Source organism: Microcoleus sp. LAD1_D5 (genome assembly GCF_036702115.1).
Classification (GTDB): domain Bacteria; phylum Cyanobacteriota; class Cyanobacteriia; order Cyanobacteriales; family Microcoleaceae; genus Microcoleus.
Window position 1 is genome coordinate 1 of record NZ_JAUBSA010000007.1, and the last position, 115,343, is coordinate 115,343.

Consider the following 115,343-nt stretch of genomic DNA (forward strand, 5'->3'; position numbering starts at 1 on the left):
TAATTATGGATTGCCTCAATACTCATCAGTCTGAATCTTTGGTTCGCCTTGTAGTTGAATTGGAAGGATTAGAAATTGATTTGGGTGTTAAGGGTAAAAGTGGCATCCTTCAATCAATGCAAACACGAGCAGCCTTTTTAAGTGACCCAACGCATCGAATTGTTTTCCATTACACGCCCAAACACTCATCTTGGCTTAATCAAATTGAAATATGGTTTAGTATCCTTGTCCGTAAGCTGCTCAGACGGGGAACTTTCACGAGTACCAATGAACTAAAAAACCGGATATTAGATTTCATCGACTACTTTAATCGAACTATGGCAAAGCCCTTCAAGTGGACTTATAAGGGTAAAGTATTAGCGGTTTAGTGGGTATTCTATTTTCGCCGAGCTGTACTAGATTGTTGGTACTCGTCAGATATTATTCGTAAAACCCGGCCTTACGAAATAATTACTGATGTCGTTTAACCGCTTCCACGAAAGCAATAACATCCGCTTCCAAAGTATTAAAAGCCGTTACCAGTCTAACAGTACATTTATCCCACCGATAAAATAGAAAACCCTCAGCTAAAACCGATGTAATTACTGATTCTGGAAGTTGCATAAAAATCTCATTTGCTTCAACTGTATGGCAAAACTTTACTCCCTCAACACCTGCCAACCCTTCCGCCAACTTAGCCGCCATATTATTTGCATGAGCCGCATTTTTTAGCCACAAATCATCCGTTAGATACGCTTCCAACTGCGCCGACAAAAACCGCATTTTCGAGAAAAGATGCCCGCTGCGCTTGCGGTAAAAAGGGAAAGTCTGGGCTAATTCTTGATTAAAAAAAACCACAGCTTCCGCACCCATCGCGCCGTTTTTTGTTGCTCCAAACGAGAGAATATCTACACCAGCCCGCCAAGTGACATCCGCCGGAGAACAGCCCAAACTGACAACAGCATTGGCAAAGCGCGCTCCATCCATGTGCAGGTGCAAATTATGAGCGCGAACCACTTCCGAAATGTGGGAAATTTCCGCTGGATTGTAGACTGTGCCGGCTTCGGTTGCTTGAGTGATGCTGACGGCTGCGGGCTGTACGTGATGGACGACACCTGCACCAGCGCGATCGAGTATTTTTCCTAAAGTCTCTGCCTCTATTTTACCATGATTTCCTGTTACTGTAACTAACTTGGCACCGCCTGTAAAAAACTCCGGCGCGCCGCATTCATCTAGATTAATATGAGATTCGCCATGACAGTAAACAGCGCCGTAAGGAGGAGTCACAACCGCAAGGGCTAGCGCATTAGCAGCAGAACCAGTTGCTACCGGAAAAACAGTCACCGATGTCTCGAACAAATCCGAAAATTTCACTTGCAAACGCTGTGTATATTCATCATCTCCGTAAGACATCACAGCACCGCAATTAGCCGCTGCAATCGCCGCCATAATCTCCGGCGAAACCCCGGTTGCATTGTCGCTACAAAAATTCATTAGAATAATTGGTAAATAGAATCTATAATATAACTCAACACTCAACAGTCAAGACTCAAGCATTAAACCAAGAGGAAGAATTATGGCAGAATACCGCCAAATAGAATACCGCATCGGCAAAGACGGCAAAATTACCGAAACCGTCCTCAACGCCACCGGTTCGAGTTGCACCGAAACCACCGCCGGAATTGAAAAAGCCCTCGGAAAAGTAGAATCTCAAGACTTGCTGCCCGAATATTACCAAGGCGAAGAAAATTTGATCGTTGAACAAACGCAGACTTTAAAACAAGTTTAGAAGAGTTAAAGATGTTTGAGATCCTCGGTGCAACAGTTGATGTAACAACACTGCCTGCCTTCAGCTTCGCCCTAGCTATCGGGGGCATTTTTCTAATTGTAATCTACCTTTATGCTGCCTCTGAGGCGGGAGATGCGATCGAGTTTAAGTACGATACAATTCTGCGGGAACGCATGAATCAGCTAGACATTCTCGATTGGCAAGACTTAGGCGAAAAAGCAGGCTTAAGTCGCTTTGCGGTGCGCTTAGTGCGGCAGGGAGACGTGGGAAAACTCACCCTAGACCAACTGAGGCGGCTGGCAACAGTGCTGAATTTGAATTTTCAAGAGTTCGATCGCACTTTGAGCGCGCTGCCAATGTCGGCTACAATCACAACTAATCCCAGCGAAATTGAAGAATTGAGGCAGCAGTGTTTCCGGCTGCGATCAGAATTGCAGCAGCAAAAAGCTCAACTAACTGCCGATTTTCGCCGCGCTACCTTTGAACAGTTGCAAACTTTGTTAACCAACTATCCCGCCGCCCGCAAAATGGCAGAAGCCAAGCCGGATATGCCAGCAAAAAATCTTTCTGCTCTTTTTACTCCCTTAGAAAATCTCTTGTCAAGTTGGGATTTTCAAACAATCGGTTCGGCATGGGAACAAACTGCTTACAATCCGCAGTTGCACCAGCCGGATGTTGAGGATATAACAGAAGGAGAATTAGTTTATATTCGGTTTGTCGGCTATCGCGAGGGAGAGCGAATTCTTGCTCCTGCTAAAGTTAGTCGCACCCTGCCAGCGGGAATGAAAAATTAAATTTTAAATTTTAAATCAACATGACTACAGTTGCCATTGACTTCGGCACCAGCAACACGGTTGTCTGCATTCTCAACCCGGATACGCAAACACCAGAAACTTTGAGATTGGGCGAGATGTCCCGCATTTTTAAAACTAAGAATTTGAGCGGAGATGTTCGAGAAATATCTGTAGTGCCGACTTTAGTGTTTGTGAAAAATGCCGGAGAGTTGGTGTTGGGAGAAAAAGTGCGATCGCAGCGTTTGGGGCAATCCCAGCCAGACCGTTTTTTCAAAGCTTTTAAACGCAATTTAGCTGCGGACTTTCAGCCACCGCCCCGTAATATCGACGGCGAAACCTACACAGCCGAATCAGTAGCAGAACAGTTTATCACAACTATTTGGAAACAATTATATTTACAAAATATACAGCCAGACAAAGTAATTTTTACAGTCCCTGTAGGAGCATTTGAGCGATATCTAGATTGGTTTCGCGACTTAGGAGAAAGTTTGGGAGTGGCGGAAGTTCAGGTAATAGATGAATCCACAGCCGCCGCCCTGGGATATGCAGTAAAACGCCCCGCTTCTCTAGTTTTAGTAGTTGATTTTGGCGGCGGGACTTTAGATTTAAGTTTGGTTCGCACAGCCCCTCCTTCCTCAGTCAAAAATAGCCAATTTAAAAGTCTAAATTTAATGCGTGCCGAAGTGTTGGCAAAATCCGATGCTTATGTAGGTGGCGAAGATATTGACATCTGGATTGTCGAAGATTATTTGCGGCAAATTGGTTCGTCGCGGGCAGAAGTCGGCCCAGTTGGCTGGCAAAATTTATTAGAAATAGCGGAAAAATTAAAAATTCAACTTTCTCAAGTTAATGAGGCTAAGGAAAGCTGGTTTGACGATGAAAATTTTATGTCTTACGACTTGCAGCTAAACCGAGACAAGCTTGAGGAAATTCTGGAATCTAGGCAGTTGTTAGAACAGTTGCGGGAAAGTTTAGATGAAGTGCTGAGTATTGCGCTGGGAAAAGGTATCGGCAAAGCAGATATCGAACAGGTTTTGCTGGTAGGAGGAACTTCTTTAATCCCGGCTGTATCTAATTTAGTGGTTTCGTATTTTGGGCGGCAAAAAGTCCAAAGAGACAAGCCTTTTGAAGCAGTGGCACACGGTGCTTTAGCGTTGACACAATTGGTAAGTGTTGACGATTATTTGCGCCACAGCTATGCAATTCGCCTCTGGGAACCTTACGCTAAAGCTTATGCTTATTCGCCGATATTTAGCAAGGAAATGAAGTATCCCTGTCAAAGTTCCGAAGAGTTGACGCTGCAAGTGGCAATTGAAGGGCAAAGGGAAATTCGGTTAGATATTGGGGAAGTTGCGGAGGTATCACAAGCGGAGGTTATTTTTAACGAAAAAGGGCAAATGACGAGCAGTTGGCTCAACAAACAGACGGATTTTCGCTCTTTGGACAGCCACCACCAGCAGGTTTGTGTGGCGCATTTGAACCCGCCTGGGGTATTGGGAATTGACAGGGTTTCGGTGAGTTTTGAGGTGGATGAGAAGCGGGTTTTGTTGGCGACGGTGCGGGATTTGGTGACTGGTAAGGTGTTGGTGGAAAAAGGGGCGATCGCCAAACTGCAATAATGGTAAAATTTTTAGATAACATTCGGATCTTGAAATCGCTACTACACAAACTCTCGTCCGGATGGTGCGCGGACTGAAAAATATCGATTAAAATCAAATTTATGCCGCCATGAAAAAGCAACAAAATAAATTCAGCCACCTGACGGCAATTGAAAGAATTTCCCTGTCATTTCCAGCAAGATTTTTATTGGATAAAAACTTGCTGCAAGGCAAAGTCTTAGATTTTGGGTGCGGCTTGGGCAGCGATGTTAGATTGTTGCAGCAAAAAGGCTTCGATATTACGGGTTATGACCCTTATTATTTCCCGGAATTCCCCGAAGATAAATTCGACACAATCATTTGTTTTTATGTTTTGAATGTTTTGTTTCCTGAAGAACAAGCTAATGTCCTGATGGAAGTTTCGCACCTTTTGAAACCGGGAGGGAATGCGTATTTTGCGGTGAGAAGGGATATCAAAAAAGAAGGCTTTCGAGAACATTATGTCCACAAAAAACCTACATATCAGTGCATTGTCAAACTTCCATTTAAGTCAAGTCACTTAGATGAGTCTTGCGAAATTTACAAATACGTGCATTACAACCATCAAAGAAATTCAACTAATAACTGCATATTCTGCAATCCGTATAAAAACCTAATTTTGCTAACTGAATCAGCAACAGCTTATGCGATGTTTGACGGTTATCCCGCCAGCAAAGGTCATGTTTTAATCATCCCCAAGCGTCACGTTGCTAATTATTTTGAACTGCCTTTTCGAGAGCAATCGGCTTGCTGGTTTATGGCTAATAAGGTGCAAAAAATGTTAAGTAAAGAGTTTCAGCCTGACGGGTTTAATGTTGGAATAAATATTAATAAACAGGCTGGTCAAAGTCGCACTCACGCGGCTATTCATGTTATCCCCCGTTACAAGGGCGATGCGGCTGGGAATAAAGGCGGAATTAGGTATGTGATTCCGAAGAGTGAAAAATAAAAGTTAGCCAATTGTGAAAGGAATTCTTTTTTACCGCAGAGGCGCAGAGAACACAGAGGAATAGAGAAGAGAGGAATTCATAATTTTTGTAAGGATTGTTATATTTGAGCAAACGGCGAGCAAAATAGAGTTAAAATGTGTTTGCAAGGTCTAAAACTACACATTAGCAGGAATTTGGTGTTCTGTTTATGTCTAAGCGCAAAAAGCAAGAATGGCTCAAGGAAACTCTAGAACTCAAAGAAGACCACAATTGGAAGTCAAAGCCTGGAACTCGAATTTTTGTAGCAGGAAGAGGTGCAGTCCGCTTTGATGTCCCGGAAGATTGGCATTTTGAACCGGATACTAATTCGTTCCGGTTTACGGATAAAAAGCCGCCGGATGATGATTGTCGTTTGGAGGTTTCGTTTAATTTGCTACCACCGGGTAACTGGGCAGATTTTCCGCTGGTGCCGCTATTACAGAAGGTGGTTGAAGATGAGACGCGAAATCCGATCGCTTTTGGGGAAATTATCCAATTGAAGCGGCAAACTGCCCGCGTTGTTTGGACTGAATTTAAGTTTATCGACCCTCCAGAACAGCGGGAAGCTTATTCGCGAATCTGTATTGGATTGGGTTCTAATGTTCAGTGTTTGATTACTTTTGATTACTGGGTTGACGATGCAGAGCGTTTGACTCCTGTCTGGGATACGGTGATGGATTCGTTAGTTCTGGGTTTGTTTATTAGCGACCCTCGAACGGGGTTCGCACGTCCAGACTAGACCGATTTTCTGGGAAACTTTCAACAACTAATTTTGCTAAGTGTTGGATTGGCAAGCCACCGGCCAGTAAATTTAGAACCTACATTAAACTTTACAACCGCTTTGCCATGAAAATATCTGGCTTGCCAATTCCGTTCGCGTCGGGCATCACTCCCACGATCGCAAAACCCATTTTTTGATAAAATTCGTAGGGATGACCGCGCAAATTTCTAATTTTGGCGACGTGTTCCCAAACGTTAGGATAAAGATTGATGCCTGAAAGAGTTGTTTGATTGTCTTCGTCGTCGGTGCCCACCCACAGCACGAGCCCTCCCCGGTTTTTAGCTTCGGCTGCTAAATCAGCTACGAGCGATCGACCAATTCCTTGTCTGCGAAATTCTGTTCCCACTACCAGCGGGTGCAGTTCCCAAACATTCCCGTCATACTGTTTAATCCCACCAATCCATCCCAAAACTTGATGGCTGTCGCCGACAGCAATTCGACTGATGCGATCGGCTTCCAATGATTCTTGCACTTCTTGCAAAGCAGATTTTAGATCGGGCCAAGCATCGGGCCAATTCTCTTTAAAACCTTCCACTATTAATCTAGCTACCTGTTGAATTTTTGGCTCGTCAACCGCACGCAAATCTGTAATTTGTACGTTCATGAATTTACAGACTAAATCAAGGATTACGGACTAATATGCTCACAAACCGGCTTTTATAACCTGGTAAACGGCAAAAACTAAATATTATTCATAGTCTTCAGGCTCCTTATGTTCCAAAGCGAAAAGTTATTATTGGAAAGTTGCGATCGGGCGTTAGCGTTAGCGAAGCGATCCGAAGGAAAGCCCTCGAAGAGGATCGCCAATTCCCCGCAAAATACTAACACAAGTGCCGTACAATTATCCCACCATCCGGCATCAACCAACCTGCTAACCCCATGCTTTGCGATTACCTGGTACAAATCCTCACCGCCCGCGTCTACGATGTTGCTCAAGAAACAGCCCTAGAATGCGCCCCGAATCTATCAGCACGGCTCAACAATAAACTTTTGCTGAAGCGAGAGGATATGCAGTCGGTGTTTTCCTTCAAACTGCGGGGTGCGTACAACAAAATGGCGCAACTGTCGCCGGATTTGCTAGCACAAGGTGTGATTGCAGCTTCTGCCGGCAACCACGCCCAAGGAGTCGCCCTCGCCGCCCGCCACCTGGGAACTCGCGCGATCATAGTCATGCCCGTAACGACGCCGCAGGTGAAGGTAAATGCGGTGATAGCCCGTGGTGGAGAGGTTGTTTTGCATGGGGATGCTTACGATGATGCCTACGCCTTTGCGCGCCAATTAGAGGCCGAAAAAGGTATGACTTTTATTCATCCTTTTGATGACCCGCACGTAATTGCGGGACAGGGTACGATCGGCATGGAAATTCTGCGGCAACATCAAAAACCAATTCACGCGATTTTTGTGGCAATTGGTGGCGGCGGATTGATTTCGGGAATTGGGGCCTATGTCAAGCGGTTGCGGCCGGAAATTAAGATTATTGGCGTCGAACCCATCGATTCCGATGCAATGAATCAATCGCTGAAAGCGGGTAAACGGGTGCGTTTGTCGCAGGTGGGTTTATTTGCTGATGGCGTTGCTGTGCGGGAAGTGGGGGAGGAAACTTTTCGGTTGTGTCAGGAGTATGTGGATGAGATTATTTTGGTGGATACGGATGATGTTTGCGCGGCGATTAAGGATGTTTTTGAAGATACGCGATCGATCTTAGAACCTGCTGGCGCTTTGGCGATCGCAGGTGCGAAAGCTTACGTCGAACGGGAACAAATCGCAGGACAAACATTAATTGCTGTGGCTTGCGGCGCGAACATGAATTTCGATCGGCTGCGTTTTGTAGCAGAAAGAGCCGAGTTTGGCGAACGCCGCGAAGCCATTTTTGCAGTCACAATTCCCGAACAAGCTGGCAGTCTCCGCAAGTTTTGCGAATGTCTGGGAAAGCGCAATTTAACTGAATTTAGCTATCGAATTGCGGATGAGAAAGAGGCACATATTTTTATCGGCGTGCAAATTCAAAACCGTGCCGATGCGGTGAAGATAGCGGAAAGTTTTGAAGATTGTGGCTTCAAGACTTTGGATTTAACTGATGATGAATTAACGAAATTGCACGTGCGGCATATGGTGGGCGGGCGTTCGATGCTGGCCGATCATGAATTGTTTTATCGCTTTGAATTTCCCGAACGTCCGGGTGCGTTGATGAAGTTTGTCGGTTCGATGAGCCCTAACTGGAATATCAGCGTTTTTCACTATCGAAATAACGGCGCAGATTACGGGCGAATTGTGGTGGGAATTCAAGTGCCGCCCGATGAGATGCAGGAATGGCAGGCTTTTTTGGATACGCTGGGCTATCAGTATGGGGATGAGAGTCAAAATCCGGCGTATAAGCTATTTTTAAGATAGTTTGGTTTGTGGTCTTGAAACAAATTAATATTTATGAACGTGTTCAAAAAAATATTGCCGTTTTTTTTGATGATTTTTGCTGTTGCTGTTGTGGCAGCAGTTGCACATTTTGCGATCGAACAAATTTCTAGCCCAGTCAGTTATTTTCAACCTGTGGATACCAGAGATGGTGCAGAGTTGTACAAAAAAGAACTACCCAACGGAAATCACGCTTATTTGCAAGTTATTAACGTCCAAAAAATGCAAATAGACCAGCTAATTGGAGAGGTCGATCGGATGGCTTTTAATAAAGGATTGTATTATCAGGGAGAAAACAAATATTACAGTCCTTTCTTTAAGAGCAAGTTATTCTCTGAAGTTACAGGAGAATACAAAAAACTTTACGGAAATGGTGTTTTTTCCGTGATTAACTGTTCTTTTTTTGAACAATACGAACGCAGCACGCAGCTATCTTTTCCTATCAAATTCAACGGTCAAGTTATTACTGGCGGTAACGGCATCTACGGCCCCGTCAAGAAGCCCAAAGATGGGCAGTATAAAAATGTTCGATTGAAAGCTTTGGTCTGGAATGATCGAGAAGCATATATCACAAATTACGAACCGCAAACCGGAACGCCCTTGAATCAAAAAGAAGTACAAAATGCCGTTGTTACTTACGAATACAAGCACCATCCAGCTAAACTCATATCTAAAAATCCCGCAAATAGGTATCACGTCATCGGTACGCTGGACAAAGATGGTCGCCAGGGTAATGAATTGCTGGCAATTATCACAGTTAATGAAGCGACATTAGATGCAGCAGCTAAGTTAATGCGAGAATTCGGAGTGAAAGGAGATATAGTGACGATCGACGGCGGACTCTCAACTTATCTATTCAATCCTAAAATGGGGGATATTATGTTGCCTCAATCAAATAATATTGCCACTCGGGAACTGCCGCACTATTTAGGATTTAGGAAGAGAAAATCTCAGACAGCTTCACCAAAAATATTGGTCGCTAAACCAGCAGGAAAAGTGGAGGTGGAAGCAAATAAACCTTATTTGATTTTGTGGAGAGACAATATTCAGGATGAGGTCAAGATTGAGCTGTATCAAGAGAATAAGTTGGTTGAAAGGATAGCCAACCGCGCGACTAGCGATGGGGTTTATGAATGGAAACCTAAGATTGCTGTAAAATCAGGGTCTTTGATTCGGATTTCAAGTGTTAAAAATGCCAAGGTGTCTGGGGCTTTGCAGTTGTGATTGTTGTTGGCACAGAAATATCATTGCGATCGCAAATTCCGCACATCCTCTATACTGAGTCCGGTTGTTTGACTGATAGTTGCATCATCCAGGCGATCGAGAAATTGCCGCGTGATCGCAACTAAGATGCGATCGCGCGGCGGTATGATATTCCTGACGTTGAAACGATTTGGTAGTTGCGGGCGATCGCACTTTTGTCTGGTAAGGGCGATCGCACTTCACGCACCACAATTTATTCTGGTTTTATCCAACCTTTAACGATCGCCTTCCCGACATTGACATAAGGATTGTCTAAAAACTCTTCGATCGCAGCTTCACCGCCAGCTTGCAATGCACCAACGACGCGACGCTTGAAACTGGGGGTAGTTTCATCATTAACGTGAGCAATCTTTTCCGCATCAGTAGCGGTGGGATTAGTTACCTCTAACTGTTTGAGAATTTGTTGAAGTTCTGCGGCTGCTTCTGCAAGGGTTTGCTTTTGCTCAGCTAAATGAATGTGTTGGTTGGCTTGCTGTCGTGCGTTATCTGAAACTTTATTGGCTGAGTTGGCGATGTTCGCTCCACGGTAGTCATTATTGAAAGTTTCTGACACTGGTTTACTCTCTGATACGGGTTTATACTCTACATTTCCCTTGACGTTTCCTTGAACTAAGTTGCCCTTAAAACTACTATTATTCATGTCTACAGATTTCCGCTCCATAGCTGATAGCATCCTCCATTGCTAATGTTTACTTTTAGTGTCATGTTCGCTCAATCACCAAAAAGATACGAAGTGCTTCCCCCAACATTTCCCTGTATAAAGTTACCACTCACCTCACTATTACTAATGGATATTTGGTAAGTTGCTTCCTTTTCACTTTCAATGAATTCATAAATTACTCCAATAACTTGCTTGAGACTTTCCTTTTGCTTTGTAGTAAACAGCTTCTGATCACCTGAATTTAGAGTTAGTAATAAACCGTAGTGTTTTGGCTTAGAAACATTCCAAATGGCACCTCCAATTGCGACTAAACCTAACAATCCACCTACTCCGCTGTTCCCCATACCGACTATCGATGAACCCAAAAGAAAAACTATAATAATTCCCCAAGGAATCGTTCCAATATCGACCTCTCCTTCACTAAAACCTGTAATATTGTGAGTCTGGTAAACATTGTATGAGAAACGAACTGTTCTTTTAGTTATGGTAATAACTTTATTTCTCTCTAAAGTAATGCTCTGATTACTTCCCAAGGGGTTTGGTGTTGCCATTCATTATACCTATAAAATTGATGGTTGAGACTATGTGAAGACACCCTTTTCAGCTCAGAGCGCAACTATGCACCTGTCAATAGACACTCTAGTAAGATGCTTGTGTCCGGTTGATCCATGCTAGACCGATCGCACAAAAAATGTAAAGTAAAAAAAGTGGGAAAAAGTGGGAACTTCCTAAAATTCGGATGCGAAGCTCAAAAAGTTGGAAAAAGTTGGAAAAAGTTTGGTATAGTAACCATACCTATCTCACCATCCCACCTATGGACAGTCCTCAGATATTGCAATTTGTCGATGAAGCTGTCTATACCAACACAGGTAAACGTCTAAATAACTTGCAGCGGAGGATTATCGCAGGCATACTGAATCGTCAAAGATATGCTGACGTTGCAGAAACTTATGATTATAGCTCCCAGCACGTTAAAAAGGCTAGTCACGAGCTTTTACAAATGTTATCTGAAGTCTTTGGGGAACAAGTTAAAAAAAGTAATCTTGAATCCGTGCTAGAACGGCATATAAATCAGACTATAACAACTTTGGGTAATAATAATACTTTTAAAGATAGTAACAAAATTAGCTATATTAACAATTGCCCTAATCCCTCCACTCCTACCCCAGATGAAAGTCAGCCGGAAACTCCCGACTTGCAGGAAGAAAGCAAAAATCAAACTCAGATTGAAAAAATAGATAAATTACGGCAGTTTGGCTTGAGCGACGAACAAATTGCAGAAGCGCTAGATATACCTTTAGAGGTGCTTAAGCAGGTGGACTTGGAGGAGTAAATCTCTGCTATTTGCGATCGCAATGTCATGGTTCTTGTTCCTCAAATAGAGACGGGATATCTCGGCGACCGCTGACTACACGAAGAATCTCAATCCCATCATCCAAAAGTTGGTAGAAAATGATGTAGCCATCCAAAGGCAGACCTCGCAAGTTTGGACGTATTTCTATATAACTTCTGCCTAAATTAGGAAAGTTGACTAATTGCTGGCAACGACGCGCAAAATCTTGAAAAAAGCGCTCACCGGCTTCGATGTTGTTGGTAGTGAAATAATAATCAGTAATTTCGTTGAGGTCAAGGCTTGCCAGAACGTTGATGAGATAACGTTTCATTGTTGAGTCTCGCGCGCTTGCCGGAAACGATCCAAAATCCCTGTGACGAAGGTTTCGCCATCAATCGGCGGAGTATGTTCGGACATGGCAACAGCAGCATCTATCTTAACTCGTACACAATCGATCCATTCGCCATCGGCGCGATCGTACTCATCTAACAATCGCAAAGCAACTTCCAGCACTTCTTCGGCCGAACCATATTTACCAGTTTGCAGTTTAGTTTGGATGAATATCTCTTGGGTTTTCGTCAGAGTAATGCTCATAGTATTGATTTACTCGTTTGCTTTAATTATATCGCATCAGTCCTAGAAACCAGCGATCGCCAAAATCTGGATTTCGGGCTCGATACCACTGATAAGCTCGATCGATCTGAGATTGGCCGATCGCAGCTTCATCTTTCCACTTATCCTACAACTAGCAATTCATTAAACTTATTTTTAAAATCTGACGATACCGTCAACGGCTTGTCAACCTCAGCTTCGTAGAGTTTCCAGACATATCCCAAACTGAACGATCGAAAAGCTGGAGGCGAACCAATCGCTTGCCAAATATTATCAAATTGTTCCCATGAAATAGGGGAGAAAATCTCAGACTCAGACGCACCCTACAACACAAACTAGAATCATCGCGCAAACTCATAGGCCAGATTCGTGATGCGGCCGCGCCAGTAGGGCAATAGTGAGCCATCAGGCAGTTGCCACGCCACCTCACCGGAGAGCGGAATCCGCATACCCTGTCGCAATTCGTACTCCCAGAAACGGCCTTGCCAGGGCGCCAACACCAGCCCACCGTTAACTGTACGGGGGCGGGCCTCGGCGCGGATACTGGCGATTAGCCCTGCTTCATCAAAGCGGAAATCCAGGGAAACAGAGGTGTCGCCATCCTGTAGCGTTGCTCTGGCCCAAGAATTGTCGATCGCCTCCCAGTGAACACCCTGACTCGGCAGCAGTCTCGTCGGATACCAAGCCGCCTCCGCGAAAAAGCGCATCAGTTCCCCTTTGGCAATTTCTGGAGTGCCGCGGATATCCGCCAGAGTCACCAGGCCCAACAGCGCCGCATGGAGGATGCCTTCGCCAGAAATGTAGGCATCATGAACAAACGCATTGATACCGGGCATCATGGCAATTTGCCCCTCCCAGTCAAAGCCAGGGCGCTGAGTAATTACCAATTGAGTTGAGGTGAAGGCGCTCCATTTTTCTGCGGTTTCGCTCATGTTAAACGTGCCTTCGTGGGAAACCCGCGCTGCTGCAATTAGCGGTTGTCCATCCTTCAGCACCGCGCGAAAGTAGCGCTGCACGGGCTGGGGTAAATCGGCGATTTCCCGCGCATCAAATGTGAGAAGTTTAATCGGCAAGCGTGCAGCTTCCAGATTGGCTCGCAGTTCCTTGGTACCGAGATGCCAGCGGTATGCTCCAAGGGCGATCGCGCCAACAATGCCAACTACAAGCGCCAGGATAATTAGTACGATCGCCGATCGCCACATGGTGATTCCTCTTGATACCTAAAAACGAGTTAATCAAGGGCGAGTCTTAAACCCATCGACCCACTACAACTCTCACCGTTCCATCTGCCAAAGTTTCCTCTTCTTCAACATGAAAACCCTCTGACTGCACCGCCGCCATCAAACTTTTGCGCGCGTATTTTTGACTAATTGAATTGACAAATTCCTGCTGATTAATTCGAGCGCCCCAAAAATCCGCCACCAATTCATAATCCTCTCCGCTGCGGCGAAAACCCAAATCGTAACCGTTGGATTGCCGAATCACGTACTCGGCATTAGTTTTGTCACCCCGATAACCCCGTACCTGCACATTGGATTCTACTTGATAACCCAGCTCTTCCAACACTTGATGCAGCAGTTCGCCGTTCTTGATCTGAACCTTGATAGTTGTGAAGTGTGACATATCACTTTCGGATTTTTGTGTAAAACGCTGATTTGATTATAATACTATAAACGGCAACAGTCAATAAGTTAGAAGTTGCGCTCTTAAACGAGGTTTGATCGTCACCGAAAGCAGCCAGGGTACAGGCCCCCGGATTCATCTGTGCAGAAATTAACAACATAGTATCCGATAACAATTCCCCCGATTTGTCCGTGAGTTCGCTTTCTTCAATCCTCCAATTATTCAATCTAAAATCTAAAATCTAAAATCTAAAATCGTATGATGGCCGACAATTCTAACCAACCCAGAGAATATGATGCCGTCCTCGGCGGTCAAAGTCAAATCCCGATCGCCGGCGCTGTTTTGGGAGGCATTGCCGGAGTCAAGCAGCGCATCAACAGTTCTAGTATCGAGTCGCGGATTGCCGCTGTTAAAGATGCTCCTAAATACGGAGGCGCGGGTTTAAATTTAGCAATTGAGGCGCTAGTTGACCCCGCACCAGAAGTGCAGCGAGTTGCTTATTTAATTTTGCGCCCAAGAACAGAGCCTCTAGTCCGCCAAGCTTTAAAACAATTCATCCCTTACAAGCTTTTTGACTGCATCCGCACTGTCAAAACTGGGACAAACGTTGCGATTAGTCCCGGAGGATCTCGCACGGCTAGTTTGCACGGGAAAATAATTAGAATTTGCGATGTAGAGACAGGAGAAATACTCTATACTGTTGACAAGTATCCCCGCGCTCAAGAAACTTTTGTACTTTGCCAAGAAAGCGAAGTTTTTGTAAGGAGCAGAAATACTCCGAAACATCGTGCGATCGAAATTTGGCATGAAGGAGAATTGCGGCATACTTCTCTCGGACATGAAGCGGAAATTACCGCAATTGTCATCAGTCCTGACACTCAAGTTATCGCCAGCGGTTCGGCAGATACTACTATCAAAATTTGGAATTTAGAGACGGGAAAGTTAATCTGTACTTTTGGCAGTCTTTTAACTTGGGGCGCTCATAAAGCAGGAATTGTTAGTCTTGCTTTTAGCCCGATCGCACAAACTCTCGCTAGCAGCAGTTCTGACGGTACAATTAAGCTGTGGAACCTCCGCAACAGAGAATGCTCCCAAACAATTAAAGGTTATGCGAATTGTCTGGCTTTCAGTCCAGACGGGCAGACGCTGGCTACTGGCGGCTGGGACAGAAATATTCAACTGCGACAGCTATCGAATCCAGATAGTTCAATCACATTGGCAGGGCATTTTAACTCGATAAATGCGATCGCCTTTAGTCCCGACGGATTCACTGTTGTCAGTGCTAGTGCGGATTGTAATATCAAATTTTGGAATGCCAGTAGCGGCGAACATATTCACACTCTTAGCGGACATCAAAACTCTGTTACTTGTCTTACTTTTAGCAGCGATGGTGAAACTATTATTAGTGGTAGCTTAGACAAAACTGTCAAAATTTGGGGAGTTAATTGAAGAAAGAAGGAAGTTCGGCAACGGATTTTGTAACGGATGTAACGGATGGAACAAAGAGGGAAGAGGGAAGAAGGAAGAAGGCAGAAGGAAGAAGGAAGAGGCTATCCGCATGGGGAAAGTGCAATTAAACGCGTCCTAACCGTCGGGCGGGGTGGCTATATTTCAATTTTCCCGATTGCCGATGCCTCAGTGGGTGAATCTACGCAAACAAATATAATAAATTTACAATTCGAGTTCTTGTGCAAGCCGAGGATTGCGGAACTTGTTTTTGTCCTACTACAAATACTTACAGTACAAATACCGATTTGTAGCCATTATTTAGCTTATCATCAATTTGTGAACGGTAGCCATAAAACCCGATCTATCTGCAATTTCTGAAGCCTTTAAACTAGCTTTAAACTATCGCATCTTGCGCGAATGAGTATTCTTACTAACTGTAATATTTCACTTAAAAAGTTTATGCTTAAAAGATAGGCTGGCATTAAATATACAGTCCATCCCAGAGTAACCATGTCACACTGCAACCAATCCATCTGTCGTTCCCGCCATTTCGCAGAGATGTGCGATAGTGCTGCCAGTTGGCAGCAAAAAGCCGATCGACTAACGGTAGAATTAAAGAGCACCCAGGATCTGCTTCACGCAGAAATCGATCGGCTCAAACAAGCCAACGAAACCTTGCATGTCGCCATCAGTTGTGCCCCGATTTTGCTGTGGGCAACAGATAAAAAGGGCAAGTTAACCGTTGCAGCAGGCAAAGGATTAGAAAATTTGGGACTGAAACCAGGTGGAACTACTGTCGGGCTGTCGATTTTTGAACTTTACAGCAGCCAGGCAGATATGTTAGAAAATATTGCCGAGGTACTAGCAGGAAACGATCGTACTTGGAACGTCCGAGAGAGGCATTTTATTCACGAAATTCGATCGGCAGCGCTGCGAGATGCAAACGGCGAAGTTGTCGGCGCAGTTGGTGTTTCTACTGACATTACCGAACGCGAGCGAGCGACGGCAACTCTGGAAACGGCAAATCAAGAATTAGAATACAAACTTCAGCAGGAGACGGCACTGTTGAATATAGCACTTGCCGAAAGCGAAAAAAAGTACCGCAACCTCGTAGAAACCTCCCAAGAATTGATTTGGTCGATCGATATTGAAGGCCTCTTGACTTTTGTCAATTCCGCCGCCAAACGCATCTATGGTTACGAACCGCCAGAAATGATCGGACGCCGCTTCACCGATTTTTTAGTTCCCGATCAAGAAAGTAGACCAAGAGAAATATTTGCCAAACTTTTAGCAAGAACCAGAATTCAGCCACAAACGGCTAATTCTCCTTACGAAACAGTACACATTCGTAAAGACGGTAGTCCCGTCCACCTGCGCGTCAACAGCATCGTCAACCAAGCTGAAAACGGCGCTATTTTAGGCTTGTGCGGAACGGCGACAGATATTAGCGATCGCAAGCGATCGGAAGAAGCACTCCAAGAAGCTACAGACCAACTTCGCGCCGTTTTGGATGCCGTACCGGGACTGATTTCTTGGATCAGTTCAGATTTGCGGTATATTGGAGTCAACCAGCACTTAGCAACCTCATTCAACTTGTCTCCTGAAAGCTTTGTCGGTCAAGAAATAAACTTTCTCGAAAAAGGCTCGACTTTTGGAGAACTGAGCAGAAATTTTTTTGACAGTTCATCTCAGCAAACCTGGCAAGAAATAGACATTAAAATTAACGGTTTCGTCCGCAACTATTTGATAGTAGCTCATAAATATCATCATGGAACCGCAGCAGTTTTCGTAGGAATAGACATTACCGACCGCAAGCGTGCAGAAGCTCTAAAAAATCAATTAATCTGCTCGCTGCAAGAATCAGAACACAAATTTCGTAGCCTTTATGAAGCCACCAGCGACGCAGTAATGTTGCTTGACGAAAAGGAGTTTTTTGACTGCAACCCCGCCACCTTAAAAATATTTGGCTGTAGCAACAAAAAAGAATTTTACGGCAAGCATCCGAGGGAGTTTTCCCCGCCATTTCAGCCTAACGGACAAGACTCATCCAGTCTAGCTATACAGAGAATATCGACAGCAATGCAAACAGGTAGCTGTCGATTTGACTGGGTACACAAACGACTCGACGGTTCAGAATTTTCCGCAGAAGTTCTGTTAAACGCAATGGAAATTAACGGACAAAAATTTCTCCAAGCAGTAGTACGCGATATTACAGATCGCAAACGCGATGAGGATCAAATCAAAGCCTCTCTCGCCGAAAAAGAAGTTCTTCTCCAAGAAATTCACCACCGCGTCAAAAACAACCTCCAAGTTATTTCCAGTTTGCTCAAACTTCAGTCCCGCTACATCCAAGACAGCCACGTTAGTGAAATGTTAAAAGAAAGTCAAAACCGAGTCAGATCAATGGCCCTGGTTCACGAACAATTGTATCAATCCAAAGACTTGTCAAACATTGACTTTGCTGAATACATCCAAAATCTCGCCCACAATTTATTCCAAGCTTATGAAAATCATGCAGAAGGCGTCAACTTGCAAACAAATATTGCGCCGTGTTCTCTTAATATTGATACGGCAGTTCCTTGCGGGTTAATTATCAACGAGCTTGTGACAAATGCCCTCAAATATGCCTTTAAAGGACAAGTTAAAGGTAAAATCAACATAGATTTCACTTTAGATAATAACAGAGTTTGCGTGCTAACCGTGAGCGACAGCGGAATTGGTTTTCCTCAAGACTTAGATTATCGCAAAGCCCGAACGTTGGGTTTGCGACTGGTTGGGTCTTTAGTCAAGCAAATCCGGGGGGGAATAGACCTGTTAGAAACTGCTGGCACAACTTTTAGAATAACCTTTTGTCAACCTAAATTGCAGCCGGAGGAAAAAATTAGTGTCCAACAAAAAAATTCTGATAGTTGAAGACGAAAGCATCATTGCGGAAGACATTTCCGACTGTTTGATCTCTCTAGGATATAGAATAACTGGGATGGTCTATTCGGGAGAAGAAGCGATTGAATCGGCAGCAAACTTGCGCCCGGATTTAGTTTTAATGGATGTTAACCTGCAAGGAGAAATCGACGGCATTACAGCAGCAGAAGAAATTCGCTTGCGATTTCAAATTCCGGTAGTTTATCTGACAGCTTATGCCGATGAAACTACTTTGCGACGAGTCAATAGTACAAAACCGTTCGGCTATATTGTCAAGCCATTTGAAGAAAAAAACTTGCACACAACTATTCAACTGGCACTCTACCGACATCAGTATGACAGCTTAACAAATCTGCCGAATCGTTCGTTTTTGCGAGAAAAGTTAAGTCGAGTATTAGATAGTCAAAAAGAATTGTCAGTCGTCGTTCCAGTTGTCACGCTTAGCTTAGATAAAATCAACCGCATTAACAGTACCTGGGGACACGATATCGGCGACTCAGTGCTTTGCACCATCGCCCAGCGCCTAACTAACTGCATGGAAAACATTGAGATTGTTGCTCGTTTGGAAGCAGCACAATTCGCGCTAATTCTTAAACCAGTTGCAGAAAAACAGGATGTAGCTAAGATGGCTCAAAACATTTTAGATATTGTATCCCAAAGTATAATTGTCAAAGATTGCGAAGTCTATGTCACTGCTAGTATGGGAATATGCTTGTATCCCGGAGACGGCACCGACGGAGATGAAATGCTGAAAAATGCTTATATAGCAATGTATCAATCTCAGCAGAAAGGCGGTAATAGTTTTCATTTTTATACGGCAAAAAATGCTAAAGTTTTTATTAATACACTTCTTCAAGAAACTTCACTGCGCCATGCTTTAAAAAGCTCAGAGTTTGAAATCTACTATCAGCCGCAAATAGAAATTAAAACAGGTAAAATGATTGGTGCTGAAGCTTTGGTGCGCTGGAATCATCCAGAACGGGGGCGAGTTTCTCCGGGAGAATTTATTCCAATGGCTGAAGAAATGGGCTTGATTGCACCGTTGGGCGAATGGGTATTAGAGACTGTTTGCAGGCAAAATCAAGCATGGAAAAGAGCAGGTTTGCCACCCCTGCGAGTGGCAGTTAATGTGTCAGCCCGTCAATTCGAGCGCAAAAATTTCACGGAAAGAGTGAGGGATATATTAACAGAAACTAATCTCGATCCCAAGTGCTTGGAATTAGAACTGACGGAAAGTCTTGTTTTGCAAGACGAAATTGCAGCAGCTAAAGCTTTTACGGTGTGGAAAGAGCAGGGGATTAGGATTGCAATTGATGATTTTGGAATGGGATATTCTTCTTTGAGTTATCCCAAACGCTTTCCGTTTGATGCGATCAAAATTGACAAGAGTTTTATTCGGGATATTGCAGACGATCGCCAAAATGCAGCGATAACAATAGCGATTATTCAAATGGCACACTGCATGAATATGACGGTGGTGGCTGAGGGGGTAGAAAATAAGCAAGAACTTGATTTTTTGTGCGAGTACGAATGCGACGAAATTCAAGGCTATCTTTTCAGTCAGGCTTTGCCAAGGGCTGAGTTTGAAGCGCTGCTCAAAAGTGATAAGTGCTGGAATTTAGATCAATTCCGGTTGCAATCCTCATGATTGTTGACTGTTGACTGTTTACTGTTGACAACTGACAACTGATAACTGCCCACTGACAACTGCCCACTGCCCACTGACTAATTTAAAAGATACGATCGCCCAACCAACTTCCCAGCCACAGCCCGAAACCGGAAGTAACCACCAACAGGGTAAACGTGTAAAGCCCGCTGGTAATGTGGATCAACCTTTCTGCGGTTACCATGCGCGCCACAACTCCAGCAATAATCCCGATCGCAGCCCAAGCCCCATAAACACTCTTAGACCCGGCGATAGCTAAGGCTTGGACGATCGCCTCCAAACTCGCCCCAGCCAAAGCCCCCGCCCACGCCCCAATCCCCAGCCCGATCGCACCAGAGAGCCCGACGGGGCCGCGAGAATGCACACCTACTTCCGTCGCCAACCCGCACGTCAAGCCGACAATCGCCCAACACACGGCCGCCACCAGCGCCTTAACCCAATTCCCAGAACCCGTTCCAGCCATCAATCCCACCACTGTCACCACTCCCCCTACAGCCAACACAGCAGCCACGGCCCGATACTGGGCCTCGGAACTGGCGATCGCCCCCAAACCAGCCCCAACAGCGCCCCAAGCAGCCCCTGTGACCATTCCTCCCGCCTGAAAACCGGCGATCGACCCCCCCACCGCCCCAGCCAAAACTAACGCCGCCAGCCACACTCTAGGCATTGCTGAACCCTCCGCCAGCAACATCGCGGCCCACAGCCAATCTGCACCGCAGATTAAAACCCACATCCACAGCGGGGCGGCTGATACAGTCAAAATCCAACCGGTCAAGGCGTAACTCGCCACGGCGATTGCCAGCGGCCACCAAGGGAAGCTTGAATAGTGTTGAGAGGGCCGCACTTCCCTCGGCGCGCTTCGTGGTTTTGAGTATTGAGTTGAAAATTCTTTTTTCTTTTTCGAGATAAGCTTTGGATAGTGTTGAGATCGCAGTGCTTGCCTCGCCACGCTTCGCCCAGGTTGCTTTCTGCCCCGCCACGCTTGACGATTGTGAGTGGTAAATCGTTTTTTGCTTGAAGAGTTTTTTTGAGTGAGAAATTTTTTGGAGGTGGCTTTTGGGCGGGTTTGACTGCGCTGGGAACCAGGCCTAGCGGCAGATTTTCGAGAAGGCCTTCTCAGCGGCTTTTCCGGCGCGGGGGGCGGTGGCTGCTGAAACTGTTGTTCGATCGACCTCGATTCAGGCTGACTCAGAAACGACAGCAACTGCTGGTAAGCTTGATTAATTTCTGTTAATCGTTGTTGAGCTTTTTGTTGCAGGCGGTCGTTGTTGGCAAACCGATCGGGATGCCACACAAACGCTAAATCCCTGTAAGCGCGCTTAATTTCTTCTAAGGAAGTTCCCGGCTCAATTTCGAGGATTTCGTAGCATCGATTAATGTCAGCCATAGGCTTCGGGCAGGTGTTTGTAAATTCGCGTGAAGCGAAGCTATCCCGTAGGGAATCGTACTTAACATCTTCTACTATTCTCAGCCAAGCTGCACAGTAAGCCGAGATCCGATCAAGTGTCAAGCGTCCTCAAGTCTGCGGGCCATCCTTCCGGTCGATCAATGCAGGCGGACAACTGAGTACAATGAGAAAATCCTTTCGTGCGATCGGTAACTGTGTCTGTGTCGGCAAATCAAGCTCCCATCTTCATCTTAGTTGACGGTCACTCCCTGGCCTTTCGATCCTACTTCGCCTTTGCCAAAAGTCGAGACGGAGGCTTGCGAACTACAACAGGCATTCCCACCAGCGTCTGTTTTGGCTTTCTCAAGTCGCTGCTGGAAGTAATGGCGGCCCATGACCCCCAGTACATGGCGATCGCCTTTGACCTCGCCACACCCACATTTCGCCACGAAGCAGACGACACCTACAAAGCCGGTCGTGCCGAAACACCCGAAGATTTTAAGCCGGATATCAAAAACCTGCAAGAACTCCTCACCTATTTGAATTTACCTGCAATAACTGCTCCCGGCTACGAGGCGGACGATGTTTTGGGAACTTTGGCAAACAAAGCCAGCGCGGCCGGTTATCAGGTCAAAATCCTCACGGGCGATCGAGATTTGTTTCAATTAGTAGAAACCGACAAACAAATCAGCGTATTATATTTGAGTACCGATGAACTCAGGCGATCGGGCAAAGGCAAATCCCAAGAATACGGCCCGGAAGCAGTCAAAGAAAAACTCGGCATTTTGCCAGAACAAGTAATAGATTACAAAGCTTTGTGCGGCGACAAATCCGACAACATCCCCGGAGTCAAAGGCATCGGCGACAAAACCGCCCTGCAATTGCTGGAAGCTTACAATTCCCTTGAGGGAATTTATGCTGCTATAGATGAGATTAAAGGAGCAACTAAGAAAAAGCTAGAAGAAGGCAAAGAAGCTGCTTATCATTCTCAACGCATGGCGACAATTGTCCAAGACGTGCCCTTGGAAGTAGACTTAGAAAATTGCCAGCTCAAAGGTTTTGATGAATCCGCCTTGATTCCGATGCTGGAAAAATTGGAATTTAAGACATTTTTAGGGAAAGTAAAACAAATTCAAAAACGGTTCGGCGGTGTAGAACAAACCGTAGACAAGGGCGTAGAAGAAACCAGAGAAAAGAGTGTAGGAGACACAGTAGAAAAGGGCGAACCCGATGCCCAACCCCTACTCCCCACAATAGAGAAGTCACCTGCAACTTCTGAAAGTTCAGAAGACGACGACTTGTGGTTTTTTAGTCCTGCTGAAACGAAAGCCGCCCAGCAAGCAAACAAATTACCCATTAAACCCCGAATAATTCAAACAACCGAACAGTTAAACGAATTAGTCGAACTGCTGCAAACCTTCACCGACAAAGCCTCACCCGTGGCGTGGGATACCGAAACCACAGCCATCGAAGCGCGAGACGCCGAATTAGTCGGAATTGGCTGCTGTTGGGGCATCGGTGAAGAGGATCTCGCTTACATTCCCACGGGACACAAAACGGGCAAAAACTTGGACAAAGCCACAGTTTTAAATGCTTTGCGTCCGATTTTGGAAAGCGAGAATTATCCGAAAGCGCTGCAAAATGCTAAGTTCGATCGATCGATCCTGCGCTGTCAGGGAATCAAACTAGCAGGAGTCGTCTTCGACACCATGCTAGCCAGTTACGTACTCAATCCCGAAACCAGCCACAGTCTCAGCGAATTGTCAAGGCACTACTTAAAAATTGTTGCCAAAACTTACAGCGAATTAGTACCCAAAAACAAAACAATTGCTGACATCAGTATTCCGGCGGTAGCCGACTACTGTGGCATGGATGTTCACACCACATTTCAGTTAGTAGGTAAACTGAGACGAGAATTGGATGAAGCTGATAAACATAACTTTGCCGATAAGTCTTTGCACAAGTTGCTGCTGGAAGTAGAACAGCCCCTAGAACCAGTTTTAGCAGAAATGGAATACTGCGGAATTCGCATTGATTCAGCTTACCTGCAAGAACTATCGCAACAGCTAGAAAAGAGCTTAAAAGAAATAGAAGAAAAAACTTATCAAGCAGCGGGGAGAAAGTTTAATTTAGGTTCCCCAAAACAACTGAGCGAAATCTTGTTAGAAAAAATCCCGGATCAGTTTCAGAAAAAGTCTCGCAAAACTAAGACAGGATACTCTACAGACGCCGCTGTATTGGATAAATTGCAAGGGGATCACCCGATTGTAGACGATTTATTAGAGCACCGAACATTATCCAAGTTGAAATCAACTTATGTCGATGCTTTGCCGCAGTTAGTGCGTGCGGATACCGGGCGAGTGCATACAGATTTCAACCAAACTGCAACGGGGACGGGAAGGCTTTCTTCTTCCAATCCAAATTTACAAAATATTCCCATCCGCACCGAGTTTTCGCGGCAAATTCGCAAGGCTTTTTTACCAGAAGCAGGTTGGCTGATGGTGTCGGCTGACTATTCTCAAATAGAACTGCGAATTTTGGCTCACTTGAGTCAAGAACCTGTGTTAATTGAAGCTTATCAAAATAACCGAGATGTGCATACCGTAACAGCTCAACTTTTGTTTGAAAAAGAGGAAGTAACGCCGGACGAAAGACGGTTTGGCAAAACGATTAATTTTGGGGTAATTTATGGTATGGGGGCGATTAAGTTTGGTCGTTCGATGGGCAAAACTTCAGCAGACGGCAAAGAGTTTATTGCAAAATTTAACGATCGCTACCGGAAAATTTTTGAATTTTTGGATAAAGTAAAAAAAGAGGCGATCGCCCTCGGATACGTTACCACAATACTCGGCCGCCGCCGCTATTTAAAATTCGAGAGCGAAAGCCTCCTCGACTTAAAAGGCCGCAATCCCCAAGACATTCATTCCGATAGACTTAAATCTGTCAGCAGAGATGACGCCCAATCTTTGCGGGCCGCAGCCAACGCTCCCATTCAAGGTTCCAGTGCTGATATCATTAAACTTGCCATGATTGAAGTACACAAAATTTTGCAAAACTATCAGGCGCGGCTGCTGCTGCAAGTTCACGACGAATTAATATTTGAAGTACCTCCCGATGAATGGGAAGAATTGCAGCCGAAAATTAGAATGGCGATGGAAAATGCTCTGCCACTTAGCGTACCCTTAACAGTTGACATCCACGCTGGGCAAAATTGGATGGAAACTAAATAAAACAGAGAACTATGAACCCAACTAAAATCGCCCTTTTCCCAAAAATAAAAACCTTAAGTGCAGTTGCTCTGCTATTGCTACTATTCGGGTGTCCACAAAAGTTAGCGCCCAACAACTATGCTGTCAAGCGAGTCAGCGACGGCGACACCCTTGTAGCTAGCGATAGCGCCGGGAAAGATATAAAAGTGCGTTTTGCCTGTGTAGATGCACCGGAAGTCGCGCACACAAATGCTGAGAAAAATAGCAAAGCATCAGCACAAAAAAATCAATTTAAGTGGGGAAATCTAGCGCACCAAAGAATACAGCAGCTAGTCAAACAAGGGGGCGGTCGCGTTGTTTTGACCGTCACAGATACTGACCGTTACGGTCGAAAAGTTAGCGAAGTCCGCTTGCCAAACGGCACATTTGCCCAAGAAGTTTTGACCCGCGAAGGATTAGCAATGGTTTACCGTCCTTACTTGAAAAATTGTCCGAGTGCAAGTATTCTGGAACAAGCAGAAGCCGAAGCTAAGAAAAATCGCCGCGGCGTTTGGGGAGATTCTAAGTTTGTTCCCGCGTGGAACTTTCGGAAGAGTGATAAATGATGGGAAGAAGGAAGTTAGGCAAGGGATTGTAGAACGGATTTAATGGATTTAACGGATGGATTTTGAGGAGGGACATGGCATTGCCTTGTCCTGACGGGGAGCTACGACTTTTAAGAATTGGTATAAGATTGATGATTGTCGCAAGATTTTTTTAAATTGGTATTATATTGTTGGCCTGGAATCTGGGAACCTGTATCCGACATTTACAGTCTTGGACTCATTCAGGTCTTGTTAAACCCGGTCTCTACTATAAATCTTAGGTTGAGCTGCGAGGCATCCGCCCAGAAACCGGGTTTCTAGAGCCCGATGCCGATCGCCCTAATTTAGTACAATACAATCAGGACGAGGTTCTGCTCCTACGGTCTGCAATCTGTGGAGTTTCGGCGATAGCTGACGCCAGATTCATCTAAAACCAGACATGAGTTCGATCGCACTTTTCTCCGACCTGTTTTTGAGGAAAAGTCAACAAATGTGATAGGCTCCAGATAAACCAATAGACTGCTGACAAAAGCGGTCTATTGCAATCACCCAAAATTAACTTTAAGGGACATCAATGAATTTCAAACATCTGGTTATTTCCGGCCTTGCCCTGCTCCTCGGTACTGCAATTGTAGGAAATGCGATTGCTCAAGAACTAACCGACAACCAAAAAACGGTTATTTGTCGCTTGAAAACAGAAGTTGACCAGCAGAAAGGCAACGGTCAAAAATTAGTATTTGTGCCGTTGCTGGGCCAAGTTCGCAAGCAAGTTTCATCTCCTTTTAGAGCCACGCTGCATCCTAATGTGGAGTATGTTTTTGTTGCCACTTGCGACGGAAATTGTCAGGATTTAAATTTATCTCTCAAGGATGAAAGCGGTCAGGAAATCGCTGTGAGTCAAAAAACAGGCGAACTGGCGTCAATCTCTTTTACTCCCCCATCCCAAGGTCAATATCAAATCACTGCTAAACCGGGCGAATGCACGACGGCAGAGGGTTGCAGTTACGGCCTGGGAATCTTCGTTCCTGCCTCTGCAAACGTACCTAATGCTTCAAGAATTCCTGCGGAGATAGCACAATTTCGACTTTGCCAGTAGAGGAGAACTTACAAGTTGTGAGTTGTGAGTAGAGTTAAGTTGTGAATAACAAATCTAACTCATGACTTGCAACTTATAACTCGTAAATTTTAATTAGTTATTCACAACTTCACCCAACTGTCAAGCAGAGAAAGCAGTGGAACCTTGCACAGACCCGAAAGTGCCGAAATTGGGTTGGGGATGAAAAACTCTATTTACCCTTACGCAGGCATCAATTAGAATATAGATAATGCCTCTCAGGGTAACGAGTATATTGCCCATGTCTTCAACCTTAGCCTCGAAAAATCAACCCCATCACCCTCCTCAAACAGATTGGAGAAATCTGTTCAGTCGCTTGGGTATCAGGCAGAAAATCGGCTGCGGATACGCCTTGGTCATTGGTATTGCCGTTTTGGGTGCTGTGGCGGGACGGGGAGTAGAATTTTATTACAAACAGCAGGTTCGGGAAAAACTGGCGATCGACCGAGATAAAGGGGAAATCCTGACCAACCTCAATAGTACGGTACAGGAAGTCAGAATTCACCAGCAAAAGCTGGCGAGTCTGACGGCAAAACCGCAAATTTTCGATCGCGAACGCTCGGAATTCCTGACTCGCGTTGCTCAGATGAGCGGCATCCTCGAACAACTGCAAACCTTTCCACCGACGAAGAATCCCGAGGTGGCCAAAGACTACGAACTGCTTCAACAGTTCGTTCAAGCCAACGGCAAAACAGTAGAATCATACTTTCAAGAAGTACAAAAATTGTTGGCGACTGCGAAATTATCTGGTTTAAATCCGCAGCAGCAGCAGGCTTTCCAGCGGAACTTGAACAATTTTGTCGCTGGCAAAACCGCTTTGAAACTCGAACAGTTTTCGCAGGATTCAGCCAAACTGGCCGGCAGCTTTGGCGAGAAAGCAGACGAGGCATTGAGTACCTACGACAAAGCAGAAAAACTCGGAACTCTAATTCTCATTTGCTCTCTCTTAATATCAGCCGCGAGCGCAGCAATTCTAGCAGCATACACCAGCGGGGCGATCGCCCGCTCCTTAGAAGCCACCACCCTCATCGCTCAGCGAGTCACAGAAGAATCGAACTTTGATTTGCAAGTACCTGTCACTACTTCCGACGAAGTGGGAATGCTAGCAATTTCCCTCAACGAACTAATCCAAAGAGTAGCGGAATACACAGAAGAATTGCACGAAGCAAAAGTAGCCGCCGAAGCTGCCAACCGCTCGAAAAGTGCATTTCTGGCCAACATGAGCCACGAACTACGCACCCCCCTCAACGCCATCATTAACTACAGCGAAATGCTGCAAGAAGATGCTCAAGATTCCGGTTCAGAAGACTTTCTCCCGGACTTAGAAAAAATTCAAACCGCAGGCAAACACCTGCTGGATATGATTAGCGACATCCTCGATATTTCCAAAATAGAAGCCGGTCACGTCACGCTTTATTTGGAAAACTTCGACGTGGCAACCATGATTGAAGAAGTGATGACTACAGCTCAACCGCTAGTAGAAAAAAAAGGCAATGCTTTAGCACTGAAAACAAAAGGTGAACTCGGCACAATGTACGCCGACCAACCGAAAGTGCGACAAATTCTCCTAAATTTGCTCAGCAATGCTGCCAAATTTACCGAAAAAGGCGTCATTACTATCGGCGTGGAAAGAATTAAAATTGAAAAATCTAGATCGGCGAAACAAAATAAAAATAATGATTTTCAGTCGGGTTCAAACTACACTTCTCAAGTTTTAATGTTTCGAGTCAGCGACACCGGCATCGGCATGACGGACGAGCAATTAGAGCAGATATTTAAACCTTTTACTCAAGCTGATGCTTCGACTACCCGCAAATACGGAGGGACGGGTTTGGGATTGACAATTAGCCAGCGTTTATGTCAAATTCTCGGCGGCGAAATTAGCGTCGAAAGCGAGGACGGTAAGGGTTCAACTTTTATTGTCAGTCTCCCGGAACGGGTTGTGATGCAGGCCTGAAGTCAGGCAAGATATGGATTTTGGCACGGATACACGGATTAATTATTGATCATTCGTCAATAGTCAGGAGACAGATATTCAAGGAAAAAGAAAGAGGGAGGAAGGAAGAGGGAAATTTTAAAATGTATTGATATAGCAACCGCCAAGGCTGTTAGGGCATAAAGTGTAAATAGCCCCAATTGCCGTGCGATCGCAAAACCCATCTCCAAAGTTGTACTCTTAAATATCAATACTTCGGACAGTTTTTGATTACCAGCCGTAGAATAAGGGTTTCAAGGCTCCAAGGCGATCGAGCTACCAACGGAAAATTGAGGGTTTCAGACTACGAAATAAAAACAGTTCGGACTATTGAAATATCAGGGCTTATGAATATTACTCGCGTCTCAGTTGACTCAGCAGGCAATCAGGCCAATCAAGGCCCATCGGTATTCTCCGATCCTTCCATTTCGTCCGACGGGCGGTTTGTGGCGTTTGGATCTCCAGCATCCAACCTCGTGCCGGGGGACACTAACGCTAGTAGTGATGTCTTTGTGCACGACACGCTAGCCAATACCACGACCAGTGTCTCAGTTGACTCAGCAGGCAATCAGGCGAACAATTACTCCTTCAGCCCCTCCGTCTCAGCCGACGGGCGGTTTGTGGCGTTTGAGTCTGGTGCCACAAACCTCGTACCGGGGGACACTAACAATACAAACGACATCTTCGTGCGGGACTTGTTGACGAATACTACCACCCACGTCTCAGTTGACTCAGCAGGTAATCAGGGGAACAGCCGTTCCGCCAATCCCTCCATCTCAGCCGACGGGCGGTTTGTGGCATTTTTCTCTTATGCCACAAACCTCGTGCCGGGGGACACTAACAATAGCGGCCACATCTTCATGCGAGACTTGTTGATGAATACTACCACCCGCGTCTCTATTGACTCAGCAGGCAATCAGGCGAACAAGTATTCCGGCGATCCCTCCATCTCAGCCAACGGGCGGTTTGTGGCATTTTGGTCTGAGGCGACAAACCTCGTACCGGGGGACACTAACAATAGTGGCGACATCTTCGTGCGGGATTTGTTGATGAATACCACTACCCGCGTCTCTGTTGACTCAGCAGGCAATCAAGCGAAGAAGGAGTTCTACGACCCCTCCCTTTCAACCGGCGGATCCTTTAGCCCCTCCATCTCAGCCGACGGGCGATTTGTGGCATTTTGGTCTGGTGCCACAAACCTCGTGCCGGGGGACACTAACAATAACGCCGACATCTTCGTGCGCGACACGCTAGCCAATACCACCACCCGTGTCTCAGTTGACTCAGCCGGCAATCAGGCGAACGATTACTCCTTTGACCTCTCCATCTCAGCCGACGGGCGGTTTGTGGCGTTTGGTTCTAGTGCCTCGAACCTCGTGCCGGGGGATACTAACAATAACGCCGACATCTTCGTGCGGGACTTGTTGACGAATACCACCACCCGCGTCTCTGTTGACTCAGCAGGCAATCAGGGGAACAACGGGTCCTTCGAGTCCTCCATCTCTGCAGATGGGCAGAGAGTAGCGTTTTCATCTGAGGCCAGTAACCTCGTACCGGGGGATACTAACTTTACTTTCAATAGTCGCCTCGATGTCTTTGTTTCTGACACCGGTAGCACTCCAGGCAATAACCCTCCTGATAACAGCATCAACGGCAGTCCCGACAACGACATCCTGACTGGCACCAGCGGCAACGACATCATCAACGGTGTGGAAGGGAATGACGTACTTATGGGTTTGCGAGGCAACGATATTCTAGTCGGGGGCGACGGCAGCGATATCCTGAATGGTGGCAAAGGTTTTGACACCCTCAACGGCGGTGGGGGCAACGATATTCTAGTCGGCGGTGGGGGCAACGATGTTTTTGTTTTAGGTATCGGATTGGGAGTTGATACAATCGTTAATTTCGCCAAGTCTCAAGATACCGTGCAATTAATCAATGGTTTGAGCTTCCGACAGCTATCAATTGCGCCGGGAACTGACGGCACATTAATTACAATAGCCAGCAGCGGTGAAGTTTTAGCTTCTTTGATAGGTGTTGCTCCCAATCTCATTGGTTCTGAAGATTTCATCTCGGTCTAGAGATAGTAAAATAGCACTCCTTGCAGGAGTCGTAAATTTTTACCCCACCCCAGCCCTCCCCTTACCAAGGGGAGGGAGTAAGAAATTCACAAATGATTTAGGATTGCTATATAGGGGTTCTACGTAAGTTTTGATAATTCCCAGGTTTTAACCTGGGAATATAGCAAGCCTAAAGAACGAAGCTTTGTACAAAAGTAGTTTTCAAGACTCCTTCAAAAGTCCGTTCTGTCTTGTCCACCAGCACAACGACATTGCGGCCGTTCGGAGACAAACGAACTTCTCGGATTGAATAAGAGAACACCCAATCTTGAAAATTGTTCAGCGTTCCGAGGATACGCTGCCGACCGTTATGATTAATTACAAGACGCATTGCCGCGCTTTCTCTGCCAGCCGAAGCATTTTTTTGCCGCTGTTCCAGGCGAATTTGTAAAGGCTTTGCTGTATTGACTTTGACGGCGATTGTCTCGCTTCCATTGGCTCCGGGAGTACGAGAAATAATGTTCAGTTTAGTTCCAGCTTTGGGAGGAGTTAACTTCAAAGTTTGCCTGCTATTCCAACTTTTTTTAAGCAAGTCATCTTCTGCCATTTTAGTGCTTTTATTGGAGTCGGGTTCGCCATATTTAGTTTCGATACACCCATTTTTGATGCAGGAATTTGCAGCAACTTGGACAATTTGCAATTCTGCTTTGGGAATTCCCGCTCCTGTATCTCTGGAACTTTCTAGATACAAGTAGTAATTGCTGTCGGCGGAAAAACCAGACATCCGGTGTGCGGCACGCCAGGTATTTGCCAAAGCTTCAGGGGCAAGTGCGATCGCGGCACTTGCTATAATACCTAACGAAATTAAAGGTAAAATTTTCATAGCTATATTTTGCAGGTGTGAGAGTTATAGCGGCTGTTATTGATGAGTAAAACCATAACGCTTTGGGTTTAGCTATAGGACTGTGACGCTTCTCAAGTCCTCTCTCCTATTTACAGAGTGTTTCTCCATTTTCCGCAGCAGGAAACTGTTTAAGAATGTGCCGTTTTTTCCAGTGGCACTAGAAAGCATTTTTAATGTGAGAGTTGCTCCTATCCAAGAGTCCAACTTTTAGGGGCGAGAGTTTGCTTTTCCTTGCGAGAGACTGCTACACAGGACGGAAATACCTATCTACAGATAGGGGAACACCGATCCGCCCCCCCTCCGCAACTCCCTACAATGACAATTGTACGAGCAATAAAGCAATTGCCTCTACAGCAGCCATCATTTTCAATTCAGGGAATTAAAATTTATGCAACCGAATAATCCAAACCAATTTACAGAAAAAGCCTGGGAAGCCCTCGCGCGCACCCCAGAAGTTGTCAAAGCAGCCCAGCAGCAGCAGCTAGAAAGCGAACATTTGATGAAAGCTTTACTGGAACAAGAATCGGGACTTGCTAGCAGCTTATTTAACAAAGCGGGAGTTTCTGTAGCAAAATTGCGCGATCGCACTGACGAGTTTATCAGCCGCCAGCCCCGAATCACTGGAAGCGGCGGCAACGTTTATCTCGGTCGTTCTCTCGACACTTTGCTCGATCGCGCCGACACTTATCGCAAAGACTACGGCGATGAATTTATTTCCGTCGAGCATTTGATACTAGGGTACGTTAAGGACGATCGCTTTGGCAAAAACCTACTACAAGAATTTAAACTAGATGAAGTCAAGCTCAAAGATATCATTACCCAAGTCCGGGGGAAGAACAAAGTGACCGATCAAAATCCAGAAGGCAAATACGAAGCGCTGGAAAAATACGGCCGAGATTTGACAGAAGCGGCGCGTCAAGGCAAACTCGATCCGGTAATCGGAAGGGATGACGAGATTCGCCGCACGATTCAAATTTTAAGCCGTCGCACCAAAAACAACCCCGTACTAATTGGGGAACCGGGAGTTGGCAAAACTGCGATCGCCGAAGGACTCGCACAGCGAATTATCACCGGAGATGTGCCGCAATCTCTCAAAGACAGACAATTAATTAGCTTAGATATGGGCGCATTAATTGCCGGGGCAAAATTCCGGGGAGAATTTGAAGAACGCTTGAAAGCGGTGCTCAAAGAAGTGATGGACAGCAACGGCAAAGTCATCTTATTTATCGATGAAATTCACACCGTTGTCGGGGCCGGCGCAACTCAAGGATCGATGGATGCCGGCAACTTGCTCAAACCCATGTTAGCGAGGGGAGAATTGCGCTGTATCGGCGCTACCACTCTTGACGAATACCGCAAGTATCTAGAAAAAGATGCTGCTTTAGAACGCCGTTTTCAACAAGTTTATGTTGACCAACCGACAGTTGAAGATACGGTCTCTATTTTGCGGGGTTTGAAAGAACGCTACGAAGTTCACCACGGCGTTAAAATTTCTGACAGCGCCCTAGTGGCGGCGGCTACTTTGTCTACTCGATATATTAGCGATCGCTTCCTTCCAGACAAAGCCATTGACTTAGTGGACGAAGCAGCAGCTAAACTCAAAATGGAGATTACCTCCAAGCCGGAAGAACTCGACGAAATCGACCGCAGGATTTTGCAGCTAGAAATGGAAAGATTGTCGCTGCAAAAAGAAAGTAACACAGCTTCGATCGAACGCTTGGAAAGACTGGAAAAAGACTTAGCCAACCTCAAGGAACAGCAAAACGGTTTGAATGCCCAGTGGCAATCGGAAAAAGGTGTCATCGGCAGCATTCAAAAGATTAAAGAACACATTGATAAGGTAAATATTGAAATTCAACAAGCTGAATTAAAATATGACCTGAACCGCGCTGCTGAGTTGAAATATAGCAAGTTAACTGAATTGCAAAAACAACTGCAAGAAGCAGAAGCTCAACTTTCAGCAACTCAAACCACAGGTAAAACTTTGCTGCGGGAAGAAGTTACAGAAGGTGACATTGCGGAGATTATTTCCAAGTGGACGGGAATTCCGATCAGCAAGTTGGTTGAATCGGAAATGCAGAAACTTCTGCACTTGGAAGATGAACTGCACAAGCGGGTAATTGGACAGGATGAAGCGGTGACGGCGGTTGCAGATGCAATTCAGCGATCGCGCGCAGGTTTAGCCGATCCCAATCGTCCGGTTGCGAGTTTTATCTTCCTCGGCCCCACGGGTGTAGGGAAAACTGAGTTGGCGAAAGCATTAGCGTCTTATCTGTTCGACACGGAAGAAGCGATCGTGCGAATTGATATGTCGGAATACATGGAAAAACACGCGGTTTCGCGGTTAATTGGTGCGCCTCCGGGATACGTTGGTTACGATGAAGGTGGACAATTAACTGAGGCTGTGCGGCGTCGTCCTTACTCAGTGATTCTATTTGATGAAATCGAGAAAGCGCACCCGGATGTATTCAACATCATGCTGCAAATTCTGGATGACGGCCGCGTTACCGATGCTCAAGGTCACACAGTAGACTTTAAGAATTCTGTGATTATTATGACGTCGAATGTCGGCTCTCAATACATATTAGATGTGGCGGGAGATAACGAACAAATGCGGAGTCGGGTGATGGAAGCGATGCGGGGAACTTTCCGGCCGGAATTCTTGAACCGGATTGATGAGATGATTATCTTCCACGGTTTGAGTAAGGCGGAACTGCGGCAGATTGTGCTGTTGCAAGTGAAGCGGTTGGAAAAACGGTTAGCCGATCGCAAAATGTCTCTGAAATTGTCGGAATCTGCGATCGATTTCTTAGCAGAAATTGGTTACGATCCGGTTTACGGTGCGCGGCCATTGAAGCGGGGAATTCAACGCGAGTTGGAAACGCAAATGGCGAAGGGTATTTTGCGGGGAGATTTTGCTGACGGCGATACCATTTTTGTGGATATCGAGAATGAAAGGTTGGCGTTTAAGCGGCTGCCGGCACAGTTGGTGACTGCGAAATAATTTGAGTAAGGTGGGCTGCGGCCCACCTTATTTTTTTGAGGCGATGGTTCTTTTTTTGACCGCAGATGTAGGCCGATGGACGCGGATGGACGCGGATGGGATTGCGGGCGATCGTTCTTAAGGGCGATCGCTTTCTGATTTATCTTTTTTCTGTTCTTGGCGTTCTCGAACAGATTTCGTCAGCAGGTACGTTGCCAAACTGCTAACGGATCTGCTGTCTTCTTCTGCCCATTCTTCGAGAGCTTTTTGAATCTCTTCTGGCAAGTATGCGGTAACTCGTCCCCGTGAAGCCATTCGTTGTACTGCAAAACATTTCAACAAACTCCATCTTACGCCGTGGTCATCGCTTAAGGGCGATCGGTTTCTGATTTATCTTTTTTCTGCTCTTGGCGTTCTCTGACTGCTTTAGCGGCCACATGGGAAAGCAGGTTTGCGAGCGTTCTATCTTCCTCTTCGGCCCATTCGGACAAGGCTTGATGAACGTCTTCTGGAAGTGTAACTGTGACTCGCATACGTGAAGGCATTGGACGGCATGGTTTTACTTCAATTGTCTTCAATCTTACACTCCAACACCCTTTGAGATCTTTTTGTGTCATTTGATGCCATTAACATCAAATTATGCTATTAGTGTATATAAGGCTCAGGCCTTAAAACGTCAGAAGCCAGCCCCTCACTGTCCAAGGTTCCGGGCTGGCTCTGGCTCCAAAAATATCAATGGAGACGAGTTCTATGTTGACATACAAAGACCGCTTGTGTTGTTGGGCGATCGCCCGTCTGTTACCGACTCAGCAATGGATTATTGTTGCCCGCTTCCGCAGTCGTTCTGATGCAGACGGGCATTTTCAGTTTTTGGGACAAACTATACCTCACGTCAAGTTTGAGGTTGTGTTCGATCGCAGTGTGGACAGTCACCGTTTATCGGCGTTGGGCAGCCCTTCCAATTACGTCAGCAGCGCGTTATAAATGGTAATTTTCCGGGCGATTTCAGTTAACTAAACATTGGCGATCGCACTTTTTGTTAGTAAGTGCGATCGTCCTTGATTTCTTGAGTCCGCTAGGAGTGGACTTTATTTGTGTAGACGCGATTTCCGAGTTATCTTTCTTAACTAACTTATTGCCGCACCATCACAGACTTAATTACAGCATTCGGGTGATACTTATTAGTCTGATAAAATCCTCCTTGACCAGCGCCATAAACCCCCGCAAACTGCTTTCCATCAGCCTTGGGAACAAACATAATGTTTCTAGTGGGTTGCTTGGCAAATACAACCCCTTCTCTCGATTCATTATCGACGTTATAAGATAAAGTAGCCTTACCGTAAATTGCCTCGGCTTGTTTCAGAGTCATTCCCGGCCCGACGCCCTGAACTGTTTTATAATTAGAATTCTCAGTCATCAAAAGTTCAATGACATCGGTATCTTTTAGCTTTGTACCCGCAGCGTAGATAATCCGATATTGCACTTTTCCCGACTGGCTGACAGCCACAGCATCAAAGTCTACCATAAAAGGAGACTGAACTTTAAACTGCGCCGTAGAACCCAGAGCCTTTTTCAATCCTCCGAAAGTCATCCCCACCTTCGCCGCTCCAATTGTGCGATCGGAAATTGTTAAACTTGCAGCAGGCGTTTTTTGAGCAGCATTTGCCGCTTCTCCCAGGACATTTGTAGCCCCAGGCGCAACAGTGGAACCGGGAGTCGAAATTAAAGCGAGGTAACTGCCGATCGCCAATAAAACAGCTATCATTGATCCAGACAAAACTTTAACATTCAACATGACTAATTCTCCTAGATTTCAAATGCGACTATCTACCCGCATCTTTTGGGCTATCCTGGGCATCACCCTCCTAGTTTGGATTCTCAGAGGTGTTGGTCTCTTGACATTCATTCCCGGTGGTGTCATTTGGATACTGATTTTGCTTTCTTTTGTTGCGGGCATCCTCAGCACTTTACTCCGTAGGTAAGCCAGCATCCGGCAAATAACAAATAACCAATAAAAATTAACAAATTATTTTAATTGTGATTGTTTCATTGCCTTGCCCACCGTCACATTTAACTGAGCGCCTATCAGCATCACCAAAGCAGAAAGATTGAGCCACAGCAGCAACACAATAAAAGTTCCGATCGTCCCGTAAGTCCAAGTGTAATTGCTTAAATGCAAAACATAAAACCGAAATAAAGCTGAAAATAGTGCCCACAAAATAGCAGCAAAAACAGCTCCCGAAAAAATAGGAATATCTGGTTGACGGCGGCTAGGCCCGTAGCGGTAAACAAAGGCAAAAGCCAGTGATACAATTCCCAAAGAAATCGGCCACCGCCACAGACGCCAAATAGCTAACAGTTGCGACTCCAAAGGGCAATTGCTGGCGAGGAGCAAGCAATTTTGGACATCTTTTAAATCGCAAGTGGCGACGGACTCCAGCAGGCAACTCTGGCGGGCAATAGCTTGTACAATTAAGTCGCTGACAAATACTACTCCCGATGCCAGAATCAATAGTATAATTGTGCCGATACTCAGCGCCAGAGAAATAAGTTTGGCTTTCCAAAATGGTCGAGTTCGATCGATCGGGATTTCATGGATGCGATCGAGTGCAGCCATCGCCGCGCTCATTACTCCAGAAAATACCCAAATCGCCACAAGAAAGCTCACGGAAAACAGCCCTCTATTGCGAGTTAACAGAATTTCTTTGATTAAGCCGCGAATCAAATTCCGAACGTTATCGGGTATTACCTCCCCCAAAAGGCCGGCGAGTTGATAAAGTGTTGACTGCAAAGGTTCAAAGAGAGCGATCGCAGATAAGATAGCCAACAACCCCGGAAACAGCGCCAGCATAGAATTGTAGGCCATTTGCGCAGACAGCCCCGGCAAGCGCTGCTGTCCCGCCTTAGCGCCGACTTCTTTGAGCGTGCCCCAAGTCAAACACCGACAAAACAGCCAAAAACCACCAAATTTCCTTTTGAGAGCTCGAAGCAGCCTTAAAAGCGCCTTAAACAAAGCTAAAATCAGGTAGCGCAACCAGTAAAAAATGTTCATAGCGCACAGGAAACGGGGCGAAAGATGAGGTAATACAAGTCGTTAATTAATTAAGCCATTATCAACTCGCAATTGCCAATTCCCAATTGCCAATTCCCAATTCCCCAATCTAAAATCTAAAATCTAAAATCTAAAATCAATATTATGGCTCAGGATGTCAGACAGTGGTTAGATGAAATCAAGCGGCTGCAACAGCAGTTAACAGAAGTTTCGCGCGATCGCGATGAGGCCGGTGAAAGTGCCGCTCAGTGGCGCCAACTCTACAATACTGAAGCAGAGCAGCGGCGGAATGATGCTAAATTAACTGAGCAAAGCATCGCTTCTCTGGAAGCACAAATAGAGCAATTACAAAGTTTCTCTCCCATTGCGCCCGAAGGCGATGATGCTGGGGTTGCTCGCCAGCAGGAAGTCGCAAAACTGCACACAGTTAGCGAACTTAAAGCTAAGTTAACAGAAGTTCTCGAAGAGCGCGATCGGGCGATCGAACAAGTTAAACAACTCACTCAAGCCCTCAAACAAGAAGAAGCCCGTCACGCCGAGACTAGCAAAAATTTAACTAGCGCCCTCGGAGATGCCGTTGACTTGCTCACGAAATCACAAAATCCTGCCCCTGTAAAAACAGAGACAGCATACTCCTTAGAGATAGTACCTGTTACCACCCAAAATCCGGGAGAAACTGCGATCGAAATCCGCCACAATCCCGCTCAACTTCCGCCTTCTAAAAACCAGTTACTTCAGCTACCACCTTTTAATCAGTAGTCAATCGATTTTAGATTTTAGATTAAAGAATTGAAGCATTGACCCCACGGATAAATTCGGGGGGCAAGTTTCATCGGATACAGGTTTTTTATTTCTGGACAGATGAATCCGGGGGCTTTTATCCTGGATGCTTTCGGTCAGTAGTCAGTAGTCATTAATCATACCTAATCCGCTTTTATCATCCGTCTTTTCTTCAGCCGGCGGAGGCGGACTTCCTTTTGTAGGGAGCGATTTAAATCGTCGATCAACAAAAGTGACAAACCCGGACTTAATATGACGCCTAATTTTCAAGCAAAAACCACAGTCCGATTGCCGTAAACTAAAACACGATTTTGTAAATGATATCGCACCGCCCTTGCTAAAACAACCCTTTCTAAATCTTTACCTTTGCGAACCAAATCAGACACTTCATCGCGGTGACTGACGCGCACAACATCTTGTTCGATAATCGGGCCCGCATCTAAATCGGGTGTAACATAGTGGGCTGTTGCACCGATAATTTTTACCCCTCTTTCATAAGCCCTTTCGTAGGGATTTGCACCCACAAACGCGGGTAAAAATGAATGGTGAATATTAATCACATTGGGAAATTTTATTATAAAGTCTTGACTCAAAATTTGCATATATTTAGCCAAAACTACTAAATCAATCTTATATTTCTTAATAATTTCTAACTGTTGTGCTTCTTGAATAGCTTTATTGTCTTTAGTAATGGGAATATACTCAAAGTCGATACCGTATTGTGCGGCAATGGGCTTTAAATTTTGATGGTTGCTGATAATCAGGGGGATTTCACCTCTGATTTCTTGCGCTCGCTGTCGCCAAATCAAGTCTAATAAACAATGATCTTGACGGCTGACCCAGATCGCGATACGTCGAATTTTTTGGGAAAAATGCAATTGCCAATTGGCTTGTAAGTCATTGGCTATTTCACTAAAAGCAGGTGTTATTTGTTCGGTGGTTAAATCAAAATCATCTAATTGCCATTCTAGCCGGCTCAGAAATAATCCAGCGGTAAAATCTGTATGGTGATCCGCGTGGATAATATTGCCGTTATGAGACGCTATAAAATTAGCAAGTAACGCGACGAGTCCTTTGCGATCTGGACAGGAAATTAACAGGGTTGCAGTAGGGCTAGTCATAATATAATGACAAAAGTGTGTCGCTGAGTCGATCGAGAAAAAAGCGATCTCACAGGGGTTTATTGATACGCTTAGGGGCGGGCTCTTCGGCCCACCCCAAAATGGATTTTAACTGAGAGTGGAACAGGCATCTTGCCTGTTTCTATGGGCTTAGGGGCGGGCTCTTCGGCCCACCCCACAAGAGATTTTAACTAAGAGTAGAACAGGCATCTTGCCTGTTTCGATCTTCCTTCTTCCTTCTTCCCTCTTCCTTCTTTTAAAATCCCATCGCCCCAGCTACCGCATCCAAAGTCGGAGCAATGCCACTTTTAAACAGATTGTTGCTGTGATTAATTGCGGTATCCGGGTCTTTTAAACCGTTACCAGTCAGCACGCAAACCACCGTCGCCCCAGTTGGAACTTGGTCTTTTACCTTCAGCAAACCGGCCACAGAAGCTGCACTCGCCGGTTCGCAGAAAATCCCTTCCTGCGATGCTAACAAACGGTAAGCGTCCAGAATTTCGGCGTCGGTGACAGCGGCAAAACCGCCGCGGCTGGCTTCGGAAGCTGCGATCGCCTGTTTCCAGCTAGCGGGGTTGCCGATCCGAATTGCCGTCGCCAGGGTGTCCGGGTTCGCCACTGGTTGGCCCGTTACTAAAGGTGCAGCCCCGGCGGCTTGAAATCCCATCATCCGCGGCAGGCGCGAACATTTTTTTGCTTGGTGGTATTGACAAAAACCCATCCAATATGCTGTGATGTTTCCCGCATTTCCCACGGGAATGCACAGCCAGTCGGGGGCGTCGCCCAAGGCGTCAACGACTTCAAAAGCTCCGGTTTTTTGACCTTCCAAGCGGTAAGGATTCACCGAATTTACCAATGTCACGGGGTAGTTAACAGCCATTTCGCGGACAATTTCTAAGGCGCGATCGAAATTTCCCCCAATCGAAATGACTTCCGCACCGTAAAGCAAAGCTTGCGCCAGCTTGCCCAAAGCCACGTAACCTTCGGGAATCAACACGAAAGCTCGCATCCCCCCGCGTCGGGCGTAGGCGGCGGCGGCGGCCGAAGTATTGCCGGTACTGGCGCAAATTACTGCCTCCGCACCAGCTTCCTTCGCCTTGGAAATCGCCATTGTCATCCCCCGGTCTTTGAAACTACCAGTGGGGTTGAGGCCGTCGTATTTGACCAAGACGCGCACGTCTCGACCAATGAGAGAGGCGATCGCAGGTGCTGGAATCAGGGGAGTATTGCCTTCTTGGAGCGTCACTACCGGCGTGGTTTCCGTCACCGGCAGGTAGGGGCGATAAGCTTCGATCAAGCCGGGCCAGCCGTAGCGTTTCGGCGATGCGGCGCGGGCAGCAGAGTTAGGAGCAGAGTCAGTAGCAGGTAGAATCAGGGTCACGGTGTCAAGGGTTTTAGGCAATGGCTAAGGAATTTACACTAATTTTAGCTCGATCGGTTAATTTGATGTTTAATACGATCGGTTCAGGTTAAAGTAACTTAATGGTGTGAATGTGTAGATATGTCTACTCAATTACTAATGTCAAATAATTCATCCACTCTTTCCCGGCCTCAAGTCACCGCGAGCAATCCCGAAATGGCTAGTTCTTCTACCCTATCGACCAATTTTGCCCGCAAACTAGATTTGGTGAAGTGCCCCTACCAAGCCGATCAGCAAGTTAAGTTCCTGCACTTACAAGCAGAAATCGAATCCTTGCTGCTGGAAGTGCAAAGCCTCAAACAGCAACGCTCGATCGCTGGCTTGCCGGCTCTCGACCCGATTTCTGGTAGCAACAGCAATTAGCAGACCACAGCCGCTAATGCTAATTGTGCTGCCCCTGTGTTATAAAAACAAAGGTTTTGCTACCCGCAGTATTTTTTGCCCAAAGTGCTAGAAATTCCTAACTGCGGATAGCGATCGCTAGCATTTGCTAAAACGCGCTTGCCTACTGCTCAACTCGTCTGCCACAAGCTGGCAACGAGCTGACATTTTACTGCGCTTTTTTATTAAGCCATGCTCATGGCATACGGAGAATCGAAATCAATTTATGACAGCATCGATCGAAAAACCACTAAATTTGACATCCGCAAGTGACACCTCCACCTTGCGCCTCAAAGATATTCTCAAAACCCTGCCGCGGGAAGTATTCGTCAAAAACCCCCGCAAAGCTTGGACAAAAGTAATCGTCAACGTTTTGCTAGTTGCTGTCGGTTACTGGGGCATAGCAGTATCGCCTTGGTTTCTACTACCCCTGATGTGGATTTTCACAGGTACCGGATTAACCGGTTTTTTTGTGATCGGGCACGACTGCGGCCACCGATCATTTGCTAACCGCCGCTGGGTAAACGATTTAGTCGGACATCTCGCATTTTTGCCGTTAATTTTCCCGTTTCACGCATGGCGGCATGGACACAATTACCACCACAAACACACCAACAAAATTGGCGAAGATAATGCTTGGCAGCCGATGACAGCAGAAGACTACGCTGGCGCGTCCAAGCCTTTACAAATAGCTTATAGTTTAATATTCGGTCGGATGTGGTGGATCGGCTCGATCGCCCACTGGGCAAAAGTACACTTTAAGTGGTGGCGCTTCAAAGGCAAACAGCAACAAGAACAAGTGCGGTTTTCAGTTTTTGTCGTTTTAATCGGTGCTGCGATCGGATTCCCGATTTTAATTGCCACCACAGGCATTTGGGGATTTGTCAAATTTTGGTTGATGCCCTGGCTGGTTTACCATTTCTGGATGAGCACTTTTACGATCGTCCACCACACAGCACCAGACATTTCATTTAAAGAACCGGAAGAATGGAACGAAGCCCAAGCGCAACTATCGGGAACAGTTCACTGCGATTATCCCCGCTGGGTAGAGTTTCTGTGCCACGACATTAACGTGCACGTTCCCCACCACCTTTCAACTGCTATTCCCTGGTACAATTTGCGCCTCGCCCACAGCAGCTTAAAGGAAAATTGGCAAGATCATCTCTACGAAACAGAATTTTCTTGGTCTTTAATGAAGCGGATTGCCGACAACTGTCACATATACGATCCGGCTGGGGGCTATCAAACATTGCAGGAATTTAACGCTCAAAACAAGTAATTTTGAAACGGGATAAATCCCTAAACAACCCGGTTTTTTAAACAAAACCGGGTTTTTCGATATTACAAGGCGTAGCTTTTGTAAGGTGCGGAATGCGTACCCTACTGTCAATATCACAATCCGTACCATGATTAAATCAGTCATTGCCAATCTAAAATCTAAAATCTAAAATCGAATGACTTTCAATCCCAATAACTGTCGCAACGAAAGCGAAGTAGAAAGCAAACTTATTGTCAGCTATCTGCTACCCAAACTAGGCTATACGCCCGACACTTGGCACCAAGAAATCGCATTTGGGAATATTCGTCTAGACTTCCTCTCATTTGCCACCCAAGTTATCCCCATAGTTGTAGATGCAGACTCGCCGATGAGTGTAGTCATGGAGGCTAAACATCCCAAGGAAAATTTAGACCGCCACCGGCGAAAACTCAATCGCTATTTAACAAGTTTGAGCATCCGCTACGGACTCATAACTAACGGTAAAGAAATTAGAATTTACCAAAGAGCCGCCGATGATATTGAGCTAGTCTTTAAGTGTGCTGGACAAGACATTGAAAATAGAATTGATGAAATTATCGCTTTAATTGGCAGAAATACTTTAAAACCTATAAAAAATCCCGATAATCTCGAACTGGAAGATAGTAAAATTAATTTGGTTAGTCCTGAGTTAGTTAGCGAAGTCCCAGTACAGCCCAACAATCCCGCCCCCGCAGAACCTGAGCCAAGTCAAATCTCTGAACCGGAACAAATACCTGAAAGTAATCCCGTTAAGCCTCAAGTTAAATCCGATGTAACCGTTACCCAAAAAAGCCAAAATACTATGAAAATCATTGCAGTTTACCACAATAAAGGCGGCGTTGGCAAAACTACAACAGTAGTCAATTTAGCCGCAGCGCTGAGCAAGAAAGGTAACAGAGTCTTGGTAATCGACTTAGACAGTCAGGCAAATACAACCTTTGCGACAGGTTTAGTTAAATTTGAGGATGAAGAACAAGACGATTTGAAAGATAATAATATTCTTCAAGTTTTGCAATCAGAAGACTTTTTCTCGATCGAAGAAGTAGCTCGCAAGTCTAATTTTTGCCATCCAGAAATAGATGTAATTCCTTCCCACATTGATTTAATGCAATATGAAACGGAACTCAATCAACTAGATTACAGCCGAATGATTTTAATTCAGAAACTAGCAGAAGTACAGGATAAATATGATATTGTACTGATCGATACGCCGCCCTCTTTGAATTTTTATGCTAGAGTTGCTCTCATTGCAGCGGATTATTTAATTATTCCTTCTGACTTAAAACCTTTTGCCAATCAAGGACTGATTAATGTCAAGGATTTTATTAAAAAAGTCAACGGATTCAAAAAACAAATTGGCAAGAAACCACTACAAGTTTTAGGCGTACTCTCTTGCAAAATTTCCACTAATTCTAAATTTGTACAGTACAGTTTGCCCAAGCGGAGGGAGGCAATTCCCAAACGCTACGGCTTTGAAATCATGGACAGCGTAATTTACGAGAGAGATGATTTGGCAAAGTGTGCAGAACAATTTCAAATCGTGGGAAATATGGAAATCGCCGATCCCATTTCAGTGCTAGACTTTAAGCCTGATTGCATCGCATCCCAAGAATTTGAAATGCTAGCACTCGAAGTTTTGGAAAAAATAGGTAAAAACTAATGAAAAAATTATCTCCGTCACTGGTTGCAGTTAAAAAAATTACATCCGCAGTACCCCGTTCAAATTTTGCCGAGGCTGATTTGGAGAAATTAGCGAGATTGATTTTAGAGTCAGGAGGATTGATTAACCCAATAATTGTCCGCCGAAACGGTATGGATGCTTACGAAATAGTAGACGGAGACTTTGAATACTATGCGGCGGCGAGAGCAAAGGAAATAGATGCTCCCAAAGGCGAGACAATCGGAGCCTTCATCCTGGAAGAAGAAAATGAAGAACTTCTCCTCGACCAACTTGAAATTCTTAGAAAAACCGCAATCACTGAGAATCAAAGTGTAAGTGTGGTTCCGCAACAGTCCTCCAGCTTAGAACAGCGGCTGACAAATATTGAAACTCGATTGGAAAACAGAATTAATGAATTGAAAGCCGACTATACGCGGGAAAAACAGGCGCTGCTAGAGAGGGTTAAAGATGTTGAAAGCCGGATTCCCAAGCCAGTTCCGCTGTTGGAAGCACTCAACACTCAAGATCCATCCAAATTGGCTATCAATTTAAAAAATGCTGGGATCACATCTCAAACAATGAGAGACAACATCATCACACAGCGAGATTTGGAGCCATTTACCTCATTTGAGAATGTGGTGAAACGCATTAAAGGGTTAGGAGATAAAACAATGATTAAGGTCATTGACAATTGGCAAAGATATTTATAAGCTTTCAGCCATCTCAATTGCATTTTTGGGGCGCTCAAAGTCCGCCCGACAAATGTTGAAAAACCCGATATGACTCGGCGGTTGAAACCCATCCTACACAAACTTCCGTCCCTCTCGCTTGAGACTAAAGAATAAGGGCGATATTAAAGCTGGCTTTCGTATAAATCGCAATTGCGATCGCAACTCGCAACGCCAGCCCGATCGCCCTGATGCCAAAAAAAGTAAAGATGAGTAAAGCAGTGTATCCTTGGTGTCCCGCAGGCAGTTAAACTCATCACAGTCGCTTTTTTAGGAATTGCAGTAACTTTTGCCGATCGGGCTGTCACCGCACAGCCAGTCGCCCAGGTACAGCAGCAACGCCATATCTCCCCCAGATCACCGAGTTCGATAGATCACCGAGTTCGATCGCAGTTGGGGTAAAGTGCTTGTGGCCCACACGACAATTAGAGTTGTTGGGTTAGTCCTGCATCACTTAAAACTGAGGCTGTAAAGTGGCAATATACATAAATACCTACACAGCAGATTTTAATGACAAAAGGGGACTTGTAACAAGATGGATCGATCGTCCGATCAAAACCAAATAGTTGAATATTTGCGGATTAAGCCAATTAGTCACAGTCAGATTTACACTTCCCAAATTGCCATACCAGAGCCTCATCGGGGCGAAATTCCTCGCGAACGCCGCGAAGCTCTCAGGAGAAGTCTGATCGAGCAAGGCAGCAACTTGATTCCTTTAATTGTACGTCGCACTGAAGCTTACAGCAACGAAGAAGAATATGAAGTTATCTGCGGCTCAGATTGGTGTATTGTTGCTAAAGAACTCGGCATGGAGCAAATGTGGGCGTGGGTATTTGAAATGACCGACGAGGAGGTAGCTGTTGCTCAAGCAGAAATGGAACATTTAGCTCCGCAACCGACTCATAAAACTGCACAAATTGAGACTCTACTGCAACAATTTGAGCTATCATTTCAAAAAAAGGTAGATAGTCTAACAAAACAAATAGAACAATCTGTTAAAAAAAATGAAGACCTGCTAAAAAAGCACGTAAAAGCTCTAACTGAGCAAAACTTTGAGCGTAACCAAATAGAACAGATTAAGCATTTGCTCGAACAAGTAGAAAAAGCATTTCATGAAAAGGTAGATAAAATGGCTAAAAAAATTGAACAATCGACCAGCAACCGTCCGCCAACATCGGCTGTTATTTCTGAGGTAAATCTTGAAGGTGCTTTGAGACAGTTGGATGAACTGGAAAAACTGCTGTCAATAAAATTAGAACGCACAGTCCAAACAATTAATCAGTTTGTTTCCGACGCCATCGAAGACGTAGAGAAAGACCTGAAAAATCAAATCGAAACGCTCCGCCGCCAACTTGGAGCCGCGGCGGCGCACTCAGAAATACAGTCAGAGGCACCGCCGAAAAAGCAGTCAAAAACGCAGCCGAAGAAGCAGTCGAAAGCACAGCAAAAACCTCAGTTACCGCAGTTGCAGTTGGAGTTGCCGTTTCCGTCCCCGTCCCCAGAGGATGACTACGAAAGTCTTTCGCTGAGAGGGTTGAAGGCGATCGGCAAAGACCGGAAAGTGCGGGGCTACGCGCGCATGAAACGACCGGAAATTCTGGCGGCTCTCAGACAAACTGACGGTTAATAAAACGATAATTGCTAATAGTTAAAGACTAATTATTCGGTGTTCGATCGCGTGTTTCGGCAAAAAGCGCGATCGGGCTTTCAGAATAGTCCTCGGCAGAGATATGAAAAGCTTGCTACAATAGACACACAACCTCTTACTCCTCACCCAGCAGCCATGTCCGCAACCGCAGAATTAGCTACTACCCAAGAGATACTAGAACAAGAGATACCGGAAAACTTTATCTTTCCTCCCGGCGATTTAGAGAGTGATGAACATTCCGTAGAAACAGAACTGCATCTGCGACAAATAATCCTACTCCTCCAATGCCTAGAAGGGCTGTGGCGAGATAGAAACAATTTCTATGCTGCTGGCAATCTAACCATTTATTACTGTTCCAAGCAACTCACATCGAAGGACTTCCGAGGCTCCGACTTTTTTGTGGTACTCGGAACTGAACGCAAAACTCGGAAAAGCTGGGTAGTTTGGGATGAAGACGGAAAGTACCCCAATATTATCGTTGAAATCCTGTCGCCCAAAACAGCGGATATAGACAAAAACTTTAAAAAACAACTCTATCAAGATACTTTTCGCACTCACGACTACTTTTGGTTTGACCCAGAAACTTTAGAATTAGCTGGGTTTCATTTAGTTGACGGGGAATATGAAGCAATCGCACCGAACGAATTCGGGCATCTGCGGAGTCAGCAGCTCGATTTGAGTCTCGGAATTTGTGGCGGAAAATTGCGTTTCTTTACAGCAGAAGGAGAGCTTGCCCCTACTCCAGAAGAGGTTGCAGAAACGGAGACTCAACGAGCCGGACAAGAAGCTCAACGAGCCGGACAAGAAGCTCAACGAGCCGATCGCCTCGCCGCGAAACTGCGAGAATTAAATATTGATCCCGATACTATTTAGCGATCGTCCTTTCATTCACTTTTCCTGTATTGTAAGCTAATTTAGGCGATCGCATATCCCGTATGTTGCCGAACATGATACGGATGGAACCCTAAAACTATCTTGTCTTTAGGCACTCCTAATTCTACAAGTTCTGGGGTAATTCCCGTTTCTATACCATCTTGTTGAATCCAGATTTTGCCGTCGATAATTTCCACATGAACGATACAATCGTGAATTCTTTTAGGCCCTTGCCAGCCATCGTGCATTAGTAAAAAATTGTTTTGTTCGCTGTCAACAATAACGCTGCTTTTAATTTCTCCCTGTCCGTAAGAAATCTGGGCATAACTATCTAAAACATTGCGAACAATTTGGCGATATTCATTTAGTCTATCCATCTGACAATTGTCTCCTTTAACGAATCAAAAACTATTAATTTAAATCTCTTTTTTTCTAACAAAACCTGGCCGATAGGTTCAGAAAAAATTTGTGCATAAACTTCTGCACGGATTGCCAGATATATGATCCGTTCTGGTTCCGAAAGCTCTAGGATATCTTCGTAGACAATATACTGTCCAACAGCTTCTTCTAAGTCATGAACTGGTGAAGCACTCACGAAACTTTTTACTTCTACAGCAATTTTGCGGCCTTGCTTTTCGGCAGCAAATAGTTTTTCTGCACCCAAATCGACGTTGAGAGTACGTTTGCCAATTTTCAAGGGTAGGGGATCGTTTGTTATCGTCCAGCCGTCTTTTTCTAGAGCTGTTCTGACAGTATTGTGGTAGATGTCTTTTGCTGGCATATTCTAAGCTGAACCATCAAATGTCACCCTAATTATAGAATAACACAAGACTTTTGAAAACTGATAACTCATCAATTCAAACTACTTATTGCCGCGTGTATCGGTGCTTCACCCCAATCGGAAAATACTCCGCATCGCCCATCGCAGTTAATGTCACCACAGGTAACTGATATTCTGGCGGCACGTAATTAGCAAATTCGCTGTTTAGCCGCCGCAATTGCGTGAGAATTGAAGATGCGATCGCCTGCTGCATCTCCTCGTCGCCCTCCACCCCCGCTGCTAATTCCACAACCACCGATAAAAACTGATTTTGATCCGCATCTTCCTTGACTTGCAGCACAAATTTCCCCGTCACCCATTCCCGAATGGTGGGAACTTCTAAACCTACGGTGACATTTTCCGGGTAAATGTTAGCACCGAAGTAGGAAACGGTAAAGTGCGATCGCCCAAATACATAGACAAAAGGCAGACAGCGAATTCCTCTGGGGAAATCAGAAACTTTCATACCTGCTGCTTGCTGCAAACGTGCCACAGGGTTAAATCCCCATTCAGCCAAAAAATTGAGCATTGCTTCATAACAAATTAAACCGCCGTTATCCGAGATGTGATAGCGTATTAGCGGGATGCCGTTGTCGCCCGAAAATAACAGCGTGCCGTCATTATTCACTTCAAAAAAGCGGCTTTTCGGATCGTACTGCACTAGCGTTGGCAACCGCGACTCCCCGAATAAATTGCGTGCTGCTTCGGGATTCTTTGCTAAAAAGCGACGGATGCAAATGCTCAACGGTGTCTCGTTGCCCAAAACGCCCGCATCGGCAGTACCGTAAAGGCTCGCAGAGTCGTAATATAGATTGTCAGAATTAGTGCGATCGCTCACCAAACTCCGCCATTCTTCGCTAAACACTTCCCCCGCAAATACCATCTTAATTCGATATTTTTGCCACTCCACACCCCCAGCAATTCCGCTATCAATCACATCCTTGATAAATGGCGGATATCCCAACAAAACTACTTGCTCAAAATGCTCCCCAAGTTCCTGCACAACTCGAAATATTTCAGTCTTATTATTCCCAGGCGTCACAACTGTAACTGGATAACCCTTAGTCGCTAGATAGCGGCAGCAATTTGCCGTGTACATTCCGCCTACCCAAGTTCCCAACGGAAAGCAAATCACAGCTAAAGTTGAGCGAGTGTCGGCGTAAAAACTGTCGTGAAATATTTGTTCAAAACGAGCGGCAATTTGCAACTCGTCGCTGATAAAACGCGGCCAAAATGTCGGGTTTCCTGTCGAACCCGATGAAACAGCAATAAAATCGCAAGCTTCTAATTTGCCCTGGTAGCACAACTGAGGTAGCGGGTGACAGCGTAAATAATTTTCTTTGGTAATTAGCGGCAATTTTTGGAAGCCTTCAAAGGTTTGAATTGAGGCGGGATTGATGTTAAGTGCAGCTAGGAAAGTCTGGTAAGCTGGTACTGTGGCCGCGACTTTTTGAAAAAGCGCGATCGCCCTGGATTCGGCAACTCGATTCTGCTGGTGTTGCAATCGTTCCTCAAGCGGCGCCCTCAAAAACTCTTCAAACGCCCCAATTGCTCGCTGACGCTGTTCTGGCTGCATGATTGGCTCCTTAAAATGCGTATTTTGCACCTCGATCGCTCAAGATTCAATTAGTAGCGCTAACGCCCGATCGCACATTGGGCTGGACGCTAAAAATTTGAACACATTTTGAGGTCGATCGAAAATATGGCGCAGTAAATAAACTTCCATACCACGAAACGGCTGTTTTCACAATAACCACAGGGGATAGCCAAGCTGCTGATCGACTAATAAACACTGACACACTATGGCAAGATTAATTCAGCGATCGCCCAAAACTCCTAGTCTCAGTCAAGCGTGAAAATCCGACGCAGCAAGTTCCAATGAACAATCCCATCTACCCCGGCATAACTCTCAACAACCACTACCGCATCGTCCGCGAATTGGGACACGGAGGCTTCGGGCGCACCTACCTCGCTGAAGATGCCCACCGATTTAACGAACCCTGCGTTTTAAAAGAATTTGCGCCCCAAGTACATGGAAGTTACGCTTTACAAAAATCCGAGGAACTGTTCGAGCGGGAAGCGGGAGTGCTCTACAAGCTGCAACACAATCAAATCCCGCGCTTCCGTGAACTATTCCGCGTCAGTATCAGCGATCGAGGCTACCTATTTTTCGTCCAAGACTACGTGCCCGGTCAAACTTACCGCTTTCTGCTCGACGCCCGCAAGCGTCAGGGTTTGCGGTTTATAGAAGCAGAAATCAATCAATTGCTGCAGCAGATTTTGCCCGTGCTCGAATACATTCACTCTCTAGGAGTGCTTCACCGCGACATCTCCCCGGACAACCTGATTCTGCGAAGTTCTGACGGGATGCCCGTGCTCATCGACTTCGGGGGAGTAAAACAAGTCGCTGCCACCGTAGAGTCTCTTTTCGCTGAGGCTAACGGCACTCCCGCCCCCGCGACTCGCATCGGCAAGCTCGGCTACGCTCCCGTCGAACAGATGCAGATGGGAATCGTCTCTCCCCACAGCGATTTGTACGCTCTGGCGGCCACGGTTTTAGTGTTGCTGACGGGGAAGGAACCGCATCAGTTGCTCGACAGCCAGACGCTGAATTGGAACTGGCGGGCGGAATGTTCTCTGTCTCCGAATTTGTCCCTGGTGCTGGATAAAATGCTTGCTCAACAGCCGAGCCAGCGTTACTCCTCGGCTCGTGAGGTAATGCTCGCTCTCTCCGGCAATCCGCCTTTACAGCCACCTTTGCCACCAGCCCCGGATTTTGGGATCACGCAGCCGCCGGATCTCTCGCCTATACCCGTACCCGCCCCCACGCCAAAACTGCCGGGAACTCCGGTGCGAGTTGCTGCTATTGGCAATCAGCAAAAGATGCCTGCTTGGAAAATGGTTTTGTTCGTGGTGGCGGTGCTATCAAGTATGGGAGGAGTTGGCTGGTTTGCGGGCAATTCTTTGTTAAATCTGCAATCAAAAGTGCAGAAAGTTCCCCAGCCTTCAAGCCCGAAGCAGCAGCAAGAAGATGCTTTGCAAGATCGCTTTGTAAAGCTCAAAATTGACGATCGATTCTATAACGGTTACGTCAACCTTGTGGACGAGACTTTCTATGCCAAATACCCGGAATTGGGCGGACGATTACTAAAAGAAGGCGAGGACGATCGCCAGTGGCGCGAAAGGTGGCAGAAAATCGGTGACGAGTTGCTCGACAAGCTGGAAAACCTCAGCAGCGACGCTAGAGCGCGGTTGGGCAGTTACGACACCGCCGATATCGATCGCTGGAAAACTGAGGTTAACAAGCTGAATTTGAGCAGTCGGGCTTTGTACGATTTGGCTGATGCTAGGTTCTTTTATTGGTTTCCACAACAGCCGCGCGATCGCAATATCATCGGTTTGCCGATCGGACAAATTTGGCAAGCAATTACCGCCGACGAACTCGAAGCCTTACAAGCTGGAGCAACTGTCGAAAGCGTTGAATTTGACCGCCTATCGAAGAGCAAACGCCTCACAGGCAATCTCAAACCCGGAGAAGGGAAAGCTTACATTGCCAGGTTCGCTCAAAATCAAACTTTGCGCGTGAATTTACAAGCACCGCGCAAATCTACTCTACTGTCAATTTATACTCCGGGGCGGACAAAGGGCGCGCGAGCTTTGCTGGAAGATGCAGAGGGGCTTAGTTGGTCTGGATTGCTGGATGATGCTGGTTATTATGAATTCGTGGTAGTTTCTCAAGCATCTGAGCCGATCGCTTACGAGTTAAACCTGACTGCGGAATAACTGCTATTGACGCTCTCGATCAACCCAGGCAATAATAAGGTAATACCAATCAGATAAGTTGTCGGGTTCAAACAAAGAATATGCTGAAATTCGCGATCGTAGCTTTAGTGACTTTGGGATTAGTATTAGTGACGGCACTAGGTTTACATCCGGCCAATGCGACAGTCAGCACTCCCGAATTTTATGCTTGGAACTTTGCCTCTGTAGGCAGTAGCGAGCTGGTTTGTAAAAAGACCGTGGTAGTTCCGCAAGACCTGATAATTCCGTCATCATCAATGCACGCTGTCAGTATCACTTCTGCAATTGTAGATGAAAAATTTTGCGTGAATTCCACTAAGCCTGTGAATTAAGGCAGTGCATAATAGGATTTCCGGTTATGAACAATTAACGGCACATCATATAGCAATCGTAAATAATTTGTGAATTTCTTACTTTCTCCCCGCAGGTTCGGGGAGAGTGGGGGGTGGGTAAAAAAATTTACGACTCCTGCAAGGATTGCTATAATATTAAGTGATTGTCAGAGTGATTTCCGCCATCCGCGCACTGAAACTGTTGGCTGATTTTTTTATGAGAAACACCGGGTATTTTGTAATGAAAATTTATTAAACGAGTCGGGCGCAGAAGTTTTCTGCTCTTGAAAGAGATCGAACTCTTCCCTATTTTCCCAGTGCTTTTATGGTGACTTAAGAACCGAGGGAAAATATTCAGCCATTTGGCTAATCGTTTATTGGCTAATTGGCCGACTCAGTAATTCGTTAGTTTGAGTATGCTAGAGTTAGTCAGGTTCAGATATATAGTGCCATCTGTTATCTAAGTATCATGCTCAAAATTTTGGTAATTGAGGACGACGAATTAATCCGGGAAACTCTTCTGCAACTCCTGGAATCTCACAGCTACCGGGTCATTGCGGCTGAAAACGGTCGAGTTGGTGTGCAGATGGCACTTTCGGAGATACCGGATTTAATTTTGTGCGACGTGCAGATGCCGGAACTCGACGGTTATGACGTGTTGCGGACGCTGCGGCAAAACTCCCTAGCTGCTACAATTCCATTTATTTTCCTCACGGCTCAAAGTGACAAAACCGATTTTCGTCGCGGGATGGAATTGGGGGCCGACGATTACTTGACAAAGCCGTTTACCAAGGCTGAATTGCTAGGAGCCATTGCTTCTCGCGTCTTGAAACGGCAAACTATTACTCAACCGCTAACATTCGCCCTTCACCAAGCAGAAGCCAGACTCAAAGATTTAGTTAACGACTCGACCAAGGTTACGACTCTCTCTCCTGAAAAGTTTGCTCTCGAAGCTTTGCTGCGCCACGCTTTGGCACAAGGTGAGTTTCAGGTATACTATCAGCCACAAGTGAATATTGCTACCGGCCAAGTTATCGGCGCCGAAGCTTTAGTGCGCTGGCAAAATCCCGATCGAGGTATAATTTCTCCCGGCGAATTTATTCCCTTAGCAGAAGAAACAGGTTTAATTATTCAGATTGGCGAGTGGGTACTGCTTTCAGCTTGCGCTCAAGCCGCTAGTTGGCTGGCAGCAGGCTTTTCGCCCTTTACCATATCAGTAAACTTGTCGGCCCGGCAGTTGTCTGACCCGGAACTCAAGGCGCGAATCGTCCAAATATTGGAAACTACAGGCTTGGAGCCTGCTAATTTAGAATTAGAAATGACCGAAAGCGCTTTGGTGGAAAATGCGACTGTAGCAGGCGCTACTTTAAACGAACTTAAAGCTCTAGGAATTCGGATTGCTATTGACGACTTCGGCACCGGTTACGCTACTTTAGGATATCTTAAGCAATTTGCTTTTGACAGTTTAAAGATCGATCGAATTTTCGTCCGTAATGCCAACGAAGATACTCAAAATGCTGCTATTACTACAGCAGTAATTTTACTTGGTCACAGTTTGAATATGACAGTAATTGCGGAGGGAGTGGAAACACAAGCAGAACTAGATTTTTTGAAACAACATCAGTGCGATATCATGCAGGGGTATTTGTTCAGCCGCCCCGAACCAGCAGCGATAATTGAAAGTATGTTGGTTGCCGACCCCGGTTTGTTGGCGCAGCCCCCAGTAGTAGCACCTGATCGCGTTGTTCCTTTTGTACCTGTGTCCGAACCGGAAAAATCTAAAAACCTTTCAATGTCTGGTCTAGGAATAGTGTAAGCGTCACCAAGATTTCTGTATAATAGAATAAAATTATTTCTTTTACCTTCTATTTTCTGCATAAAAGTTGACGCTTCCTCATAAAAAGTTGTAGCTTTTTAGGATAGGCAAATCAAAGAAGGAGGTTTTTCCCCATATTCCTCTACTGCTTCCCCTTTTATGCGCTCGGCGCCCCTAATTGGACTATTTGAGGAATTGTGGCGTCTTGAAATTGCGAGCTTTTATCAAGTTGCAGCAGGTAAACTCATTTAAGTTCCTACTTTGGGACTGGCAGTTTCAAGAACTGTCCAACTGGAATTGGTGCAAGCCTGTCATGGAAAGAATATTAGTGGTTGACGACGAAGCAGACTGTCAAACAGTCTTAGCAATGTACTTGGAAAGTCAGGGATATCGGGTTGAATGCGCTAATTCAGGGGTGGAGGCGCTCTCGATTTTTGAAAATGCTCCCCCTGATTTGGTAATTTCAGATGTCATGATGCCGGAAATGGACGGGTTTGAGTTTTGTCGCCGTTTGCGAACTACCCGTTTGGGACAGTTAGTCCCCTTTATATTTTTGTCGGGTCAAGGGGAGATTGAGTCAAAAGTTGAAGGTCATTCGATCGGCGCTGACGATTATCTGGTAAAACCTTTTCAGTCTGAAGAAATTTTAGCTAAGGTAAGGGCGCAGTTAGAGCGCTCTCACCGCATTCACGCCGAGATTGTCCGACTGCTTCAAACTTCTAGCGGTAGGGCGGTGGAACCAACATTCGTGGCAGTATTGCCAGCACCTGCACCTTTGCCTTTAACACCAGCCGAGGAAAGAGTTTTTTGGGAAGTGATCCAGGGTTATACTAACAAACAAATTAGCGATCGGCTGTTTATTAGCCCCCGCACTGTGCAAGCTCATTTAGGCAGCATTTTCAGCAAATTACAGTTAGATAATCGTGCTCAGCTTGTGAGATTTGCCCTGGAAAGAGGATACAAACCACCTCAAACTTAGCTCAGATCAATTCCGGTTGCACTCTTCGACATGATTGTTGACCCTTCTACTACGTTCAGGGCAACGCTGTTGACTGTTGACTGTTTGGACATTTGAACAATACCGATGCAACCGGAAACGATATCAGATACAGCATATTCCCGGTTCATGAAGTACAGTAGCACCTATATTGTGTGGTGTTAATCTGTAGGGTGCGGATATGCTTCATTTTTGATAAAACTTACAGATTGACGGGTAGCGACGCACCTTACACGGGCTAGAAGATTGTGTGTACCACATATACATGGAATATGCTGTATCAACCTAGGGTGCGCCAGCCAGTCAAAAACTCCTCTCTTGTGCCAAATTAATCGCGGCTGACGCACTCAGCAGCCAGATTATTCCACATTCAAAACACAATAAGGATAATTAGTGCTCACACAAACCCCAGGTCCGAAATTCGTACCCCGGAAGTTGGCACGTTCCAAATCACCCTGCCGCACGTTATTCGCCGCATCGATATTTGTCCCGGTCAATTGAGCCCTAGGAAGCCTAGTATTTGACAAAATAGCATTCTGCAAATTACTATCGCGCACATCCGCGAAAGACATATCCGCTCCGCTTAAATTCGCACGATTCAAATTAACTCTAAACAGCAGCGAACGCCTCAAATCGGCATTCGACAAATTAGCTTGCTGCAGATAAGCTTCGCCGAGATTCGCATTAAAAAGTTTCGCACCGCGCAAATCAGCACTCGTCAGATTCGCTCGCCCCAAAAAAGCATTAGACAAATCCGCATTTCGCAGATTAGCACCATCCAAGTCAGCCCCGTACATCTCGGCATTAACTAAGTTAGTATTTGCCAAATTAGCACCCCTTAAATCCGCTTCTAGCAAATTAGCTTCATAGAGATTTGCTCCGCTTAAATCGGCTCCTCTTAAATTAGCTCTGTACAAGCTAGCCTTGAACAAATCAGCATTTCTCAAGTCACAGCCCTCGCACTCTTTACTTTCCAGCAACTGCCTAACATGATCTGGATTTTGAGCTTTAACAGGAGCTGCCACCCAAAAAAAAGCTAAACTTGCCGTTATAGTTGCCAAGAGTTTAAGTTTCACAAACAAACCTCACTGCTACTTCAAATAAATTATACTAGCCAACTGTAGACTTTCAACCCATATCCTGCTCTGTTTTCTCTTGCTCTGCGTTCTCTGCGCTTTCTGCGGTAAGCCCTCAAAAAAATGATTCGCAGCCAATGATTTAGACCGGCTTCCAGCAAGGCGGGCAAAGCCCGCCCTACTTAACTTAATTAAGCTTCATCTAAAGCAGCAACACCAGGCAATTCCTTACCTTCGAGCAGTTCTAAACTAGCACCACCACCAGTAGAAATGTGGCTCATTTGTTCACCTAAATTCAACTGTTCCACAGCCGCCACCGAGTCACCACCACCGATAATTGTGGTAGTACCAGTTTTAGTAAGTCCAGCCAAAGAATGAGCGATTCCTTCAGTTCCCACAGCAAACTTCTCCATCTCAAACACGCCCATGGGCCCGTTCCAGATTACCGTTTTGCAATCGGCCAAAGCATCTTGGAAAGTTTTTACTGAATCCGGGCCAATATCCAAACCCATCCAACCGTCGGGGATGCTTTCAACAGAGACAGTTTGAGTGTTAGCATCAGCAGCAAACTTGTCAGCAACTACCACATCAGTAGGTAACAGAAAAGTAACTCCCCGTTCCTTTGCCTTAGCTTCCAAAGACTTAGCCAATTCCAGCTTGTCATCTTCCACCAAAGACTTGCCAACGTTCAAGCCGCGAGCTTTGTAGAACGTGAAAACCATGCCACCGCCCAACAGCAGTTTGTCGCACTTTTCGAGCAGTTTTTCAATAACTCCAATCTTGCTGGAAACCTTAGAACCGCCGATTATAGCAGCTAAAGGACGCTGAGGATTGTCGATCGCACTGCCGAGATATTGCAGTTCCTTCTCCATCAAAAACCCAGCCACAGAAGGACTCAGATACTTAGTAACGCCCTCTGTAGAAGCGTGAGCCCGGTGAGCCGTACCAAAAGCATCGTTGACATACAAATCGGCCACAGAAGCTAAATTCTTAGCAAATTCCGGGTCGTTTGCCTCCTCCTCTGGGTAGAAGCGCACATTTTCTAGCAAAACCACATCGCCATCTTGCATCGCGGCGACTGTAGCAGCGACTTCATCGCCGATGCAGTCATCAGTCTTTTTGACTTCTTTACCCAACAATTCCGACAGCCGTTTAGCAACCGGTGTCAAGCGCAACTTCTCCGTCACACCCTTGGGACGGCCGAAGTGGCTGCACAAAATCACCTTAGCGCCCTTGGAGGCTAAATCTTGAATTGTCGGCAGAGCCGCCCGGATGCGAGTATCATCGGTGATATTGCCGTTGTCGAGCGGCACGTTAAAGTCCGCCCGCACCAATACCCGTTTGCCCGATAAGTCCGATGCCGATAAATTTGCTACAGTTTTTTTTGTCACAGGATTAACCTCCTAATATGTGTGTTTTTGTCGAATTCCGTTGAAATGGCGGCACTGGTCACTTGCACTTAGGCCTCGGACGCATTCAACCGCGTCCGTACAAAAAACGGAAGATGAAACAAACGGCACTGATTGGCTCAACGTAAACATTTTATCGGAGTCCGCGTCCCGGAGATGCGCAGTATGTTCAAGACTGTCTTATTTCCTATAGATCAAAGCCGAGAAGCCCGCGAAGCTGCCGAAAAGGTGGTCAATATCGTGAAAACCTACGCCTCTCGCTTAGTTATTCTCTCGGTAGTCGAACCCCCAGCCGAGGAGGCCGACGCCCCGGCCCGAGAGGTGATGACTTCCCCCGAAGCAGTCGCCAAACTTCTGTCGGAGGCCCAATCGATGTTTTCCCAGCAGGGAATTGAAGCTGAAATCATCGAACGGGAAGGCAAACCTGCTTTCACGATTTGCGATGTGGCTGACGAAATTGGGGCCGATTTGATTGTGATGGGCTGTCGGGGGATGGGTTTAACCGATGATGGGGCGTCTGACAGCGTTACCAATCGGGTGATCAATCTGTCTCCTTGTGCAGTTTTGATTGTGCCTTAGTCATTAGTCATTAGTCATTAGTCACGTGTTATATCATGTCTGACTAAATAAACGTAGATTCTGTAGGGGCGGGTTAACCCGTATCTATTATGTAAATCCAGGGTATGCGTAAACTCGCCCTGACACAGGGACTAATGACTGCTGACTAATGACTAATGACTAATGACTAATGACTAATGACTGCTGACTAATAACTAATAACTAATGAAAATTCACTGGTATCCCGGTCACATTGCCAAAGCGGAACGGGCATTAAAAGAACAGCTAAAGCGAGTAGATGTGGTGCTCGAAGTCCGAGATGCCCGCATTCCCTTGGCTACTTTTCACCCCCAAATGCCGAGCTGGGTGGGCGGCAAGGCGCGAGTCTTGGTCATCAACCGCATGGATATGATTACGCCTCGATCGCGCGAGGCGTGGGAAATATGGTTTGAATCACAGGGGGAAACTGCGTATTTTACCAATGCCGAGCACGGTCAAGGAGTAGATGCTGTCGCAGATGCCGTGCAGAATGCAGGGGTGCAGCTAAATAAAAGAAGGTTCGATCGAGGTATGCTCCCGCGTCCAGTCCGGGCGGTGGTAATGGGATTTCCCAATGTCGGAAAATCCGCTTTAATTAATCGGCTGTTAGGGCGGAGAGTCGTGGATAGTGCCCGCAGAGCTGGAGTAACTAAATCGCTCCGATGGATTCGCATTTCCGACGAAATTGAATTATTAGACGCACCTGGAGTGATCCCAACCCGAATTAACAATCAAGAAAATGCCATAAAATTAGCTATTTGCGAAGATATTGGCGAAGCAGCTTACGACAATCAGGTAGTAGCAGCAGCGATGGTAGATTTGCTCCTAGGGCTTGAGGCTGCTGATGACACGTTGATATCACTATCTGGTTTCAAATCCAGGTATAAATTAGATCCAGCCTCTAGTAATGGTGAAGATTATTTGCACGAGGTCGCAAAAGACAAGTATAAAGGAGATGTCGAACGAACGGCGCGGCAGATGTTAAACGATTTTAGAACTGGTGTGTTGGGTCAGCTTTCTTTGGAGTTGCCGCGGGCTTGATAAAACTCGTGCCATACAACTAATCAGGAATGGTATTAAATAGGGATTTGCTGACGGTGATAATTTGAACTTCGTCTCCTATGTGTAATATTTTTTCTGCTGATTGCGGTGCGATTCGTGTGTTAACTATCAGCCGACTAAAGTGATTTAAATGCCCTTTCTTTACCAACTCAGGCATGATTTCCTTCTGCTTGGCTGTTAGTAGATTTTTAAAATTTAGATCGCCTGCTTTCGCCCCATAATTTGGCGTAGATAGGATACATGGCTGACGGGGATTAATAGCTTCAAATATTACTGTTCCTATTTTAAACCTAACAATTTCATTGGATTGTGAGAAAAGTTGGTCTTCCCAAAAAGCCGGGACATCTCCTATTTCAATATTAGCTCGCAAGCGCTGGCGCATCTCGTTAACGCAAACTCTCGGGAACCAAGATGCAACTTCGGCAATTGTTTCGGTACTGATAATGCTTGGCCCTGGTGCAGTGGTATCGTCGGGAAAACCAGTCAGCAAGTTTTCAATTAACTTGACGGGGAAACCGAAGTAGTTGCTCAACCAACATTCTACTCCTGGGCGTTCTCTATCTACATGAAAAAAAAATTCTTGTTCGGTGTCTTGTATTTTCAGGCCGGCAATTCTCTTTTTCATGTCAAAGGATAAGTGTAGAAAACGGACTCCGCTGTTGCGCTTAGTGTTAACTAATTCTCCTGCTGCATCGCAGATTGCAAAAGAGCGATCGCCTTCTAGAGCTCCGCTGGCTAGAATAGTGGCTTGACTGACTGCTATGCCGTCAAGGGACTTAACCGGATAGATATGAATGCTGGCGACGTAAGACATTTCGAGCCATTGATAAATAATTGTCGTTTTAGATACATTCTAGCATTCCCTGCCGGCAGAAGGATGACCGCAGTTGACTTGGTGAAATAAAATATGAATGAAATAAAAAGGGGTAACTTTTTTGAAGTTTACATGTGGTCGGAGCAGCTTGTAAAGAAAAATCAAAGAAGTCTGGCTGAGCTTGTGGTAGATATTATGCTCTAAAATAGAAAAAATTCAACAATTGAACCGAGTTATAAGCAATGACTGAAAGCGGAAGTAGAGGCATGATTTCGAGACGTAATTTAATGTTGAAGGCTGGTGCAGGGATGCTGGCGGCAAGCTTGGCACCTGCGTTTTTACAAGCCGAAGCAGCAAAGGCCGAGGCAATCTCTGAGCTTACTCCCGACCGTGCTCTTCAGAAATTGATGGAGGGAAATCAACGCTACATTCAGCAAAAACGGACATTTCCCGACCAAGCCCGATCGCGAATTGTAGAGGTAGCACAGGGTCAACATCCGTTTGCAACCATCCTGGCTTGTTCTGATTCGCGGGTTGCTCCCGAAATTATTTTCGACCAAGGATTAGGGGATTTATTTGATATCCGAGTAGCTGGCAATTTTCTCGACGATGTGGTTCTCGGGAATATAGAATATGCCGCCTTAGAATTAGGCGTGCCGCTATTAGTAATTCTGGGTCACGAACGCTGCGGTGCTGTCAAAGCAGCTTTAGATGGCAAAGCTGTTCCGGGTCACATTAGCACTTTGGTGGCGGCGATTCAACCGGCAGTTGATTCGACCAAAGGTCAAAAAGGCGATGCCTGGGATAACGCAGTCAGAGCTAATGTGAAAAGGAATGTAAATAACTTACAATCCTCGTCGCCTATTTTAGCTGAAGCAGTCAAAGCGGGCAAGCTTAAAGTTGTTGGGGGCCGCTACGATTTGGATAGCGGCACAGTAGAGATAATTGCTTGATTTTGCTGGTTGCATCTCATATCTTGGAATATTTTTAATGAACAGGCTTTCCGGCCTGTTCCACAATCCGAGAATTTGATTGTGGGGAGTAGGGTTGGGCATCCTGCCCGCCCATAAAAGCCATAATCTCAGTTACATCAAACCCATTTCTTGCAGTCCCCGGCGCAGGCGTTCTGCCTCAAATGGGCGGCGCTGTTCGTGAAGGGCGATCGCTCTTTTGAATTCTGCTAAACTCTCTGGCATTTTGCCAATTTTCAGCAAGGCTACTGCCAAATTTTGATGAGCTTCGGCGTGTTCTGGATCGATTTTTATCGCTTGTCGGTAATAGGCGATCGCATCTGCTAAATTTCCGCCTGCCTTCAGCGTCAGTCCTAAATTATAGTGACCTGCTGCAAAATTGGGGTCAATTTTTAAAGCTGCTTTGTAAGCTTTTTCAGCAGATTTCAAATCTCCTTCATCTTTGAACAAATTGCCCAAATTATTGTAAGCACCCAACTTTAGGGGCGGGAACACATTTGTATTAATTGCCGCTTGATAGTGTTCTTTTGCTTTAACAAACTGCTGCTGCTGGCGATAAGCAATTCCCAAATGATAGTTCAGTTCGTAAACAATAGAATCATCAATGGCCTCCGCAGTCAAGCCTTTGGTTAATAAATTAATTCCCCGCCCAATTTGCCCAGTTTCTACATACAACGCGCCTAATTTGCTACAAGCATAAGCATCGTTTGGATAATAAGCGATATAGCGTTCCATTGCTGCTTGAGCTTTTTGGAATTTACTTTTTGCAGCGATCGCATCTTTTTGATAACCAGAGTGCCAAATTGCCACATCGGGGAGAGAAGCTATTTTCCAATTTGGTTCCCTGTGCAAAATCTCAGCCACGCTGTCGTCTACCATGGCGTGGTAAGGGCGAGAAAAGCGGATGTCATGGCGATTGCGAAACAAGCGCGACACTAGGGAATAAGGAGATTGAGAGGCACCGATTTCTTGGCGGATGAGATTGATTAGCAGCAGCCGATCGCTCGCAATTGCCTGCTTAATTTGAGGCACAATCTCCGGTACCAAAACCTCATCGGCATCCAACACCAAAATCCAGTCGCCCTGGGCGTGCTTCAGACACTCATTGCGCGCCGCTGCGAAGTCGTCGCACCATTCAAAGTCATAAACCCTCGCCCCGAATTCTCCGGCAATTTCACGAGTGCGATCGGTTGATCCCGTATCCACCACCACTATTTCGTCAACAACACCTTTAACGCTGTCCAAAGTGCGCGACAGTGTTGCCTCTTCATTCTTCACAATCATGCACAGAGTCAGATCCATCGGGCGCAAACTTTCCTCGTTTCACAGAATTATTGTAATTTTTTTACCAGTAAAACACAAAAAGTCCCAGAAAAAATTGTCCTATTTCCTTTTGGTTTGAGCATAAGTACATTTCTTCCCTAGAAAAATGGGGTTAACTGAGATGTTGCGCCATCCTCAATAAGCTTTTATGAACAGGCTTTCCGGCCTGTTCCACAAAGAGTGAATTTTCTTGTGGAACAGGCCAGAAAGCCTGTTAAGCGAGAATGGTGCAAGATGTGAGGTTAATTCTTTTGAGATATTAAAAAGCCTCAAACTCCGACGATTCATGAGAAATCCTACCACTTTCGGTTCATCCCTGCGGTAGAGGTAAAGGCTCGATAGGGGTTGTTATTCTAAGAAGATAAGACAAGGCACAAGAAAAGTTTAAGTATTCAGGAGAAAAAGACATGGGCGGTATTATTGCTTGGATCGTTTTAGGACTCATTGCTGGTGCGATCGCCAAAGCCATTTATCCGGGAACTCAAGGCGGCGGTTTTCTGGCAACAACAGGTTTAGGAATTTTGGGCGCCCTAGTGGGAGGTTATCTAGGTCAAATGTTCTTTGGGACTAGCGGGGGAGCTTCCTTCGGAGCATTGAGTATACCCAGCATAGCTTTTGCAGTCATAGGTGCGATCGTTCTACTTTTCATCTGGGGATTGTTAACTCAGCGTGCTGCATAACAAATATGGCCAATTCCCAGTCGCTCGACTTTTAGGGTATTCATAAACCCGGTTTCTTGGAGAAACCGGGTTTTTCAGTTGTTGGTAGGCTGCGTCAGCCTACTCATACCAAATCCGCGTTAAAAATCCCGATCGGACTCAGCGCTTGCAACGGTTCAAGAGCAAAACTTTCGTCCGAACAGAGGGGGACTGAAGAATAAATGGGTAAAAATCCCGGATTTGGTATCAATTAATCAATCCGCAAATTGAAAGGCAAGCGAACATAAATCCCCTGCGGGTCGTTCATCGACTTGATCACAGCCAATTCATCTTGCATTTTCTTGAATTCCGCCGTTAGCGGGTCGAGTTTGGTGGCTGGTTTCAACACGTGAACGCCTGAAATTCTTTCCAAAATTCGCTCCTCCAAACTGCGGCGTTTTGGATATTCTTCCAACTTCCAATCGTCGCCGAGTTTAGCTTGCTTCGCCGCCTCTCTGACAGCATCTTCAAGCCCGCCAATTTCATCGACTAAACCCAACTGTTTCGCAGCCGTACCAGACCACACTCTGCCTTGAGCAATTTCTTGTACCTTAGTTTTCGGCAGTTTGCGGGAGTCGGCGACTTTAGTAATAAATTGATCGTAAATGCGATCGACTCTCCTCTGAATATTCGCCAATTCTTGAAGGTTTTTCGGGCGGGAAACCGTGTTAGTATCCGCAAAGCGGGCGGTTTTTACCACGTCCCAAGTCAGGCCGTTGTTAGCAGCCAACTTTTCGGCGTTGAACAGCATTCCAAAAACGCCGATCGAACCGGTAATCGTATTGGGTTCGGCAAAAATGCGGTTGGAACCCATCGAAATCCAATAGCCGCCGGATGCTGCTAAATTGCCCATTGAAACAATAACTGGTTTCTTTTTCCCCGTCAGCATCACTTCGCGTGCAATTACTTCGGCCGCCGTCGCGCTACCTCCGGGACTGTTGACGCGCAAAACGACCGCTTTTACGTCGTTATCTTCTCGGATTTTCCGCATTTCTTTAGCGATGCGATCGCCTCCTACTTCAGTCGGGCCCCCTTCGCCGTCTACAATCTCTCCCTCAGCGTAAAGTATAGCAATTTGGTTTTTCTTATCAGCGCGAGTTGAGTTTTTATTCTCAGCAATTCTCGCGTAGTTTTTCAAACTAATTTGCTTGAAAGAGTTGTTTTCGCGATCGATTCCTGTGAGTTTTTTGAGTTCTGTCGATATTTCGTCAAAGTATACAACTTTATCAACTAACTTGCTTTTGAGAGCTTCGTCAGCCATCAAAATTCCGCCTTTATCTGCAAGCGCTTGCAGTTGCGGAACAGTCACTTTGCGACTAGGGGCGACAGCTTTCAGGTATTCTCCCCACATATCTCCGAGCAACTTTTGAGTTTGCTGGCGATTTTCGGGACTCATTTTTGTGAGCAAAAACGGCTCAACGGCTGACTTGTATTTGCCGACGCGAGTCACTTGCACTCCCACGCCGTATTTTTCCAAAGCACCAGTGAAAAACATTGCCTGACTGCTAAAACCGTTGATTTCCAAAGCGCCGTAAGGATTGACTGCAATTGTATTAGCTACAGAACCGAGGTAATAATCTCGCTCATTCCAGTCCATCTGATAAGCAAAAATGGGTTTTTTGGCATCTCGGAAACGCTGCAATGCCGATCGAACTTCTTTGAGATTGGCAAACCCGCTGCTGCTCGAATCCGACCTGCCTTCGAGATAAATGCCAACGATTTTCGGGTCTTTTTTAGCAGATTCGATCGAGTCTAAAACAGTCCGTAGCGTCACAGCATCGCCGGAATCGTCCGAAAGCACATCTTGAATCGCTGCGCCAGTGCTACGGCTCGGTTTGCTGTCGGTGATATTTGAAGAAAGGTCTAATACCAATACAGACTTATCTTTAACTTGGGGGCCCGAATCCTTAGACGACGATGCCGCCATAGCAATTAGCAGTACCAGTCCTCCCAATCCGATGCTGCCCAGCAGCAACAGTCCTAGGAAGGTTCCTAGTAAACTTGCACAAGTATATTTTAGGAAATCTTTCATTAGATAATTGGTAATTAGTGATTAGTTATTAGTCATTAGTTATTAGTCATTAGTTGTTAGTGAGAGCAAATCCGGTTAAAGCGGAATGATAGCGAGCGTGTGAGCGGGAGGCTCGCACTGCACTCGGAAAGATATTATTCCCCTGCCAGCGGAAACGATATTATTGGTAATTCCTGCAACGCCGGATTTACCAATTATCCGCTGTCGTTAGTTATTAGCTAATGACTTTTGACTGCTGACTAATGACTTTTGACTGCTGACTCACTTTTATCTTAACCTTTCCAAAACCCCAGAATGTTTTAACTCATCCAAGTTAGCGCAGCCAGTACAGAACATCACTGTGGCGATTTCTGCAATCAAAACTTCAGCTAGGAGGGCTGCGGCTGATTCCGATTCTGCTGCAGCTTGCAGAAACGGCCGCGCCAGTCCGGCAATATCCGCGCCAAGGGCGAGAGCTTTCGCTGCATCCAACCCATTCTGCAAGCCTCCAGAGGCAATCAGGGGAACATCCGGCGCTACGGCGCGGGTGCTGACAATGCACTCGGCTGTTGGTATTCCCCAGTCGGCAAAGGTTGCGCCCAACCTGCGCTGCTTGCCATCTTTAGCTCGCTCTCCTTCTATTTTCGCCCAAGAAGTGCCTCCGGCCCCGGCAATGTCGATCGCACCTACCCCTGCAGCGAGCAATTTCTTTGCCATCTTTCCTGAAATACCGTTGCCGACTTCTTTAGCAATAACTGGTACTGGTAATTTAGCGCACAATTTTGCAATTTTATCTAGCAGTCCTTTAAAGTTAGTATCGCCTTCGGTTTGAACGCACTCTTGCAGCGGATTGAGGTGCAAAATCAGGGCATCTGCTTCTAAAATATCAACAATTTTTTGGCACTCTTCCAAACCGTAATTGTAGTTTAATTGAACTGCTCCGATATTGGCAAATAGCAGAATATCTGGAGCGCGACGACGGACGGTAAATGTAGGAGCTAGTTGAGGATTTTCTACGACGATTCGCTGGGAACCAACTCCCATTGCTAGTTTGTATTCTTGAGCGACATCGGCGAGGCGATAATTGATTGTCTGGGCTAATTCTGTGCCACCTGTCATCGAGGAAATTAGCAGAGGAACGGCTAGTTTTTTGCCGAGAAATGTGGAGGTTAAATCGATTTGGGTGCGATCGAGTTCTGGCAAACAGCAGTGATCAAAACGGTAGCGTTCGAGTCCGCTGGTAGTTTCGCGAAATTGTACGTCTTCTTCGAGGCAGATCCGCAGGTGGTCTGCTTTGCGAGTTTCGGTTTGCGAGGGGGAGGTTAGCGGCAAGTTCACAGTGGCTATTTGGGGAAAGAGTTGTGATTTGGGAATATAGCAATTTTATTTCATTTTTGAATTTTTTAATGAACCGCAGAGAGCGCAGAGGAGAAGACAAGAGAGATGTTGACAAATCCTGCCAGGGTTGCTGTATTATCCAGGAACAGTCAGCGGCATTCCGTTATCGGAAGGTTTTAACTTGAGTAAAAAAGGAACTGCTTTTTGCACCCATGCTTTGACTGATGTGTAACTTGCCGCATCTTCGCCGAAACAAATTTCCAGCATATCAGTGTGAATTATCCCCGGATTTAAAGGAACTGCTGCCATACCTGCGGGCAATTCTTGAGCGAGCGATTGCGTAAGTCCTTCTATTGCCCACTTAGAAGCGCAATAGGGCGCGACTTCCGGCGAAGTTGACCTTCCCCAACCAGAACTAAAGTTGACTATTATACCGCTTTTTCGAGCAATCATTGCCGGGACAAAGTGGCGAATTACATTAGCAGTACCTTTAATATTAACATCTATTAGCTGGGAAAATTCTTCGCTGCTGACTAACCAAAGCGGCGCGGGATTGTTGACTAAACCTGCATTGTTTATGAGCAAATCTGGTGGCTCTTTTTTGGTCAGCATTTCTGTTGCCCATGCTTTTACTCGATCGTCGTTGGTGACATCCAAAGCAGTAAAATGGTGGGGCGCACTATATTTTTGTTGGAGTTTTTCCACCGCTTCGGAAGAACGGGCGCATCCCACAACTGTATGTCCCAATTCAATAAACTTTTCGGTCATGGCAAGACCGAGACCGCGACTGGCTCCAGTAATTACAATTAATTTTGTCATTGATTTGCTCCAAGTTTGACATTAAGTAATACAATACATATTGACGGGCAAATTGACAAATCGATCGCAGGAGAAAGCATGAAAGTAAAAGCAGCAGTTGCTCGCAGTGCCGGCCAACCTCTGAGCATTGAAACGGTAGATCTGGATGGGCCGCAGGCTGGAGAGGTGCTGGTGGAAATTAAAGCCACGGGTGTTTGTCACACTGACGCTTACACTCTTTCTGGTGCCGATCCTGAAGGTTTGTTTCCTGCTATCTTAGGCCACGAGGGAGCCGGGATTGTCGCAGAAGTTGGGGCGGGAGTCACCAGTGTCAAAGTGGGCGATCGGGTAATTCCTCTCTACATTCCTGAATGCCGCAACTGCGAATATTGTTTGAGCAAAAAAACCAATCTCTGTCAAGCAATTCGCGTGACTCAAGGCCAGGGAGTGATGCCCGACGGCACGAGTAGGTTTTCTATAGATGGGCAGAAACTTTACCATTACATGGGAACTTCTACCTTTGCTAATTATACAGTATTGCCGGAAATTGCGGTAGCAAAAATTCGCGAAGATGCTCCTTTTGATAAAGTTTGTTTGATCGGCTGCGGCGTCACAACTGGCATCGGCGCGGTCATCAATACTGCGAAAGTAGAGCCTGGTTCTAATGTGGTAGTTTTCGGTTTGGGCGGCGTCGGTTTGAATGTAATTCAAGCGGCTCGCCTGGTGGGAGCTAACATGATTGTCGGTGTAGACTTGAATCCTGATAAGCGAGAGATGGCAGAAAAATTCGGCATGACTCACTTTGTCAATCCCCGCGAAGTGGAAGGCGATTTAGTGCCTTATTTAGTAGATTTAACCAAAGGCGGAGCAGATTACAGTTTTGAATGTATCGGTAATATTAATGTGATGCGCCAAGCTTTGGAATGCTGCCACAAAGGTTGGGGCGTGAGCGTAATTGTCGGGGTAGCGGGAGCAGGTCAAGAAATTAGCACACGCCCGTTTCAGCTAGTAACTGGCCGCGTTTGGAAAGGCACGGCTTTTGGGGGGGCAAAAGGCAGAACTGATGTTCCTAAGATTGTTGATTGGTACATGGACGGTAAAATTGATATTGATAGTTTGGTATCTCAGGTAATGCCGATCGACAAAATCAATGAAGCCTTTGACTTAATGCACAAAGGCGAATCAATTCGCACAGTTTTGACTTTTTGAATGGGAAGGAAGAAGGAAGATAGGACTTACGGAAAAAGTGGTTTTACGCGCTACCTATAGCCGTAGGGTAGACGGCTGCACCCTACATAAGTTCTCTCTTCTCTCTGCCTCTGCGTCCTCTGCGCCCTCTGCGGTTAATAAAAAAATCTCATTCACAAATGAAATAGAATTAATATGATATCAGAATCCCTAAAACTGCACAAAGAACAGAAAAGTTTCGGTGGCAGACTCGGATTTTACAGCCATCAATCCTCAACCTGCAACAGCGAGATGAAATTCGCCGTTTATCAGCCGCCGCAAGCTTTATCTCAACCCGTACCAGTTTTGTATTTTCTATCAGGTTTAACCTGCACGGAAGAAAACTTTATGGCAAAAGCGGGGGCGCAACAATTTGCGGCAAAATACGGGTTAATGCTGGTTGCGCCCGACACTAGCCCGCGCAATACTGGCATCCCCGGTGAAGATGACGATTGGGATTTAGGAAGTGGTGCGGGTTTTTATGTTGATGCGACAGCCGCACCTTGGAATTCTCACTATCGAATGTACAGTTATGTGGTTGATGAATTACCGAATTTAATCGCCGAAAATTTTCCAGGGATACCGGAAAAACAGGGGATTTTCGGTCATTCGATGGGCGGACACGGGGCTTTAATTTGTGCTTTGAAAAATGGATCTAGCTATCTTTCAGTTTCCGCTTTTGCGCCTATTTCCGCGCCAATGCGCTGCCCTTGGGGACAAAAAATATTCGGGCACTACCTCGGTGGCGACAAAGAGATGTGGAAGGCTTGGGATGCTAGTGAATTGGTGCTTGAGGCGCAATACAACCGTCCGATTCTGATTGACTGCGGCACTGCTGATTCGTATCTGACTGACGGGCAGTTGTTGCCGGAAGTGTTGGCGGAGGCTTGTGCAAAAGCGGGACAGCCGCTAACTTTAAGGATGCAGGAAGGTTACGATCACAACTATTATTTTGTGGCGAGTTTTATCGAGGATCATATTCAATTTCACGCGGCTGCTTTGTGTGAGTGAACTTTAGTTTGTAGTAAGGACTTTAGTCCTTAAACCTAATTTCATTGTGCAGCGCACTCCAGGGGACTAAAAGCATATCAGCTATTTGCGATTGTCCTCTAGCCCTGTAGATATCCATAGCTTTCTCAAAATCTTCAATTCCCCCCTGTAAATCTCCTGTTCCACTTCGAGCAGTAGCACGAATCATGTAAGCTTCTACAAAGTCAGGATTGAGATTTATTGCTTGAGTAAAAGCTGCAACTGCTTCCTCGTACAGCCCCCTGCGACCGAGGTCGAATCCTTGTTCGTAAAATTCTCGAGCTTCCATCGCATTTCTTAATTATCGATGTAGTTAATTCTGGAGCGTCGATATAGAAGTTTTTAAGCCGATGAAATAGAGCAGACGGGTGTAAGGACACGGCAGTCCAGTTGATGGTTTGTAGTGAGGAATTTAGTCCTTAAAAGAAGGACTGAACTCCTCACTACAAACGGTTAATTTAGGTCGATGGGAAATACCCAGTCTTGGTAGTTACTATCGCGATTTTCGATGATTCCCGTGAGTTTGTGCAAGAGTTTTTCTGTGAGGGGTCTGTCTTTCGGCAAATGATAGTTTTCGACTCGCTTAATTGGGGTAATTTTGGCGGCGGTTCCGCAGAGGAAAATCTCGTCTGCAATCAATAATTCTGATCTATCAACTGGTCTTTCTATGACTTCAATTCCTAAGTCTCTGGCGATTGTGATTACGCTGTCTCTGGTAATTCCTTCGAGAATATCTTGCTCGAAACCGGGAGTAACTAATTTACCGTTTCTGGCGACAAATATGTTCATTCCTGAAGCTTCGCTGACTTTTCCCTGAGTGTTCATCATAATTGCTTCGTCGAAGCCGGATTCTACTGCTTCGGTTTTGGCTAAAGCTGAGGTGATGTAGGCGCCGCTAATTTTACCTCTTAAGGGCAAACTGCGGTCTTCTTGGCGATACCAAGAGCTAATTCTACAGTTGACTCCTTCTTTGGGCAAATAATCTGAAAGTTCTAATCCGTAGACAAAAAAGTCGGTTTCTACGTTGTGCAGTCGGGGGGCAATTCCTAAACTGGATGTGTAGATAAAAGGGCGGATATAAAATGATTTTGTGGGCTGGTTTTTCTGGACAAAATCAATTATTATCTGTTGAATTTTGTCGGCTGGCAAATCGCAGTGGAGGAAGCTGGCACTTTGACTTAATCTTTGACAGTGGCGGTCTAATCTAAATAGCAAGATTCGATCGGCATTTTGGGGGTCTGGAATTCCCCGCAACCCGCCTAAAACTCCGGTTCCGTAGTGCAGTGCGTGGGTGGCTATGGAAATTTTGGCGTCGGTAAATGGGAGAAATTGGTTTTGAAAGTAGGCAATTGGTAGAAAACTATCCATGATTCAAGCTGGAGATGAGTTTTGCAGTCCGGGAGGAAAGCTGAATTTGGTTATATTACCATAAGTTATACCATTTTAGATTTTAGATTTTAGATTTTAGATTTACAATGACTGATTAGATATAAGTTTGGAGGTGGTCTAAAGTTACCTTTCTTTTATTAAATGAGATGAGTATTGTGTGATTCGAGGGAGCGATAAAATAATATAAAATGCGGTCATTTGGGTTGATAATTGTTTTGGGAAAAAGTGCGATCAACTACAAACAAAAATCAACCAAGGGGCAACTATGGCACGTAAATGTTTCATCATTGAAATGGGGATGGGTATAGACCAGCACGGGCAGGAACCGACTGTAGCCTGTGCAAGGGCTGTACGGAATGCGATCGCCCATAATGCTCTCCTAGGCGTCTGGGAAGTGGCGGGTTTGAGCGACCCCAATCAGATGATTGTTGAGGTTAAGGTGGCTGTTCCTTACCCGGAACAAGTGCGGGAACAGGAGGTGTTGGCGGTGCTCCCTTTTGGCAGCAAAACTCTGATTGTGGAGCAAGGAGGCATGATTGTGCCAGGAAGGGCGATCGCCTCTCTGAATGATAAAAATGATGAAATGCTAATCGCTGTGGCGGCTGTGACTGTTTTTGTGGACACTGAGGACTAGCTAATTTGGTGTTGTTGGGATAAATAGCCCGATCGCACTTGCTTGTTTCCGCGATCGGGCGATCGAACGCCTGTCTGTTAAAAAATGATTAATTTAGACTAAGTTGTAGGGTGCGTCATGAGAGATGGCCTGAAATATCCTAGAAAATCTGAGGCTCTGAGGCACGCTATAACTTAGTCTGTTCAACGCTAAGATTTATTGGCGCCTAAGTAAGTCGGCGCTTTAAAACGCAACTATGTAAACGATGTAAAGTGTCCAAATGCTTTCTACTGGCTAACTTAAGCCTATTTACATACGGTTACATTATTCGGTTTAATCCCGCCTATCTACTTACCTACTTAATTTTTAACTTTTAAGTGATAATTTTTAATTCCTCAGGCGACCGGGTATGTAAGCAATCCAGCAAAACCCTACGATTAATAACAGCCACGTCACGGTAATATTGCTGCCCAACAAGTTGCGGAGAAAATCTTCCATTGTTCTCAAAAATTATAGGGTTTAAAAGAATTTATTACTGTTCCCTCTCCCAGCACAAAAGGTAGAGTCCGATCGCCTAAAACCCGATCGGACTCTACCTCCTCTACCTCCTATTGGGGCTGGCTGGTATCTGCCAACATTTGGTTAACCATTTGCAAGTGCGCCTGAAGGTTCGGCAACTTCTGGGTGGCCCACGCCTTCAAGTCGGGATCTTGTCCCTGTTGAGATTGAGCCTGAAACAGAGCAATAGCCTGAGTGTGGCTCTCGATCATAGCCTGCTTGTAAGCGGTGTCAAAACTTGTACCGGATAGTCCGGAAAGTCGATCCATCAAAGCTGTGTTCTGGGTACTCATGTCGGTTGGCAATTCAACCTGCTTTTGCATTACTAACTGCATCAATTCTTGATTTGCCCGAGTGTGTTCCTCAACCATTTCTTGCCCGTATTGTTTCACGCCAGCACTAGAACCGCGCTGCACTGCCAATCTGCCGAGCTCCACTTCCAGCATACCAATTTGACCTGCTTGCATGACAAAGTTTCTGTCTTGGCTGCTGAGAGAATTAGGTGAAGTTTCGCCACCTGTGGGAGTGTTGGGAGAACGGCTGGGATTGTTGTTGATGGGGGTATTTGGAGAACGGCCGGGAGTGTTGTTGGTGGGGGTATTTGGAGTGTTGGGAGAACGGCCGGGAGTGTTGTTGGTGGGGGTATTTGGAGTGTTGGGAGTAGTAGCATCGTCGGTAGCATTATCAGCAAGCTCAAAAACCCGATCGCCCGACTGGTTGAAGCCGTGACTCTGGCGGTTTAATTCTGCAAATCCCGGCACAGCTATCAAGGAACTAACGCCGGCAATTCCGGCAACTGTTACTAATTTTTTGAACAAATTTTTGCGATTGAGTGAAGTCATGAATTTCTAGGCCTCTAAGTTTTCAAAATTACGTGAAGCGAAGCTATCCCGTAGGGAATCGCCCGAAACTAGCGATGGGAGGGTGTGCTGTTTTTCCGAAACAAGTTGAGCAAACCAAACGCGCCCAATGCACCCAGCCACCCGAAATTGTTGGGGCTATCGCGCCGAGCACTCAAAACTCCAGAATTAGTATCAGCCGGCGTGGATGTGGTACCACTCGTACCCGTTGTACCGGTTGTACCCGTGCCACTCGTACCCGTTGTACCCGTTGTACCCGTGCCTGTTGTACCCGTTGTACCCGTTGTACCCGTGCCTGTTGTACCCGTTGTACCCGTTGTACCCGTGCCTGTCGTATCGGTTGTACCGCTTGTACCCGTGCCTGTCGTACCGGTTGTACCGGTTGTGCCCGTGCCTGTCGTACCGGTTGTGCCGGTTGTACCCGTGCCTGTCGTATCGGTTGTGCCCGTGCCAGTTGTACCGGTTGTACCGGTTGTGCCCGTGCCTGTCGTATCGGTTGTGCCGGTTGTACCCGTGCCTGTCGTATCGGTTGTGCCCGTTGTGCCCGTGCCACTCGTACCGGTTGTACCGGTTGTGCCCGTGCCACTCGTACCGGTTGTACCGGTTGTGCCCGTGCCTGTCGTATCGGTTGTGCCCGTGCCAGTTGTATCGGTTGTACCAGTTGTGTCGGTGCCCGTACCAGTTGTGCCCGTACCAGTTGTGTCGGTGCCTGTACCAGTTGTGTCGGTGCCTGTACCAGTTGTGCCTGTACCAGTTGTGCCTGTACCAGTTGTGCCTGTACCAGTTGTGCCTGTACCAGTTGTGCCCGTACCGCCTCCAGGACCCCCTCCAGCACCGCCGCCTGACTGGGCAGAAGCAGGCACTGCTAAGGAAACCGTTGCTAAACCTAAAGTACAAGCGCTTGCTAAAACAACTTTCAACAATTTAGAAGATTTCATGGTAATTCTTGCTTTTACGTAGAGTCCTGCGATCGCTTGTGATGCCAAAACCGCAGGGTCAAATTGACAGCGTAACGTGCAGCTTTTCTAACATTTGCTGCGGGATAATGAAAGTAAGGGAGCAAATTTAGTCCCCTTCCCTGGATTATTTTTCCCTGGTCAATTACACCGCAGCCTTAATAGTTTATAAGCTATTACGTATCATTCAAGTTCGCCATTCATCTTTAGGAATATTTGGTAAAATGGCGTTTTATTTCAGGTGATGGATGATATTTGATGGGGCGGCCTACTAGCTAAATCAAAACTTACGCGCGGGGGATAGAAACCGGGTTGAACTGAAAAATTTGGGGTTGAATAACGAGACATATACGCATCAACCGGGTTTCTGAGACAAGCGCGCTGATCTTCCCATAAAATTTCCCCGGCTGCTGGTGCTTTGAGGCAGAAATTCTTGATTTTATCACCGTCAATTTTGGGTTAGCGCTCCGCCAGATGAGTTGGTTTAAAATTTTTTTGAGCGCTATTTTTCCTTAACTTGCTGCTGGCAATTTGGGCACTGACAGAATACCGCTCAAACTTTCCTAGGAAACTAAATTATCTCAAAACGCCCGATCGACCTTTCCGAGTCGCAAAAGCGCCTGCAAACCCTCAACAGCAAGGCGTTTGACTGGGCTTTGACTGGCGTAAAACAGGAAGGCGAACTCAGGGCTATCCGAGTCGAACCCGCGCGACATTAAATTAACCAGCGACAGCGCACTCGTCAGAATTGCTTGTGAGTGCGATCGGCTAAACCCTGATATCCTATATCCTAAAGCCAAGACTATGCCAGAGAGCGCTTATTCCCTCACAGATTTCCCCAGCAGACATCAACTATGCTGCATCGAATTCTTGCCCGAAGTCGCTATCTAATGTTAAGCGCTTTTTCTAAGTTCGCAAGTTCAAAAGCCGAAATCAGATTAATTGCTGTTGGAGCGAGGAAATTACCCAAATTCTGCCCAACCAGCAACGCCAAGCCCATTGCCTTCTCGGATCAGAATAAATTTAATATTACATCTGTCCTCAGAATGATAAAAATGCGGTCTAAAACTTGCTTTTAGAGAGAGGAAAGTAGTGGCTTCTAGTATATAAGATTAAATTTATGTTTAATAATTAGAGGTCATTATGCCCGAACAACAATTTGATACCTTACCTTCAGAAGCACAAGAACTCCCCCAAGGGGCGAAACAAATTTTTCAGGCGGCTTTTAAGAGCGCTAGTGAAGATGGAATGAGCGCCGATGGTGCTACCAGCGTTGCTTGGAACAGCGTAAAATCTGAATACGTTCAAGGCGAAGGTGGCACGTGGCATCACAAGGGTGACGATACTAACCAAACCCGCAAATCTGTACAGTCTGGTGGCAATTAGTCATAAGGCATCACTTCTATCGTGTCCGCTAAAATAACCGTTATCCGGTGTGTAGTCAGGACTTCATTCCTGATTTTATGATGAGTGAAGTCCTCACTACCAACCAATGTGAGTAAAGTTATTCTAGCGGTCATGATATCGTCAGTCATTAGCAATGTATTCATCACAAGTGATGAATGCTTTACATTGATAGGTGTTGGAATCGCGGTGATCCAGAAGTTAATGCAGCCTGTTAATAGGCTGGCGCATATCCCATTGTAATTCGGCTAAAACGAGCAAGCTAAATACCATTAGGACTCCCGTAAATAGGAAAGACCAACCGTCGGTGTAAGGCAAAATCAAAATTCCCAACAGGTGAAATAAACTTGCTGCTAAGAGCGCGCGCGATCGCACTGCCCATCCAGTCCCAAAATACCCAATTCCGCTCATTCCTAACCACAGGGGACAGAGATTTGCCAACACTTTTCCCCAACTATAAAAAATGGCTAAATCGGTCAGCAGCAATCCTAATAACATGAGGATTACCCAACCGTAAAGCACCCAAATCAGGCGTTCTATTTTGACCCAAGAGTATGTCATGCTTACCATTGCTGCTGTACCTACGAGGCTGAGGGCTGACCACAAACCTGCTTGCAGCATCCAACTCACAGATAAAAATTGTGCAGTGCCGAACATGGGTATTAACAGCAAGCTCCACAGCAGGCAAGCTCGATCGAGACAAGTATAAAATGTTGAATAAAATCTCTCTTGACCAAGGGGAAACTGAACCTGCCAAAGCCCTTCTACATCCTGAACGTCAATGTTAAGCTGTTTGCGGCGCAGAGGTGGCACTGAATAATTAAAAAAGGTCATATCTGACACTATTAAAATTCACAAACAATTAGTTGCTTACATACTATTTCAACAGCAATCGCTCTAATTGCAATCTATCAATCGGATTAATTGCATTGATTTTCTTATATGTCGGCAGTAATAGTTACTCGCTCGCAGCAGGTAAAATAGGAAGAGAGATATCACAATTTCATAAAATAGCTCTTGGGATAGATGGCTGCAATATTACGGATTGGGTACTTTAAAAATAGTCAACTTTGTTACAGAATTTATGCTCACTTCATCCCATCCTCTGAAACAGGTATTCCACTGCCCGGAAGAATCGGATTTTTACGCGCACTGCTTGGAAAGTTTAGTATTAAATGCCAGCGATAATTCTCGACTGATCGTAGAGTTTGGTTCAGGAGAGGGAAGTCCAGTTATTAAGTCTTTGCTGAGAACAGAGTTTGACGGGAGAATACAGGGATTTGAGCTAAATAAAGTAGCGTGGAAAATTGCTCATTCTCAAATTAAAGAATATGAACTGAGCGAACAGTACACCGTCAACAATTGCTCTTTTTTTGATTCGCCTTTATACGAGTCGGCGGATTGTGTAATCTCAAATCCGCCTTACTTGCCGGCGGTGGATGATAAGATTTACCAGCCGTTGTTGCACGGGGGAAGTGATGGTTGTACAATTGCTAAAAAACTTTTATCTCTGGACTGCAACGAAGTTTTGCTGATGGTTTCTAGCTATTCTAATCCGGTGGGTTTGATCGATTATGCCTTGGATCGAGGCTACTCGGTGGCGAATTTTGAGATTGCACCTTTAAGTTTTGGGTATTATAGTTCGGAACCGAAGGTGAAAAGCGCGATCGCCCGTCTCCGAGAAGAGGGCATGGCTTTTTATTCGGAAAATATCTATCTGCTGGCTGGAGTTTTGTTTAAGAAGCAAGAAAAGTCGCAAAGAGATTTGTCGATCGAGCTAATTCAGTTAATGACAGCATTTTAAAATACAGCGGTGCCTCTGGGATGTTGCACCATTGTCAGCAACAGGCAAGATGCCTGTTCCACAAAGAGTGTATTTCTTGTGGAACAGGCATCTTGCCTGTTCCTCAAAGGCTTATTGAGAACGGTGCAAGATATAGGGTGCATCAGAGATTGAGGCACCCTACTATATAGCCGTTAATTCCGTTCTGCCGCTTGGATCGATCGCACTACAGCCGCCCCAGCCCGATCGCCGATCGACTTCTCCTGATCGTACCCCAACACCAGCTCCCAAGCCTCCTGCGGGTATCTGTCAACCAGCGGGATAGCCACTTCATCCAACATCCAGCGGCCGTGACGTTCGTCTTCTTTGATGTGCAGTTCCCAATAACCCATCGCAGCGTGCGAGAGACCCAGACGCTGGGCGGCGGCTAGATAATTGCGGTAAGCGACGGGCCCCGCCACCTCAAAATAAGTTAGTCCGCCGTTGTAGCGCAGAAAATGGCGCTTGCGTTCCGTCAGCAGGAAGTTGTGATTAATGCCTGCGAGCACTTCCCAAGGCACTAAATCGAAGTACGCTTCCGGTTCCGTACTCATCCCGAATTCTGCCAGCATTTGGGCAAAAAAGGTCGAGTGCTTGCGGGGAAGGCGACCGCCGCCGTATTCTTCGATCAGCACTCGCGTAAGGGTGCACTGAATTTCGTTGCCGGCACCGCCGAGGATGCGAGAAAGGCGGCTGGCTTCCACTAAACCGTCGAAAGAGGCGATCGCCAGTAGGTGTTTGTATCCCTCTTCAGTCATCTGTTCCCGCTGGTAGCGATCGAGCTCAGTTAGCGGAGGATCGACATCGGCGGCCGCGCGATCGCGCAGGGCTTGCTTGACATCCGGCAATTTTTGCAGCGCTGCAACGTCGATTTGTGCGATTTCCCACTGCTGCCAAGGTTCCTCAATGCGATCGCGCACGGAACGCAAATAGTGCGATCGCTCGTTATTGTAGCGGCGCAAATCGTCGTACCAAAACAAGTTGAGGCGGTTGATGCGATAAAGCACGCGCTGCAAGAAGCGGTGAGCGGCCTCATCGCCCGGTTCCTGTTGGTAAGCCGCTTGAATTGCATAGGCGATCGCGCTTTCAAAATCGCTGACAAGTAACGGTTTTGTCGCCACCGTCTTGTCTAAATCCTCGAGTTCTAGCAAATTGACAAATTGCCGATCGGCTGCTTCATAATTTGGGAGTACGGGTTGCTTTTTGGAAAGAGTCCGCGAGTCTGAAGAAGGAAGTATCTCTATCGTGTTTTGCATGGAATCAAGTTATGCTAACTCTAATTATTGTGCTGCCTGCCAAAACAGCCAACCGTTGCAGATTGCTGAGGATTATGGCTACTTAATTTCACGATAGCGAACCAGTCAGCCGCATACACCCTTCCATTGATAGAGATTTGACCGCTACCGTCTCATACCCTTTTCAACTTGTGAGTAAAGGTAACAACGTTTATGGAGAGTGGTATTAACTTATATCAGACTTCCTTCTCAATCACCTGTTTAGAAACGGGCTCTCCGGCCCGTCCCACAAAAACTAAATTTTCTTGTGAAACAGGCATCTTGCCCATTCTTGAAAAACTAAATTTTCTTGTCGAACGGGCCGGAGAACCCGTTCTTGAGACTGGTACAACCTCTGACTATCAACCTAGGCGATCGCGAAAATACTCCTCATACAAATTGCATCTCGCACTGCAATAATTGCCCTCCTGCTTCACCAACCCCATACTATTTAATTTAAAAGCCAATTCTAGCCTCGATTTCACTGGTTTTGGCGCACTAGAAATCTCTCTCATCGCCTCGATTAATTCTGGATATTTTTCTAAATTCCACAAATGCCTCCGCAAATGGTCGCTGTAAATTCCTGCCTCGGTTTTTGCCGAGTTCAGCAATTGATTTAAAGTCACATCTTGACGGGCAATGCGATACATTGCCAGCCGCACTAAATAGGGATGTCCTCCCACTAACGCCATCAATTCTGCAACTTCTGTAGCACTCCAACTTAGTTCGTGTCGCGCTGCTAAGTCTTGCACTTGCTGGGAGTTAAACTCAGGCAAATCAATCGGCAACCCCACATTAAACGGCGATTTATTCACGTCCAGCGGGATATAAACTTCCGTCGAATGCACCACAATCAAACGAAACTTTTTCCAAATATCTCGCCGTTTTGCTTCTTCGTGCAAAGCTCGCAATAACCCAAAGAAGTCGTCCGCAATTTCCGGCGATTCAAACAGGCGATCGCTCTCATCCAACCCTAACGTCAGAGGTCTTGAGGATTCTGACAGCAAATACTGTTCAAAATAAGCTTTGCAGCACTGATTGCTGCCAATCAAATCGGCTAATTCCCAACACTTGGGCAACTGCTCCAGCATTCCTAACTCTTGACCGATGCTAGCACAAAACCACTGCAAAAATGTATCTGAGTTAGCGAATATTTTCCGATTTGCTAGCTGAAAACTCAGCGCTACCGTGCGAGAACCTTGCTGTTCTGCATGATGCAAAATCCTCGCCATCAAGGAAGTTTTGCCCATTTGTCTGGGCGCTTTAATGCGGATCAGCGCTCCCGGTTGGGCGATCGTCTCGTAACACCGCGATTCTATCGGAGGGCGATCGATATAAAAACGAGAAGCTATTTCAACTTGTCCTCCCGGCAATTCAGGCGGCGCTGCTGGCAGGGGTTGAATTATTGACTGTTTGGTGCTAGTAATTACTTTCCATTCTACAGCCAATTCATGGTCGGCAGTTAACGATGTGCGACCTTCTTTGATAATGGTTAAAATTTGGGATAATAACTTAAATGAGTCGCCAACACCGCCCCACAGCCAAGGCTGAATTCCTGCTAAATAGCTCAGTAAATCAAAAGAAAGCGGTGTATTTAATTCAACGCAAATCGGTAAAATTGCTGGTTTATGACCAGTTAAATTGTGCAATTCTTTGGCTAGCTGCACTTGTTCCAATACCATTTCGCTAGCGGCCGATTCTTCGGAAATCAGCAACAGCAAATAATCGCAACGCTTTAGATATGAGGCTGAGTCGCTGCTGCTGTTAATAAAAAAGACTTCGTGGCCTCCCGCACTCAAAGCTTGGTGTAACTGCTGAGAAAGAGTGTTGTGTGAGGTCGATCCTCTTCGAGGGCTTCGCCAACGAGCGTTGGCGTTAGCGAAGCGATCCGAAGGAAAGCCCTCGAAGACGATCGCCACTTTTGCCCTCACCAGCACTACCTCCTCTGGCTCTGAATTCGCCTCAAAATCGGCTATATCGCGCCATTCCTGCCCCAATCCGCGACAAATTTCGATGAAATTGGCATAATCCACAGGTTTGCCATTCAGAAAATGGCTGACAGTAGATTGCGCCATGCCTAAATCCTCAGCCAAAATTTTTTGACTGGGAAAGCCATTTCTCAGGAGACAGGATTTAACTGCACGAATGCACTCTTCGCGCACCCTTAGCGATCGTGGCATTGCTTATAACAATCAAGACACTGAAACCATCATAAATGCCAACCGTCCCTAAAGTCGATGAAAAGTCGATGAAAAGTCGATGAATTTTCAAATAACTCAGTCGCCAACTCAAATAGCCACCTGATTAGATTAGAAATAACAAGGTTGAATCCCATCACAACGAGGTAAAAGCATTGTGTATTCTATCCTAATTTGGTCGCTGGCGTCAGCCACTAATCAACCAGGTTTCGCCTTCACCCCGCCCCTATTCTGGTTGCTGCTCGGAGTTGTGCTTAGTGCGATCGAGCTATTAATCATTAAAACTCAGCCCCAAAAATACAGATTTTACGTGCTAATGATGGGAGCTTCTGCTTTAATTGAATCCTTTATTTTGTGGAGAGGATCTGTAGCATTTCAGTTTAGTTGGGCGAACATAATGTATGAAGATTTTGACTGGCAAATCTTCTACTGGATGGGGATAGCCCTCGCGCTGAGCATCTGGATTCGACCGATTTTCATTTTTCGCAAAAAGTTTGTGATTCCCGAAGCAACCGAAGCGACAACAATCTCCGAAATTTTCCCCGGAGAAACCGGAATGGTGATCTATGAAGGGGCTTCGTGGAAAGCTCGCAACGAAGATTCCCAAGGGGCGATCGCACCCAGACAAAAAGTTTACGTTTTGCGCCGCGAAGGAAACACGCTGATTGTTGTACCTGACAGATTAATTCACATCAACAGCTAAACCTTGGCAGCAATCTCAATTCATCTTTAGTTCACAGCTTAAAATTACCAGGAGATTCACTATGTATCAGTATTTGTTGACGGTATTGTTTGCAATCACCGGAGTATCCTTAGCGAGCAGCGTCAAAATTGTCCGTCAAGGAGATGAGGCCTTAGTTGAAATTTTCGGGAAGTACGATCGCAAGAAACTCGAACCTGGCTTGACTTTTTTGATTCCCTTCGTCGAAACAGTCGCCTATAAACAAACTCTGCGCGAGCAAATTTTAAACCTGCCACCGCAAGAATGCACGACGCGCGATCGCCTTGCCATCACCGTTGAATTTATTGTTTACTGGCGAATTATTGACTTAGAAAAAGCTTCCTACAAGGTGCAGAATCTCAAGGAAGCGATGTTAAATATGCTGATTCTTTCAATTCGGACTCACATTGCGACATTATCTCTGGAGGAACTTTACACGGCTCGCAATGAAATCAATAATGCTTTAGTCGAGGAGTTGGATACAACGACAGATCCTTGGGGTGTGAAGTTTACGAGAGTGGAATTGCGCGATTTTGCGATCGGCAGTAAAGTGGTTCAGCCGACATCCATTGACCGGAAAGAAGTACAAAAGCTGCGAGCTTAGAGATTAGTATTCCCTCCTTTTCCTCGTTACCAGGCAGAGCCTGGTAACGCACATCCAGAGCCTCTGCCTCGCCGACTTTAATTCGCCTTGTATATACCATTTAAGGGGACAACACCATGACTAAAGATCAAGAATCAAGTATTAGCAATGCAGCTTATGGCGGTTGCGGATGCTTATTGCTTTTAATGGGCATTGGAGTAATTGGCGCGATCGCTCTGCCATCATTTCTGAATCAGGGTGGGAAGGCACCGCAATCCGAAAACAAACAGTATGTTGGCTCAATGAACCGCGCACAGCAAGCCCTATTTATAGAAAAAAGTGCTTTTGCTACTTCTTTTGATGCTTTAGGGCTTGGCATTAAAACAGAGACAACAAATTTCAAGTATTCAATTCGTGTCACTAAGAAAGCAGCATTTAATTATGGAGTATCCAAGAAAAATAACTTAAAAACTTATGTGGGCGGTGTATTTCTAGTTCCTGCTAAAAACTTTGAGCCAAATGCTGCTAAAGAGCAAATAACTACAACGTTCATTTTGTGCCAAGCTGATTTACCCGGTACAATTCAACCAGCGGAACCCAGCTATGAAAATGGTAAAATTGCTTGTGGTAAAGGAACAACACCAGTGACCAGATAATCTAACTATACGCAAGATAATGACAGTCGATTACCAATATCAAATCGGAGGCAGTCTCCCGCAAAATGCACCTACTTATGTAGTGCGACAAGCTGACTCTGAACTTTATCAAGCCCTCAAAGCCGGAGAGTTTTGTTACGTGCTCAATTCCCGACAAATGGGCAAATCCAGCTTGCTGGTGCGAACTGTACAAAAGCTCTCGGTTGATGGCATTGCCTGTGCTACGATCGACCTTTCGGACATTGGCAACCAGCAAGTCTCTCTAGATAAGTGGTACGGCGGCGTCGCTTACAAGCTATTGTGCAGTTTCAACCTGTTTAACCCAGTCGAGTTTATGACTTGGTGGCGGGAGAGAGAGTTGATGTCGCCGGTGCAGCGCTTAGGAGAGTTAATTGAAGAGTTGCTGCTGGCAAAACTTCCTCAACCTCTTGTCATTTTTATTGATGAAATTGATAGCGTTCTGAGTTTCCAAGAACCGCTAGATGATTTCTTTGCATTGATTAGATGTTGCTACAATAAACGCGCTCACAATTCAGAATACCAGCGCATTACATTTGCATTGCTGGGAGTAGCTACGCCATCGGATTTAATTAGCGATGCAACTCGCACGCCATTTAATATCGGTTTAGCTATTGAATTGCACGGTTTTCAATTACAGGAAGCTCTGCCTTTAGCAAAAGGGTTTGAGGGAAAAGTAGACAATCCTCAAGAGGTTTTAAAAGAGATTTTGGACTGGACTGGAGGGCAGCCATTTCTGACTCAAAAGCTTTGCAAGCTGATTCTGCACCATGTAAAAAGCTTAGCCTCTGCTTCTATTATATCAGACTCAACCGATGAAACCACGACTGAAATTTTCACTAAAAATCAATTATTAATTAGCGAGATAGTGCAATCTCATATTATTGATAATTGGGAATCGTCCGATGAACCAGTACACATCAAAACAATTCGCGATCGCCTTCTTAGAAATCAGCACCATGCCAGTAGGTTATTAGGATTATATCAAAAAATATTGCAACCCTTTGATCGCCCCCAAACCTACTTAAAAACGGGCGAGGAAGTGCCAGAACCCCCCTTGTTAAGGGGGACAGGGGGAATCGGGGCGGATGATACTCCCGAACAAACAGAATTGCGGCTGAGCGGATTAGTAGTAAAACGAGCCGGAAAATTAACCGTATCCAACCGCATTTACGCAGCTATATTCAGCCAAAACTGGGTAGAAAAAGCACTCGGCGACTTGCGCCCCTATGCCGAATCCCTAACAGCATGGATAGCTACAAATTGTCAAGACGAATCTCGCTTGTTGCGCGGTCAAGCATTGCAAGATGCGCGAGCATGGGCGGCTGGAAAAAGCTTGAGTACCCAAGATTATCAGTTTTTAGCCACTAGTCAAGAGGCAGAATTTGCAAAATTGCGCGATCGCGAACAGCAAACTCAAGCAGAAATAGAACTATTGCGTCGGGAAAACCAGTTATTAGAACAACTAACCCTAGAGCAAAAACTTAGAAAAGCTACTCAACTTAAACTCTGGCGCGAAGAACGACTGAAAGTACAAGTTTTCACGGTAAGTTCAGCATTACTGATTTCAATATTAATTTTTGCTTTTTGGATAAAACCATCAATTGAGGAAAGAAACAACAAAATTCTCACTCTCACTTTGCTATCAGAAACGCTATTTGCCGCCGATAAAAAAGAGGAAGCTTTGCTAGAAAGCATCAGAGCTGTTACAGAAATGAAAGGATCGCTCGGAGTGAGTTCAGATATTCAGATGCGAGTGGCGATCGCCCTCGAACAGGCAGTTTACCACTTTCGGGAACGCCGCCACTTCCAGAGCCAAGCAAGTACCCTCGCTTTCGCCAGTTTCAGTCCCGACAGTCAAACGATTGTGACTGCTACCGATGATAATTATATCAAACTTTGGCAAACTAATGGAACTTTCCAAGCAACATTGACAGGGCATACTGATAAAATTAGAAGTGCAATTTTTCATCCTAGCGGTCAGATGCTTGTCTCGGCGAGCGACGATCAAACTCTCAAAATTTGGCAAATAAATGGCGAAGTGATTCATGATTTAAAAGGACACAGCGGTCAAATAACAAGCGTCTCTTTGAGTCCCGATGGTAAAATCATTGCTTCATCAAGTGCCGATGGAACAGTTAAACTATGGAAAATAAACGGTGAAGAATTGTCAAGTTTTAAAGTGGAGCGAGGTTGGATAAATAGCGCTAGTTTTAGCCCAGATGGTCAGATAATTGCTGCGGCTGGTACTGATGGCACTGTTAAACTTTGGAGTTTGAGAAAGGTTTTGGAAAAAATACAAAAAAAGCAGTCAATCGAAGCAAGTACCGATATCAAATTGCTCCGAACTTTACAGATGGAAAGTGATAAAATTATGAGTGTAACTTTCAGTCCAGACGGAGCAAGGCTGGCGACCGCAAGTGCTGGGGGAACTGCGAGAATTTGGAGCAAAGACGGCACACCGCTAAGTATTTTAAAGCATACAAGTGGATTGACAAATATCAGCTTTAGTCCCGACAGTCAAATGTTGCTATCTGCAAGCACAGACAAAATGGTGAGGCTGTGGAACATTGACGGTACATTGCTCCAAACTTTAAAAAATAACAAGGATGCTGTTTGGAGTGCGAGTTTTAGTCCCGACGGCAAAGCGATCGCTAGTGCTAGTGCTGACGGTAAGGTGATGTTGTGGAATCTTAATCTTGACGATTTGCTGGTGCAGGGCTGCAATGTCGCCCGCAATTATTTTCCGACAAATCCGATCGCAAATCAAAACAATCGCCATCTCTGCGACGGGATTGAAACTCACTCAGAACTCAGGTAAAAAAAACCGGGTTAAAAATCAAAATGTTGAGTTTGGCAGCAAAGTATCTAGGCAGAAACAGACTTTTTGACCCCCCCCAGCGTCTAAGGCTGATATGGTTAAATTTGGTAGCAGCTAACAGGTAATAGGTCAGCCCGATCGGTGTATTCAACTCTAGAACAAAAGTACCAGCGCCTGCAAAAGGACTTAAGAAACGGAGTCATCGCCCTTGGCGGCATTTTTTGCACGGGTACTCTCTGGTATTGGCAGGTGGAAAAATGGTCTTTGCTCGATGCCGCTTACATGACAGTAATTACCTTAGCAACTGTGGGCTACGGTGAACTTCAGCCCCTCGGCCAACGCGGGCGAATGTTTACCATATGGCTGATTTTGATGGGCGTGATTGTGATTGGTTTCATCGTCAACCGCTTTACAGAAGCGCTGATTGAAGGATATTTTCAAGAAGGAGCAAGAATTAGGCAGCAGCGGCGATTGGTAGATTCTTTGATCGGGCATTACATTCTCTGCGGTTTTGGGCGTACTGGCCGCCAAATTGCCTTGGAATTTCAGGCCGAATATATCTCTTTTGTGGTGATAGATTCGGCCGTGCAGTCGGTTGAGGCAGCTTTGACGTTGGGGTACACGGCTGTCCAAGGAGACGCGACTTTGGACGAAACTTTGGTGAATGTGGGGATCGATCGCGCAATTTGCATAGTAGCAGCTTTGCCTTCGGATGCCGAGAATTTATACACTGTCATGTCGGCGAAAACTCTGAATCCGAAGGTACGGGCGATCGCCCGCGCCACCACCGAAGAAGCCGTAAAGAAGTTGCAGCGCGGCGGCGCCGATGCCGTCGTATCCCCCTACATTACCGGGGGAAAGCGGATGGCGGCGGCTGCTTTGCGGCCTCAAGTTATGGATTTTTTAGACGGTGTTTTGACGGGCACGGATAGTTCTTTTTACATGGAGGAATATTTGATCGATCCTAATACTTGTGTCTACGTCGGGCAAACTTTGAGAAATGCCAAGTTGCGATCGCAATCCGGGGCCTTGGTTTTAGCGGTGCGGCGCGCTGGCGGGACTTTGATTGTCGGGCCTACCGGAGAAACTGTGATCGAAGGAGGAGATATGCTGATTTGTTTGGGCACTGCCGAACAACTGCGAACTCTCAATCAAATCCTCAGTCCCCTGAGTTTTCGCCTCCCCCGACCTCCCAAGTAGAATTAGTACGATCAATCGCAGTTTAAACCCGCCGCTGCTGCTGTCGGAAATTCGATCGGCACAAAAGTCACGCCAAACTTCTCCTTAGAACACTTGACAATATGCACTAATATCGGACTAAAATTTTTGCGCGAGCCCGTTTTGTCAAACTGAATTTTTCCGGTGGCTCCGGTGGCGCTAAAATTTGGATTTGCAATAGTTTTTTGCATCCCTTCGCGGCTGGGTTGCTGCTGCTCTTCTATGGCTTCAATCAGCGTCTTAGCCGCATCGTAGGTTAATGCAGTTCGGTGACTGACATTTCCTTCCCAAAGCTTGCGAGTATCCTCAAGGAATTTGCGGTTGGGAGAGTTTAAATGATGCCAAGAAACTGCGGCCGCCATTTTCTCAAAAGACGGTAACTTACTCGCAGATTCTAAGGTTTTTTGACTGTATATTCCCCCGGTACCGACAACCCAATTGCGGTCGAGATTGGCTTGGAAAAGTGCCATAGCATTGTTAATGGCGAGCGGGATGTGACTCGGACTTAAAACGATCGTTGTTTTCTCTGTTTGCCTGACTTCTTGTATGGCTTTTTTCACGTTAAAGTCGCTGTGTGACAGATCGAATTCGGTGATGTTTGCAGTATTTCCTCCCCGTTCTCTAAACTGTTTTCTAAATTCTTCCCAAAAAGACGAAGTGGCTTCGCTGCTGGTGCTGTAGAAACCCGCTACTTTGCTTTGACCTTTTTTTTCAATCAGATATTTCGCGAATACTTCAACACTAACTTTAGTCCGAGGCACAGTCCTAAAGAAAAATTTTCGGGGTTTTTCTGTGGCTGCTTCCGTCGTACTGCCGGGGGAAATTAATACTAAATTATTTTGGTTGTAAATATCGACTGTATGGGCTGTCATTGCGTTAGTGTAGTGACCTATCGCGCCCAAAACACCGCCCAGTTTGACTAGGGAATTAGCGCGGGCGATCGACTCTTCTTTTAGATTGGCATCGTCAGCAATTATGACTTGTAAACCTTTACCTTTCATAGCTGGATTTTCTTGAAATTCTAAACCGTTTAGGTTGCTATCTCTCTCAGAATTGAATAAGTTTAAATTTACTTCCGTTTGCGCTTGAGCAACCCCCCGCAAGATTTCTTTAGGCAAATCGATCTCGGCTCTACCTTGTTCGTTTTTGCGAACGGGAACGATAACGGCGAGCGTGTAATAATCGGCTTTTTTAGCCTTTAATAAGGCATTATTCATGTAAATTAAAGTTTCGGGATCTTTGCGCTCTTCTTCATGCCACGACCTTTTAAAGTAATTAAATGCTTCCCGATAATTGGATTTGGCAAATTCATTAACTCCTGCTTGCTTTAATCGAGGAGTCGAGGATTTTAGGAGAGATTCTTCGCCGCAGCTTAAAGCATCACCTTGCACTAAAAGACAAGTTTTCGGGGTAAGAATGTTGTCAAGAAAAAGGGCGATCGCACATGCGGCAATAATTCCTGGAATTCCCAATAGCGATCGGCGAAACTGCGATCGAGAAAATCGATTGCGTGGCGGCGGTGGCGGTGGGAATGCGATTGAACGATCGTCTTCCAACTGTTCTGGCACATTCCCATTCTGTGACAGTGGCGACTGTAATGTGGCGATGGAATTCAAATCCTGCAAAACATCAGCAATCGAATTCAAATCCTGCAAAACATCAGCAACAGATTGGTAGCGATTGGGGAAGTTGTAGCGCACCATTGTGTTTAAAATCGTTTCCATGCCGGCGCTAATCTGTACCATAGAGCGATCGGGAGTCGAGTAGCGCCAAACGATATCGCCCCGCCGGGAATCTGTCAGGAAATCTTTAGCAGGACACAAGCCTGTGAGGGCTTGAATAGCGACAATACCTACAGAGTAAATATCGCTACATAATTGAGGATTACCAGCAAATTGTTCGGCCGGCGAATATCCTTGCGTATAAATAGTTCTGCTGATAGTCTTTCCCGAATCAGTTATTTCCAGCGAACTGATTTCTTTGACAGCCCCAAAATCAATCAGAACTATTTGGCGATCGCAATCGCGCCGAATTAAGTTAGAAGGAGTGATATCGCGGTGAATGACATTGTGTTTGTGAACAAAAGCGATAACTGGCAAGATATCCTGCAAAAATTCAATTACTTGCTCTTGAGTCCATTGGATATTTGGAGCGAATTCTTTCCTGAGCGGATGTCCTTCAATGTATTCTTGAATTAAATAAAAATTGTCATTTTCTTCAAAGCTATCGAATAACTGTGGAATCTGCGGGTGTCTGCCCAATCGGTGCAAAGCTCGAACTTCACTTTCAAATCGCTGCTGTGCTTCTGGTAAGAGTTGCCGATCGCTTGGCTGCCTAATTTCCTTAACGACGCACAGGCGATCGTGGGGTATGTCTAAATCCCTAGCTGTATATGTCCTCGCAAACCCTCCCCGACCTAATTCACTGACAATTTGGTAACGTTGGCGCAGGATATATCCTGATTGCAGGCACATAAATTTTTCGCTATTCCTAACTGGCTGCGATCGTTAAAATTGATTGTGCCGCACAATTACAGCGATTTCTGTTAAGTTTCTGTTAAGTTTTAGAAACACTAGCGATCGGCAAAGTAATTACAAATTGTGTTACCTTTCCTCTTTAGCAATTTACCTCAATTTTGCCTTGACGTTTGGCAAGGATTTGACAAGCAATAGCCAGCCCCAATCTGGTATTTTTGCCGATCGACAAAATCCGCAATGCCATAGGTTTGCAGCCTCGGACTTCAGGCCTTATTAAAATCCGAGGACTTTAGTCCTGACTAAAAACCATAAAAATTGGCAATCAAATAGCTTAGTAGTGAAGACTTCAGTCCTCCTTAAAATCCGCGATGAAATAGGTTCGTAGTGAGGACTTCAGTCCGCATTCAAATCCGAGGACTTGCATTCCTCACTAAAATAGACCAACCATAGACAAGTCATGGAAAAAACAAAGGTTATACAGCATTCATAAACTGTAGAACCCTTGAAAATAGGTATTTTATTGCAAGCCGATGGTGGGATTTGAACCCACGACCGTTCGATTACGAATCGAATACTCTACCCCTGAGCTACATCGGCACAGACAATTTTGAATTATAGCACAGCCTAAGCGAAAAAAGCAAGGAGTTGTAGAATTAAATTCACAACTTCACAACTCCTAGCTCACCAACAGTTAAACGGTCACTTCCGTGTCAGTTGAGCCGCCTCTGGCCCCGGAATAAACTAAACCCCGCTGCATATCGAGCGTCAGCATAGTTCCGTCCCGAATTATCCGCGTGGCATTCTTCACGCCCACCATCACCGGCACGCCCAAGCGCAAACCGATAATCGCGGCGTGAGAAGTCAAACTGTCTTCCTCCGTCACCACACCTGCCGCTTTCCGAATCATCTCCACAAAAGCGACGCTGGTGTGCTCCACTACCAAAATGTCTCCTGCGTGGAAATTCGCCACATCCGCAGCAGTGCGAGCAACCCTGGCCATGCCGCTCACCGATCCCAAACCGACACCGGTGCCTTTGCCTAAAACTGCTGTTACTACCTCAACTTTGATCAAATCCGTCGATCCGGCAACCCCTTGCAGAGTACCGGCGGTCATCACCACTAAATCTCCGTCGCACACTAACTCTTTTTCCTGGGCGACTGTCATGGCAGAGTGAAATGTCTGGCCGGTGGAGGGCAAATCCAACACCAGCAAGGGTTTTACTCCCCATACTAATTGCAGTTGTCGGGCTACGTCTACGTGAGGAGTAACTGCCAAAATCGGAGTTTTGGGTCGGAACTTCGAGACATTTCGGGCTGTGGCGCCGGTTTTGGTCAGCGTCATGATGGCGGCCGCGTTCAATTGTTCGGAGATTTGGCTGACTGCTTGGCTGATACCGTTGGGGATCGATCGACCAATATCTTCTACATTCCTAATATTCCGCTTAATTCCTTCCCTCTCCATCCGCACCGCAATTCTCGCCATCGTCGCCACCGCTTCGACGGGGAACTTGCCGACAGCAGTTTCATTCGAGAGCATCACGGCATCAGTTCCATCGAGAATCGCGTTGGCAACGTCGGAAATCTCGGCGCGGGTGGGACGGGGATTGTTCACCATGCTGTCGAGCATCTGGGTAGCGGTAATCACCGGAATACCCAGGCGGTTGGAGGTAGCAATCAGGCGCTTTTGCAAAATCGGCACGTCTTCGGCGGGTAGTTCCACTCCCAAATCGCCACGGGCGACCATCACGCCGTTGCAAAGGGTGAGAATTTCCTCCATTTGTTCGATCGCCTCGTGCTTTTCGATCTTGGCAATCACCGGTACTTGCTTGCCCGCACTGGCAATCAGCTCTTTAATTTCGAGCATATCCTGGGGATTTCGCACAAAGCTCAGGGCCACCCAATCGACACCTTGGTCGAGGCCGAACATTAAATCTTTGCGGTCTTTATCAGTCAGCGCTTTAATTGACAGGTAGACTCCCGGAAAATTCACGCCTTTGTTGTTGGAAAGGGGCCCGCCGACGACGACGCGGCAGTACAATTCCCGCGCCGCGCGGTCTACTTTTTCGACCAGCATTTCCACTTTGCCGTCGTCGAGCAGAATCACTGCTCCCTCTGGAACTTCGTCTGCTAGGGGGTCGTAGGTGACGGAAGAAATGAGTTCGGTACCTGGAACCTGGCGGCTTGTGAGAATGAAAGGATCGCCGTTTTTGACAACTATAGAGCCTGTCTCAAAGCGCCCTAAACGAATTTTCGGGCCTTGGAGGTCTTGGAGGATGGCAACCGGCTGGTTGAGTTCAAAGGATGTTTGCCGGATTAAGCGAATGCTGCGCTGGTGGTCTTCTTCTGTTCCGTGGGAAAAGTTGAGTCGCAAAGTTGTGGCACCGGCTTCTATAAGCTGGCGCAGCACTTGTGGGTCCGAAGTTGCTGGGCCAATGGTGGCGACGATTTTAGTCCGGCGTAGGGCTTTTGGCAATTGCATCAGCGGTGTTCTGGGGAAGCAGGTGGATTTCTTGTTTAAATTTCGGCTAACGTTTCATCTTTGCACTACAAGCAATGACGCTAGTCTCAACTCTTAAAAATTTTGATAGTCGTCAAAAAAGCAGGTATTGAACAATATATAGAATATCTGACTTTTTACCGATCGGTAATTTTTTCTTGGGGAGCGCTCTTTTTTGCAAATTTTTCCGCTCTCAGGCTTGACATAAATACAGACATACCCGTTTATTTTATTTGGTCTGCTGAGCTCTTTTGGCTAATCTAGCACTGGTATCCCTGTACAACAGCCATACTTTCCTGTTTGTGCAGACGCTAGTTTCTGGCGATCGGACTCAGTTCTTTCATAAAACTTTACTATTATCCAGCTTGTATCTTATACTACGCAAGTGTGAAATATTAAGGAGTCTTAACAAAGATGTCGGAGGCAGGACGGCCACTGACAGTGCCGAAAGAGTTTCTGAGTCCTCCCGGTGACTTCAATCCGACACTGCTGCTGTTTTTGAGTGCAGTAGCGATTATCGTGATTTCTAACTTGGGTTTCTGGTGTTGGGGGTGGCCGCAGTGGTGCTGTTTTTCACTGAACGTGCTGGCGTTGCACATGGCCGGAACTGTGATTCACGATGCGTCTCATAATGCAGCCCATCGCGATCGCACAGTTAATGCTATTTTGGGACACGGTAGCGCGCTGATGTTGGGTTTTGCTTTCCCGGTGTTTACGCGGGTACATATGCAGCATCACGCCCATGTCAATGACCCAGATAACGATCCAGACCATTATGTTTCGACCGGCGGGCCTTTGTGGTTGATTGCTGCGAGGTTTTTTTACCACGAGATTTTCTTCTTTAAGCGCAAACTGTGGCGGAAATACGAATTATTGGAATGGTTTTTCAGCCGTGTGTTTGTGATCACGATCGTGTATATCTCGATTCAGTACGACCATTTAGGTTACGTGCTGAATTTTTGGTTTTGTCCTGCTATGGTGGTGGGATTAGCCTTGGGGTTATTTTTTGATTATTTGCCGCACCGTCCGTTTCACGATCGCGATCGTTGGAAAAATGCCAGAGTATATCCTAGTCCTATTCTAAATATCTTGATTTTGGGGCAGAATTATCATCTGATTCATCACTTGTGGCCTTCTATTCCTTGGTACAATTACAAGCCTGCTTATGAGGCTGTGAAGCCGCTGTTGGATGAGAAAGGTTCCCCTCAAAGTTTAGGAATATTGGAAGGGAAAAAGGACTTTTGGAATTTTATATATGACATCTTTTTAGGGATTAGGCTGCATCACAAGAAAGCGTCTGATTGACCAAAAACCCGGTTTCTTTGAGAGGCCGGGTTTTTTTTGTAGGGCAGAAGGAAGAAGGCAAATGCAATTGGGGGTAATGGTTTGAGTAGGGAAACGACACTGCCTTTGGTGGTATCAACTTAAGGTCAAACGTAGTAGGGGTCTGCTGTCTGACGATTAGGCTGTCGAGCCCCCCTAGCCCCCCTTAAGAAGGGGGGAACCGGAGGCGCTCAAAGTCCGCCAATTAGTTTTGAATGAGAAAGGAGGTAGCCAGGTAATTCCCTTAAGAAGGGGGGAACCGGAGGCGCTCAAAGTCCCCCTTCTTAAGGGGGATTTAGGGGGATCTAGACTCGGTTAAAAACGAAATTTCTCAAGGCTTTCAGTCTTAAGTTGACACGACGAAAGGCACTGCCGTCTCCTGACTGTGGGTAAGATTAATTCCGATGCCACCGGATTTGATATCAATCGCCTCTTGGGGAAGTCGTAAAGAAGCTAAGTAGGGGCCCAGAAACCGGGTTTTTTTACGAAAATATTTGGTTGTAGTCCACAGATTCGGTAAAAAACCCGGTTTCTTTGGTCGGAGTGCATAAATTATGGCGTTGCAAAGAAATGGAAAAATTTCAAGCAGATGTGGTTTCAATCCCCTCGCGGGGAAGTGGTAAAGGAGACACTCAAACTCCAGTAGCCAAGGAGACCGACCAATCGTTTCAATCCCCTCGCGGGGAAGTGGTAAAGGAGACAATACTGGGCACCCTTGCCCCTCTTACATCTTTAAGTTTCAATCCCCTCGCGGGGAAGTGGTAAAGGAGACGTTCTTCCGGCAAACATGCTTGCGGAACTCACCCATGTTTTAATCCCCTCGCGGGGAAGTGGTAAAGGAGACACGGAATTCGTATCGGCCCCGCAAAAGACGGTTTCAATCCCCTCGCGGGGAAGTGGTAAAGGAGACAGATTTCAAAATTTGAAGGGTTTGGGTTTTTTACTGTTTCAATCCCCTCGCGGGGAAGTGGTAAAGGAGACTTGATGCTCAAGTGGGCAAAAACGGTGTAACGTTCGAGTTTCAATCCCCTCGCGGGGAAGTGGTAAAGGAGACGATAAAGCAGAAGGCTACAGTCGCGACGGCGGCATCAGTTTCAATCCCCTCGCGGGGAAGTGGTAAAGGAGACGAGTACCTGGAGCTTTCAATGGGCAGCAATATAAGCCGAACGTTTCAATCCCCTCGCGGGGAAGTGGTAAAGGAGACAATTACTTTGCAACTTGGAGAAGAATTACTTTTTGTTTCAATCCCCTCGCGGGGAAGTGGTAAAGGAGACTTCGGGGAGACAGCTATTACGCTGTTGATTTAGACGTTTCAATCCCCTCGCGGGGAAGTGGTAAAGGAGACTTACCGCCCTTCCTTTCCTTTAAGGAGAGGACAAAATGTTTCAATCCCCTCGCGGGGAAGTGGTAAAGGAGACTAAAAATTTCGGAGAAGAGAGAAAATGGAAACTAAAAGTGTTTCAATCCCCTCGCGGGGAAGTGGTAAAGGAGACCTGCTGCAATCATGCAATCGTCGCAAGAGAAGGCGATGAAATACTTGTTTCAATCCCCTCGCGGGGAAGTGGTAAAGGAGACTTACTGCTATGTCCCGTGGGGACAAGGTACACACGAGTTTCAATCCCCTCGCGGGGAAGTGGTAAAGGAGACTCGGGTTGACCGTTGGCACAGGCGTTTTAAATGTCTACGTTTCAATCCCCTCGCGGGGAAGTGGTAAAGGAGACATAAGACCTCTTGCGAAAGTGCGCTCGTTCTAGGTAAAATAAAAGAAATAATTAGCTCCCATAAGATGAATTACGAACAAGTACAAAAGTTAAACCCCGCCGACTTTAAACGGTACTGTGGACTACATCAAGAGACATTCAAAGAGATGGTAAAAATAGTCAAAGCAGAAAAATTTTTTCAAAAAAAATCAGGAAGACCAAGTAAATTGTGCGAAGAAGACCAAATCTTAATGACATTATCCTATTTGCGAGAATATCCTACTTTTTTTCATCTGGGAATTAAATGGGGTATTAATGAATCAAATGCTTATCGAATTGTAATTAAAACTGAGAAAGCTTTAATAAATTCAGGTTTATTTAACTTACCTGGCAAAAAAAATCTTTATCAAAGTCAAAATGAGATAGAAACTGTAGCGGTGGATGTGTCAGAGCATGAAATAGAGCGTCCCCAAAAAAAGCAAAAGAAATATTATAGTGGCAAGCAAAAATATCATACAATAAAATCGCAAGTTTTAGCCAACACAAAAAGTACCGAAATAATATGTACAGCTTTTAGTAACGGGAAAACGCATGATTTTAGTTTGTTTAAAGAAAGCAAAATCGGGATGAATAAAGAACTTGAAATTTTAGGTGATAAAGGTTATCAAGGAATCACAAAGATTCATACTAATAGTAGAACCCCCATCAAAAAAACCAAGAATAAAGAACTGAGTCAAGCAGAAAAAGTTTTAAATCGCCTACTAGCAAAAGAGAGAATTATTATTGAAAATATACATCGAAGTTTAAATATATTTAGAATACTTTCACCTCTGATATCGGAATCGAAGAAGGCGCTTCGGATTAAGATTTAATTTGATCGCTGGTATTTATAATTATGAACTTTTTTTAAAGACTAAATTAGAGATCGCCTGAGACTTTCGCAAGAGGTCTATAGAAAAACATGTCAGATAATCAAGATGGCTACCAAGTTTCAATCCCCTCGCGGGGAAGTGGTAAAGGAGACAATGGCGTAGCTGGAGATGACTTGCTTCGTGGAGAGTTTCAATCCCCTCGCGGGGAAGTGGTAAAGGAGACTTTCATCGTTGTAGCACAAGGAGAGGAAAAAATAACGTTTCAATCCCCTCGCGGGGAAGTGGTAAAGGAGACGTGGTGCTGGTAATGACACTCTTCGTGGTGGAAGTTTCAATCCCCTCGCGGGGAAGTGGTAAAGGAGACGTTTAGGGAAAAAAATCATGTCGGAAGTAGTGAATGAAATGTTTCAATCCCCTCGCGGGGAAGTGGTAAAGGAGACAATGGAATGATTAAAGTCAATGGTTTAGATACTTTCACGTTTCAATCCCCTCGCGGGGAAGTGGTAAAGGAGACATTTCGGAAGAACATAAAGGTTGCAAACGCCTTTTTTAGTTTCAATCCCCTCGCGGGGAAGTGGTAAAGGAGACGTTGCTCGCCGCCTGGGCGAGCATGATTACCAAAAAGTTTCAATCCCCTCGCGGGGAAGTGGTAAAGGAGACATACTAGATGAAACAGGAGGAAGCGAAGCTTAAGTTTCAATCCCCTCGCGGGGAAGTGGTAAAGGAGACACTCCAGTTGGTATAGTTCCTAGTGGTGAAATTCAGCTTATTGTTTCAATCCCCTCGCGGGGAAGTGGTAAAGGAGACAAACAAATCGGACTTTTTGTTGGCAGTCAGAAAGAAACTCGTTTCAATCCCCTCGCGGGGAAGTGGTAAAGGAGACGATATTGTTCCGAAAGCAAACAAATTTGCTCCGAGTTTCAATCCCCTCGCGGGGAAGTGGTAAAGGAGACGGGACATGTATCTTTTTGAAAAGTTCTACTTTGGTTTCAATCCCCTCGCGGGGAAGTGGTAAAGGAGACCATACCCTTCCATTCGGACATTCCCGGGCAGCGGTGGAACGTTTCAATCCCCTCGCGGGGAAGTGGTAAAGGAGACCAAGAAGAAATTGGGTAGGTAAGATTGTCGCTGTTGGGTTTCAATCCCCTCGCGGGGAAGTGGTAAAGGAGACCCAAGGTTTTGCTTTACCTTGATCCAGAGTTAAATGGTTTCAATCCCCTCGCGGGGAAGTGGTAAAGGAGACAGAATTTTATACAATTCTTCTCTGCATATACTCTAGTTTCAATCCCCTCGCGGGGAAGTGGTAAAGGAGACCCTTAAGGTCATGGGGAATAACCGTCTGGGGAAGTGTACTTTTTGTTTCAATCCCCTCGCGGGGAAGTGGTAAAGGAGACCTAAGGCACGGGAAAGAAATGAGCAGCAGAACCGAAAAGTTTTAATCCCCTCGCGGGGAAGTGGTAAAGGAGACTTATCATCCGATAATTAGCTGACCTCTACTTGCCCCCTCTCGTTTCAATCCCCTCGCGGGGAAGTGGTAAAGGAGACGTTACCTTCCACATGGACTGGTGGTGGCGCAGCTCGTTTCAATCCCCTCGCGGGGAAGTGGTAAAGGAGACAATTCCAGGCACAGGTGGCTCGAATCCTAGTGTTGGACTGTTTCAATCCCCTCGCGGGGAAGTGGTAAAGGAGACTCACGATAGGGTAATTCTAGAATTCCCACAGAAAGCCAAAAAGTTTCAATCCCCTCGCGGGGAAGTGGTAAAGGAGACAACGACACTGCAACACCAATTGCCATCAAAAGTTTCAATCCCCTCGCGGGGAAGTGGTAAAGGAGACTCAGTTTCAGGATGCATTCCATTAAACTTTGAAAAACGTTTCAATCCCCTCGCGGGGAAGTGGTAAAGGAGACTAGTGCAATTGCACAAATGGCTCCGAACATGACTGTAATGTTTCAATCCCCTCGCGGGGAAGTGGTAAAGGAGACGACCCAAATGGTTCAATGGCAACTCCTCCAGCTTCGAGTTTCAATCCCCTCGCGGGGAAGTGGTAAAGGAGACTGTAGAGCTAAAAGCTCAAGCATTGTCTCTTTTGTTTCAATCCCCTCGCGGGGAAGTGGTAAAGGAGACACTTCTACAGTATTGGGGTGTATGGGTTTCACTTACTAAAGTTTCAATCCCCTCGCGGGGAAGTGGTAAAGGAGACAATGGTTTCCACAAAGAAGTTAAATCTAACCACACCAAAAGTTTCAATCCCCTCGCGGGGAAGTGGTAAAGGAGACGTTCCTGGTGCTAAAGCTCAGATGGCTCCGATGGAAGTGTTTCAATCCCCTCGCGGGGAAGTGGTAAAGGAGACGAACTTGCTTTGGCAAGTGGGGATACTCCCAATAATCGTTTCAATCCCCTCGCGGGGAAGTGGTAAAGGAGACTTGAGACCATATCCTCAGATGAAGAAACTTGCTTAAAAAAGTTTCAATCCCCTCGCGGGGAAGTGGTAAAGGAGACGAATTTTTGACATTGAGATTCATGATGGTAACATTTTCGTTTCAATCCCCTCGCGGGGAAGTGGTAAAGGAGACCTGTTAAAGAGGGGGATTTTAAAGGGACGTACAAAGAAGTTTCAATCCCCTCGCGGGGAAGTGGTAAAGGAGACGAAGATGCAGTTGTAGCCACTGTACGAGGAGCCGAATTGTTTCAATCCCCTCGCGGGGAAGTGGTAAAGGAGACGAGATACTCCGGCAAAGCTTCCCTTCGACTAGTCGCAAAACGTTTCAATCCCCTCGCGGGGAAGTGGTAAAGGAGACACAAGTGGACTCCCGCACAAGTGATGGCGGAAAGGTTAAAGTTTCAATCCCCTCGCGGGGAAGTGGTAAAGGAGACATGAACATTAGCGGACCCAACGCTGTCCAATCCATTCAAGTTTCAATCCCCTCGCGGGGAAGTGGTAAAGGAGACTTGGCAGGCTATTTGGACAACCAGCTGTAACTGTCGTTTCAATCCCCTCGCGGGGAAGTGGTAAAGGAGACTTTTGGGCCGATCCTGTGTCTGCACCAGTCATCACGTTTCAATCCCCTCGCGGGGAAGTGGTAAAGGAGACTCGCGGTGGTGCAACTACTCCAGCTCCTACGACTGGAACGTTTCAATCCCCTCGCGGGGAAGTGGTAAAGGAGACACGACAACGTCAGTGGAGACCAAGGGAACGACATTCTAAAGTTTCAATCCCCTCGCGGGGAAGTGGTAAAGGAGACGTAAGTCATATATTGTGACCGGAAGTGGCGATGTAGAAGTTTCAATCCCCTCGCGGGGAAGTGGTAAAGGAGACTGTCCGTGAGTTCATTCTCACTGGATCTGAACGTTTCAATCCCCTCGCGGGGAAGTGGTAAAGGAGACTTATTTTTCCAAGTAGTTTAGCAGCTCAAAGTAACGAAAGAGGTTTCAATCCCCTCGCGGGGAAGTGGTAAAGGAGACGGTATCCGGAAAGACCCGGACAAGTCAAACCAAGACCGTTTCAATCCCCTCGCGGGGAAGTGGTAAAGGAGACACACAGTACTTGAATTAGCTTCAATTGGATCATTTAGGGTTTCAATCCCCTCGCGGGGAAGTGGTAAAGGAGACAATTGCTTCACTGTCCTCCAGTTCAGTGTTAAAAGGTTTCAATCCCCTCGCGGGGAAGTGGTAAAGGAGACTGGAACAATGGCTCCTACGCCAGCACCCACAAGTTTCAATCCCCTCGCGGGGAAGTGGTAAAGGAGACAGAAAAACAGCTCATCTGTGCAACTCAAACCTAACGTTTCAATCCCCTCGCGGGGAAGTGGTAAAGGAGACGCTTTTTGAAAAATTAGAGGCTATGATGTAGTGAAAGTTTCAATCCCCTCGCGGGGAAGTGGTAAAGGAGACGATGATTACATGCGCTCTGGGAAAGGTAACGATACCGTTTCAATCCCCTCGCGGGGAAGTGGTAAAGGAGACTCTAGCTTAACCATGTTTGGTCTTGCTTCCCCTGTTAGTTTCAATCCCCTCGCGGGGAAGTGGTAAAGGAGACTGTTCGGCCAGGGAGCCTTACCCAGAAAGGGTTTCAAGCCTCAAATCGACGCACCATTTTTTACCTGTCAATAAGACCCTAAAACCTGCAATAAGCTCAGTTGCTTGCAAGCCGTAACCCTTGGTATCAGAGTAATCGACGCACCCCAACGAAAAAATCAGGGTTTTGCCGATCGCCCGAGGTGCGTCGATTGCCCATCTGCGACACTGAAACTAGCCGCAGATCCAAAAAAAAACTATGCAATTTTCAACGTTCTGGAGCGATCGAGCTTTGCAACTCGCAAACTTACCATACACCTTAACCTGCAACTTGTCAACAAGAATGAGAGTCAAATCCGACGAGAGCCTTTTTTGAGTTGTCGGGGCGATCGACAAAAACCCAGAAACCGGGTTTTTGCGGTTTTCGTCGGCTGTAAGGCGTCTTCTGAGGAAAAAACCCGGTTTCTGGGGGCCCGTGAGTCTAGGAGTGTTTGACCTTTTGAGTTGTCGGGGCGATCGACTTTTACAATCGCCAAGTCTAATTTTCCCCAGCCACCGCCACCGCTAAATTCCTATCGGGGCGCAAATTTTGAGCTCCCCGCAAATAAGGATGATAAATTTCAGTATGTGCCGGCCAGTTAACGTGAATTAAAAAGCGGATGCAGCGTTCCAAAGCACCCTCAACGTGCATTTGCTGTACGTCCAACAAAGGAACATTACACCAGTGGGGACGTTCGCGGGCGATCGCAGCCGGAAACACAGCATCTAAATCACGAGTAGCAGAAAACGTAGCACTAATAATTAATTCTGGATTTATATCATTTTTTGCTTCTAATTCATCTAATAATTCTTTCACCGCTTCTCGAATTGCTGCCACCGAATTCTCGCTAGCAGTAGTTGCCCCACGAATCCCCCGCACTTGCCACTCCACGCAAATTTCCTCCATATTTTTGTTATTAGTCGTTAGTCATTAGTCATTAGTCATTAGTTATTAGTCATACTAAATTAGGCTTAAATACCCACTTTATTTCTTAGTCCCCGCTTGAGTGGACTTCGTTTGTCTAGTTTGACCTCAAACTCGTAGGCGAAGCCAGCGCGAAGCGCTTAGGACGGGCGAAGCGCCACATTTGAGTTTGAGGTCAACTGATTTCAATCGCCCAATCATCCAGGGAGTAACTAATGACTACTGACTCCTAACCAATGACTAATTTATTTAATCACGGGCGATACATCCACAGCGGCAAACCGCTAGTAGAAAGCTCGAATTCCAGCAAATTATTGTAAGCTGAAAGCCCGGATATATCCAGACTACTCCCCAAGACGCGATTTAGGAAAGGTTTTTGTTTTTCTAGCGTACAAGACTCGGTTTTTTCCGGGTCGAGGCCTGCGAGTTCGGCGGCAAGGCGACGAGCGTCCTCTTCTGTTCCCAGTCGATCGACCAAACCCAATTCTAAGGCTTGCTGACCGGTAAAAACGCGACCGTCGGCAAAACTTTTCACTTTCTCAACAGCCAAGTTCCGGGCTTCCGCAACGGTTTCCACGAATTGCTGGTAGCTGGTGTCGATCAAGTCTTGCAGAATTTGCTGTTCCGGATCGGTCAATTCGCGATCGAATGCCAAGATATCTTTATACGGCCCCGATTTAATCACCTGAAAAGAAACGCCTACTTTTTCTAACAGCCGTTCTAAATTGTTACCCCGGATAATCACGCCAATGCTGCCGGTAATTGTACCGGGATTAGCAACGATATGCTCGGCTCCCATGCCGATGTAAACTCCGCCAGAAGCTGAAATATTGCCGAAACTGGCGACAATTTTGACTTTTTCGCGCAAACGCTTGAGCGCGCTGTAAATTTCCTGGGAATCGCCGACAGTGCCGCCGGGGCTGTCTATCCGCAGCAGCAAGGCTGGAAATTTGCGTTCTTCAACGGTTTTGAGAGCTTCTAGGACTCGTTTGCGGGTTTCTCCGGCAATGGCTCCGGTGATTTCGATACGGGCTATTTGTTTGCGGTAGCGGGGCTTGAATGGCCAAATCATGGGCAGTGTACAGGCAATGTTACGGATTTTTGTAGCTAACTTCTTATAGTGTGCCTTATTCATCGGGGTAGATGCTGTGCCATTTAGCAACAGGCAAGATGCCTGTTACACCTTGATTTTGTGGAACAGGCATCTTGCCTGTTCCTAATGGCCGATCAAGGTTTGTGCGATCGAATTTAACTCAACAGCGATATATAATTGTAAAAATTGCTTAACAAAACTACATCATTCTCGTGAGAGCCACTCTCATCAATTATTTGGAGTCTCCGCCATGCAGCTAAAACTTACCGATTCAAAACTGCCTTTTGCCCCGCTGTTGCTCATTGCGCCGTTTTTCCTGTGGGGAACCGCGATGGTAGCGATGAAGGGGGTGATGCCGCACACAACACCGCTGTTTGTGGCTGTCGTGCGTTTAGTACCTGCGGGCGTGTTGGTGCTGCTGGCGGCGGCATTCATGGGAAAACCGCAGCCGCAGGGCTGGAAAGCTTGGCTGTGGATTTCCCTGTTTGCTTTGGTTGACGCTACTTTGTTTCAAGGCTTTTTAGCCGAAGGTTTGGCGAGAACCGGTGCGGGTTTGGGTTCGGTCATGATTGATTCTCAACCGCTAGCTGTGGCGATTTTGTGTTTGTGGCTGTTTCAAGAAAAAATTGGTTTTTGGGGCTGGTTGGGATTAGTTATTGGCGTTGCGGGCATCAGTTTGATCGGGTTGCCCGATGGCTGGATTTTGGGGCTTTTTCATCCTGAAAACGCGCAGGTTTCTGGGGGTATCGAACAGTTGTTTCAGGGTGGAGAATGGTTGATGCTGTTGGCTGCTTTGTCTATGGCTGTGGGTACGGTTTTGGTGCGCTGGGTTTGCCGTTATGTTGACCCGGTGGTGGCGACTGGTTGGCACATGATTTTGGGCGGTTTGCCGCTGTTGGCCATTTCGGCTGCAACTGAGTCTGAACAGTTTGTGAATATCGATTTTTCCGGCTGGATGGCGTTAGGTTATTCTACTGTGTTCGGAAGTGCGATCGCCTACGGTTTATTCTTTTATTTTGCTTCGAGTGGCAGTCTAACCAGTTTAAGTTCTCTTACCTTTCTTACGCCTGTATTTGCTTTGCTATTCGGCAATTTGTTCTTGGGCGAAGTGTTGAATCCGCTGCAATCGATGGGAGTTGGGCTGACTTTGGTTAGTATTTATTTGATTAACCAGCGGGATACTTTGGGTGATAAATTGCGAAAAGTGCGGCACGGTAAAGCGAGTGCAGAAGTTGAAGCAACAGGATTGTTAGAGTCGTCTGAGTTAAATTCTGTAGAATTACCCGTGCAGTTGCGGGTTAGCGAATTGGAATCAGAAGTTTAGCGCTTTGAGAAATTTAGGGAGAATCAGTTAATTCAAGAATTAACTGATTTGGAGTTACAATCCTAGAAGTAGTAACCGGAAAATCTCGCGGGTTGCGGGTGACAATGGCATCAATTCGATTGATTACAGCAGTGCTGTACTGAATCGCATCTTCAAAATCCTTGAAGTTGCAAGTTAATGCCATTGAAATAACAGAGTTATCCACTGTTGCGACTTGACAAAATGTGGCTAGCTGCCGCAAAAAATCCAGCGTCCAATCGCGGCCTCTGTCTCTGCGGATAATATAGTAAAGGTCGCTAAAAGTTGAGGCTGAAATATAGCCTTGAATTTGTGCTTCTTCAACAAAAGTTAAAATGCGATCGCTCTCAGCAAAGAAAGGTTCTCGTTCGAGCGCAACATCTACTATTATATTGGTGTCTATCAGGATTTTCACAAGTTATGTTTTTCCTTTAAATATTCCCATTTTGCTTGTTTGTCTGGATCGTCAAAATCCAGCGGTTCCGGTACAGCATCTCGATCGAATAAACCTTGAAATGCCTTCACGTTAGTTTTAAACTTTTTTTTAGGTGCTTCAGGTGCGATCGCATTTTCTGACGCGCTGGCTTGTTTAACCGTATCAGGTAGCTGCAAGACGATGATTTCTACATCTCCCGGCGGCATATTCACAGGTTCCACAACTACCAAGTTGCCAGTTGCATCGATTTTACCTCTAAGTTTGTATGCTTGCATGGTAATCTCCGGTAACTATGTTTCTATTATATGACATAATAACTTGCTTCATTACCAATCCTCTTCACCACCAATCTTAATATCTCTGCTTTGAATCTCTTCTATAAAAGTTTTTAAACTGGGATTTTCTGAGTAATGCTTCATCAAAACTTTATGCTTGCGATATTGTTCGGAAATTACTCGATAATATTCAGGATTTTTAGCATTAGCGTCGATCGTAAAATTGTGTTTTTTCTGAACTTCCCGATTTAAAGTATCGAGACAGTTCTTAAATTTAGATTTTTTCTTGTTGTCGGTATAATATAGTGGAAGCAACCAACACTCAATAGAATGTACGGAGATTGCAAATATAATTTTTTGTTGATATTTGCTGTAAAAATCATCGCCGCTTGCACCCCTAAACTTTTCAATAACTTTTTCAATTAACTGCTGAGGAGTAAATTCACCGTTTTTATCTTGCTTGGTAATATTATAATCTTCTGAAACATCCGTATCTATTTGGATAATGATATAGTCAATAAATTGCAATGCTTCTTGAAAATCTCTTGACTTACAATAATCAAAAACTAGAGTCCAGCCGCCGTATGTGGATTTATTTTCATTGTCTTTATCTCTTTCTGGTTGAAGTTGTCTGATATCTAAATCTGGACTCTTGAAATATCCAGCTAAAATATTCTCAATAACAATCTGGTCAGTAAGTCCCTCTGTAACCAATCCAAAACTAATCATATTAAAAATTTTTAGGAAGTCCGCCGATATAGCCCCTCAAAAACGCCTCTGATAATTTTACAGGTTCTTGTCCCTCTAGAGGTTCAGGTTTTAGAATGCGTCTAGCTTTAGTATGCCCTAATTGGTTGCGGTAGATCACAAACAGCCGCTGTTCATCATCATGTAAATCCAAACCGTCCAAAACTGCCGGGTTGTGGGTTGTGAATATAACTTGTTTGTCGTGTTTTTTTGCTAATTCGACTAATTCTTGCATTAATCTGCGACACAATCGGGGGTTGAGAGAAGCATCAATGTTATCAATTGCAAAAAATTTAGGCGTGAGATCGCTAATAAATAAAGCAAAGTAAAAAAGCAAAAATAAAAAGCCTTCATTAGAGCTTTTTTGGTCGAAGTAAGTTAAATCTCTATCTAAATATTTATCTTTTATTTGGAGAGAACTTTGCAGGGGTGATAAATCTTCAGGCACTTCAAAATCTCTAAACCAATCTATCAATCGCAACTTTTCTTTAATTTGATTGAGTTTATCTTGGTTTGTTTCTGAATTCAAAAAATTTATAAGTTTAAACAAGCCTTCACCATTAATGCCTAATGGTTGAATTTGTCCTTCTTTTTCAAAAGTTCGTAAGGCTTGGTTTTCAGGAGAGTAAATTGTGAATTTAATTAATTTAGAATTATAAAATAATTTATTAGCCAATTTTTCTGCTGACAATATAAAATCTGTTGTCGCTTCTATATTTAAATTTGCTATTGCTAATCCTAAAATTGCTGCTATTGCTCGTTTTCTTAAGGTTATTTTGTTTAATTCTTCTGAACTTTTGTGGGCATTTTCTATTAAAAGAACATCTTCTGCTTTACCTGAGTTGGAAACAACATTCTGTAAAGAATTTTCAGAAGACTTCACTAAGTTTTTATTCACCCATTGAGAATATGGAGAGTTATCATTATGTAAAATACAACTAAAGTTTTCTCCATCATTTCCTTTGATCTCAATTTTGATATCTTTAACCAAATTTTCAAGTTCAAAGGCCGATCGCATAAATTGAGGTTCTGTAACTCTGATGCCCCGAGAAGCTAAAAACTCGTTATCCAGCTTATCATCTGCCGCCGCAGAAGCCAGGGCGATCGCCTCTAGGATATTACTCTTGCCGCAGCCATTTTCACCGATCAATACAGTTACTCGTCCTAATTCTAGCTTCAGCTTTTGAATGGACTTATAATTTTCGATTCTGACTTCTCCAATCATAATTCAATCCCATATAATCTTAGTGTACTCATTATATCTCCGATCGCATGAATCTCAAAGAACGCTTGCACAGCCATCTGATTCAAATTGTACGCGATCGCAATCCATACCTCGCATCCGAAGGGCATTTTTATGCTCAGCAATACATCCGCGAACAGTTGGCACAGTGGGGGACTGTAGAAATTGACGATTTTTACGTGCGCGGCCGAATTCATCACAATTTTATCTTGGATTTACCCCCCTTAGATCGGGCGAGTAAGAAGGGGTTGCCACCGATCGTAATTGGTGCTCATTACGATACTGTACCCGGATCGCCTGGGGCCGATGATAATGCTAGTGGTGTTGCTGTTTTGCTCGAACTCGCAAGGGATATCGCATCTAAACCACTCAAATATCCAGTGCAATTAGTCGCCTTTGATATGGAAGAATACGGTTATTTGGGAAGCAGTCATCAGGCAGCTAAATACAAGCAACAGCAAAAGTCAATCCGGTTAATGATTTCTTTGGAAATGTTGGGTTATTGCAACCATAATCCTAATTCTCAAAGCTATCCCGCTGGCTTAAAATATTTTTATCCAAATAGTGGCAATTTTATTGCTTTAATTGGCACTTTGCGGACGGTTCCCGATTTGATTAATTTGAGTGGCAAAATTCGCAAATCTGGTCAGCCCTGCGAGTGGCTGCCGGTGCCGAATCGAGGTTTAATTGTGCCGGATACTCGCCGCAGCGATCATGTTCCTTTTTGGGATAATGGTTATCCGGCTATTATGGTGACTGATACTGCTAATATGCGAAATCCGCATTATCATCGAGAAAGCGATAGGATTGAGACTTTGGATTTGGATTTTCTGGCTGGTGTTTGTCAGGGATTGGTTGAGGCTATTCGATATATATAGCAGTTTTATTTTAACGAACCGCGAAGGCGCGAAGGGCGCGAAGGAATAAGAAAGAAGATGAGAGAGAAACAGATATGAGTTTTATGAGTCTGAGGTTCTGAATTTTATGAAATTTATGAATTGACTTTCCGATAATTTTGTTGAATAATTCGGAATCAGTCAAACAACAAAACTCAGGAAAAAGATATGAATGCTGATTTTTGCGATCGCACTCGCTGGCAATTCTGGATCGATCGCGGTGGCACTTTTACTGATATTGTCGCCAAGAGCCCCGACGGTAAGTTAGTCATTCACAAGTTGCTATCGGAAAACCTGGAACACTACACTGACGCCGCAGTTCAAGGAATCCGCGACATTTTGGGAATTGCCGCAGATGTTCCCATACCCGCGGCACAAATTGAAGCGATTAAAATGGGGACGACGGTAGCGACAAATGCTTTGCTGGAACGAAAGGGCGATCGCACAGTTCTGTTAATTACTAAAGGTTTCGGCGATGCGCTGAGAATTGGCTATCAAAACCGCCCGAATATTTTCGCGCGTCACATTGTTTTGCCGGAGATGCTGTACGATCGAGTTATTGAAGTTGCAGAACGCTACAGCGCTCAAGGTGAGGAGTTAACTGCTGTCAATCCCGAATTTATCCCGTCTTTGCAGCAAGCATACGATGAGGGAATTCGCAGTTGTGCGATCGTATTCATGCACGGCTACCGCTACTCGGAACACGAAAAACAAGTGGCTAAAATAGCGAAAGAAATTGGCTTTACTCAAATTTCAGTATCTCACGAAGTCAGCCCGCTGATGAAATTAGTTTCGCGGGGTGATACTGCGGTTGTCGATGCTTATTTATCTCCGATTTTACGTCGATACGTCGAACAAGTAATCAGTCAGTTAATCGAGGCAGATTCCGGGAACAAGGGATTATTAATGCCCAATGCCCAATGCCCAATGCCCAATTCCCAATTCCCCAAATTAATGTTTATGCAATCGAATGGCGGCTTAGTGGACGCGGCACAATTTCAAGGAAAAAACAGTATTTTATCCGGGCCTGCTGGGGGAATTGTCGGTGCAGTTCAAACGAGCAAAAAGGCAGGTTTTGATAAAATTATTACCTTTGATATGGGCGGAACTTCCACAGATGTTGCCCATTTTAACGGCGAATACGAACGCGAATTTGAGACGGAAATTGCAGGGGTGAGATTGCGATCGCCCGTGATGGCAATTCACACTGTAGCAGCCGGCGGCGGTTCAATTGTCTTTTTTGACGGGGCTCGCTACCGCGTCGGGCCGGAGTCTGCTGGGGCCAATCCTGGGCCTGCTTGCTATCGCAAAGGCGGCCCCTTGACGGTGACTGATTGCAATGTGATGTTGGGGAAAATTCAACCGGATTTTTTCCCGAAAGTATTTGGATTGAATGGAGATTTGCCGATCGCCCCTGACGTAGTAAAGCAAAAATTTGGGCAATTAGCGGGGGAAATTGGGGGCGAGAAGACGGCCCAAGAGGTGGCGGAGGGTTTTTTGGCGATCGCGGTGGAAAAGATGGCAAATGCTGTCAAAAAAATCTCGCTTCAGCGCGGTTACGATGTTTCGGAGTATACATTGTGCTGTTTCGGCGGTGCGGGCGGCCAACACGCTTGTGCGATCGCGGATGCTTTGGGGATGAAACGGGTATTTATTCACCCTTATGCGGGTGTGTTGTCCGCTTACGGTATGGGTTTGGCTGATGTGCGGGCTATCCGCGAAAGGGCGATCGAGCAACAATTAAATGCAGAATTATTACCTGAGTTGCATCATATTTTAACTGAATTGGAGGGAGATGGAAAGAGGGAATTGAACCGCAGAGGCGCAGAGAACACAGAGAAAGAGTCAGAGGTTTTAGTTGTTAGCAAGTTGCGCTTAAAATATCAGGGTAGTGACTCTGTTTTGGCGGTCAATTTTGCTGACAATATTGAGGCGATGCAGGCTGAATTTGAAGCCGCCCACCGACAGCGTTACAGTTTTATTATGCCAGAAAAACCGCTGATTGTGGAAGCGGTTTCGGTGGAAGTTGTAGAAAGAATGGATGTGCCGGAAGCATCCACCATTTCCCCCTCTGGTGGCACGGGCATCTTGCCTGTGCAACCAATTTCAACGGTGCAAACCTATGTTGCTGGCGAGTGGCGGGTAACGCCTGTTTATCAGAGAGACGATTTGCGATCGGGCGACTGCATAGAAGGCCCTGCTATGATTGTTGAAGCTACGGGAACTAATATCATAGAACCGGGCTGGGAAGGGGAAATCACCGAAAATAATGATTTAATTTTGAACCGCAGATGCACGCAGATGGACGCAGATAATATCGGCGTTCATTCGCGTTTATCTGCGGTTAAATCCGATCCGGTTTTGCTGGAAATTTTTAATAATTTGTTTCGGGCGATCGCGGAACAAATGGGCGTCACATTGCAAAACACAAGTTCCTCAGTCAACATCAAGGAACGCCTCGACTTTTCCTGTGCAATCTTCGACCAAAACGGGCAATTAGTTGCCAACGCGCCGCACATTCCCGTACATCTGGGTTCGATGAGCGAAAGCGTTGAAGCTTTAATTTTAGCACAAGGCAAGGCGATTCAACCGGGCGATGTTTATGTTTCTAACAATCCCTACAACGGCGGCACGCATTTACCAGATATCACCGTTATTACTCCTGTATTCGATCGTGATTCCTCCCTTCCTTTGTTTTATGTTGCCTCGCGGGGACACCACGCCGACATCGGCGGCATTACTCCCGGTTCCATGCCTCCTAACAGTACAACAGTAACTGAAGAAGGCGTATTGCTTGACAATTTCCTGTTAGTAAGCGAGGGCAATTTTCGAGAAAAAGAATTACTAGACCTTCTGACAGCGGGGAATTTTCCTGTTCGCAATTCTGCTCAAAATATAGCCGATTTGCAAGCACAAATTGCTGCTAACAAGCGCGGGGCAGAAGAGCTGCTCAAGATGGTAGAACATTATGGATTAGAGACTGTGCAAGCTTATATGGGCTTCGTACAAGACAATGCTGAGGAGTCGGTGCGGCGGGTAATTGAGGTTTTGAGTGATGGCGAATTTACTTATCCGATGGATAGTGGCGGACAAATTAAGGTAGCGATTACAATTGACAGATCTGCGCGCAGTGCAAAAATAGATTTTACTGGCACTTCTGCTCAACAATCCAACAATTTTAATGCTCCCGCTGCGGTGTGCAAAGCGGCTGTTTTGTATGTTTTCCGCACATTAGTAGATGACGATATTCCTCTAAATGCGGGCTGTTTGAAACCTCTCGAAATCATCAATCCCGAAGGCTGTATGCTGAATCCTCGCTATCCAGCGGCGGTGGTTGCCGGAAATGTGGAAACATCGCAGAATATTACCGATGCTTTGTATTGTGCGTTGGGAGTGATGGCTGCTTCTCAGGGAACTATGAATAATTTTACCTTTGGAAATCAGCGCTATCAATATTATGAAACTATTTGCGGCGGTTCGGGTGCGGGGGCAAGTTTTGACGGTACGGATGCGGTTCAAACTCACATGACTAATTCGCGTTTAACAGATCCTGAAGTATTAGAATGGCGGTTCCCGGTGTTGTTGGAAAGTTTTGCAATTCGGGCTAATAGCGGCGGGAATGGATCTCATCGCGGCGGTAATGGAGTTGTGCGGCGAGTACGGTTTCGGGAGGCGATGACGGCGGGAATTTTATCGGGGCGGCGGGTAATTTCTCCTTGCGGTTTGAACGGGGGTGAAGCGGGGAAAGTTGGACAGAATTATGTTGAAACGGTTGATGGAAAAGTTGAGGATTTGGGGAGTACGGCGACTGTGGAAATGCAGCCGGGGGATGTGTTTGTCATTGAGACTCCTGGGGGCGGAGGATATGGTTTTCCTAGCGGGGTTCACCGTTGATAGCCTTCATCGGCTGGTAAGTTTTTTTGATTGGCTGCTTGTCTGGAAATATAATTGCAGCGTTGATACTCTTGGTTGCCCGCACATTGCTTAATTCTAATAAACTCAACGTCGTGTTGCGAACAGAATTGGAGTAATTGCTCCCACAAATCTACGTTAGCAGTAGGTTTCTGTTCGCTATTTTTCCAGTTATTAGCTTGCCAGCGCAGCGCCCAATTGTGGGCAATAGCATCTACCAGGTAGCCGTTGTTATTGTATAGCGTCACTTTACATCTTGTTTTGAGTGCTTTCAGACCTTCAATTGCAGCAATAATATCCATACGATTGTTTGTAGTTAACTGAAATCCGCCTGATAGTTCCTTGCGATGATTTTCATACAGCAAGACTGCCCCATATCCGCCAGCACCGCTCGCCGTAGTTATACCGCGAGTATAGATGCTAACTTGTTTCAAGTTGCTCATGGTTGTGGGACTCCTTCAGGGAATACAAACATTTTTGGAAAGAGAATGAACATCAGAAAATTAGAATATAATTACAAGACGTTTACCCTTGAAACAAGAAATTATATTTTTAGGTGCGCTGAAAAAATAGAGTTTCTATGTACTTCTTGACATTAATACAGCGTCACGTACAAATTAACTATATAATTAATTGACTTAACTATAAACATAATTTGCCAGCACTTGCATCAAATGTATATCGTGTTGTAGAATCGGGCTGCACCAGCATTTATTACCAAAACCGTTACAGAACAATTGTGCAAACACCTAATTTTTCAGAACTCAACCATCCTGTGGTCAAATCCCTGTTCCATCACAGCGACCAGGAATTATTGACTCTGTTTCAAAACCATCCCGATCAAGGTAGGTTCTTCACGGCGATTTTTTGCCGCTACGCTCAAATTGTCCACTCGCTGATTCGCCATTCCGTACGATCGCCCGTACAAGGAGATTACCTATTTGCCCACACTTGGCTGCACATCTATCACGAGCTCCGAGGCCTCGATTTGCGCCGCGAGATCCAAGAGTCTGATGGCGGAAATCTCAGTCTCCAAAACTGGCTGATTAATGTCACCGCAGTCTGCATAAATCAAGCTGAATTGCCCCCTGTTGAGTCGATTCACTACTCTTTGCAATCGGCTCCGCCTCCCCTGTGGTGTTACGTCAAACAAGCCTTAGAATTGTTAGCGCCGCTGCCGCGTTTAGTGGTGTTGATGGCTCAGACTTTCCGCTGGAGCGAAACTCGAATTGCAGCTTATTTGCAAGCAGAAGGCGAAGCTATTTCGCCGGCTCAGGTAAAAGCTTTGCTGCAAAAAGGATATCAAACTTTAGAATTAAATTTGCCGGAGGATATTCGGGCTATTTATCTCGATGAAAATCTCGATTATCAAGAAGCACTTGTCTAGTATAGCGATCGAGTTTGTGGTTTCTCAAAAACCCGGTGTTTTAAAAATACTGGGTTTTTTAGCTATCATGTAGAGCGGAATGTGCTTCGTCCGCCCCCCACATTTTAATTTATTCTGTAAGTTGTAATCATCTATTTTAGTTGAATACAAGCAATCCAAATATAAGAGGTGGAAATGGCTGTTTATCAAGTTCGGTTGGTGAATGAGGCTCTCGCGCTCGATCGCACGATCGCAGTACCAGACGACCAGTATATCTTAGATATGGCAGAAGATGCCGGTATCCGCTTGCCGAACGGATGCAAGCAAGGAGAGTGTTCTGCTTGCGTTGTCAAACTGCTGAGCGGTGAAATCGACCAAAGCGAACAAAAATTTTTGAAGCCGCCCGAATTGCAAGCTGGCTACGCTGTTACTTGTGTGGCTTACCCGCTTTCTGACTGCACTTTGTTAACGCATCAAGAACAAGTTTTGTATCAAACATCTCTTTATTTTAAGTAATAGGAAATCACTCTTTTACCATCTTTTTTTCTAGCCTCGCTGGGCGCTGAATTTGTTTGTAGAAGATCGAATTATATTCGCCGATCAAATCGTTATCAAAGTAGATTGGGTATGGTGTAAGGTGCGTGACTCTCCAGCATCTCACTGCCACTTGAGTGGCTAGAAAGTCACGCACCCTAACGAGTATAGATAAACCCGCCCTTATTAATTTAGCAATTGTAGAATCCGCTTCAGCGGAATTTCTGCCCAATCCAAGCGGTAATTGAGTTCGTATGCTAGTTCGGCAACCGCTTTTTCCAAAATGTAAGCATCCAGCAAAACTTGTAGTTCCGGGATAGATTTTGGCAAGAAATTTGCATCGGCTGCTGTCGCCAAATAACTCTTGACAAAAGTCAGGCTAACCCAGCGGTGCCAAACGTTCGCCCACTGCTGCATCTCCGGGAGATTTTCAGGGCGAATCATGCCACTTTCTACTTCATTGCGGAGTGCCAAAGTAACAGCATAATTCAAAGATTGCAGCATTCCCGCAACATCTCGCAGGGGCGACCTCTTCATCCGTCGCTCGCTTAAGGGTCGATCCCGTTCTCCTCCGAAATCAATAATTACGAAGTCTTTGCCTGTATAAAGAACTTGCCCGAAATGAAAGTCCCCGTGACAGCGAATTCTATCGGCGGTGATTCTCAAGTTCAAAATAGCCTTGAAACGTTCCATGAGCAAATCTTCCCGGTTGAGGAGCTTTTGCGCCGATTTTTGTATTTCTGGCGGCAGTTTGGACAGCCGTTTTTTCAGATCCAGCAAAGTTCTTCCTGCCAGATTTCTCATGTGTTGATAGATGGAACGCTGGTAAAAGGAGGTGAAGCTTTCTGGGGCAAAAGCGGGATTTTCTGTGTCAGAAGCTAAAGCGAGGTGAAGCTCGGCTGTCCGTTGACCTAAAAGTTCGGCTGATGCTAAGTAAGAGCCGATGAGTTCGCGAGCTAATGGCGGAATTTCTAGGGATAAATCCGCTACTAGCGAGTTTGGCTGTCGCTGGGTTTGTCCGGTCAAAGCGTTCGGCAAATAATTTTCCGGGGCAGTAGATAAATTCTCGCTGGAATGCTTTGCTTCTACTGTCATTACTTGCTCGAAATAGTCCCGCAGTGTGTCTAATGTATAAGACCAAGCATCTACGCTGTCGGGGATTAATTTTTGTAGGATTCCGACCGTAAGGACTTGTTTTGCTGGTGTGTGATATTCCAATGCTCCGGCAATTGGAGCGTAGTGTTGGATGGAGTTGCGATCTGTTAAAAAGCGTCCGATTTCTAATTCGGGGTTGATTCCTTCCTCGATTTTTCGCAATATTTTCAGGACGAAGCGGTCGCCGTAACCTGCGGATGTATTGCTTTGTTCTTTTTTGAACACGTGAGGGTCGAGGTGGGATAAATCTTCTTCTGAGCTGAATGCACTGTCGGCAATTCCTACCAGTTGACCTGCAACACCTCTGTAACTGCGAGAATTGCCGATCGCCCCCAGCAGCGCGCTCAGAAAACCTTTGTCCCCGGCAGCATCACATAGTACCCCGACTTCCTTGTTGGTTTCTGGGAAGTGCAGGCGCGCGATCGCCCGATCGTCCACATCGCCTTTTATCTCTTCCCAACCTAAAGGCAAAACGTAAGTTTCCGGCATACCTTCAGTATAATTCAACAGCAAGAACAGAATGTAAACTTGAGATGGCTCCCCCGCACTATCTTTACATTCAACTGGTACAACCTCACTTATTTCTAATGATTGAATTGTCCTATCTGTACCGCTAAACCAGCGATTGCGGCGCAGGTATCCCGGCAAAATATTAAGCAGCATATCGCTTAACTGACTTGTAGCAAAAGCTGTTTTCCAATTGCCTATCACCGCCAAAGTAGGCAAGTCTGTGGGAACACCGTGCAGCGAAAAATCTTCGTGTTTAACAGTAAGAGTAAACCAGTAAAACGTGTGAGGACTCAAGCTCAAAAAGTAAGGATTTTCGCCAACGGCAGGAAACTCCGTGCGGCCGAAAATCTCCACCGGAACAGCACCTTTAAAGGGCGCCAGGTCTAATTCTGCCGTCTGAACGAAGCGTGACAAATTAGCCACTACGAGGATGTGTTCGTCTTGATAAGTGCGTACAAAAGCTAAAACTTTGCGGTTTTCCGGGTACAGAAACTCGCAAGTTCCGCGGCCGAATGCTTGGAAGCGCTGCCTAATTGCAATTAGGCGTTTCATCCACCACCAAAGAGAACTCGGATTCGCCCGCAGCGCTTCCACGTTAATAGATTCGTAGTGATATTCAGGGTCAACAATTGGCGGTGCGTACAGTCGCTGCGGGTTAGCACGGCTAAAACCGGCATTGCGATCGCCACTCCACTGCATCGGAGTTCTCACCCCATTGCGATCGCCCAAATAGATATTGTCTCCCATGCCAATTTCATCGCCGTAGTAAAGCACCGGCGTACCCGGAAGAGACAGCAGCAAAGCATTCATCAACTCAATGCGGCGGCGGTTATTTCCCATCAAAGGAGCCAAGCGGCGGCGGATGCCCAAATTAATTCTCGCCTGAGTATCTTGAGCGTAAACCCGATACATATAATCTCGGTCTTCATCACTCACCATTTCCAGCGTCAATTCATCGTGATTCCGCAAAAATAATGCCCACTGACAATTATTGGGAATATGTGGAGTTTGCTGGAGAATGTCGCTAATTGGGAAGCTATCTTCCATATGCAAAGCCATAAATAAACGCGGCATCAGCGGAAAATGAAAGTTCATGTGACATTCATCGCCAGCAGCGTAATATTCAACCGCATCCTCCGGCCACTGATTCGCCTCAGCCAGCAGCATCCGGTTCGGGAATTTCTCATCTACGTGCTGCCGCAATTGCTTCAGGAATAGGTGAGTTTCGGGCAGGTTTTCGCAGTTAGTACCTTCGCGCTCGTACAGGTAAGGCACCGCATCCATTCGCAGTCCGTCTACTCCCAGCGCCAACCAGAAATCTACCACATCTAAGATGGCTTGGCGGACGGCGGGATTGTCGTAATTCAAATCGGGTTGGTGGGAATAAAAACGGTGCCAGTAATAAGCTTTTGCTACCGCATCCCAAGCCCAATTAGAGGTTTCAAAATCTTTGAAAATAATCCGAGCATCTTGATATTTTTCCGGCGTATCACTCCACACATAAAAATCTCGTTCGTTACTGCCTTTCGGGGCGCGGCGCGCTCGCTGAAACCAAGCGTGCTGATCGGAAGTGTGGTTAACAATTAACTCAATAATGACCCGAATTCCCCGTTGGTGCGCTGCTTCTAAAAGGTCTTTAAAATCCTCTAATGTGCCGTAAATCGGGTTAACGGTAGTATAGTGAGATGTATCGTAGCCGTCGTCTCGGAGCGG

General features: G+C 45.8%; 96 protein-coding genes, 1 tRNA gene and 2 CRISPR repeat arrays (1 of these 99 running past the window's edge). Of the genes, 53 read left to right on the top strand and 44 right to left on the bottom strand.

The features are described 5' to 3' along the window. The coding region (locus QUA70_RS05140; RefSeq protein ID WP_333410327.1) for a transposase at positions 1-368 on the top strand (368 nt) is incomplete at its 5' end. Positions 369-450: 82 nt separating this feature from the next. On the opposite strand, the gene QUA70_RS05145 is transcribed toward QUA70_RS05140, so the two are convergent. Then, a complete protein-coding gene (locus QUA70_RS05145) occupies positions 451-1,473 on the bottom strand; it encodes a low specificity L-threonine aldolase (RefSeq protein WP_333345517.1) in 1,023 nt (340 codons plus the stop codon). 82 nt (positions 1,474-1,555) lie between these two features. On the opposite strand from QUA70_RS05145, the gene QUA70_RS05150 reads away from it, so the two are divergent. From QUA70_RS05150 to QUA70_RS05170, 5 genes are all read left to right on the top strand, one after another. Beyond that, complete coding sequence (locus tag QUA70_RS05150) at positions 1,556-1,768, top strand: DUF2997 domain-containing protein (RefSeq protein WP_333216593.1); 213 nt, start codon at positions 1,556-1,558, stop codon at positions 1,766-1,768. Positions 1,769-1,779: 11 nt separating this feature from the next. After that, positions 1,780-2,562 (top strand): XRE family transcriptional regulator, encoded by a 783-nt coding sequence (locus QUA70_RS05155; RefSeq protein WP_333345515.1) that lies wholly within the window; start codon positions 1,780-1,782, stop codon positions 2,560-2,562. 20 nt (positions 2,563-2,582) lie between these two features. Then, positions 2,583-4,181, top strand: coding sequence for an Hsp70 family protein (locus QUA70_RS05160; RefSeq protein WP_333325691.1), 1,599 nt, complete (start codon positions 2,583-2,585; stop codon positions 4,179-4,181). 109 nt (positions 4,182-4,290) lie between these two features. Then, positions 4,291-5,148: a bifunctional class I SAM-dependent methyltransferase/HIT family protein gene (locus QUA70_RS05165; protein ID WP_333345513.1), complete on the top strand. Its 858-nt coding sequence runs from the start codon at positions 4,291-4,293 to the stop codon at positions 5,146-5,148. Between the two features lie 188 nt (positions 5,149-5,336). Then, positions 5,337-5,906: a hypothetical protein gene (locus QUA70_RS05170; protein WP_333345511.1), complete on the top strand. Its 570-nt coding sequence runs from the start codon at positions 5,337-5,339 to the stop codon at positions 5,904-5,906. Between the two features lie 91 nt (positions 5,907-5,997). Here QUA70_RS05170 and QUA70_RS05175 read toward each other — a convergent pair whose 3' ends face one another. Next, entirely contained in the window at positions 5,998-6,552 is a 555-nt protein-coding gene (locus QUA70_RS05175) for a GNAT family N-acetyltransferase (protein ID WP_333345509.1), read from the bottom strand. A gap of 254 nt (positions 6,553-6,806) precedes the next feature. Here QUA70_RS05175 and ilvA point away from each other — a divergent pair, with 254 nt between their 5' ends. Genes ilvA through QUA70_RS05190 form a run of 3 tightly spaced genes read left to right on the top strand, consistent with a single transcriptional unit; the run spans position 6,807 to position 9,706 of the window. Next, the gene (ilvA, locus tag QUA70_RS05180) at positions 6,807-8,339 is read left to right on the top strand and encodes a threonine ammonia-lyase, biosynthetic (protein ID WP_333326011.1); all 1,533 of its coding nucleotides are present in this window, start codon (positions 6,807-6,809) and stop codon (positions 8,337-8,339) included. A 33-nt stretch (positions 8,340-8,372) separates the two neighbouring features. Beyond that, positions 8,373-9,581: a hypothetical protein gene (locus QUA70_RS05185; protein WP_333345507.1), complete on the top strand. Its 1,209-nt coding sequence runs from the start codon at positions 8,373-8,375 to the stop codon at positions 9,579-9,581. After that, positions 9,578-9,706, top strand: coding sequence for a hypothetical protein (locus tag QUA70_RS05190; RefSeq protein WP_333345506.1), 129 nt, complete (start codon positions 9,578-9,580; stop codon positions 9,704-9,706). The genes QUA70_RS05185 and QUA70_RS05190 overlap by 4 nt, the downstream gene beginning before the upstream one ends. A gap of 107 nt (positions 9,707-9,813) precedes the next feature. On the opposite strand, the gene QUA70_RS05195 is transcribed toward QUA70_RS05190, so the two are convergent. Next, positions 9,814-10,293 (bottom strand): hypothetical protein, encoded by a 480-nt coding sequence (locus tag QUA70_RS05195; protein WP_333410329.1) that lies wholly within the window; start codon positions 10,291-10,293, stop codon positions 9,814-9,816. 38 nt (positions 10,294-10,331) lie between these two features. Further along, complete coding sequence (locus QUA70_RS05200) at positions 10,332-10,832, bottom strand: DUF6232 family protein (RefSeq protein WP_333345502.1); 501 nt, start codon at positions 10,830-10,832, stop codon at positions 10,332-10,334. 263 nt (positions 10,833-11,095) lie between these two features. Between QUA70_RS05200 and QUA70_RS05205 the strand changes: the two genes are divergently transcribed. Then, on the top strand, positions 11,096-11,614 hold the full coding sequence (locus QUA70_RS05205; protein WP_333345524.1) for a hypothetical protein: 519 nt from the start codon (positions 11,096-11,098) through the stop codon (positions 11,612-11,614). A 25-nt stretch (positions 11,615-11,639) separates the two neighbouring features. On the opposite strand, the gene QUA70_RS05210 is transcribed toward QUA70_RS05205, so the two are convergent. From QUA70_RS05210 to QUA70_RS05225, 4 genes are all read right to left on the bottom strand, one after another. Next, complete coding sequence (locus tag QUA70_RS05210; RefSeq protein WP_333325715.1) at positions 11,640-11,945, bottom strand: type II toxin-antitoxin system RelE/ParE family toxin; 306 nt, start codon at positions 11,943-11,945, stop codon at positions 11,640-11,642. Then, on the bottom strand, positions 11,942-12,208 hold the full coding sequence (locus tag QUA70_RS05215) for a type II toxin-antitoxin system ParD family antitoxin (RefSeq protein WP_333345500.1): 267 nt from the start codon (positions 12,206-12,208) through the stop codon (positions 11,942-11,944). Before QUA70_RS05215 ends, QUA70_RS05210 begins: the two co-directional genes overlap by 4 nt. Before the next feature lie 359 nt (positions 12,209-12,567). Then, positions 12,568-13,428 carry a DUF6920 family protein gene (locus QUA70_RS05220; protein WP_333345498.1) on the bottom strand — a complete coding sequence of 287 codons (861 nt, stop codon included), beginning with the start codon at positions 13,426-13,428 and terminating at the stop codon, positions 12,568-12,570. A 46-nt stretch (positions 13,429-13,474) separates the two neighbouring features. After that, on the bottom strand, positions 13,475-13,849 hold the full coding sequence (locus QUA70_RS05225; protein WP_333131495.1) for a DUF1257 domain-containing protein: 375 nt from the start codon (positions 13,847-13,849) through the stop codon (positions 13,475-13,477). 258 nt (positions 13,850-14,107) lie between these two features. Between QUA70_RS05225 and QUA70_RS05230 the strand changes: the two genes are divergently transcribed. From QUA70_RS05230 to QUA70_RS05240, 3 genes are all read left to right on the top strand, one after another. After that, positions 14,108-15,298, top strand: coding sequence for a WD40 repeat domain-containing protein (locus QUA70_RS05230; protein WP_333345496.1), 1,191 nt, complete (start codon positions 14,108-14,110; stop codon positions 15,296-15,298). A gap of 510 nt (positions 15,299-15,808) precedes the next feature. After that, complete coding sequence (locus tag QUA70_RS05235) at positions 15,809-18,211, top strand: PAS domain S-box protein (RefSeq protein ID WP_333345494.1); 2,403 nt, start codon at positions 15,809-15,811, stop codon at positions 18,209-18,211. Beyond that, positions 18,183-19,868, top strand: a complete 1,686-nt coding sequence (locus QUA70_RS05240; protein WP_333345492.1) for an EAL domain-containing protein — start codon at positions 18,183-18,185, stop codon at positions 19,866-19,868. The genes QUA70_RS05235 and QUA70_RS05240 overlap by 29 nt, the downstream gene beginning before the upstream one ends. A gap of 82 nt (positions 19,869-19,950) precedes the next feature. Here the strand turns inward: QUA70_RS05240 and QUA70_RS05245 are convergent, their stop codons facing one another. Continuing rightward, positions 19,951-21,273: a J domain-containing protein gene (locus QUA70_RS05245; protein ID WP_333345490.1), complete on the bottom strand. Its 1,323-nt coding sequence runs from the start codon at positions 21,271-21,273 to the stop codon at positions 19,951-19,953. A gap of 200 nt (positions 21,274-21,473) precedes the next feature. Here QUA70_RS05245 and polA point away from each other — a divergent pair, with 200 nt between their 5' ends. From polA to QUA70_RS05270, 5 genes are all read left to right on the top strand, one after another. Continuing rightward, positions 21,474-24,503, top strand: coding sequence for a DNA polymerase I (polA, locus tag QUA70_RS05250; protein WP_333345488.1), 3,030 nt, complete (start codon positions 21,474-21,476; stop codon positions 24,501-24,503). 11 nt (positions 24,504-24,514) lie between these two features. Continuing rightward, entirely contained in the window at positions 24,515-25,087 is a 573-nt protein-coding gene (locus QUA70_RS05255) for a thermonuclease family protein (RefSeq protein WP_333345486.1), read from the top strand. A gap of 553 nt (positions 25,088-25,640) precedes the next feature. Then, positions 25,641-26,162 carry a hypothetical protein gene (locus tag QUA70_RS05260; protein ID WP_333345485.1) on the top strand — a complete coding sequence of 174 codons (522 nt, stop codon included), beginning with the start codon at positions 25,641-25,643 and terminating at the stop codon, positions 26,160-26,162. A gap of 259 nt (positions 26,163-26,421) precedes the next feature. Continuing rightward, entirely contained in the window at positions 26,422-28,137 is a 1,716-nt protein-coding gene (locus QUA70_RS05265) for an ATP-binding protein (RefSeq protein ID WP_333325741.1), read from the top strand. A 365-nt stretch (positions 28,138-28,502) separates the two neighbouring features. After that, a complete protein-coding gene (locus QUA70_RS05270; RefSeq protein ID WP_333345483.1) occupies positions 28,503-30,236 on the top strand; it encodes a calcium-binding protein in 1,734 nt (577 codons plus the stop codon). 169 nt (positions 30,237-30,405) lie between these two features. Here the strand turns inward: QUA70_RS05270 and QUA70_RS05275 are convergent, their stop codons facing one another. Continuing rightward, positions 30,406-31,098 carry a DUF2259 domain-containing protein gene (locus tag QUA70_RS05275; RefSeq protein ID WP_333345481.1) on the bottom strand — a complete coding sequence of 231 codons (693 nt, stop codon included), beginning with the start codon at positions 31,096-31,098 and terminating at the stop codon, positions 30,406-30,408. A 409-nt stretch (positions 31,099-31,507) separates the two neighbouring features. Between QUA70_RS05275 and clpB the strand changes: the two genes are divergently transcribed. Then, complete coding sequence (clpB, locus tag QUA70_RS05280; protein ID WP_333345479.1) at positions 31,508-34,123, top strand: ATP-dependent chaperone ClpB; 2,616 nt, start codon at positions 31,508-31,510, stop codon at positions 34,121-34,123. Positions 34,124-34,240: 117 nt separating this feature from the next. Here the strand turns inward: clpB and QUA70_RS05285 are convergent, their stop codons facing one another. Both QUA70_RS05285 and QUA70_RS05290 read right to left on the bottom strand, forming a co-directional pair. Then, entirely contained in the window at positions 34,241-34,417 is a 177-nt protein-coding gene (locus QUA70_RS05285) for a ribbon-helix-helix domain-containing protein (protein ID WP_096829277.1), read from the bottom strand. A 53-nt stretch (positions 34,418-34,470) separates the two neighbouring features. Further along, the gene (locus QUA70_RS05290; protein ID WP_333345477.1) at positions 34,471-34,647 is read right to left on the bottom strand and encodes a ribbon-helix-helix domain-containing protein; all 177 of its coding nucleotides are present in this window, start codon (positions 34,645-34,647) and stop codon (positions 34,471-34,473) included. 205 nt (positions 34,648-34,852) lie between these two features. Between QUA70_RS05290 and QUA70_RS05295 the strand changes: the two genes are divergently transcribed. Further along, on the top strand, positions 34,853-35,086 hold the full coding sequence (locus QUA70_RS05295; protein WP_333410331.1) for a hypothetical protein: 234 nt from the start codon (positions 34,853-34,855) through the stop codon (positions 35,084-35,086). Between the two features lie 148 nt (positions 35,087-35,234). Here the strand turns inward: QUA70_RS05295 and QUA70_RS05300 are convergent, their stop codons facing one another. Then, entirely contained in the window at positions 35,235-35,897 is a 663-nt protein-coding gene (locus QUA70_RS05300) for a hypothetical protein (RefSeq protein WP_333345474.1), read from the bottom strand. Here QUA70_RS05300 and QUA70_RS05305 point away from each other — a divergent pair. After that, positions 35,896-36,084 carry a hypothetical protein gene (locus QUA70_RS05305; protein WP_333325765.1) on the top strand — a complete coding sequence of 63 codons (189 nt, stop codon included), beginning with the start codon at positions 35,896-35,898 and terminating at the stop codon, positions 36,082-36,084. The two genes, QUA70_RS05300 and QUA70_RS05305, sit on opposite strands and share 2 nt — an antisense overlap. A gap of 44 nt (positions 36,085-36,128) precedes the next feature. Here the strand turns inward: QUA70_RS05305 and QUA70_RS05310 are convergent, their stop codons facing one another. Next, the gene (locus QUA70_RS05310; protein ID WP_333325768.1) at positions 36,129-37,154 is read right to left on the bottom strand and encodes a YihY/virulence factor BrkB family protein; all 1,026 of its coding nucleotides are present in this window, start codon (positions 37,152-37,154) and stop codon (positions 36,129-36,131) included. 144 nt (positions 37,155-37,298) lie between these two features. Between QUA70_RS05310 and QUA70_RS05315 the strand changes: the two genes are divergently transcribed. Further along, a complete protein-coding gene (locus tag QUA70_RS05315) occupies positions 37,299-37,913 on the top strand; it encodes a hypothetical protein (RefSeq protein ID WP_333325770.1) in 615 nt (204 codons plus the stop codon). 287 nt (positions 37,914-38,200) lie between these two features. Here the strand turns inward: QUA70_RS05315 and purU are convergent, their stop codons facing one another. Both purU and thrC read right to left on the bottom strand, forming a co-directional pair. Then, a complete protein-coding gene (gene purU / locus QUA70_RS05320; protein ID WP_333325773.1) occupies positions 38,201-39,055 on the bottom strand; it encodes a formyltetrahydrofolate deformylase in 855 nt (284 codons plus the stop codon). A 256-nt stretch (positions 39,056-39,311) separates the two neighbouring features. Then, positions 39,312-40,436 carry a threonine synthase gene (thrC, locus tag QUA70_RS05325; protein ID WP_333325776.1) on the bottom strand — a complete coding sequence of 375 codons (1,125 nt, stop codon included), beginning with the start codon at positions 40,434-40,436 and terminating at the stop codon, positions 39,312-39,314. A 138-nt stretch (positions 40,437-40,574) separates the two neighbouring features. Between thrC and QUA70_RS05330 the strand changes: the two genes are divergently transcribed. The 6 genes from QUA70_RS05330 (at position 40,575) to QUA70_RS05355 (ending at position 47,062) form a co-directional block, all read left to right on the top strand. Further along, the gene (locus QUA70_RS05330) at positions 40,575-40,838 is read left to right on the top strand and encodes a hypothetical protein (RefSeq protein WP_333410333.1); all 264 of its coding nucleotides are present in this window, start codon (positions 40,575-40,577) and stop codon (positions 40,836-40,838) included. Between the two features lie 244 nt (positions 40,839-41,082). After that, complete coding sequence (locus QUA70_RS05335) at positions 41,083-42,135, top strand: fatty acid desaturase (RefSeq protein WP_333345470.1); 1,053 nt, start codon at positions 41,083-41,085, stop codon at positions 42,133-42,135. 175 nt (positions 42,136-42,310) lie between these two features. Further along, positions 42,311-43,813 (top strand): AAA family ATPase, encoded by a 1,503-nt coding sequence (locus QUA70_RS05340; RefSeq protein WP_333345468.1) that lies wholly within the window; start codon positions 42,311-42,313, stop codon positions 43,811-43,813. After that, the gene (locus tag QUA70_RS05345) at positions 43,813-44,523 is read left to right on the top strand and encodes a ParB N-terminal domain-containing protein (RefSeq protein WP_333325787.1); all 711 of its coding nucleotides are present in this window, start codon (positions 43,813-43,815) and stop codon (positions 44,521-44,523) included. The genes QUA70_RS05340 and QUA70_RS05345 overlap by 1 nt, the downstream gene beginning before the upstream one ends. Positions 44,524-45,076: 553 nt before the next feature. After that, on the top strand, positions 45,077-46,168 hold the full coding sequence (locus QUA70_RS05350; protein ID WP_333345467.1) for a Rho termination factor (modular protein): 1,092 nt from the start codon (positions 45,077-45,079) through the stop codon (positions 46,166-46,168). Between the two features lie 156 nt (positions 46,169-46,324). Beyond that, positions 46,325-47,062, top strand: coding sequence for a Uma2 family endonuclease (locus QUA70_RS05355; RefSeq protein WP_333345465.1), 738 nt, complete (start codon positions 46,325-46,327; stop codon positions 47,060-47,062). Positions 47,063-47,103: 41 nt separating this feature from the next. Here the strand turns inward: QUA70_RS05355 and QUA70_RS05360 are convergent, their stop codons facing one another. The 3 genes from QUA70_RS05360 to QUA70_RS05370 form a co-directional block, all read right to left on the bottom strand. After that, positions 47,104-47,439: a XisI protein gene (locus QUA70_RS05360; RefSeq protein ID WP_333345463.1), complete on the bottom strand. Its 336-nt coding sequence runs from the start codon at positions 47,437-47,439 to the stop codon at positions 47,104-47,106. Continuing rightward, positions 47,427-47,843 (bottom strand): element excision factor XisH family protein, encoded by a 417-nt coding sequence (locus QUA70_RS05365; protein ID WP_333345461.1) that lies wholly within the window; start codon positions 47,841-47,843, stop codon positions 47,427-47,429. The genes QUA70_RS05360 and QUA70_RS05365 overlap by 13 nt, the downstream gene beginning before the upstream one ends. Before the next feature lie 85 nt (positions 47,844-47,928). Continuing rightward, complete coding sequence (locus tag QUA70_RS05370) at positions 47,929-49,458, bottom strand: phenylacetate--CoA ligase family protein (RefSeq protein WP_333345459.1); 1,530 nt, start codon at positions 49,456-49,458, stop codon at positions 47,929-47,931. Between the two features lie 302 nt (positions 49,459-49,760). On the opposite strand from QUA70_RS05370, the gene QUA70_RS05375 reads away from it, so the two are divergent. From QUA70_RS05375 to QUA70_RS05390, 4 genes are all read left to right on the top strand, one after another. Further along, complete coding sequence (locus QUA70_RS05375) at positions 49,761-51,665, top strand: serine/threonine-protein kinase (protein WP_333345457.1); 1,905 nt, start codon at positions 49,761-49,763, stop codon at positions 51,663-51,665. A gap of 80 nt (positions 51,666-51,745) precedes the next feature. Beyond that, the gene (locus tag QUA70_RS05380; protein ID WP_333325804.1) at positions 51,746-52,015 is read left to right on the top strand and encodes a hypothetical protein; all 270 of its coding nucleotides are present in this window, start codon (positions 51,746-51,748) and stop codon (positions 52,013-52,015) included. A gap of 469 nt (positions 52,016-52,484) precedes the next feature. Further along, positions 52,485-53,831: an EAL domain-containing response regulator gene (locus QUA70_RS05385; RefSeq protein WP_333325807.1), complete on the top strand. Its 1,347-nt coding sequence runs from the start codon at positions 52,485-52,487 to the stop codon at positions 53,829-53,831. Positions 53,832-54,036: 205 nt separating this feature from the next. Beyond that, positions 54,037-54,810 (top strand): response regulator, encoded by a 774-nt coding sequence (locus tag QUA70_RS05390; RefSeq protein WP_445251612.1) that lies wholly within the window; start codon positions 54,037-54,039, stop codon positions 54,808-54,810. A 377-nt stretch (positions 54,811-55,187) separates the two neighbouring features. Here the strand turns inward: QUA70_RS05390 and QUA70_RS05395 are convergent, their stop codons facing one another. Together QUA70_RS05395 and QUA70_RS05400 are read right to left on the bottom strand one after the other, a co-directional pair. Beyond that, entirely contained in the window at positions 55,188-55,904 is a 717-nt protein-coding gene (locus QUA70_RS05395; RefSeq protein WP_333325809.1) for a pentapeptide repeat-containing protein, read from the bottom strand. A 191-nt stretch (positions 55,905-56,095) separates the two neighbouring features. Next, positions 56,096-57,295 carry a phosphoglycerate kinase gene (locus QUA70_RS05400; protein ID WP_333325811.1) on the bottom strand — a complete coding sequence of 400 codons (1,200 nt, stop codon included), beginning with the start codon at positions 57,293-57,295 and terminating at the stop codon, positions 56,096-56,098. A 183-nt stretch (positions 57,296-57,478) separates the two neighbouring features. Here QUA70_RS05400 and QUA70_RS05405 point away from each other — a divergent pair, with 183 nt between their 5' ends. Together QUA70_RS05405 and ylqF are read left to right on the top strand one after the other, a co-directional pair. Further along, positions 57,479-57,892 (top strand): universal stress protein, encoded by a 414-nt coding sequence (locus QUA70_RS05405; RefSeq protein WP_333325815.1) that lies wholly within the window; start codon positions 57,479-57,481, stop codon positions 57,890-57,892. 204 nt (positions 57,893-58,096) lie between these two features. Next, positions 58,097-58,951, top strand: a complete 855-nt coding sequence (gene ylqF / locus QUA70_RS05410) for a ribosome biogenesis GTPase YlqF (RefSeq protein ID WP_333325818.1) — start codon at positions 58,097-58,099, stop codon at positions 58,949-58,951. 19 nt (positions 58,952-58,970) lie between these two features. Here the strand turns inward: ylqF and QUA70_RS05415 are convergent, their stop codons facing one another. Beyond that, positions 58,971-59,786, bottom strand: coding sequence for an MOSC N-terminal beta barrel domain-containing protein (locus QUA70_RS05415; protein ID WP_333345455.1), 816 nt, complete (start codon positions 59,784-59,786; stop codon positions 58,971-58,973). A gap of 242 nt (positions 59,787-60,028) precedes the next feature. Between QUA70_RS05415 and QUA70_RS05420 the strand changes: the two genes are divergently transcribed. Then, positions 60,029-60,739: a carbonic anhydrase gene (locus tag QUA70_RS05420; RefSeq protein ID WP_333325823.1), complete on the top strand. Its 711-nt coding sequence runs from the start codon at positions 60,029-60,031 to the stop codon at positions 60,737-60,739. 132 nt (positions 60,740-60,871) lie between these two features. On the opposite strand, the gene QUA70_RS05425 is transcribed toward QUA70_RS05420, so the two are convergent. Then, positions 60,872-62,059, bottom strand: a complete 1,188-nt coding sequence (locus QUA70_RS05425) for a glycosyltransferase (RefSeq protein ID WP_333345454.1) — start codon at positions 62,057-62,059, stop codon at positions 60,872-60,874. A 428-nt stretch (positions 62,060-62,487) separates the two neighbouring features. Here QUA70_RS05425 and QUA70_RS05430 point away from each other — a divergent pair, with 428 nt between their 5' ends. Then, positions 62,488-62,760, top strand: coding sequence for a GlsB/YeaQ/YmgE family stress response membrane protein (locus tag QUA70_RS05430; protein ID WP_333345452.1), 273 nt, complete (start codon positions 62,488-62,490; stop codon positions 62,758-62,760). 229 nt (positions 62,761-62,989) lie between these two features. Here QUA70_RS05430 and sppA (QUA70_RS05435) read toward each other — a convergent pair whose 3' ends face one another. The 3 genes from sppA (QUA70_RS05435) to QUA70_RS05445 all read right to left on the bottom strand — a co-directional run bounded on the left by sppA (QUA70_RS05435) (position 62,990) and on the right by QUA70_RS05445 (position 66,946). Further along, the gene (sppA, locus tag QUA70_RS05435; RefSeq protein ID WP_333345451.1) at positions 62,990-64,810 is read right to left on the bottom strand and encodes a signal peptide peptidase SppA; all 1,821 of its coding nucleotides are present in this window, start codon (positions 64,808-64,810) and stop codon (positions 62,990-62,992) included. A 267-nt stretch (positions 64,811-65,077) separates the two neighbouring features. Continuing rightward, complete coding sequence (gene fni / locus QUA70_RS05440; protein ID WP_333345448.1) at positions 65,078-66,127, bottom strand: type 2 isopentenyl-diphosphate Delta-isomerase; 1,050 nt, start codon at positions 66,125-66,127, stop codon at positions 65,078-65,080. 135 nt (positions 66,128-66,262) lie between these two features. Beyond that, positions 66,263-66,946, bottom strand: a complete 684-nt coding sequence (locus QUA70_RS05445; RefSeq protein WP_333345446.1) for an SDR family NAD(P)-dependent oxidoreductase — start codon at positions 66,944-66,946, stop codon at positions 66,263-66,265. Positions 66,947-67,024: 78 nt separating this feature from the next. Here QUA70_RS05445 and QUA70_RS05450 point away from each other — a divergent pair, with 78 nt between their 5' ends. Further along, positions 67,025-68,134 carry an S-(hydroxymethyl)glutathione dehydrogenase/class III alcohol dehydrogenase gene (locus tag QUA70_RS05450; RefSeq protein WP_333345522.1) on the top strand — a complete coding sequence of 370 codons (1,110 nt, stop codon included), beginning with the start codon at positions 67,025-67,027 and terminating at the stop codon, positions 68,132-68,134. 174 nt (positions 68,135-68,308) lie between these two features. Then, entirely contained in the window at positions 68,309-69,163 is an 855-nt protein-coding gene (fghA, locus tag QUA70_RS05455) for an S-formylglutathione hydrolase (protein WP_333345444.1), read from the top strand. Positions 69,164-69,185: 22 nt separating this feature from the next. On the opposite strand, the gene QUA70_RS05460 is transcribed toward fghA, so the two are convergent. Both QUA70_RS05460 and QUA70_RS05465 read right to left on the bottom strand, forming a co-directional pair. After that, the gene (locus QUA70_RS05460; RefSeq protein WP_332984688.1) at positions 69,186-69,470 is read right to left on the bottom strand and encodes a tetratricopeptide repeat protein; all 285 of its coding nucleotides are present in this window, start codon (positions 69,468-69,470) and stop codon (positions 69,186-69,188) included. A 164-nt stretch (positions 69,471-69,634) separates the two neighbouring features. Continuing rightward, positions 69,635-70,549, bottom strand: a complete 915-nt coding sequence (locus tag QUA70_RS05465) for a branched-chain amino acid transaminase (protein WP_333345442.1) — start codon at positions 70,547-70,549, stop codon at positions 69,635-69,637. 286 nt (positions 70,550-70,835) lie between these two features. Between QUA70_RS05465 and QUA70_RS05470 the strand changes: the two genes are divergently transcribed. Further along, positions 70,836-71,204 carry a Lin0512 family protein gene (locus tag QUA70_RS05470; RefSeq protein ID WP_333345440.1) on the top strand — a complete coding sequence of 123 codons (369 nt, stop codon included), beginning with the start codon at positions 70,836-70,838 and terminating at the stop codon, positions 71,202-71,204. Between the two features lie 587 nt (positions 71,205-71,791). On the opposite strand, the gene QUA70_RS05475 is transcribed toward QUA70_RS05470, so the two are convergent. Together QUA70_RS05475 and QUA70_RS05480 are read right to left on the bottom strand one after the other, a co-directional pair. Beyond that, positions 71,792-72,583 carry a DUF4142 domain-containing protein gene (locus QUA70_RS05475; protein ID WP_333325847.1) on the bottom strand — a complete coding sequence of 264 codons (792 nt, stop codon included), beginning with the start codon at positions 72,581-72,583 and terminating at the stop codon, positions 71,792-71,794. Positions 72,584-72,651: 68 nt separating this feature from the next. After that, positions 72,652-73,539, bottom strand: coding sequence for a hypothetical protein (locus tag QUA70_RS05480; protein ID WP_333345438.1), 888 nt, complete (start codon positions 73,537-73,539; stop codon positions 72,652-72,654). A 1,161-nt stretch (positions 73,540-74,700) separates the two neighbouring features. Between QUA70_RS05480 and QUA70_RS05485 the strand changes: the two genes are divergently transcribed. Then, complete coding sequence (locus QUA70_RS05485; protein ID WP_190662935.1) at positions 74,701-74,943, top strand: ChaB family protein; 243 nt, start codon at positions 74,701-74,703, stop codon at positions 74,941-74,943. 219 nt (positions 74,944-75,162) lie between these two features. Here the strand turns inward: QUA70_RS05485 and QUA70_RS05490 are convergent, their stop codons facing one another. Next, entirely contained in the window at positions 75,163-75,795 is a 633-nt protein-coding gene (locus QUA70_RS05490; RefSeq protein ID WP_333345436.1) for a hypothetical protein, read from the bottom strand. A 250-nt stretch (positions 75,796-76,045) separates the two neighbouring features. On the opposite strand from QUA70_RS05490, the gene QUA70_RS05495 reads away from it, so the two are divergent. Further along, the gene (locus QUA70_RS05495) at positions 76,046-76,765 is read left to right on the top strand and encodes an SAM-dependent methyltransferase (RefSeq protein WP_333325855.1); all 720 of its coding nucleotides are present in this window, start codon (positions 76,046-76,048) and stop codon (positions 76,763-76,765) included. A 173-nt stretch (positions 76,766-76,938) separates the two neighbouring features. On the opposite strand, the gene QUA70_RS05500 is transcribed toward QUA70_RS05495, so the two are convergent. After that, entirely contained in the window at positions 76,939-78,039 is a 1,101-nt protein-coding gene (locus QUA70_RS05500) for an iron-containing redox enzyme family protein (RefSeq protein WP_333345434.1), read from the bottom strand. A 380-nt stretch (positions 78,040-78,419) separates the two neighbouring features. Next, on the bottom strand, positions 78,420-80,237 hold the full coding sequence (locus QUA70_RS05505) for an AAA-like domain-containing protein (protein WP_333345432.1): 1,818 nt from the start codon (positions 80,235-80,237) through the stop codon (positions 78,420-78,422). A 175-nt stretch (positions 80,238-80,412) separates the two neighbouring features. On the opposite strand from QUA70_RS05505, the gene QUA70_RS05510 reads away from it, so the two are divergent. The 5 genes from QUA70_RS05510 to QUA70_RS05530 all read left to right on the top strand — a co-directional run bounded on the left by QUA70_RS05510 (position 80,413) and on the right by QUA70_RS05530 (position 86,254). Beyond that, positions 80,413-80,958 carry an NfeD family protein gene (locus QUA70_RS05510; RefSeq protein WP_333345430.1) on the top strand — a complete coding sequence of 182 codons (546 nt, stop codon included), beginning with the start codon at positions 80,413-80,415 and terminating at the stop codon, positions 80,956-80,958. Between the two features lie 61 nt (positions 80,959-81,019). Next, positions 81,020-81,580 carry an SPFH domain-containing protein gene (locus QUA70_RS05515; protein WP_333345428.1) on the top strand — a complete coding sequence of 187 codons (561 nt, stop codon included), beginning with the start codon at positions 81,020-81,022 and terminating at the stop codon, positions 81,578-81,580. Between the two features lie 116 nt (positions 81,581-81,696). Continuing rightward, entirely contained in the window at positions 81,697-82,215 is a 519-nt protein-coding gene (locus tag QUA70_RS05520; RefSeq protein ID WP_333345426.1) for a type IV pilin-like G/H family protein, read from the top strand. 19 nt (positions 82,216-82,234) lie between these two features. Next, the gene (locus QUA70_RS05525; protein ID WP_333345424.1) at positions 82,235-85,054 is read left to right on the top strand and encodes an AAA-like domain-containing protein; all 2,820 of its coding nucleotides are present in this window, start codon (positions 82,235-82,237) and stop codon (positions 85,052-85,054) included. Between the two features lie 141 nt (positions 85,055-85,195). Next, the gene (locus QUA70_RS05530; protein WP_333345422.1) at positions 85,196-86,254 is read left to right on the top strand and encodes a potassium channel protein; all 1,059 of its coding nucleotides are present in this window, start codon (positions 85,196-85,198) and stop codon (positions 86,252-86,254) included. Positions 86,255-86,265: 11 nt separating this feature from the next. Here the strand turns inward: QUA70_RS05530 and QUA70_RS05535 are convergent, their stop codons facing one another. The 3 genes from QUA70_RS05535 to pyk all read right to left on the bottom strand — a co-directional run bounded on the left by QUA70_RS05535 (position 86,266) and on the right by pyk (position 91,228). Continuing rightward, complete coding sequence (locus QUA70_RS05535) at positions 86,266-88,746, bottom strand: protein kinase domain-containing protein (RefSeq protein ID WP_333345420.1); 2,481 nt, start codon at positions 88,744-88,746, stop codon at positions 86,266-86,268. Positions 88,747-89,274: 528 nt separating this feature from the next. After that, a tRNA-Thr gene (locus QUA70_RS05540) sits at positions 89,275-89,346 on the bottom strand. A 94-nt stretch (positions 89,347-89,440) separates the two neighbouring features. Continuing rightward, positions 89,441-91,228 (bottom strand): pyruvate kinase, encoded by a 1,788-nt coding sequence (pyk, locus tag QUA70_RS05545; RefSeq protein WP_333325878.1) that lies wholly within the window; start codon positions 91,226-91,228, stop codon positions 89,441-89,443. 432 nt (positions 91,229-91,660) lie between these two features. Between pyk and crtR the strand changes: the two genes are divergently transcribed. Together crtR and QUA70_RS05555 are read left to right on the top strand one after the other, a co-directional pair. Next, a complete protein-coding gene (crtR, locus tag QUA70_RS05550; protein ID WP_333325881.1) occupies positions 91,661-92,551 on the top strand; it encodes a beta-carotene hydroxylase in 891 nt (296 codons plus the stop codon). Between the two features lie 612 nt (positions 92,552-93,163). Beyond that, positions 93,164-94,291: direct repeats of the CRISPR family, unit length 36 nt; unit sequence GTTTCAATCCCCTCGCGGGGAAGTGGTAAAGGAGAC. Between the two features lie 64 nt (positions 94,292-94,355). Then, a protein-coding gene (locus QUA70_RS05555; RefSeq protein ID WP_333325883.1) for an IS5 family transposase occupies positions 94,356-95,202 on the top strand; the annotation gives its coding sequence in 2 pieces (ribosomal slippage) (positions 94,356-95,102 and positions 95,104-95,202; 846 coding nt in all). A gap of 55 nt (positions 95,203-95,257) precedes the next feature. After that, positions 95,258-99,179: direct repeats of the CRISPR family, unit length 36 nt; unit sequence GTTTCAATCCCCTCGCGGGGAAGTGGTAAAGGAGAC. A 516-nt stretch (positions 99,180-99,695) separates the two neighbouring features. On the opposite strand, the gene aroH is transcribed toward QUA70_RS05555, so the two are convergent. Together aroH and sppA (QUA70_RS05565) are read right to left on the bottom strand one after the other, a co-directional pair. Further along, positions 99,696-100,103 (bottom strand): chorismate mutase, encoded by a 408-nt coding sequence (aroH, locus tag QUA70_RS05560; RefSeq protein WP_333345418.1) that lies wholly within the window; start codon positions 100,101-100,103, stop codon positions 99,696-99,698. A 271-nt stretch (positions 100,104-100,374) separates the two neighbouring features. Beyond that, a complete protein-coding gene (gene sppA / locus QUA70_RS05565) occupies positions 100,375-101,193 on the bottom strand; it encodes a signal peptide peptidase SppA (RefSeq protein WP_333141974.1) in 819 nt (272 codons plus the stop codon). A 271-nt stretch (positions 101,194-101,464) separates the two neighbouring features. Here sppA (QUA70_RS05565) and QUA70_RS05570 point away from each other — a divergent pair, with 271 nt between their 5' ends. Next, positions 101,465-102,538 carry a DMT family transporter gene (locus QUA70_RS05570; protein WP_333345416.1) on the top strand — a complete coding sequence of 358 codons (1,074 nt, stop codon included), beginning with the start codon at positions 101,465-101,467 and terminating at the stop codon, positions 102,536-102,538. A 13-nt stretch (positions 102,539-102,551) separates the two neighbouring features. On the opposite strand, the gene QUA70_RS05575 is transcribed toward QUA70_RS05570, so the two are convergent. Genes QUA70_RS05575 through QUA70_RS05590 form a run of 4 tightly spaced genes read right to left on the bottom strand, consistent with a single transcriptional unit; the run spans position 102,552 to position 105,239 of the window. Continuing rightward, positions 102,552-102,971, bottom strand: coding sequence for a PIN domain-containing protein (locus QUA70_RS05575; protein WP_333345415.1), 420 nt, complete (start codon positions 102,969-102,971; stop codon positions 102,552-102,554). Then, positions 102,968-103,267, bottom strand: a complete 300-nt coding sequence (locus QUA70_RS05580) for a hypothetical protein (RefSeq protein ID WP_333345413.1) — start codon at positions 103,265-103,267, stop codon at positions 102,968-102,970. The genes QUA70_RS05575 and QUA70_RS05580 overlap by 4 nt, the downstream gene beginning before the upstream one ends. Before the next feature lie 51 nt (positions 103,268-103,318). Further along, a complete protein-coding gene (locus tag QUA70_RS05585) occupies positions 103,319-103,996 on the bottom strand; it encodes a phage tail protein (RefSeq protein WP_333345411.1) in 678 nt (225 codons plus the stop codon). Between the two features lies 1 nt (position 103,997). Further along, on the bottom strand, positions 103,998-105,239 hold the full coding sequence (locus QUA70_RS05590; RefSeq protein ID WP_333345409.1) for an AAA family ATPase: 1,242 nt from the start codon (positions 105,237-105,239) through the stop codon (positions 103,998-104,000). Between the two features lie 47 nt (positions 105,240-105,286). Here QUA70_RS05590 and QUA70_RS05595 point away from each other — a divergent pair, with 47 nt between their 5' ends. Together QUA70_RS05595 and QUA70_RS05600 are read left to right on the top strand one after the other, a co-directional pair. Further along, a complete protein-coding gene (locus QUA70_RS05595) occupies positions 105,287-106,135 on the top strand; it encodes a M28 family peptidase (protein ID WP_333345407.1) in 849 nt (282 codons plus the stop codon). A gap of 186 nt (positions 106,136-106,321) precedes the next feature. Next, a complete protein-coding gene (locus QUA70_RS05600) occupies positions 106,322-110,047 on the top strand; it encodes a hydantoinase B/oxoprolinase family protein (RefSeq protein WP_333345405.1) in 3,726 nt (1,241 codons plus the stop codon). Here the strand turns inward: QUA70_RS05600 and QUA70_RS05605 are convergent. Then, entirely contained in the window at positions 110,038-110,508 is a 471-nt protein-coding gene (locus tag QUA70_RS05605; protein ID WP_333345404.1) for an RNase H family protein, read from the bottom strand. The two genes, QUA70_RS05600 and QUA70_RS05605, sit on opposite strands and share 10 nt — an antisense overlap. 296 nt (positions 110,509-110,804) lie before the next feature. Here QUA70_RS05605 and QUA70_RS05610 point away from each other — a divergent pair, with 296 nt between their 5' ends. Both QUA70_RS05610 and QUA70_RS05615 read left to right on the top strand, forming a co-directional pair. Continuing rightward, complete coding sequence (locus QUA70_RS05610) at positions 110,805-111,452, top strand: sigma-70 family RNA polymerase sigma factor (protein ID WP_333345402.1); 648 nt, start codon at positions 110,805-110,807, stop codon at positions 111,450-111,452. Between the two features lie 174 nt (positions 111,453-111,626). Next, a complete protein-coding gene (locus QUA70_RS05615) occupies positions 111,627-111,947 on the top strand; it encodes a 2Fe-2S iron-sulfur cluster-binding protein (RefSeq protein WP_333325916.1) in 321 nt (106 codons plus the stop codon). Positions 111,948-112,151: 204 nt separating this feature from the next. On the opposite strand, the gene treS is transcribed toward QUA70_RS05615, so the two are convergent. After that, a protein-coding gene (treS, locus tag QUA70_RS05620; protein WP_333410335.1) for a maltose alpha-D-glucosyltransferase crosses the window boundary here: on the bottom strand, positions 112,152-115,343 show its 3' portion. The gene runs 189 nt beyond the window's last position; the window shows 3,192 of its 3,381 coding nt (coding positions 190-3,381); the start codon falls outside the window, past its right edge; the stop codon is at positions 112,152-112,154.

What these genes read in the sequence shown, in the direction of transcription:
- QUA70_RS05145 (WP_333345517.1), bottom strand. Translation starts at nt 1,473, where the DNA reads ATGAATTTTTGTAGCGACAATGCAACCGGGGTTTCGCCGGAGATTATG.
- QUA70_RS05150 (WP_333216593.1), top strand. Translation starts at nt 1,556, where the DNA reads ATGGCAGAATACCGCCAAATAGAATACCGCATCGGCAAAGACGGCAAA.
- QUA70_RS05155 (WP_333345515.1), top strand. Translation starts at nt 1,780, where the DNA reads ATGTTTGAGATCCTCGGTGCAACAGTTGATGTAACAACACTGCCTGCC.
- QUA70_RS05160 (WP_333325691.1), top strand. Translation starts at nt 2,583, where the DNA reads ATGACTACAGTTGCCATTGACTTCGGCACCAGCAACACGGTTGTCTGC.
- QUA70_RS05165 (WP_333345513.1), top strand. Translation starts at nt 4,291, where the DNA reads ATGAAAAAGCAACAAAATAAATTCAGCCACCTGACGGCAATTGAAAGA.
- QUA70_RS05170 (WP_333345511.1), top strand. Translation starts at nt 5,337, where the DNA reads ATGTCTAAGCGCAAAAAGCAAGAATGGCTCAAGGAAACTCTAGAACTC.
- QUA70_RS05175 (WP_333345509.1), bottom strand. Translation starts at nt 6,552, where the DNA reads ATGAACGTACAAATTACAGATTTGCGTGCGGTTGACGAGCCAAAAATT.
- QUA70_RS05185 (WP_333345507.1), top strand. Translation starts at nt 8,373, where the DNA reads ATGAACGTGTTCAAAAAAATATTGCCGTTTTTTTTGATGATTTTTGCT.
- QUA70_RS05195 (WP_333410329.1), bottom strand. Translation starts at nt 10,293, where the DNA reads ATGCTATCAGCTATGGAGCGGAAATCTGTAGACATGAATAATAGTAGT.
- QUA70_RS05200 (WP_333345502.1), bottom strand. Translation starts at nt 10,832, where the DNA reads ATGGCAACACCAAACCCCTTGGGAAGTAATCAGAGCATTACTTTAGAG.
- QUA70_RS05205 (WP_333345524.1), top strand. Translation starts at nt 11,096, where the DNA reads ATGGACAGTCCTCAGATATTGCAATTTGTCGATGAAGCTGTCTATACC.
- QUA70_RS05210 (WP_333325715.1), bottom strand. Translation starts at nt 11,945, where the DNA reads ATGAAACGTTATCTCATCAACGTTCTGGCAAGCCTTGACCTCAACGAA.
- QUA70_RS05215 (WP_333345500.1), bottom strand. Translation starts at nt 12,208, where the DNA reads ATGAGCATTACTCTGACGAAAACCCAAGAGATATTCATCCAAACTAAA.
- QUA70_RS05220 (WP_333345498.1), bottom strand. Translation starts at nt 13,428, where the DNA reads ATGTGGCGATCGGCGATCGTACTAATTATCCTGGCGCTTGTAGTTGGC.
- QUA70_RS05225 (WP_333131495.1), bottom strand. Translation starts at nt 13,849, where the DNA reads ATGTCACACTTCACAACTATCAAGGTTCAGATCAAGAACGGCGAACTG.
- QUA70_RS05230 (WP_333345496.1), top strand. Translation starts at nt 14,108, where the DNA reads ATGATGGCCGACAATTCTAACCAACCCAGAGAATATGATGCCGTCCTC.
- QUA70_RS05235 (WP_333345494.1), top strand. Translation starts at nt 15,809, where the DNA reads ATGTCACACTGCAACCAATCCATCTGTCGTTCCCGCCATTTCGCAGAG.
- QUA70_RS05245 (WP_333345490.1), bottom strand. Translation starts at nt 21,273, where the DNA reads ATGGCTGACATTAATCGATGCTACGAAATCCTCGAAATTGAGCCGGGA.
- QUA70_RS05255 (WP_333345486.1), top strand. Translation starts at nt 24,515, where the DNA reads ATGAACCCAACTAAAATCGCCCTTTTCCCAAAAATAAAAACCTTAAGT.
- QUA70_RS05260 (WP_333345485.1), top strand. Translation starts at nt 25,641, where the DNA reads ATGAATTTCAAACATCTGGTTATTTCCGGCCTTGCCCTGCTCCTCGGT.
- QUA70_RS05265 (WP_333325741.1), top strand. Translation starts at nt 26,422, where the DNA reads ATGTCTTCAACCTTAGCCTCGAAAAATCAACCCCATCACCCTCCTCAA.
- QUA70_RS05270 (WP_333345483.1), top strand. Translation starts at nt 28,503, where the DNA reads ATGAATATTACTCGCGTCTCAGTTGACTCAGCAGGCAATCAGGCCAAT.
- QUA70_RS05275 (WP_333345481.1), bottom strand. Translation starts at nt 31,098, where the DNA reads ATGAAAATTTTACCTTTAATTTCGTTAGGTATTATAGCAAGTGCCGCG.
- clpB (WP_333345479.1), top strand. Translation starts at nt 31,508, where the DNA reads ATGCAACCGAATAATCCAAACCAATTTACAGAAAAAGCCTGGGAAGCC.
- QUA70_RS05285 (WP_096829277.1), bottom strand. Translation starts at nt 34,417, where the DNA reads ATGGCTTCACGGGGACGAGTTACCGCATACTTGCCAGAAGAGATTCAA.
- QUA70_RS05290 (WP_333345477.1), bottom strand. Translation starts at nt 34,647, where the DNA reads ATGCCTTCACGTATGCGAGTCACAGTTACACTTCCAGAAGACGTTCAT.
- QUA70_RS05295 (WP_333410331.1), top strand. Translation starts at nt 34,853, where the DNA reads ATGTTGACATACAAAGACCGCTTGTGTTGTTGGGCGATCGCCCGTCTG.
- QUA70_RS05305 (WP_333325765.1), top strand. Translation starts at nt 35,896, where the DNA reads ATGACTAATTCTCCTAGATTTCAAATGCGACTATCTACCCGCATCTTT.
- QUA70_RS05300 (WP_333345474.1), bottom strand. Translation starts at nt 35,897, where the DNA reads ATGTTGAATGTTAAAGTTTTGTCTGGATCAATGATAGCTGTTTTATTG.
- QUA70_RS05310 (WP_333325768.1), bottom strand. Translation starts at nt 37,154, where the DNA reads ATGAACATTTTTTACTGGTTGCGCTACCTGATTTTAGCTTTGTTTAAG.
- QUA70_RS05315 (WP_333325770.1), top strand. Translation starts at nt 37,299, where the DNA reads ATGGCTCAGGATGTCAGACAGTGGTTAGATGAAATCAAGCGGCTGCAA.
- purU (WP_333325773.1), bottom strand. Translation starts at nt 39,055, where the DNA reads ATGACTAGCCCTACTGCAACCCTGTTAATTTCCTGTCCAGATCGCAAA.
- QUA70_RS05330 (WP_333410333.1), top strand. Translation starts at nt 40,575, where the DNA reads ATGTCAAATAATTCATCCACTCTTTCCCGGCCTCAAGTCACCGCGAGC.
- QUA70_RS05335 (WP_333345470.1), top strand. Translation starts at nt 41,083, where the DNA reads ATGACAGCATCGATCGAAAAACCACTAAATTTGACATCCGCAAGTGAC.
- QUA70_RS05340 (WP_333345468.1), top strand. Translation starts at nt 42,311, where the DNA reads ATGACTTTCAATCCCAATAACTGTCGCAACGAAAGCGAAGTAGAAAGC.
- QUA70_RS05345 (WP_333325787.1), top strand. Translation starts at nt 43,813, where the DNA reads ATGAAAAAATTATCTCCGTCACTGGTTGCAGTTAAAAAAATTACATCC.
- QUA70_RS05350 (WP_333345467.1), top strand. Translation starts at nt 45,077, where the DNA reads ATGGATCGATCGTCCGATCAAAACCAAATAGTTGAATATTTGCGGATT.
- QUA70_RS05355 (WP_333345465.1), top strand. Translation starts at nt 46,325, where the DNA reads ATGTCCGCAACCGCAGAATTAGCTACTACCCAAGAGATACTAGAACAA.
- QUA70_RS05360 (WP_333345463.1), bottom strand. Translation starts at nt 47,439, where the DNA reads ATGGATAGACTAAATGAATATCGCCAAATTGTTCGCAATGTTTTAGAT.
- QUA70_RS05365 (WP_333345461.1), bottom strand. Translation starts at nt 47,843, where the DNA reads ATGCCAGCAAAAGACATCTACCACAATACTGTCAGAACAGCTCTAGAA.
- QUA70_RS05370 (WP_333345459.1), bottom strand. Translation starts at nt 49,458, where the DNA reads ATGCAGCCAGAACAGCGTCAGCGAGCAATTGGGGCGTTTGAAGAGTTT.
- QUA70_RS05375 (WP_333345457.1), top strand. Translation starts at nt 49,761, where the DNA reads ATGAACAATCCCATCTACCCCGGCATAACTCTCAACAACCACTACCGC.
- QUA70_RS05380 (WP_333325804.1), top strand. Translation starts at nt 51,746, where the DNA reads ATGCTGAAATTCGCGATCGTAGCTTTAGTGACTTTGGGATTAGTATTA.
- QUA70_RS05385 (WP_333325807.1), top strand. Translation starts at nt 52,485, where the DNA reads ATGCTCAAAATTTTGGTAATTGAGGACGACGAATTAATCCGGGAAACT.
- QUA70_RS05405 (WP_333325815.1), top strand. Translation starts at nt 57,479, where the DNA reads ATGTTCAAGACTGTCTTATTTCCTATAGATCAAAGCCGAGAAGCCCGC.
- ylqF (WP_333325818.1), top strand. Translation starts at nt 58,097, where the DNA reads ATGAAAATTCACTGGTATCCCGGTCACATTGCCAAAGCGGAACGGGCA.
- QUA70_RS05415 (WP_333345455.1), bottom strand. Translation starts at nt 59,786, where the DNA reads ATGTCTTACGTCGCCAGCATTCATATCTATCCGGTTAAGTCCCTTGAC.
- QUA70_RS05420 (WP_333325823.1), top strand. Translation starts at nt 60,029, where the DNA reads ATGACTGAAAGCGGAAGTAGAGGCATGATTTCGAGACGTAATTTAATG.
- QUA70_RS05425 (WP_333345454.1), bottom strand. Translation starts at nt 62,059, where the DNA reads ATGGATCTGACTCTGTGCATGATTGTGAAGAATGAAGAGGCAACACTG.
- QUA70_RS05430 (WP_333345452.1), top strand. Translation starts at nt 62,488, where the DNA reads ATGGGCGGTATTATTGCTTGGATCGTTTTAGGACTCATTGCTGGTGCG.
- sppA (WP_333345451.1), bottom strand. Translation starts at nt 64,810, where the DNA reads ATGAAAGATTTCCTAAAATATACTTGTGCAAGTTTACTAGGAACCTTC.
- QUA70_RS05445 (WP_333345446.1), bottom strand. Translation starts at nt 66,946, where the DNA reads ATGACAAAATTAATTGTAATTACTGGAGCCAGTCGCGGTCTCGGTCTT.
- QUA70_RS05450 (WP_333345522.1), top strand. Translation starts at nt 67,025, where the DNA reads ATGAAAGTAAAAGCAGCAGTTGCTCGCAGTGCCGGCCAACCTCTGAGC.
- fghA (WP_333345444.1), top strand. Translation starts at nt 68,309, where the DNA reads ATGATATCAGAATCCCTAAAACTGCACAAAGAACAGAAAAGTTTCGGT.
- QUA70_RS05460 (WP_332984688.1), bottom strand. Translation starts at nt 69,470, where the DNA reads ATGGAAGCTCGAGAATTTTACGAACAAGGATTCGACCTCGGTCGCAGG.
- QUA70_RS05465 (WP_333345442.1), bottom strand. Translation starts at nt 70,549, where the DNA reads ATGGATAGTTTTCTACCAATTGCCTACTTTCAAAACCAATTTCTCCCA.
- QUA70_RS05470 (WP_333345440.1), top strand. Translation starts at nt 70,836, where the DNA reads ATGGCACGTAAATGTTTCATCATTGAAATGGGGATGGGTATAGACCAG.
- QUA70_RS05475 (WP_333325847.1), bottom strand. Translation starts at nt 72,583, where the DNA reads ATGACTTCACTCAATCGCAAAAATTTGTTCAAAAAATTAGTAACAGTT.
- QUA70_RS05480 (WP_333345438.1), bottom strand. Translation starts at nt 73,539, where the DNA reads ATGAAATCTTCTAAATTGTTGAAAGTTGTTTTAGCAAGCGCTTGTACT.
- QUA70_RS05485 (WP_190662935.1), top strand. Translation starts at nt 74,701, where the DNA reads ATGCCCGAACAACAATTTGATACCTTACCTTCAGAAGCACAAGAACTC.
- QUA70_RS05490 (WP_333345436.1), bottom strand. Translation starts at nt 75,795, where the DNA reads ATGACCTTTTTTAATTATTCAGTGCCACCTCTGCGCCGCAAACAGCTT.
- QUA70_RS05495 (WP_333325855.1), top strand. Translation starts at nt 76,046, where the DNA reads ATGCTCACTTCATCCCATCCTCTGAAACAGGTATTCCACTGCCCGGAA.
- QUA70_RS05500 (WP_333345434.1), bottom strand. Translation starts at nt 78,039, where the DNA reads ATGCAAAACACGATAGAGATACTTCCTTCTTCAGACTCGCGGACTCTT.
- QUA70_RS05505 (WP_333345432.1), bottom strand. Translation starts at nt 80,237, where the DNA reads ATGCCACGATCGCTAAGGGTGCGCGAAGAGTGCATTCGTGCAGTTAAA.
- QUA70_RS05515 (WP_333345428.1), top strand. Translation starts at nt 81,020, where the DNA reads ATGTATCAGTATTTGTTGACGGTATTGTTTGCAATCACCGGAGTATCC.
- QUA70_RS05520 (WP_333345426.1), top strand. Translation starts at nt 81,697, where the DNA reads ATGACTAAAGATCAAGAATCAAGTATTAGCAATGCAGCTTATGGCGGT.
- QUA70_RS05525 (WP_333345424.1), top strand. Translation starts at nt 82,235, where the DNA reads ATGACAGTCGATTACCAATATCAAATCGGAGGCAGTCTCCCGCAAAAT.
- QUA70_RS05535 (WP_333345420.1), bottom strand. Translation starts at nt 88,746, where the DNA reads ATGTGCCTGCAATCAGGATATATCCTGCGCCAACGTTACCAAATTGTC.
- pyk (WP_333325878.1), bottom strand. Translation starts at nt 91,228, where the DNA reads ATGCAATTGCCAAAAGCCCTACGCCGGACTAAAATCGTCGCCACCATT.
- crtR (WP_333325881.1), top strand. Translation starts at nt 91,661, where the DNA reads ATGTCGGAGGCAGGACGGCCACTGACAGTGCCGAAAGAGTTTCTGAGT.
- aroH (WP_333345418.1), bottom strand. Translation starts at nt 100,103, where the DNA reads ATGGAGGAAATTTGCGTGGAGTGGCAAGTGCGGGGGATTCGTGGGGCA.
- sppA (WP_333141974.1), bottom strand. Translation starts at nt 101,193, where the DNA reads ATGATTTGGCCATTCAAGCCCCGCTACCGCAAACAAATAGCCCGTATC.
- QUA70_RS05570 (WP_333345416.1), top strand. Translation starts at nt 101,465, where the DNA reads ATGCAGCTAAAACTTACCGATTCAAAACTGCCTTTTGCCCCGCTGTTG.
- QUA70_RS05580 (WP_333345413.1), bottom strand. Translation starts at nt 103,267, where the DNA reads ATGCAAGCATACAAACTTAGAGGTAAAATCGATGCAACTGGCAACTTG.
- QUA70_RS05585 (WP_333345411.1), bottom strand. Translation starts at nt 103,996, where the DNA reads ATGATTAGTTTTGGATTGGTTACAGAGGGACTTACTGACCAGATTGTT.
- QUA70_RS05590 (WP_333345409.1), bottom strand. Translation starts at nt 105,239, where the DNA reads ATGATTGGAGAAGTCAGAATCGAAAATTATAAGTCCATTCAAAAGCTG.
- QUA70_RS05595 (WP_333345407.1), top strand. Translation starts at nt 105,287, where the DNA reads ATGAATCTCAAAGAACGCTTGCACAGCCATCTGATTCAAATTGTACGC.
- QUA70_RS05600 (WP_333345405.1), top strand. Translation starts at nt 106,322, where the DNA reads ATGAATGCTGATTTTTGCGATCGCACTCGCTGGCAATTCTGGATCGAT.
- QUA70_RS05605 (WP_333345404.1), bottom strand. Translation starts at nt 110,508, where the DNA reads ATGAGCAACTTGAAACAAGTTAGCATCTATACTCGCGGTATAACTACG.
- QUA70_RS05615 (WP_333325916.1), top strand. Translation starts at nt 111,627, where the DNA reads ATGGCTGTTTATCAAGTTCGGTTGGTGAATGAGGCTCTCGCGCTCGAT.